This window comes from Pseudomonas sp. JL3, from assembly GCF_031570575.1.
GTDB lineage: Bacteria > Pseudomonadota > Gammaproteobacteria > Pseudomonadales > Pseudomonadaceae > Aquipseudomonas > Aquipseudomonas cucumis.
Genome location: NZ_JAKWJK010000003.1, coordinates 57,672 through 168,954, shown reverse-complemented (window position 1 = coordinate 168,954; position 111,283 = coordinate 57,672). Strand labels below are relative to the sequence as shown.

Below are 111,283 nucleotides of genomic sequence, written 5' to 3'. Positions count from 1 at the left end.
TTAACGCCATAGTTTCAACTTTAATTCGCGCATTGAGATCCAAAAACGCGAGTTGCTCATCCTCAGCTGAGAAGCTAGCAAGAGCCACGGATTCTCCAATGCCTCCTAGGTCGACGCGCTTGATAAGGTTTGTGGCGATTAGCTGCTCTACAACCCTGTCTGCATTTAACTGTTTGGATTGTAGTTTGGGGGCGCCGCAGGCGATTTTGAAATGATCGATGGGCAAAGCGCCGCCCCGATCCTGAAGAGCTGCTAAGCCGTATCCGCAGGCGTGATTGGTGCTTTTGAGTGCGTCGATGAGGCTATCGAAAAAGATCTGCGACCCGTATTGGCTGGTCAGATACACGAATGAAGTACGGTGCGGAAAGCTGATCCCCTTCAGGCGCTTTGCTGCTGAACGTTGGATCAACTGTCTAGCATTCGGAGCGGTTACTCCATATTGGTTGACCAGTTTTCCCGCCAAGATAGAGCTGAGGCAAGGGCCCCAGCGCTCTAAAACTACCTCAACTTTGCTCGACTTCACCAGAGGCTCCTTACGTAGGTGTCACACTGCGCTATTTATAAGCCTGTATTACAGGCGTGGGTAGAGAAACGGAAGCGCCGGCATAGAAGCCTTGCTCTGTGGGGCATAGAGGGTAGGAATTCGGTAATTCGGCGCGTTGTTGTCACAAAGCGATTTGAAACGCTTCAGGTGATTCGCATGCGCGACTAGATTTTGCTGCCGATCATCAATTGCTTTTCCATGCAGACTGTCTACTGCAGATAACGCTTGGGCTGGTGTGCCGATGTGCTGTTCAATCAAGGTGGACTTGCGAAAGCCCACAGCTGATTGCATCAAAGATCTGAATGACTTAAGCGGAAGCTCACCCAGCTGAGCCAGGTACTTTGCCACTTGGCTCTTCAGTGCATCCGTCAAGAGAAGTCATACTGTTGGTAGTTAGCTTCACAGAAGATCGACCTCTTCGGGCTTGAGCCATCCAGCCTCGATTACTCGTTGCTTAACTATCTCAGGTTGAGCGGTGTAAACCACAATCGCGAGACTTTCTTCGGCCCGGCTGCAAGTGACGTACAGCAGGCGGAGGGTGCGTGCCAGGGAGGCGTCATTGCCCTCGCGCTGATTTTTGAGGTTGGTCGCGGATAGCTCTACTCAGCCTGATAAGATCCCATGCATGGCGGCAACTGCGACTTGCCGGATCGATAGGAAATCGCAAAAGGCTGGTACTAAGTGGGTTCTCTACATAAGTCGGATAGCAACGCCTCTCAAAGCAGATCAGAAAGCAAGCCATTACCTAAGCAGCCTATGCGTGCCGAGGGAGTGATTGCCAAGGGAGCACATGCCTTTGCCCAATGGTTGCTGCAGGCAATAAGGGCCCATGACGTCAATTCTTGGAACGCAGGGAAATCGTCTGGCTACGTAGCCGGTCATGAAGTTGGTCGAATCGTCGGCCACGATGAGGGGCTTGAAGTCGGGCGAGGGCATGGGCACGAAGAAGGGCGGAAGGAGGGCCTTCAAGAAGGGTATCAGAGCGGTCACGTAGCAGGCTTTGACGCTGGGAAACTGGTATTAGATCTGAATCCAGGCTCGACGCAGACAGATGTAGCGCCAGGGGTGGACATCAACCTTTTCGAACACTTCGACTTTCCAATCTCCGAAGAGCTCGAACAGAGGATCCGCTCCGATATCAAAAAGAACCTACCGTCCTACCAGCAACCGACCGATCCGCAATGGGAGATGATCCTCTCTCGAAGCCCTTCCACCTACATAGTTGCCGGTGCCGGCAGCGGTAAGTCCACGACGATGGTGCTGCGACTGCTTGTGCTTCGCTACTACCTTAACGTGTCCGTGGACTACATTACAGTCGTGACCTTCACCCGAGACTCACGCTTCGACTTCATCGCCAAAGTGATTAAGATATTCAAACTTTGGGATCTTCCCATGGACGAGAAGAAGGGTAAGAGCTTCGTTCGGACGTTCCACTCCCGCATTTTGGATTTCTTCAAATGGTCGCCGGCATTCCAGGGAGCGAAGGCATTCGAGTTCCTTAGCAAGGATGCCACTGGTGAAGATGAAGAGCCGGAAAACGTCCTGGACATTCGGCTGAACTCGCGACAACTGGATCTGATGAATCGGTGCTATCAGAACCTATTCGAGAACCATGAACGTTTTCGCGAGCTAATCATCGAGCTCGTGAAGCACTCTGTCAGCATTGGGGAGCCACTGAATCCAAAGGATCCAGAGCAGGCCAATCGCATCAAGATGCTTAAGAAATGCTCGGCTCGTGATCAAGAGGCATGCCAAGCAGTGGAGTCGCTCTGGCGTAAGGCTGGGCTTTGGCCAATGCCTGGGGTTAGCACTGAGCTCGAGGCCATTACCCTAAATGGGCACATCTTCCATGCCCATGGGTACGCAGAGGACTTGAACGCTTTGGTTGTGCTCGGCCTTGATCAAAGTGAACCAGACACCATCAAAATCAAAGATGGAGATAAAGAAACTAAGCTTTCGCTGGCTTTGAACATGCGTAGGATCTTCCTCCAGCTGTTCTGCTCAAAACGTGTCCTGTATTTCACGAACTATGAAGAGGCATTGAGCTCTCTCGAAACCATGAGGGGTAGGGTTTCCGCTGTACCAAAATTCAGCTATCAGGTCGGCGGGGACATCAAGCCTGCACCAATCATGCAGGCTTTCCACAGTGCCGCCTCATTCTTGGAAAACCTCGGTCTTGAAGTGCCGGAAGCAGTCAAGGCCATGAGCTTCTTGAAAAAGGACATGGAAGCTAAGTTCTTCGAAGCGTTGGGGTTGTTCTGGCCTGCATTTGAGAGTTTCCTTGCTGAGCAGAGCCCGCGTATTTTCACCTTCAACAAGATGTTCGCAATGTACAGCGAGCAGGGTGAGGAGAACTTTAGCAAGCTGCCGGACAGCGTCCTAAAATCTCAAATGGTCACTCTCGTTGACGAGTTCCAAGATTGCGGTGCCAACACCATTAGCTGGCTTCGGGGCGTCTTCACCGAGCTTCGTCTACGCGGTCTGCAGTACCAATCTTCCCAGGGATCAATTTTCCCATCGCTCATGGCGGTCGGGGATGACTGGCAAAGCATTTACGGGTGGCGTGGTAGCTCGCCTAAGTTCTTTCAGCAATTCGAACAATACTTCCCGTCACCGAAAACCCTGCCGCTCATGCTGCAGCAGAACTTCCGGTCTCAGCAGATGGTGATTGATGCGGCTGAGAGCATCGTGAAACACACGCGCTCCATCGAGAACAAGCATGGCGAGGCTGCCCACCCCGACGTTAAGGATTTGAGCTTCCCCGTTCAACTGTGGCAGCGAGACGATCAACGCCTAGTGGATTTGGTCGACCAGCACTACGAAGCAGGGCACGAGATTATGGTGCTGTCGCGATCAAGAAGCACATTGGCCGAGGTGACCAACAAGCTTGCCGGTACGCTACAACGAGCGAGGCGCGAAAAGCATGCAGATCGAATTCGCATCATGACGTATCACGGCTCGAAAGGCCTCGAAGCCGACGTCGTGTTCCTCGTAGGGGATTGCGAGCAGCTCTCTTCGTCCAACTGGCGAAACCAGGCCTACGCCATGGCTAAGCTGGTTATGAACGGCGAAGCAAGGGCCTACGATTTTGCCCAGGGAGAGGAGGTAATGAGGCTCGCGTATGTGGCCATCACCCGAGCCAAGATTCACTGCTATTGGTTCTTGGATGCGCCGAAGACAGGTAGCCTAGGGTATCCGAAAGCGTCGGATCGAATAGACAAGCAGCAACCCTATTTCCGTGATCTTCGGCGTTGAGAGGAGTCATCACAAGGCTATCGCTGGTCAGAAACGACTGGCAAATATTCAGGCCGGGTGGGTATGACATTTGGAGTGTCATATCCATTTCGAGGGTGGCTCCAGGCAGGTGAGCAGGTGAGCAGAGTAGCAATAAGGGCGGACAAGAGAAGTGAACGCTCGATAGCTGGGCCCATCTGCTCCTCGATGTACCAAATTTGATCGAGTGCCCTGTGATGGAAATCATAGGGCGCGATCATGAGTCTTCACTTTTTCGTGTTCTGGGCTCAGTTCCCCAAGCTATGCAATCGGAACAAACGCACTTCATATCTTCAGAATGTCGGTGATGAGTTTTCGGTAAGAGATGAGTCGATGTTTGACTGCTCGAGCAGCCTCCCACGAGCTTGCTTGACAGTACGGATAATGTCTTCAGCATCCATGGCAGTATCGTGAATGAGAAGGGGGTAGCCAGCCGCAGCGAGTTCAGCCGATCGTTTCTCAATCAGTAATGACTCAGGATCTCGTTCACGCTGGAATTTCATAGCACCACCTATCTGGCTAACGGCTTCTCGGTGTCGGTTGCGACCGTCAAGCATTGCTGCTCAGTGAATTTCACAAGCTTGCATCGTAAGCATCCATGGCCTCACTGGCTGTATCGAACCACTTGAGCTCTCCAGCCGTAATGACACTCGCGACTCGCTGGTTGACCTTTGCGGCAAGGCTTCCTAAGAGGCTATCAAGAGGTTCCGAAAAGAGGTCTGCAGTGGCGACGGCATATTGCTTTGTTGTCAAAGATTCGAGACATACATAGCGCGCGGAAGCGCTTGAGTTCAGGCGGCGCCAGGTCACGACTTCAACAAAATCATGCATCCCCGAAGCGCTTAGCGTCGAGCCACCTTGGTGGGCGGTCAGAGAAGCGGTCGTGAATTGGCGGGCGCGCGATGTGCGGTTCAGCGGCGGTGGATTTACAAGGTGTTTCAGCTCTTTGCGACCAGTAACGACGTGCTCGCGAAGCTCCTCGCGATCTATGGACAATCCACCCCGATCACTGACTGAATAATTCTTGAGCTTGTTGAATGCATCGATGGCCAAGCGGTCTTGTTTCTGCTCCCAAGCCGACCTTTTGTCTTCGAAGAGCCAGGCCCAGAACTGCATGAATAATCCCATTTTGTCTTTCACCCTGCCTTGATCCATGGGGAGCATCTTCAGTGAAGCGGGGGAAAATGTCCTGATATTTCTTTGCTGGGCGCAGGACAATTTCGTGGGAGTGGTTTGCCGCCAAAGGCATCCCATCATGTACTGCCGAATACTCGGCTGCTAGTTCAAGCGCGGTAACGGGTAGCCATGGGCGAGAGCGCTATGCCGTACAGAACCCGTCTATAAATCTCCCTTGGCCAGATGCGTCGAGTTGGTATTCGACTGTCCATCTGCAGCCGTCAAACACGAGCTTATAACTCCAGCAATTTCTCAACGGTTCCCGTACATCGACAACCCGAAACTCACGCATCAAATCTTGCGAGCTAGCGTGGTCGCCATGCTTGATCCGCCAAGCAGCAGCTCTGATGAGTTGCCCATGGCTGAAAACTAGGATGTCCTGGGCATAGTGATCCGCAAGCTTGGCCAGCATCGCATCTGCCCGCCCGAGCAGATGATCGAACGACTCAGCGCCAGGCCCATCGATCATCGTCGCGTCACCGCTCTCCCAGTAGCTTTCCGCATGTGGCTTTCGGTCGGCCTGGGTGCTACCGGTAAATCGGCTTGGGCTCAAATAAGTGAATTCCTCGACGGCCCATACCTCGAGTGGTACCTCGGGATAGCGTTGTGCGGTCGGTAATGCCGTGTCCCTGGCGCGCGCGAACGGCGAAGAGACGATCAGATCTGGCACTGAGCTAATCGACTGAGCAAGTTCCTGGGCTTGGCGCTTGCCCTTTACAGTCAAAGGTATGGAGTCGGGGGCAGTCGTGGCCAAACCGACATTCGCGGCGCTCTCGGCGTGCCTGATCAACCTGACCTGCTTTGGCATTTACTTCCTACCTTAAAAAACGCATGTGTAGTCTGCCAATGTTGAATTGGGCTGGCCGTGACAGCAGCTAGTAGTCTTGCAGATTACCGGCATCACGCGTTTTCTTTGCGTTTGCAAAAAGGGGCGCCCATCAATTTTTCCAGCAGTCTGCATTCAGTTACATGCCTAATTCGTTTTCAAGTTTCATGGTGCGAAGGCGCATCGGCAAAGCCCTGGCAGGCAACCAACGAAACGCTGCTTCAGTCATCGCATGCCAAATCAAAACCTGGATATAAAGAGCATCGTCGGTGGTGCCAATTGCCCCGTGAGGCTTCAGAGTCTGCTTTAGCAGCAGTGTCACTGCGCGAGGGTATCGACCTCGCCCTTTGCTGTCGGAAATCGGCACATAGGAAAAGCAGTCAAAGGGGCGAGAGTAACTTCGGATCACGTTCTGTAGTTTTGCGCGTAGCTCTTTCTTGCTCGACCGTGAGGCAGCGATCCACCAAATCAACTCCACATCCTCCAGCTCCATTCCTATGGGTGGCTCATCACAAAAATTGTCGAACTGGTCGAAGGGTAGCGGACGATTTGGGCGAGGTCGTGGTCGAGCGGGGAGCCCTTCGTTTGCAGGGCTATTTGCAATCGTCATAAGTTGGCCAGTATTAGTTGGTCACAGATCTTAACGCGTCAAATTCTTACTGACAGCCACGGTGTCGCCTATGGTGAAAGCTGCCTACTGAAGATCAGTAATCTACACGCGGCTATACGCTCTCCCTGCCTTCATTCGGTCAAATTTATCTATTTTCGGCAGAAGTCGCTTCGATGAGCTTTCCTCAGTGGCGGAAGGAGCTTCACTATGAGGTTCTGATCGGGATATCGGGGAAGGTGCGATGCCAGTAATTTTGCAGGGCTCGACATGGAAAAAATGGGATCTTCACGTCCATACACCCGAGTCGTTGGTTCACCACTACCCCGGAGAAAAGGAGGCAGCGTGGGAGGCCTTCCTATCCGATCTAGAAAAATTACCTCCTGAGTTTAAAGTTCTAGGCATCAACGACTACCTATTCGTAGACGGGTATGCCCGCGTTTTGGAAGAGCGGCGCAGGGGACGGCTGGCAAATATTGAGCTTGTTCTGCCTGTCGTGGAGCTACGACTAGATAAATTTGGCGGAATTCTTGAGCAAAGCGAGGAGGGATATAAACCCTCGAATTGGAGTCGTATCAACCTCCATGTCGTTTTCGATCAGGTCGACCCACAGCTCATTCGTGAGCAATTTATGCCTGCCATTTCTCAGGGGTACTCCCTCGTACCAGGATCCCCCGGCGACCGTTGGGCTGGAGTCATTACTAGGGATAATCTGATTGAGCTTGGGGAGCGTGTCGTTGCCTCAATGCCAGAGGCTATGCGGGGCCGGGCTCCCTCACCATTAAAGGTCGGCTTCAATAACCTCAATGTTAGCTTTGAAGCTGTTCGGGCAGCTCTTAAGACCCAGCACTTTGATGGTAAGCACATCATTGCGATGGGCAAGAGCGAGTGGGACAGTCTGCGGTGGAGCGATCATACGATCGCGGACAAGAAGACGATTATTAATGAAGCCGATCTGGTATTCACTGCCGCAGCCAACCCTGAGGCCTACGTGAGAGCTCGTGATGGGTTGAAGGCTGCTCAGGTCAATGCGCGCCTTCTTGATTGCTCAGATGCGCACTCGCTCAGCACCTCGAACGACAAAGACCGTGTTGGAAACTGTTTCACTTGGATCAAGGCCGACTCAACATTCCAGGGTCTCCTTCAGGCGATCCATGAGTTCGATGATCGCGTGTATGTAGGCGATGCCCCTCCCAAACGAAAGAAGGTCGAGCAGAACAAAACCAAATTTATAAGCTCAATCAAGGTGGAGAAGGTCGCAGACTCGGGGCTTTCCGAACCTTGGTTCGATTTGGACATCCCGCTCAACCCTGATCTGGTGGCAATCATCGGCAACAAAGGCAGTGGTAAAAGCGCTCTTTCCGATGTCATCGCGTTGGTCGGCAACACAAAGCACTACGCGAAGTTTTCATTCCTCAAAAACACGCGGTTCCGTAGCCCGAAGCGCAAGTTCGCAGAACATTTTTTGGGCTCATTGACCTGGTTCGATGGCTCTGTGATGGAGAAAACCTTGCAGGAGGATCCTGAGCCAAGCAGCGTCGAGCGGGTCAAATATCTCCCGCAAAGCTATTTGGAAGATCTGTGCAATGAACTGGGTGAGGGCGGATCCTCAACTTTTGATGCAGAGCTACGAAAAATTATTTACTCCCACGTGCCCGAGGAGGAGCGGCTCGGAAAGGCGTCTATGGACGAACTCCTAGATTTCAAGGTCGCAGAAATTGAGCAGGCTCGCAAAGGTGTGAGGGAGAGTATCACCAAGATTAACGCGGAGATTATTGAGGTGGAGCGCCGGGCGACAAATGATTTTCTGAGATCGTTGCAAGAATTAATGGCGGCCAAGCAGGGGGAAATCGCGGCGCTGGAGGATGCCCAGCCACAACCGGTACTCGACCCAAGTGCTTCACCTGAAGCTTTGGCTGAGTCAAAGCAGGCGGCTGAACAGGTGGATGTTCTCGAGAGCGAGGGCCGTAAGATTGAAGCTGAGGAGGCGGCGCTTAAGAGCACAAGAGCGACGGCGCTTAAAAGAGAGGCGGTTGCCAAAAGAATTTCTACCGCATTGACGAATTACGGTAGTCAGCATGCGACCTTCGTTGCGGAACTGAAAGATTTGCTCGCTGATCTGGATGTAGAGTTGCCGATCGATTCCCTAGCGCAATTGAAGGTCGATGTCGGGCCGGTCGATGCCATCGCCGCAACGGCTCAAGCGCAGGTGGCTGCGATCGACGCTGACTTAAAAAACGAAGATCAGGGCAGCATTTCACAGCGAAGGTCGCTCGCTGCGGCCCAGCTTGTTGAAGCCAAAAGCCAGCTCGGAGAGGCGCAGCGACTTTATGTGCTCTACAAAGAAAATTTAGCGAGCTGGGAGCGCGCCAAAGCAGAGCTGATCGGATCGCCAGATAAGCCAGGTAGCCTTTTGCAGCTGCAATATGAAATTGCTTCCTTGGCACATTTGCCGGAGCAGCAAGCGAGGCTTCGTGCTGAACGTTCCGAAAAGACTCGTGAAATGCATGGCTTGATTCAGGCCATGGTTGATGAGTTCAGCCGACTCTATCTCCCTGTCCAGCGTTTCGTTAATTCTGAGGAGCAGCGTGAGCTCAATCTACCTCTGGATTTCCAGGTTCGGATCGAAGAAAAAGGCTTCTCCGACCAACTATTGAGGCGCATCAACCAAAGGGTCAGGGGATCCTTCATGGGAGTCGACGAGAGCTCTCAGATGCTGCGCAACTTATTGTTGGCTGCCAGTTTCGAAACGGCGGATGAGGCCGTGGCCTTTACAGACGCGATTGATGATTTGCTTCATTTTGATCGTCGAGAAGGAATGCCTGAGAGGCCGATGATCCTATCTGAGCAACTCGCACGCACCGTCACAGCGCAGGATCTTCTGGATTACTTGTACTGCCTGGATTATCTAGCTCCTCGGTATTCATTGACTTACGAGGGGCAGGAAATCGGTCAGCTTTCACCTGGCGAGCGTGGATTGCTTCTTCTGGTTTTCTACCTTTTGGTCGATGAAGATGACATACCGATTGTCATCGACCAGCCCGAAGAGAACCTGGACAACCAGACTATTTTTCGAGTTCTGGTGAAGTGCATCAAGCGAGCGAAGGAACGCCGGCAAGTAATCATGGTGACGCACAACCCCAACCTGGCCGTGGTGTGTGATGCTGAACAGATCATTCATGCGGCGTGTGACAAGGCTGCGAGTCGGTTCGATTACGAAGCCGGGGCGATAGAACATCCTCTGATCAAAGCACGTGTGGTCGAAATCCTCGAGGGCACTGAGCCTGCTTTCAAGAACCGGCAAGGTAAGTATCGATTGCAGTAAACCAACGACCGAAGCATGCACGCTGCACTATCCGTTGGATTTGACGAGGTGGGTAAGCGTGCAGTTCGGATAACGTTATCTCATAGGGTTTGTGGTTTGCATCACATCAAGCACCAGTCGTTCGAACTCTGGGACGGTTAATGCTTTCTGTCCGAAACCTCTGATCCGAATCAGCTTAACGTTTGCCGCTTTGAAGATGGCATCCTTCATCGTGTCGTTTTCCTTCGCTTGGGCACTGTCGTGATGAATGCTGTCGAGTTCGAAGAAAAACTTCGGGGAGTAGCTATCTCGAGCGTCGAACACCACGCTGTCCACAACCGCTCTGAAGAAGTAGCTCCGCTCCTTCTGGGTCAGGTTGTCTTTAAATGCCTCAATGTCCAGCACGCTGCTTAAGGCCACGTTGGGGTATGGGTTGTAGGTGGGGAAGACTCGTCGGACTGCCTCAAAGAAGTTTTCTTCCTGTTGGGATTTGAACAACTTCACGATCTTTGGGGCTGCAGCGTGCACTTGATTAGCTTTGACGCTGATGTCGCCGCGGCGAGCCTGAGCGATCTGTTCCGGCTGTGTATTTCGACTCTGATTTACGATCTGTTTTGCCAGTGGACGATGCTGATTTGAAAGGGCAAAACTGAGTAGTGAGGGCATCTCCAGTTCCTGCATAACCTTAAGCTTCTCGTCAACGAAACGATCAATGAAGGCCTTGGAGAAACCATGTTTTCCGAGCTCAATCATCACCGCGATGGACTCGAAGGATTGGTACCGAACTGCGCTGGCGTGGCTTGCGCTGTGTGCAAAAAACTCGTTCTCAAAGATCGCCACTGCCTGTACGGTTATAGGGTCGTTTTTCAACTCTTTAGCGTGTGAGACGAGCGTGTTCGACAGTCCCTCCCAGTCCCGGTTGGCAAGCATCTGGTACATGGATTCCCTTTCGAATGCGGCCATTACTACCTCGCGTTTGATCTGGCTTTTGGCTAGCTCAGATTCGATTTGCCCTCTAATGGCCGAGCATAGCACCGGATGTGCGCTCGTAAATGGCCCAGCTTTTTTTACGCCTGGAATTGAGAATGCTGACGTTTTGTGGCGATGTATCTGGGTCAAACTCTCTTGCGTGACGGTTAGCCTCTACCATGCCTAATTATTAGGTTGGGGCATCGAGTTGATTGTGAGACCAGACGTAGTTCACACCATATCCTTTGACGGAGTCTTCTGCGTCGGCCATCAAGTGGAATGCCTCTACCAACTCCGGTACCGGCTCGATCTTATAAACAACTTTGTCTTGGGCATAGCGAACTATAAATCCTGTCAAAATATCAGCGGCCTGGATTCCGAGAGAGTCCTCGGACTTAGCCATGGACAGATCGGCCTGCTCAAGAAACCGATAATTGGCAATAGGTGATATTTTCCTTTCTGGTGCTGCGGACTCGACTGCCTGCTTGGCCAAAAAAAGAATGTCATCGAACTGTGTCTGAACGTCGTGTACCAGCTTCACCTTTTTGATGTTGCCGTCGTGAGCGTGATTCACGCGAGCATAAATATTGGTGAGCGAAGAGTAGTTTGGGAGTATCCAGACGTCTTTACCCTTTTTTCCAGTGTCCGGTACCGGTAGGAAGCGTCGGATAGCTTTCTCTTCGCTAGCCTCTTTTTTGATCATAACCTCAAAGTCATCCATAGACTCTTCTACCGACTCAGCAAGATGTCTGTGTTGGATGCTGGTGTTGGACTTTGCGAAGTTGAGAAGAGTTTTGAATGCTTGAAGTAGGTCTTGCTTGCTTTGGCTTCGGCATGCCTTGAAGTAATTGGTAAAGACTTCGTTAGGGGCATGCAAAGTAATGAATTGTGCAAAAACATTTCTAATATAATCTGTCTTTTCACCCTCTCCACCGCTGAAATAAGGTGGCCAGACGAGGTAGAAAGCAATGTTGGTGGCGATAAAAAATTTCTTTTCTACGAGCTCTACAAAGAAAGGTATTTTCTGTTTCGCGATAAGCTTAATAAGATCCAGAATGAATTTTGGCTTGTTTTTGTATATTTTTGTGGATTTAATGTCCGCAGCCTGAATGCGATGTTTCTTCTTCAACTCATTGATGTCGTCTTCGAATGCTTTTATGTGCGTTATCCCTAGGCAGCCCAAACCAAAATATGGCTGGTCGCCGAAGGTAAGGTTGTCCCCGCCTAGAATTAAGTCACCCGTATTTCCGGATTCGTCGATGAAATATGTTATTTCAGCAATCGTATTTCTTTCATGTTCCGTCATAAAGCTAGCCTTTGAGTCCGGTGATTGAGTGGGTGTGAGTTAAGCAGGCTTCGGGCAGCCTCGGCATAGTGATTGCCCGTGTGAGGGTTAGCCTCTCATGTGGGCCAAATGGCATTCCCCTCCGCGAATCTGAGTTTAGCTGTTTTTGTACCTTTCTTATCCCCCCAGCCTTGGATAAGGGCATCGCGGGTATAGGCTTTTCGTCCTCTTGGTGGACTCGATCTGCTCGGTTAAGACGTGAGTAGTGCCTCGCACTCATCATTTTTGTGGTTCGGTTGACTGGATGATCCCCGGCACTTTGTGCCAGCTTTAACCAAAGCCTCCGTAGCCTTAAGCTCCTTACATCAACAGAGAGGACGCAGCCATGAAAAACCACTTAGCAGATGCTCTAAAAGAATCCCGGCAGAAATACAGATTTTCGCATACACAAGCCGCTGAGCTTGCGGGGGTTAGTAACCGGACTTGGCGAGCCTACGAGGCGCCTTTATGCAATGATTTTATTCGATCGCCTTCCCAGAGCGTGATCCGATGCTTTTACTACCGCTCTGGAATTCCCATGCCCTCTAAGGTAAAGGAGTTTTTTGATGATAAAAAAAGCGCACGTGTTCTAAGCATCTCTTCACTGAAGGGAGGAGTAGGAAAGTCTCCAATTACTGTGGATATAGCGGCTTGCCTAGTGAGGCGGGGTTGCAAGGTTGCTATTGTTACTTACGATGCAGTGTACGAAGGTATGGTTGAGGCTGGTGAGAGACCTGCTCCGGATACGCTTGTGAGTAAGATAGATTTTTACGGGCGTACTGATGTTTTCTTTTCAAAAGCTGAATTTACAGATTTGAAGAAGAAAGTTCGGGATTTGATAAAAAACGGCACCCCAAATGAGCGTAAATTTCTAGAGTATGATATGGGGAGTACAATAGAGTCGATGCAAGAAAAATTAAATTCTCCGATGCTGTTTCGGGGTCTTAAAGATGAGTATGACTTCATATTTTTAGACTTAAATAGGAAGGTCGAGCTTGTCAGGACTCACTCGGATGTTGTTGCAATAATACTTGATAGCAACTGCGCGCAGTCTATCGATAATGCAGAAAGGCTATTTGCGCGCTTGCAAGCAGCGAAATCCAAGGCACGAACTCCAAAGTGTTATGGGTTGATTACTCATGACGATATCGGAGGTGTTAGTAAAGAGCTGGAAGAGTATTGCGGGGATCTTGAACTTGGTTCGGATGTTTGGGAGGAGTTAGAGAGTTCAAGATTTTCGATTTATAAGCATCGAGAAAGTATTCTAAAGAAGATTAAGGCCTTGCCAATGTTGCGTCTATACACGCAGTTGACGAATGCTCATGAAGTAGTTATTGAAAGATACAATAGTACGCGCTCTTTGGAGAGCTGCTATGCGTACTTTCACTCAATACTAGATATTGCTCCTTTTTCCCATGCCGCAGATGAAGTTGAACGCCTTACGGGGGAGTTAATTGATCTTCGGGCATAAGATAATCTTAGGCGTGGCATCCAGAATGGGATGACTATTTTACGCAATGGTCTATACAGCACTGGAAGCCCTTACTCTCGGATGACCTTATTGAAAACACTTCCTGTTTCGATGTTTGAGCTGCTTGCCTTGGCGTTGCCTTGGGGGCTTAGCTTCGTCGACCACTACCCCTATCAAGAACAAGCAGCTGAGGAAGGATGGATTTCCGACGATGGCGCCACCTGGGGGGTTGTCTGCTACAGCCCCGAAGCAAACACTTATTCTAGCTTGGTAGTCAGGCGCAGAATTGATCTCGTTTGGACGGTCATATATGGCGAAGGCGGTTTTACGCTATTCGAGGACGCTAAAGCTCAAATTACGAGTCGATTGGAAGAGGGAAGGGCTCTTGAACCGTTGCCTCCAAGCACGCCAAGGCGACAACATCTTTTCGCAGGTGCTTCAGAAGATGCTGGCTCACTCTTCAGGTTGCTAAGACGAAAATCAAAAGCTCAGACAGCTTGGGTGTTAGGCCATCTCTACCTTTCGATGCCTAAGCCCGATCAGAACTTCGTAACCGATTTTCGCTCGAGCAATTTCCACACGAGGCTATGGGAGCTTTTACTTCTGGCTTCCTTTCGCGAGCAGGGATGTTTTGTTAGTCAGGATCATCCCTCTCCGGATTTTCATATACGGCGCCGAAGCGGTGATGGAGCCTGGATCGAAGCTGTTACCGCCAACCCACCGGATGCGGATAGGTATGATCATGTTGATAGCCCGCTGGCACCTATTCCAAACGATCCTAGAGATCGGTGCATGGGAGGGGCGGCAGTCCGCTTCCATAAAACCTTAAGAAGCAAGATCGATCGGCGATATGACCAGTATTCGCATGTTCAAGGTCAGCCTTTTGCGATAGCCCTGGCGGACTTCCATGCGCCGGGATCGATGATGTGGAGTCGAGAAGCGCTGATCACCTATCTGTACGGCGAATACGCAGAGGTACAAAATCTGGATGGTGTGCAAGCCGCAGTAAGCGTTGCCGTACAAACGCTTTCGGATGATGAAGGCACTCCTGCGGGCCTATTTCGTTCCGGTGAAAATGACGGCCTCTCTGCAATTATCTTTAGCAACGGATGTACCATCGCCAAGTTCGGGCGAGTCATGCAGACGATGAGTGGCCTAGACTACGGTTACACGCGCACCCGCGTCGGCATGATCTTCGACCGGACACCCGGCGTGTTAGAGGGCATTCCATTCTGTCTTGACGTCAGCAGTCGAGAGTACCAGGAGCTTTGGCCACAACATTACGAGCCTTGGTCGGCTGAGCTCGAAGTCTTTCACAATCCCTTCGCTGCATATCCCTTCCCCAGGAACGTTTTACCGGAAGCGCAGCATTGGTTTGAAAGGGACGGGTCAATTGTCTGTGAAGCTTTTTACGAGACGTCAGTTCTTTGGTCGGAAACTCATGTGACGAACAAAAGGAAAGCCGGCGGCTGACGAACGAGCCGGTTTGACCGCCAGCTTGGATCAAACTGCTTGTCTGCTAGTTTTTAAAAAACCCAAAAAAGGAACGATGGTACTTGTCGGCCTTGCGCAGGTATCGGGCAGCCAAGTGCATTCCTGTTCCTATAGCTTTCACCTTTTGAAGCGTCCCCTGCCGGTCGTGGACGAAGTGAAATTGGTCGTCCAGCTTTGAACGTTCGACCAGAAGCTGTTGGCGGTGCTTGTCATCTAAATTGGGGTCAGAGAGCTCATCGTCGATTACTTGTTGGTAACCACGGTACTCTCGCTCCATTGCAGCAGCTCTCCAAGCTGATGTCACGGGCATAACTAGGCAGAGTAAAGCCGTCCCATCGAAGGCGGCGGCCACAGTGGTTGTGCTGAGCAAGCCATCGCGCCAGAGAGCTCCCATTATTAGGAAAGGAATGCCGACGACCAACGCTAGAAAAACTGGTTGGGTGGGGTAGGCCAGCAGTGGGTGAGGGCGATACCGCAGTTTTCTCATAGAGCCTCCAGGGCTTTGATAGGTGATGAGATATTGGCAGTTGTGACAATGCTTGTCTTGCCAAGTGGGTGCTCAAAAATTCAGAGTCAGGAGCGTATGCATTGAGGGCATCTTTACTTTTGATGATCCTGTACTTCTGAAACCATCGGGGTTTACCCTGCTCGCCCACTCAGGCCGCGCGATAGGTAAACATCCTCAAACTTGCGAGGGGCGAACATGACGATTCCGACACCATGGGGTGTGATTTTTAAGGCGGGAGCATGGTGCTGGCGACGCGTCACCAGGGCGCTACTCTATAAAACCTATTCCGAGGCCCATCAAAGGTGGACGAAACGTAACGGCTTCGGCGCTCGATGGGAAAAACTAGGAAAACACATCGAGTATTCTCTCTATCTGACAAAGCCGACTGACGCTGAACCTCGGGTTTCCAAAGTCGCGTTCCGTGCAGTCGATGCTACGGTAGTGAGATTCGATTGCGTATTTGAGGCCGAGGGCGCAGGTCTTCGATATCAAGATGCGATAACCGTGCATGACCTAGATCGCTCGCCGGTCGTTTTCAACCTCACGCGCGTACCTTCGCAAGATTTCCTATCGCACCTCAAAGGTGATATCCGGTTTTCCGTGGAGAGCTACCGATTTCGTAAATGCTCGGTAGCAATGGAAGGCGGACAGGTGCCGGAGTTTGATTCACTCACCTCACATCTCAGTCACAACTGGTTGGTAAGTGACACGTGGAATCGCCGGTGGGGGACGTTCTGGAACTGCAATTCGATCACTTACGCGAAGCGAGAAATTGAGATTTATTGGAAATGGGGTTTTGCCACTCGAGGCGGATCTGTTTACACGCCGCTACCCAGCAGATGGAATTCGAAGCCGCCGTTTTGGTTTTTTTGGCGCAGAGCGGTGGTTTGGGTGATGTCCAGACCATGGATCCTAACAATTCAGTTCTGGGCTGCCATATGGTCGCGACAGTTCGTATTAGATGAGAATGACCGATTGCGGCGCCGGCAGTTATGAACCTAGCGGTTTCCAGTATCGCGCTGGAGGTCAGCAGGCGCGTCGAGGATCTACTCAAAGGCAGTTTGATGGCCCGCATTTGTGGCGAAATCTGCCAAAATTTATTTCTTTCAATTGGTTATACGACGGGGTCGCATGCGAATTTTTGGTGTCACGTTGGGGGCGATTTTAATTGCAATGGCAGCCTTACCTGCACAAGCGAAAGGCCTCGGTAAGAATGAACTCGAAATTTGCAAATGGGGCGCAGGTGTCGCAGGCACTGCCCAGCAGTCCAAGCTTTCTGGTACCACTCTATACAGTGCTCGAAACAACCTGAAGAAAAGGAGGTATTCGAAGCCATGGATGCCGAAGATGGCGCTAGGTATCACCGAGCAAACCTACAAAAGTAAGTCGAAGCTCCAACCTTCGGTGGTTAAGAAAACGTATTACGATGGCTGTATCAAGCATGAGTTGGCCAGGAAGTAGAATCAGCGAAAACGCATTCTTGCTGGACACACCTGGCGCTCACTAAATGCGCAGCATCATTAGATACTGCGTCGTTGATATCAGGCTTTCTTGCAGTTGCCAGCGAGGCGGTAATGCTGATTCAAAGCATCAGATTCGCTATCAAAAGCTACCCGATTTTTTTCTGATACAGCATCGTATGAAGGGCAATCAGGACGGTGGTAAACCAATGTCTTACGGTTGCCAATGATGGCGACTTTGGTCGCGGTTTTTTCCTGCTGAACCTTATTCTGCGTAGCTTTAGTGGTTGTCCGATTGGGGGTGTTTGCCGCTATGCCTTTGCTACCGCCTCCAAGGTCTGCATTCAGAAAAATCGGTGCGTGGTCAGATACGCTACTGCGTCCCTCGGCATGGGACAGACCTAGGTATTTTGGGTAGTTGAACACCTGAACGGTGTTGACCTTGATCGTAGAGTCCTTGCTGACAAAAATATTGTCGTAGAGGTTGGCGAATTTCCCATCTGTGGTAGATAGCGTACTGGCACCATTCAACACCAGCGGTTTTGCGCTTGAGTCGAGATTGTCCCAGGCAGGGGAGGTTGGCGGCGTGTTGAAGTCACCCATCAACATGATCTGGTTGTTACCTGGATACGTCTCCTTCAGCCAAGTCCAATAGTTCGAAAGCGCAACAATCTCTGAGGCCCTGTCCGCCTGGCTTTTGCCGTAGAGGATATGAACCGTGGCTACTACGAAATAGGAATTGTCTGTCAGGGATTTGAAGCGTGCTGAGTAAGGTTCGCGCTCAAACGTATCCTTACGATCCAGATAGGTAACCGCGCCGTCCTCATAGGCTACGGCGTCATCTTTCCAGATGAATCCGTACATTTCTTTGTATGAAGATCTGCCGACAGCATGGGAGGCCATGGAGCTCCATTTATGACCAGTCTGCTGGGTAAGCTCTTTGGCCAAAGCGCCCAGTGCTTCTTCATTCATGAGTTCTTGGACGGCTAGGAAGTCGACGTTCTTGGCTACCTTCGCAATCGCCTGAAAGTCCTTGGTGGGGCGCTCGCTTAGGTGTTCTATGTTCCAGGTTCCGATGCGGGTGGCCGCATATCCGTTCGTGCATGAGAGAAGAAACAGAAAAACATAAGGGAAAATCTTAAACATTAGAAAACTCTGTACAAGGAATACGGGTTATTTTGCTTTAATGCTATTGAGTGATTTCATCATCTGGCGAAGCTGTTTGTTTAGTTCACCGTTACGAAATTGGAGCTCGGCGTTTTCAGCTTTGAGGTGATCGATCGTTGCTATCAGGCTTCGATGGCTATCAACCATTTGATTTTCGATTGCCACAGTGAGCGCTTCAGAAAGCCGAAGGTTGGTCAGGCGCTCAATTTCAGCCGTCTGCATACGAAATTCATCGTGTATTTCAGCTTTTGTACGCTTTTTACCAAATGTGTATTTGGTCGCAGCAATACTTTGATAAAGCTCTTCGAGCTCCATGTTCTTCTGAACAATCAACTCGTGAATTTCGGGCTGTCGGCGTTTGTTCAGCAGGCTATCGTGAACACCACTATCCTTCGCGATGGTGCGAGCCACAATCTTACGATCTTTGATGCCGACGCTTTGTTGGGTCTCGATCAACGCTTTGATCCGGTCGAACGCTTTGCAGACGGCGTGGTAAAGACTTCGTTTATTCTCCGATGTCACCCATTCTGGCTCCTCGTGAGCCTTGGCTGCGTTTGAATACTGATCAATGCTAAATCTCATGCCGACACCTTTTCAACCAATCGACGCTCGATTTTTTTGACGACCTCGGTACTCATATCCCTTAGCACTTTGAGGGAATGAGTGTCGGCAATGGATTGGTGCGCTATAGCCGTTCGCTCAAGCTCCAGCTTCTGCAATTGGTTGTTCATGCTGTGCGGGCATCCTGCGCAGACTTCTGGGGCGCTGCGCTGGTCGACATTGGGAGTACCAGTTTTTGGGTCGTGGCATTTAGCAATGTGCTGCTCATTTCCTCGCAATGCGCAGAAGCCCCACTCAAAAGCGGTAAACCTTACAAACTCATTTGCTAACGCCTGTACGCGACCATCGAATTCAGGCCCGGTGAGTACCGAGATTTCAGCCATCTCTTTATCAATTCGCTTGGCGGCAGGCCCGTAGAAACGATCATCCAGACTTCCGTGAGCAATTCGTTCCATTACCTCTTTGGCGTAATCGCGCTCCATACTGATACGAACCGACTCGCTCAGCTTTTCACGGGTGTAGCGTCGCGTGTGGAATGAACCGTATGAGTGACGGAAATGCTCCCGAATCTTTTCCATGACATTGCCGTCAAACCTACGCAAGGCAAATTCTGCAAAGGTATGACGGGCTTGATGAGGCGAGACTTCGTTGTGAATTTCACCAGCTTCGGGATATTTATCTACGACTTTAATCTGGTAAAAATCCTTGAACCACCTTCTGAGTGCCATGGTGCTGTAACCGGCATCCGCCAACCACTCTTCTAAGCTGATTTTCCCCCAACCACGCGCTACCTCAAATGCACCGTTTCTGTAACCACTGTGCATTAGAGGAAGATTGACTTCGTCGATATCTACCGCTGAGATGCCTTTCATGAGCGTAGCGGCTTCGGCTGCAAGGCCGTGCAACGATCGCGGATGGGAGAATCCTGACTCCGTTTTATTATTGTCAGACTTGAACCACCAAGAACCGTCAGGCTCTTGAGAATAATCATTAATCTTCATGCCTTGGATTTCAACAATGCGAAATCCGCTTAGCAAGGTAATTATTGTGAGTGACGCTTTTGAGAGATCGTTGCAAAAATCTCCAAGCTCTCCAATGCTATTCCAAGGCAAGCGTCCGAATTTTGCTACCGTGGCGGCATCGATCGCGATCCCCATTTCAATTGCAGATTGTGCCCAGTCTCTTTCAAAACGAGATAGCACGTAATTTGGTGATTGCATTCTTCGATAAAAGGCTAACCTGTCCTTTTCACCGAACCAATTTGCCAGGTTAGATTTTAGTTTGCGCCATTGATCAAAGAAGACGACGGCGATTTTGGCTTCGTCTGATTCTATAAGTGTTATGGCCTCTGCAAGCATCAGCGAAGCACAAGTTAGAGGTATAGAGCCATAACTCCCGCCCTCTTTCCATACCGAATATTCGACTTCCAGTTCTTTGAGTAGCGGCTCCATTGTGCTTTTTTTAAAAGGCTCGGTCATTCGGTGTATGACGCCGTCAACCAGCTTTCCTGAGTGCAAAAAGTTGTTTGTTTTATCGAGAATTCTACACACCATAGTCATGGTAGAGGTACCTAGAATCTCGCCGCCGCCCTCGTTATTCTCCTTTTTGATCATGAAAAAACGGAGCATCATCTGAATTTCCAGTCTGGAAAGAGACTGAAGCGTTCTGTCTGGAAAATGCATCTCCCAATATTCACAAAGCTCTCGCAGATATGCGAGCTCTTGGCGTGCACTAGAAAGACTACTTACAACAATGCGGCCTTTGTCATCAGCGTAACCTCGGGAAATATCTCCCTGTAAAAAATACATTTGTGCATACAGCCGCTTCGCCATGGAGCAATTCCAAGCGAAACTAATGGTGTAAAATTTACCCGTCAATGGATCCTGGATTTGAAATAATTCATCTCCGTATTGATTACATATGGCAGGGTTCACCGGTGCCAAGGTGAATAGGGCAGAAGGATTTACATCGTTAAGCATGGTTTATTCACCTGATAATCGGCGCGGGGAAGGTATTGTTTTTAAGCATATTCTTTCCCTGCAAAATGGTTTTGCTGTCAAATTTTTCAAGCACTCCGTCTATGAAAGCAGCTTGCATGGCGATAGAAATCGCCTTTAATTCATCCTCAATAGAAATGCGTTCTAGCTGACGGATACATTCGTCTCGGTAGCTAAAAAGCAAGGCAGCCGTAACGGAGTTTGTAATGATGAACTTTTTGCTGCCTTTTTCTATCTGACCAAATGGAGAAATGGTGTAGCCAGCTTTCTGAGCAGATTGGAGTAAGTCGTCAAACTCTTCCAGCTCGCCAGCGTCGCTTCTTACTTCGGCCCACCCGAGCATTACTTTGAGATCCGCCACGCTGATCAGATTTTCCTCGCGAATGGCAGTTTGAACTTTGCGGGCATCATCCACCATTAACTGGCCGACATTTGTTGCGAACAAAGCCCTTTTGTCTAAGCGATATTTGGTTTCGCTGGCATGAATGTATACGACCTCTTTCACTCCTGGTGAATGTGCTGTCGCATCAGCACCAACGACATCTTGGGAGTATTTCTCAAACGCCTCGTTACCAGGGTTACCACCATCAGTGTCCAAAATGGCGCGGGACTGGGCGATAGCGGTAATGCTGATCGTCTGGCGTTTAACTGGGGTCGGATTTGCGCCGGTAATTCCTATCGCGGCGTTTTCACGTCGTCTTTGTTTATTGTTCCAAATCGGGCGATTGTTCATGGCAACACGGCGCGTAATATCCGCGAAAATTTCTACTTCGCGATCAGCCTCGTACTGGGCCTGGTATTGTGCTGTTTGCTGAAAAGCGGCCATCACTAATGGGCGGTATACGACGCTATCTACGCTTTGCAGATTTCCCGTGGTAGGTAGGTCAAATAGGATGTCGCCAGTATTCGGGAATAGCTTCAAGAAGCTCTTCTTCAGTTCCTCAAATTCAGCGTATGCTTGATACTGCATCGACTTTCTTGAATGCATAGGAACTTCGCGGATTGATTGTTCGCTGCGTCCCTTAACATATATCGGCGACGCAACACTAGGTGTGATTCTCAGATCCCCGAGCCGCATATCCATTACGCCGCTCAATTGAACCCTGTCCGTGGCGAGTAGCCATGCAAATGCGACCTCCTCGCTAGGAGTGTGCTTAATCAAGTATAGGTAATCTATGTTGTGAAAATACAGCTTTGAGTCGCTGTTTTCAGGAAAGATGTCTAACGCGCCCGAATCACGCACGCCTAATCTGATTAACCTATTCGCTTCCTCAATAGTCAATGGCGGATTTTTTTCGATTTGAGCGTAGCTAAATTCAACGCGATTATGGAGGAGCCTTTCTTTCAATTGCAAATTGTCGCTTTTGAGAATTGCAGCAACTAACGCTTTGTACAAAGTGCTGCGGTTGGTCTTGCTTGTGCTGTATTTGAGCTTGTCAAAATCACCGTCGCACTCGTTGAGGATTTTAGCCAACTGACGCATCACATCTTCGTTGCGGAGTAGCTCAAGGCGTTGCTCATTCATTAGCCTTAAGAACTGGCAGCAGAAATGAATTGTCGACCGAACAATCTTCAGTTCGTCTTTCTCGGGTTGATTTGTAATCTGCCCTAAACTTTTGGTTGCTTGACCTGCTCTGTTGGAGACAGATGGGATGAATGCTATAGCTTCCCGCACGATTGCGGCTGTCTCACCCTGACTCGGATCGCCGTATGCGTCCTCTAAGAAACAATCAAATGCAGTCCGATAGCCCGACATGTAAGCGCAGATAGAATTTAGACCAAGGTTCTTTTCAGTACGCAGGTGGCGGACGAAATCTTGCATAAATGCCGGAGGTAATGTTTGCGCGTCCGAATACTCGGTAATTGCCCAGTTCGCAAGAATGTTGAACCTTAAAACCCTAGCATAAGCGTCGTGGAGCGAATTCTTTTTGAACGCGCCGCTGTTAAAATGCTGGAGCAGACAGCGAAAGATTGGACAGCTCTTGAATTGTTCTGGTATCTCGACGCGACGGTTCTCCACTTCGCGACCCATACCACTCTGCAATGCAACGATGGCAAAAGTATCTGATGGACTAAAGTTTGATATTGGGTTAGGGGCAAGCGAGGCCAAGGTTTGGGTGTTGTCCATGGCATCTATGTTGTCAGTCATCAGGTTCATCGTTTAACGCACGCCTTATTTTTTCGCGACGATGAAGTTTACCATCGAAGACTACATATTCTTGAGTTGTTTCCTCATCTTCATGTCCCATTTGTTCTGGAACGTATTGCCATGGGTCGTAACCATGTTTGTAGCAGAAGTCAACCAAGTTAGTGGCATAAGTGTGCCTTAGCGCGTGAAAGGTCAACTTTAGAAAAGAGGGCTTTGTTACGAAGTGCAAGTGCGGATCTGCAGTGTGGAGCGCAGATAACACTTCTTCGATCTTTGCGCTAGCTGAAACTTTAGCGGATCTAAAAACATAGGTGGCGTGCTCGCCAGACAATGCTGATCCGTCTGCCTTACATATTAGCGGGCCATCAGCAATAGACTTTCTTCGGTTTTCTAAAAAAGCCTTAATTTTCTTGAAGGCTTTGGGATGAATGTCGACGTTTCTTAGCTTTTCTCCCTTTCCAATGATCGACACTGTTATCGTCTTGTCGCCTGTCTTTTCAGCGTTAGCAATCCGTTCTTTCAAATCAGCTGTTTTTAGATTTCGTGCGTCGGTGACTTCGCTGGAGCGGAGCCCGCACAAATACCCTATATGGAGGGCTAACTCGTCACGCTCTTTTTCAAACGGAGATTGAGCGACAACATTGCTTAACAAATTCTCAAATATGTCTTTTTCAACATACTTGTTATAGAGATCAAAGTTTACTTTTTTCTTCCCGTCGCCTTGCGCTTTCAGTTCATTAGAGACGTAGGTGTATGTAAAGGCTGCAGGCGTGTCGAGCATGCCGATTTGCCAAGCATGCTCGTAGAACATTTTGATTGTGGATTTGTGGCGTGCGATCGTTTCATCGGAGCATGACCTGGCTTTCAGCAAGTGACCGTAGAGGTAGCCTGACATGTCCCTGTCTACGAGCCGCCTCCAGTCCTGTCCATGCTCGCTCAGGGCTTGAAAGAAGCTCAGCAGGTCATATGCGGCAGAGCGGATCGTGTGTCTCAGACGCCCGATCTGGGCAAGGTGTATCAGGTAGAGGGTTGGTGCTGGAACAATGCTGTGTTCAGTGAGAGGCCCATCCTCGAGAACGACGTAAGTATTGACAGCTCCCCCTGACCAGCCGATGCCCTCTACGTAACGAATCTTCAAGCGTCGTACCCCGGGTTTCCGAAGCACTGTTGCTTCTTAACTCTAGGCTAATCAGGAGCTTAGATAGTGTCAACGTTTCTTGGAAAGCGGTTCTCTACCGGATAAACCTCGCCGATGCTTGGAACCAGATTGTGCAGATCAGCCTCGGCTTTTTGGTAGATTGGGTCGTACCGCGTGCAGTTCTTGCGACCACCTTGTTGCCAGCACTCGCGCTGATGGCCGATCTGCCAGGCCGGGACAATGTGTTCCCACTCGATGCGCGAGGCGCGTTTGGCATTTTTACGCGGCACATAACCGCAGGCAGCGAGGTCGATACGGTTGCCAGTGTATTTGCAGCCGCAATAAAACTCGGTGGATTGCGGTGCGTACAACTTCCACGCGACTTTCTTGGCTTCGTTGAAGGTGCGTGGGGCGCCAGCCTGGGCGCCGAGGGTGATGAACAGAAGCAGTAAAGCAAACCAGCGGACACTCATTGACTCAGTCTTCCTTCGGCACAACCCAGAAAATCTGCACACCACCATCGTCGCGATGGGCGAGGGTGACGTTATCGTTCTCGTCGATTTCTTCGAGCAAGCGTTCCCACTCATCCACGGGTTCATCCGGAAGACGAAAGATCAGTGCTGCTTTGGCTTTTTGGGCAGAGGGGGAATTGATGATTTTCTGAACGCGCATACCCAGGCGTTCGTAGGTATCAGGAGAGACGGGGGTAATGGCCACGGAATTATCCTTATTAAGCTGTACGGGCATACAGTATTTAACTGTAAGCAATTTCGCAACTGCTTAAAATTCAAGAAAATCCTCTGACAGTAGTTTTTTCCGTTTGGTGTAGGACGGTGGGAAATTTTTTATCGGAAAGGTCGTGAACCACTCACCAAGGCTGGTGAGTGGTGACAGCGGGTACCCGACCCGGAGCGGGTCGGGCGAGGGCGGATCAGTATTCCCAGAACATCCGTTGCAGCTCTTTGCTGTCGTTGGTCTTGGTCAGTGCGACCATGGCCAGGATGCGGGCTTTTTGCGGGTTCAGGTCATGCGCCACAACCCAGTCGTACTTGTCATCAGGCTGTTCGGCGTTACGCAGTACGAAACCGCCGGCGTTGACGTGGGAAGAACGAATGATGTGTACGCCATCCTTGCGCAGGGCTTGCAGGGCGGGAACTACGCGGGACGAGACCGAGCCATTGCCGGTACCGGCGTGGATGATTGCTTTGGCGCCCGATTGAGCCAGGGCTTTGTAGGCGGTGTCGCTGACGTTGCCATAGGAATAGGCAATTTCGACGTCAGGCAGGCTCTTGATGGTTTTGATGTCGAATTCCGAATCCATGGTGTGTCGCTTGGCCGGCAGGCGGAACCAGTAGGATTTGCCTTCGACCACCATGCCCAGTGGGCCCCAGGCACTTTTGAATGCCTCGGTCTTGATGTTGATCATTTTGCTGACATCGCGACCCGACTGGATTTCATCGTTCATGGTCACGAGCACGCCTTTGCCTCGCGCGTCTTTGCTGCTGGCCACGGCGACGGCGTTGTACAGGTTCAGCATGCCGTCGGCCGACATGGCGGTGCCAGGGCGCATGGAGCCGACGACGATGATCGGCTTGTCGGTTTTTTCCACCAGGTTGAGGAAGTATGCGGTTTCTTCCAGGGTGTCGGTGCCGTGGGTGATGACGATACCATCGACGTCATTGCTGTCGGCCAGCTCAGCCACCCGACGGCCCAATTGCAGCAGGTTGTCGTTGGTGATGCTCTCGGACGCGATCTGCATGACCTGTTCGCCGCGAACGTTGGCCAATTGGCTCAGTTCCGGAACCCCAGCGATCAACTGTTCGATACCGACTTTCGCCGCTTGATAGGTGGCGCTGTTGGCGGCGCCGGCGCCCGCGCCCGCAATGGTGCCGCCGGTGGCCAGGATCACCACATTCGCCAGTTTTTGTTGGGTTTCGACTTCTTTTGCCTGAAGGGCGGAGGGAAGAAGCAGCAGCAGGGCCAAAGCGCCCGGAATAAAAGTGTTGAAGGCAGATTTCATTATTGTTTTCTCTAGTAGTGAGACGGTGCGGAATGCAGGTCATCTAGAAGCGCCCCAGGCAGATCTGAACGCCGGGGGTGTAGAAGAAGAGCAGGATCTGTACCAGCCCGAGATTGAAGATGAATATCTTCTAACTTGATGATTTTTATATTAATTATTGAACGCTCCGAAAAAATATTCGCACTTGCTCGTCCGGGTTTCCGAACATGTATGGTTTTTTTGTTCGGCTCTCCGACCTTCGTTGAGAAAGTCGCCTTGCAAAATCGGAAATCAGTGCTAAAGAAACCCCTGTGCAGGTCGATGCTCCTTTAAAGGGATCTTTTTCAGGAGTTCATATGTCGTTTACTGTCGGTTTTCCAAATGCAGGCACAATCACTATCGCGGGCAAGTCCCCGGCGACCATCAATGCCTTGAGTGAAGCGACGTCCGACGCCTCGGCCCAAGCGCTGGGCGAAGAGGAGGGGAACGACAACCAAGTCAGAACCGGTGGTGCTACGCAGACTCAGGGCGAAACCAAATCCGAAAAAAGCAGCAATCAAAGTATTGCGGTGCAGGTATTGCTCAAGCGCATGCAGGAACTGCAGCAGCAACTGCGCGAACAGCAGCAGCAACTGGCGGCCGCTCAGGCAGCGAATTATCCGACCCCGGAAGCCAAAGCCACCGCTGTCATGTCGATTCAGGGGCAAATCGCCGATACCAGCGGTGCGCTCGCGCAAGTGACAGGCAATCTGGTCAAAGAACTGGCCAAGGGCTCCAGCAGTGGCAGTCTGGTCAGCACCACCGCGTGATGTAAAAGGGTCGCTTTTGCCAACCGAGACACAGAACGGGTCGTTGACAAATCTCGACAGGGTTCGCATAGTTCGGTCTACGCAAACGTTTGCGCGGTCGCCCTTGATGGCTTGATGCCGTAAGGGCAGGGGCCAGCGCAAGCGTTGCTCAGAATAATCATAAGATCGGAGTGAACCCATGAAGCTGCCATTCGCTGGACGTCTTCTCGCTGTCGCAATGCTGGCTGCCGCATCCGCCGCTTTGCCTGTCTCTTCGGCTTTCGCCGAAACCCCTGAAAAACCTAAAGTCGCACTGGTCATGAAATCCCTGGCCAACGAATTCTTCCTGACCATGGAAGATGGCGCCAAGGCCTACCAGAAAGACCACTCCGGCGACTTCGAGCTGATCTCCAACGGCATCAAGGACGAAACGGACACGGCCGGCCAGACCCGTATCGTCGAGCAAATGATTTTGTCCAAGGTCAACGCATTGGTTATCGCTCCGGCAGATTCCAAGGCCATGGTTCCGGTGATCAAGAAAGCGGTCGATGCCGGCATTACCGTAATCAACATCGATAACCAGCTGGACCCCGCCGTGGTCAAAAGCAAAAACATCACCGTTCCATTCGTAGGCCCGGATAACCGCAAAGGCGCGCGTCTGGTGGGTGAGTATCTGGCCAAACAGCTGAAGGCCGGTGACGAAGTCGGCATTATCGAAGGCGTTTCCACTACCACCAATGCCCAGCAGCGTACGGCGGGCTTCAAGGATGCGATGGAAGCGGCGCAGATCAAAGTCGTGTCCCTGCAGTCCGGCGATTGGGAAATCGACAAGGGCGGCAAGGTTGCCTCGTCGATGCTCAGCGAATACCCGAACATCAAGGCCCTGTTGGCCGGCAACGACAGCATGGCCGTCGGCGCGGTATCTGCCGTGCGCGCGGCGGGCAAGGCCGGCAAGGTGCAGGTGGTCGGTTACGACAACATCAACGCCATCAAGCCAATGCTCAAGGATGGCCGCGTCCTGGCCACCGCCGACCAGTTTGCTGCCCGGCAAGCGGTGTTCGGCATCGAGACTGCGCTGAAAATCATCAAAGGCGAGACAGTCGATAGCGGCGTCAATGGCGTCATCGAAACTCCGGTAGAGCTGGTTACCAAGTAGTCCTTCTGGCGACACAACGGTGCTCGCCTCTTGGGGCGAGCACATGGAGAGTTTTTATGTCTGTTTGCGCCCCGAACGCTGTCCTCTCGGTCAGCGGTATCGGTAAAACCTATGCCCAACCCGTCCTCACCGGCATCGACCTGACGCTGATGCGCGGCGAAGTGCTGGCGCTGACTGGCGAGAATGGTGCCGGCAAAAGCACGCTGTCGAAAATCATTGGCGGACTGGTCACGCCGACCACCGGCCAGATGCAATTCCAGGGGCAGGATTACCGTCCTGGTAGCCGGAGCCAGGCCGAAGAGCTGGGCATCCGCATGGTTATGCAAGAACTCAATCTGTTGCCGACGTTGTCGGTGGCGGAAAACCTGTTTCTCGACAACCTGCCCAGCCACGGTGGCTGGATCAGCCGCAAGCAATTGCGCAAGGCAGCGATCGAGGCCATGGCCCAGGTCGGATTGGACGCCATTGATCCAGATACGTTGGTTGGCGAACTGGGGATCGGCCATCAGCAGATGGTGGAGATCGCCCGCAACCTGATCGGCGATTGCCACGTACTGATCCTCGATGAACCGACAGCAATGCTCACGGCTCGTGAAGTCGAAATGCTGTTTGAGCAGATCACTCGCCTACAGGCTCGTGGCGTGTCGATCATCTACATTTCCCACCGTCTCGAAGAACTGGCAAGAGTGGCTCAGCGCATTGCGGTATTGCGCGACGGCAACCTGGTCTGTGTCGAACCGATGGCCAATTACAACAGCGAGCAACTGGTCACCCTGATGGTCGGCCGTGAATTGGGCGAGCACATCGACATGGGGCCGCGCAAGATCGGCGCGCCGGCCTTGACGGTCAAAGGACTGACCCGTTCCGATAAGGTTCGTGACGTGTCCTTCCAGGTACGCGCCGGTGAAATTTACGGGATTTCCGGTTTGATCGGGGCAGGGCGCACCGAGTTACTGCGCCTGATCTTCGGTGCCGACACCGCCGACAGCGGCACCGTCGCGCTGGGGGCATCGGCTCAGGTGGTGAGTATTCGTTCGCCGGCCGATGCGGTCAGTCACGGTATCGCCCTGATCACCGAAGATCGCAAGGGCGAAGGCCTCCTGCTGACGCAATCGATCAGCGCCAACATTGCCTTGGGCAATATGCCGGTGATTTCCAGCGGTGGCTTCGTTAATAACGGTGACGAGATGTCTCTGGCCCAACGTCAGATCAACGCCATGCGCATTCGCAGTTCCAGCCCGACGCAATTGGTCTCGGAATTGTCCGGAGGCAATCAGCAGAAAGTCGTGATCGGCCGCTGGCTCGAGCGTGACTGCACGGTGATGCTGTTCGATGAGCCGACCCGTGGCATCGATGTTGGCGCCAAGTTCGATATCTACGCATTACTCGGCGAGTTGACCCGCCAAGGCAAAGCGCTGGTAGTGGTGTCCAGCGACCTGCGCGAACTGATGCTGATCTGCGATCGCATCGGTGTGCTGTCGGCAGGGCGTCTGATCGACACTTTCGAGCGTGACAGCTGGACCCAGGATGATTTGCTTGCCGCCGCTTTCGCCGGCTACCAAAAACGTGACGCGTTGCTCAACGAAGCAGCGCCTAGGGATCTTTCATGAATACTGCATCTTTGGCCGGCAAACGTAGTGGCAATTTTTATGGCCTCGGTACTTATCTGGGCCTGGCCGGTGCCTTGCTGGCAATGGTCGCGCTGTTTTCGATCCTGAGCAGCCACTTCCTGTCTTACGACACCTTCAGCACTTTGGCCAACCAGATTCCCGATTTGATGGTGCTGGCGGTCGGCATGACCTTCGTATTGATCATTGGCGGTATCGACTTGTCGGTGGGGTCGGTGCTGGCGCTCGCGGCCTCGGCGGTCAGTGTGGCGATTCTCGGTTGGGGCTGGAGTGTCTTGCCTGCGGCCTTGCTCGGCATGGCGGTAGCGGCATTGGCCGGAACTGTCACCGGCTCGATCACCGTGGCGTGGCGGATTCCCTCGTTCATCGTGTCCCTCGGCGTGCTGGAAATGGCGCGAGGCCTGGCGTATCAGATGACCGGTTCGCGCACTGCCTACATCGGTGATGCCTTCGCCTGGCTGTCCAACCCGATCGCGTTTGGCATCTCGCCGTCATTCATCATTGCCTTGCTGATTATCTTCATCGCCCAGGCCGTGCTGACGCGTACGGTGTTCGGTCGTTACCTGATCGGCATCGGTACCAACGAAGAGGCGGTGCGTCTGGCGGGGATCAATCCGAAACCCTACAAGATCCTGGTCTTCAGTCTGATGGGGCTGCTGGCCGGTATCGCTGCGTTGTTTCAGATTTCTCGCCTGGAAGCGGCGGACCCGAACGCCGGCTCTGGTCTGGAGCTGCAGGTAATCGCCGCGGTCGTGATCGGCGGCACCAGCCTGATGGGCGGGCGCGGCTCGGTCATCAGCACGTTCTTCGGTGTGCTGATCATCTCCGTACTGGCAGCCGGTCTGGCTCAGATCGGCGCGACCGAGCCAACCAAACGCATCATCACCGGTGCGGTGATCGTGGTGGCGGTGGTGCTTGATACTTATCGCAGTCAGCGCGCAAGCCGGCGGACCTGAGTCATGGCAACAATCAAGGATGTAGCGGCACTCGCGGGCATTTCCTATACCACGGTTTCCCACGTGGTGAACAAGACGCGGCCGGTCAGTGAGGAAGTACGGGTCAAGGTCGAGGCGGCGATCAAAAGTCTCGACTACGTGCCCAGTGCCGTGGCCCGGTCATTGAAAGCGAAAACCACCGCGACCATCGGCCTGCTGGTGCCCAACAGCCTCAACCCGTACTTCGCCGAGTTGGCCCGTGGCATCGAGGATTACTGCGAGCGCAACGGCTATTGCGTCATCCTCTGCAACTCTGACGACAACCCGGACAAGCAACGCAGCTACCTTCGCGTGTTGCTGGAAAAGCGCATTGACGGCTTGATCGTTGCCTCGGCCGGTGGTGACAGCGGCCTGGCCGAAGGTCTGGCGGGGGTGCGAACGCCAATGGTGATCGTCGACCGTGGGCTCGAAGGTCTCGATGCCGATCTGGTGCGCATCGATCACGAATACGGTGCCTATCTGGCGACCCGCCACCTGCTGGAGCTGGGGCATCGGGACATCGCCACGATTGGCGGGCCAGCGAGTACCAGCGTGGCGCAGATGCGTCTGGCCGGTTATTGCCGCGCCTTGAAAGAGGCGGGCGTCGAAGTGCCGCGCGAGCGCATGCTGGAAAGCGACTTCACCAGCACCGGCGGTTATAACGCCGCCGCGATCCTGTTGGAAAAGAACCCGCCCAGCGCGATCTTCGCCGGTAACGACATGATTGGCATCGGTGTGTTGCGCGCCGCTGCCGAGCGCAATATTCGTGTGCCTACCGAGCTGTCGGTGATCGGCTTCGATGATATCCAGATGAGCCGTTACGTCTACCCGGCGCTGACCACCGTGGGCCAGTCGATCCTGCAGCTTGGCGAGATGGCGGCCGAAGTGCTGTTGCGCAGGATTGCCACGCCGGCTCTGGCGACCGATCAGCGCATCGTGACGCCCAGTATTGTCCTGCGCGAATCGACTGCGCCGCTGGCTGGTGTGTTCGCCCAATTCCGCTAAACAAAAAGTACCGCTGAAACCAAAAGCACCGCAGAAACAGAATTGACGAGTGATGTATGCCAGCAAAAGTAGTGGTAATAGGCAGCCTGAACATGGACTTGGTCACCCGGGCGCCACGGCTGCCCCGTGGTGGTGAAACGCTGATCGGCCAATCGTTTGCCACGGTTTCCGGCGGCAAGGGCGCGAACCAGGCCGTGGCCGCAGCGCGGCTGGGAGCGCAGGTGTCGATGGTCGGTTGTGTCGGCAGCGACGCCTATGGCGAAGCGCTGCGCGAGGCGTTGTTGGCCGAGCAGATCGATTGCCAGGCGGTCAGTACGGTCGAAGATTCCAGCGGCGTGGCGTTGATCGTGGTCGATGACAACAGTCAGAACGCGATCGTGATTGTTGCCGGCGCCAACGGTGCGCTGACGCCCGAAGTGATCGACCGTTTCGACGCGGTGTTACAAGCGGCGGATGTCATCATCTGTCAGCTGGAAGTGCCGGATGCCACGGTTGGCCATGCTCTGAAGCGCGGTCGTGAGCTGGGTAAAACCGTGATTCTCAATCCGGCGCCGGCCAGTCGCCCGCTGCCGGCGGATTGGTATGCAGCCATCGATTACCTGATACCCAACGAAAGCGAAGCCTCGGCCTTGAGCGGTTTGCCGGTGGACTCCCTGAGCACCGCCGAAACCGCCGCCACCCGCTTGATCGCCATGGGTGCCGGCAAAGTGATCATCACCCTCGGCGCTCAGGGATCGCTATTGGCCAATGGCACACGGCTTGAGCATTTCCCGGCAGCGAAAGTGAAGGCGGTCGACACCACTGCGGCCGGCGACACGTTCGTCGGTGGTTTCGCAGCAGCTTTGGCGGCCGGCAAAAGCGAGGCTGAAGCGATCCGTTTCGGCCAGGTCGCCGCTGCGCTGTCGGTCACCCGGGCTGGCGCGCAACCTTCGATTCCCACCTTGTCCGACGTACAGGCCTTTAAAGCACCATGAAAAAGACTCCTTTGCTCAACGTCGCGCTGTCGCGGCTGATCGCCGCCCTGGGCCATGGCGACACGGTTGTGATCGGCGATGCGGGTCTGCCGGTTCCACCCGGCGTCGAATTGATAGACCTGGCCTTGACCCACGGAATTCCGGATTTCGTCAGTACCTTGAAGGTCGTGCTCAGCGAAATGCAGGTCGAAAGCCATGTGCTGGCCCATGAGATCCTGGACAAGAAACCGTCGGCCTTGAGCACGCTGGATGAACTGAATGCCGAAGGTGCACTGGGCCGGCGCGATCTGCTCAGTCATGACCAATTCAAAGCACTCAGCCGACAGGCACGGGCGATTGTTCGTACAGGCGAATGTCAGCCGTACTGCAACATCGTTTTGGTGGCTGGCGTAACGTTCTAACTTTCCATTCTTCCCATGCACAAGGAATGCGCTATGCACCGCTATGCTCAGAAACTGCACCACCTGCTCCGGAGTCTGCTGCTTTTGTCCCTGATTACCGCAACAAGCGCCCAAGCGGCGGAGAAGATCGACTTGATCATCGACACCGATCCGGGTGCCGATGACGTGGTTGCCTTGCTGTTTGCCCTGGCATCGCCGGAAGAGCTGAACATTCGTGCGCTGACCACCGTTGCTGGCAACGTACGTCTGGACAAGACCTCGCGTAATGCGCGTCTGGCCCGTGAGTGGGCAGGGCGCGAGGAGGTGCCTGTTTATGCGGGCGCGCCGAAACCCATGATGCGCACGCCGATCTATGCCGAGAACATCCATGGCAAGGAAGGTCTGTCGGGCGTCACGGTGCACGAACCGAAGAAAGGCCTGGCCGAAGGCAATGCGGTCAATTACCTGATCGATACCCTGAAATCCGCCAAGCCCCACAGCATCACCATCGCCATGCTCGGTCCACAGACCAACCTGGCACTGGCGCTGATCCAGGAACCTGAAATCGTTCAGGGCATCAAGGAAGTGGTGATAATGGGCGGTGCGCACTTCAATGGTGGCAATATCACCCCGGTGGCCGAATTCAATCTCTTCGCTGACCCGCAGGCTGCCGAAGTGGTGCTGAAAAGTGGTGTCAAGCTGACCTATCTGCCGCTGGATGTGACCCACAAGGTCCTCACGAGTGAAGCGCGTCTGCAGCAGATCGCCGCACTGGATAACAATGCCAGCAAACTGGTGGGCGATATTCTCAACGAATACGTCAAAGGCGACATGGAGCACTACGGCATTCCGGGTGGCCCGGTGCATGACGCCACAGTCATCGCTTACCTGCTCAAGCCGGAGCTGTTCACCGGACGTTCGGTCAACGTAGTGGTTGATAGCCGCGAAGGGCCGACTTTCGGCCAGACCATCGTCGACTGGTATGACGGTCTGAAAGCACCGAAAAATGCCTTCTGGGTTGAAAGTGGCGACGCTCAGGGCTTCTTTGACCTGCTGACCCAGCGTCTGGCTCGTTTGAAGTAGGCCATCGGCCCGCAGGTGCCAGCCTGCGGGTTTTACACTACTCGGTTTCTCTTGCGCCCATGTAGTCAGCGGGGTATTTCTCGAGAACCTGTTTGATGAATGTCTGTGCGGCTTGTGTTCCCAGTTCCTTGACCAGCAAATCGATACCAATGATTGCCAACTCTTCCGGGCTACCCGGGCTGTAAGAGCTGTGGCCCTGTGGCCACTTGGCTTTGATGTCGGCGTCGATACTTACGGTGGTCATGATGGCGCTCGTGAAGTCGGAAAGGCTGAGTGTCGAGTTAACCATTTTGTGGGACGTTTGGCACTCCGACTTAGGCATGAGGGGAGGGCTATGCGACACTTGATCTTTGACGATTTTTCAAGGACCGTGCTGTGCAGATCGATTTGAACACTCCTGATGGCTTGACCCACGAAGCGGTGCGTCAGCTGCTGGCTTCTGCCAGCGACGATGAACACACTCAGTTGCGGGTCACCAAGGGCGGCATCGCCTACATTTCGTCGGGTATTGTGGGTGGCACGGACATCGACGGGCTGCTGTTTCGCCTGGAGACTTGGGCCAAGGGTTCCGGTTATGTCGGATTGGTCGCAGCCAGCGACGAGGTCTGGGTCATGCAGATTTTCAATGCGCTCAAGCAGAACTGGCCGAAGCCGCCTTTCGACTACATCGACGTTTATTAAACGCCGTTCATATTCAGTCACGATTGAGTGATGAACGGCATGCCAATGCTCAGGCACACTCGACGCTGCCCGGATCGAGGGCGGGGCGAGTGCCCGCCTTGAAACCAAACGCCAAAATGGCGGTCGCACGATCTCAGCTTAACTATTGAAAAAAGGAGGCTTCATGCCTTGGAAGCTCGCGTCATTGGGTACTTTGTTGGCCGCCACCCTGCTGGCCGGTTGCAGCAGTACGTCCACCGAGTCGGCAAAGGACCCTGTGGCGACCGACACCGGCCACAGCCGTTGTGAAGCAAAGGCTGCCGAATTCACCATTGGCAAAAAGGCTTCGCCCCAATTGCTGGAGCAGGCACGTACCCGCGCAGGCGCGCAGAATGCCCGGTTCCTCAAGCCTGATGACATGGTGACCCTGGAATACCGCTCCGATCGACTGAACCTGAACACCGACAACAATCTGGTGGTCACCCGCGTCAACTGCGGCTGATTGCTTCAGGCTTTTGTTTCGCCCATAAAAAACCCCGTCACATGGACGGGGTTTTTTTAGTGCGCCAGAAAATTACTCTGGGCGGACTTGTGCAGCTTGCATACCCTTTTGGCCTTTCTCAGCCACGAAGGAAACGGTCTGGCCTTCTTTCAGGCTTTTGAAACCGTCGCTTTCGATAGCTTTGAAGTGTACGAACAGGTCGTCACCGCCACCTTGAGGAGTGATGAAGCCGAAGCCTTTTTCATCGTTGAACCATTTAACGGTGCCGGTTTGGCGATTAGACATGGTGTATCTCCAAGAAACATATATTTTCAGTAGTACTGTGCTGCTCAGGCCAACTGGGCACACCGGAGTATCATAGTCGAAATGTTCGCTTTGGGAGCCCCCCGGGTGTGCTGTTTGCCCTACAGTCGCGTTTGCTTTGTTGCTTCGTGTGGCTGAAAGCCCCGGTTTAAAAGGCTTTCAGTCGAAAGTAAAGACAATAAAAAAAGCTGAAAAACCTGCATAAATCGTACGAAAAAGCTAAATTTCATCACTTTTTATCGGCGGTGAGCCGAGTCAAAAGGACTTTTTCCTCACTTTTTCGCCGGTGCATTGGCCTTGCATTTAGCGATCTGACCCAGTGCTTTCTGTTGCAGTTCCGGGCTGGCCTTGTTATCCATCAGGGCCTGAATGTCGCCAGCCGGGTACGATTTGATCGCGTCGGCACCGCAAGCGCAGTGAGACTTCGCAGCTGCAGCGCCGATCTGCGGAGTGGCCGCCTGAGTGCACTGAGCCATGTACTTCTCGCGCTCGCCCTTTGGCCAATCGGCATGGGCAGCCAGCGGCAGCAACAGGACGACGGGTGCGACGATGGCGAATAAACGATTCAGACGCATGCTGAGATGCTCCTTTTGGGTCAATGTCTTGTTATCTGAGGGGTAAAGCGGGGTTCAAGTTCAGCACTCTGGCATAAAAATGCCTGATTTGCCCCAGCAGAAAACCTTGCCACCGCGATGACCGTTCATCTGTGCTAGCATGCCTCGCTCGGGCGTTTGCAGGCTCCGGATGACCTTCAGTCCCGGCAGCGGCAGCGGCTCGAATAACCCTGATTTGAATCCCAGTCACTCTGGTTCGGTTTTCCGGTTGGCCGCAAGGCTCCTGCCGCTGTAAGGCAGGCGTTCGTTATTGAATGGCCTGGATCGGATCTTGTACTGGCTCATCCCAACCCACGTGACCTTTGGTAGGGGTCACCACTAGGAGAGGAGGCGCCATGCCAACTATTACTCTTCCCGACGGCAGTCAACGTTCATTCGATCACCCGGTTTCCGTAGCCGAGGTCGCCGCATCCATCGGTGCCGGTCTGGCCAAGGCCACCGTGGCCGGTAAGGTCGATGGCAAGCTGGTCGACGCCAGCGACATCATCGACAGCGATTCCTCGCTGCAAATCATTACGCCAAAGGATGAAGAGGGGCTGGAGATCATTCGCCACTCTTGCGCCCACCTGGTTGGCCACGCGGTCAAGCAGCTGTATCCGGCGGCCAAGATGGTCATCGGTCCGGTCATCGACGAAGGCTTCTATTACGACATCGCCTTCGAGCGTCCTTTCACACCGGACGACCTGGTCGCCATCGAACAGCGCATGCAGCAGCTGATCGAGAAAGATTACGACGTAATCAAGAAAGTCACTCCGCGCGCCGAAGTGATCGAAGTGTTCAAGGCCCGCGGCGAAGACTACAAGCTGCGTCTGGTCGAAGACATGCCGAACGAGCAGGCCATGGGTCTGTACTATCACGAAGAATACGTCGACATGTGCCGCGGTCCGCACGTGCCGAACACGCGCTTCCTGAAATCCTTCAAGCTGACCAAGCTGTCTGGCGCCTACTGGCGTGGCGATGCCAAGAACGAGCAATTGCAGCGCGTTTACGGCACCGCATGGGCGGACAAGAAGCAACTGGCGGCTTACATCCAGCGCATCGAAGAAGCCGAGAAGCGCGATCACCGCAAGATCGGTAAGCGTCTGGGCCTGTTCCACACCCAGGAAGAGTCGCCGGGCATGGTGTTCTGGCACCCGAACGGCTGGACTCTGTACCAGGTGCTCGAGCAATACATGCGCAAGGTTCAGCGCGACAATGGCTACCTGGAGATCAAGACTCCACAAGTCGTTGACCGCAGCCTGTGGGAGAAATCCGGGCACTGGGCCAACTACGCCGACAACATGTTTACCACTCAGTCGGAAAACCGCGACTACGCCATCAAGCCGATGAACTGCCCGTGCCACGTGCAGGTGTTCAATCAGGGCCTGAAAAGCTACCGCGAGCTGCCGATGCGCCTGGCCGAGTTCGGTGCCTGCCACCGTAACGAGCCGTCGGGTGCGCTGCACGGGATCATGCGCGTTCGCGCCTTCACTCAGGACGATGCTCACATCTTCTGTACTGAAGAGCAGATGCAGGCCGAATCCGCTGCGTTCATCAAGCTGACCATGGACGTCTATGCCGACTTCGGCTTCAAAGACGTCGAGATGAAGCTGTCCACTCGTCCGGAAAAACGCGTTGGTTCTGACGAGCTGTGGGATCGCGCCGAAGCTGCACTGGCTGCAGCCCTTGATAGCGCTGGCTTGCCGTACGATCTGCAACCAGGCGAAGGTGCGTTCTACGGTCCGAAGATCGAGTTTTCGCTGAAAGATTGCCTCGGCCGTGTCTGGCAATGTGGTACCCTTCAGCTCGATTTTAACCTGCCTGTCCGTCTGGGAGCCGAATACGTCTCCGAAGACAACAGTCGCAAGCACCCGGTTATGTTGCACCGGGCGATCCTGGGTTCGTTCGAACGTTTCGTCGGAATCCTGATCGAGCACTACGAGGGTGCATTCCCCGCGTGGCTGGCTCCGACCCAGGCAGTGATCATGAATATCACTGACAAACAGGCCGATTTTGCCGCCGAGGTTGAAAAAACCCTCAACGAAAGCGGATTTCGTGCCAAGTCTGACTTGAGAAATGAAAAGATCGGCTTTAAAATCCGCGAGCATACTTTGCTCAAGGTTCCCTATCTCTTGGTTATCGGAGATCGGGAAGTCGAGATGCAGACTGTCGCTGTGCGTACTCGTGAAGGTGCTGACCTGGGCTCGATGCCCGTCGCCCAGTTCGCTGAGTTTCTCGCGCAAGCGGTTTCCCGGCGTGGTCGCCCAGATTCGGAGTAATTACTATTAAGCGTGAAATGAGACAAGATAAACGAGCTGCACCGAAAGCCCCGATCAACGAGAATATCTCGGCACGCGAGGTTCGGTTAATTGGGGCTGAAGGTGAACAGCTTGGGATTGTGTCAATTGAAGACGCGCTTCTTAAGGCTGAAGAGGCCAAACTGGATTTGGTGGAAATTTCCGCCGATGCAGTACCCCCTGTTTGCAAACTGATGGACTACGGCAAATCGATCTTCGAGAAGAAGAAGCAGATTGCCGCGGCCAAGAAAAACCAGAAGCAGATTCAGGTTAAAGAAATCAAGTTTCGTCCAGGGACGGAGGAAGGGGATTACCAGGTAAAACTGCGCAACCTGGTACGTTTCCTGAGTGATGGGGACAGGGCCAAGGTATCCTTGCGATTCCGCGGCCGTGAGATGGCCCACCAGGAGCTGGGGATGGAACTCCTCAAGCGAGTTGAAGGTGATTTGCTCGAGTACGGTTCGGTCGAACAGCATCCTAAGATGGAAGGACGCCAGCTGATCATGGTCATCGCCCCGAAAAAGAAGAAGTAATCAATAGGGCACGGCAGGCCTTCTGATTATGTTTATCAACTGAATGCGGAGTATCCGAACATGCCAAAAATGAAAACTAAAAGTGGTGCTGCTAAGCGGTTTTTGAAAACTGCTAACGGTATCAAGCACAAGCACGCTTTCAAGAGCCACATCCTGACTAAAATGTCGACCAAGCGTAAGCGTCAACTGCGCGGTAGCAGCTTGCTGCATCCGTCTGACGTGGCAAAAGTCGAGCGCATGCTGCGCCTTCGTTAATTTTAGTCAAGAATAGAGGAAGTAACTCATGGCTCGTGTAAAGCGTGGCGTCATTGCCCGTAAACGTCACAAAAAAATTCTGAAACTTGCTAAAGGCTACTACGGCGCTCGCTCGCGCGTATTCCGTGTTGCCAAGCAAGCGGTAATCAAGGCAGGCCAATATGCCTACCGTGACCGTCGTCAGAAAAAACGTCAGTTCCGCGCTCTGTGGATCGCTCGTATCAACGCTGGTGCACGTATCAACGGTCTGTCCTACAGCCGTTTCATCGCCGGCCTGAAAAAAGCGTCCATCGAGATCGACCGTAAGGTTCTGGCTGATCTGGCAGTGAACGAAAAAGCGGCGTTTGCTGCGATTGTCGAGAAAGCTAAAGCCACCTTGGCTTAAGTACCCCCGACAGTCACCCGGCCTCACCTCTGTGGGGCCAGGTGTTAAACGTCATAAATAGGGGAAGAGCCTTCAAGCTCTTCCCCTATTTTGTATCTGGAGTCTGTACATGGAAAACCTGGATGCGCTCGTCTCTCAAGCACTAGAGGCTGTGCAAAGCGCTGAAGATATCAATGCCCTGGAGCAAATCCGGGTTCACTACCTTGGCAAAAAGGGCGAATTGACTCAGGTGATGAAGACCCTGGGGAATTTGCCAGCAGAAGAGCGTCCGCAAGTCGGCGCGCTGATCAACGTTGCCAAGGAGCGTGTCACAGAGGTTCTCAATGCCCGCAAGGCACTGTTTGAAGAGGCCGACCTGGCCGCCAAACTGTCCGCCGAGTCCATTGACGTGACCCTGCCTGGCCGTGGCCAGACCTCCGGTGGTCTGCATCCGGTTACTCGCACTCTGGAACGTATCGAGCAGTTCTTCACCCATATCGGCTACGGCATCGCCGAAGGCCCTGAGGTCGAAGACGACTATCACAACTTCGAGGCGCTCAACATCCCAGGCCATCACCCGGCCCGGTCGATGCATGACACCTTCTATTTCAATGCCAACATGTTGCTGCGCACTCATACCTCGCCGGTACAGGTCCGCACCATGGAATCGAAACAGCCGCCGATCCGCATCGTCTGCCCAGGCCGTGTGTACCGCAGCGACTCCGATATCACCCACTCGCCGATGTTCCACCAGGTCGAAGGCCTGCTGGTCGATCGCGATATCAACTTCGCCGACCTGAAAGGCACCATCGAAGAGTTCCTGCGCGTGTTCTTCGAAAAAGAACTGGCCGTGCGTTTCCGTCCATCGTACTTCCCGTTCACCGAGCCATCCGCTGAAGTCGACATGGAATGCGTGATGTGCAGCGGTAAAGGCTGCCGCGTCTGCAAACAGACTGGCTGGTTGGAAGTCATGGGCTGCGGCATGGTTCACCCGAATGTGTTGCGTATGTCCGGGATCGACCCGGAAGAGTTTTCGGGCTTTGCCTTCGGCATGGGCGTTGAGCGTCTGGCCATGCTGCGTTACGGCGTGAACGACTTGCGTCTGTTCTTCGACAACGACTTGCGGTTCCTCGCGCAATTTCGCTAGTCGTAACGAATTCTTAGGAGAGCAGGATGAAATTCAGTGAACAATGGCTGCGTGGCTGGGTAAGCCCGCAGGTAAATCGCGACGAGCTGGTTGCTCGTCTGTCGATGGCCGGTCTTGAGGTCGATAGCGTTACGCCGGCCGCCGGTGAATTCAGTGGCGTGGTGGTGGGCGAGGTGCTGAACACCGAGCAACACCCTGACGCTGATAAGTTGCGCGTTTGCCAGGTCAGCAATGGCTCGGAGACTTTCCAGGTAGTGTGCGGTGCGCCAAACGTGCGCCCGGGCCTGAAGATCCCGTTTGCCATGATCGGTGCCGAACTGCCGGGCGACTTCAAAATCAAGAAAGCCAAGCTGCGTGGCGTTGAATCCAACGGCATGCTGTGCTCTCAGGCCGAGCTGCAAATCGGCGAAGGCAACGATGGTCTGATGGAATTGCCGGCCGATGCGCCAGTCGGTCAGGACATTCGTGAATACCTGAACCTGGAAGACGCCAGCATCGAGGTCGACCTGACCCCGAACCGCGGTGATTGCCTGTCCCTGGCCGGTCTGGCCCGCGAAGTCGGTGCGCTGTACGCCGTCCAAGTCACGCGTCCGGTCGTTGCCAGCGTTCCCGCTGTGCACGACGAAGTGCGTTCAGTTGAAGTCCTCGCGCCAGCCGCATGCCCGCGTTACCTGGGTCGTGTGATCCGTAACGTTGACCTGTCCAAGCCTACGCCGCTGTGGATGGTCGAGCGTCTGCGTCGTGCCGACGTGCGTAGCATCGACGCCGCCGTCGACATCACCAACTACGTGATGCTGGAACTGGGTCAACCGCTGCACGCCTTCGATCTCGCCGAAATCAATGGCGGCATCCGCGTGCGCATGGCCGAAGAAGGCGAGAAGCTGGTGCTGCTCGATGGCCAGGAAGTCAGCCTGCGTAGCGATACGCTGGTGATTGCCGACCACACCCGCGCACTGGCAATCGCTGGCGTCATGGGGGGCGAGCATAGCGGCGTCAACACCGCGACCACTCGCGACATATTCCTTGAAAGTGCCTTCTTCGATCAGATTGCCGTTGCTGGCAAGGCTCGTTCCTACGGCCTGCACACCGACGCTTCGCACCGCTATGAGCGTGGCGTGGACTGGAAGCTGGCCCGTGAAGCCATGGAGCGCGCCACTGGCCTGCTGCTGGAGATCACCGGCGGTGAAGCTGGCCCGATCGTCGAAACCGTCAGCGAGCAGCATCTGCCATCGATCGCTCCGATCACCCTGCGTGCCCAACGCATCACCCAGATGCTGGGCATGGAAATGGACTCGGCCGAAGTCGAGCGTCTGCTCGGCGCCTTGGGTCTGACCATTTCTGCCGATGGGGCAGGGCTGTGGCGCGTTGAAGTGCCAAGCTTCCGTTTCGATATCAGTCTGGAAGTCGACCTGATCGAAGAACTGGCCCGTCTGTACGGTTACAACCGTCTGCCGGTTCGCTACCCGCAAGCCCGTCTGGCGCCGCAAGCCAAGGCTGAAGCGCGTAGCGATCTGCCTGAGCTGCGTCGTCTGCTGGTGGCCCGTGGTTACCAGGAAGCGATTACCTACAGCTTCATCGATCCGAAACAATTCGAGTTGTTTAATCCGGGTGTCGAGCCGCTGCTGCTGGCCAACCCGATTTCCAACGACATGGCGGCCATGCGTTCGTCCCTGTGGCCTGGTTTGGTCAAGGCGCTTCAGCACAACCTGAACCGTCAGCAAGATCGCGTCCGCCTGTTCGAAAGCGGCCTGCGTTTCGTCGGTCAGCTGGAAGGCCTGAAGCAAGAGCCGATGCTGGCGGGTGTGGTGTGCGGTAGCCGTCTACCGGAAGGCTGGGCACAAGGTCGCGATGTCGTGGATTTCTTCGACGTCAAAGCCGATGTGGAAGCGGTACTGGGCTTCGCCGGTGCGCTGGATTCGTTCACGTTCGTGCCGGGCAAACACCCTGCGTTGCACCCGGGTCAAACCGCGCGCATCGAACGTGAAGGCCGCTTGGTAGGTTTCGTTGGCGCTATCCATCCTGAATTGTCGAAAACCCTCGGTCTCGACCGCCCGGTTTTCGTCTTCGAGTTGGTTCTGGCCGAAGTGGCATTGGGAAAAATGCCTGAATTCCAGGAGTTGTCGCGCTTTCCTGAAGTGCGTCGTGACTTGGCGCTGATTGCGGCCACGGACGTTGCGGCCAGTGCCGTACTGGACGTAATCCGTGAAAATGCAGGCGAATGGCTCACAGACCTCAGGCTATTTGACGTGTATCAGGGTAAAGGCATTGATCCTGATAGAAAAAGCCTTGCAGTCGGCTTGACCTGGCAGCATCCATCGCGCACTCTTAATGACGATGAGGTGAATACCACGACGCAAAACATCCTCACCTCGCTCGAACAAAGGTTGAACGCCACGTTAAGGAAGTGACGTATGGGGGCTTTGACGAAAGCTGAGATGGCGGAACGTCTGTATGAAGAGCTGGGCCTGAACAAGCGGGAGGCCAAGGAATTGGTCGAACTGTTTTTTGAAGAAATCAGGCACGCTCTTGAAGACAACGAACAAGTCAAATTGTCCGGTTTCGGCAATTTCGACCTTCGGGACAAACGCCAGCGGCCTGGCCGCAATCCGAAAACGGGAGAAGAAATCCCGATCACGGCTCGCCGTGTGGTCACCTTTCGTCCAGGGCAGAAGTTGAAGGCCCGAGTTGAGGCTTATGCTGGAACCAAGTCATAACGACGAACTACCCGTCATCCCGGGCAAACGCTACTTCACCATTGGTGAAGTCAGCGAGCTATGTGCCGTAAAACCGCACGTGCTGCGCTACTGGGAGCAGGAGTTTCCTCAACTCAACCCCGTCAAACGCCGCGGAAACCGCCGGTATTATCAGCGCCAGGACGTGCTGATGATCCGGCAGATCCGCGCGCTTCTTTACGATCAGGGGTTTACCATCGGCGGCGCACGTTTGCGTTTGTCCGGCGATGAAGCCAAAGACGACACAACCCAATACAAACAAATGATCCGCCAGATGATCGCCGAGCTGGAAGATGTTCTGGTGGTGCTTAAGAAATAAATTCCTGCTTTTAAATACTTCCAGTTTTCAAAAGCTTGCGATATATTCTTGAGCGTTCCTCGAGATGAGGGACAGATTCAACGCCTAGTCGGGGCGTAGCGCAGTCCGGTAGCGCACTAGCATGGGGTGCTAGGGGTCGAGTGTTCGAATCACTCCGTCCCGACCATATAATTCAGTAACTTAGCCGAACTCTAGCCAGTTCGGCTTTTTTACGTGTAGGGACTTTTGCGGGGGATCATCCCGTTTTCCTCCTCAAGATGGTCAGTGCCGGTCCTCGCGAATCGGTGGCTGACACTTTGTTTGCCGCGTCAATCAAATGCCCAAGCTCTGCGGTAGAATAGTGGCTCGTAATGCTACCGTTCTTGTGCCCAAGTAATGCCTTTCGATCTTCTTCGGTAATGCCCGCAGCACGCAGCCTTCTGCCAAAGGTGTGCTTCAGGTCATGAACCCTGATCGAGCGGAATCCAGGGTGCGCTGGCGACTTATGCTCCTTTTCCCACTTCGCCGCCGCTCGTATCCTGGCCTTCTTCCAGGCCGTGTCATTCATCCGGTGAATCGCTGTCGGTCCAAACTGATCTGGTTGCCCATACGGGAAAACCAAATCGGGATGCAGGCCGCGCTGACCATCAATCACTGACATCGCTACCCTGTTCAGCACCACCAGCCTTTCATCGCCGTTCTTCACTCCCGCCTTGTCATGCCGACCGCCAAACCCTGGCGGAATCAGAAACACGCTCGTTTCCAGCTCCGGCACCCGTATCTCCCATTCCCACCGCAATTTGCAAACTTCCTGCTCTCGGCATCCCGTGTTCACTTTGTAGAGGGCCATCCTCAGCAGGTGATCAGGGATTTCCGCAAAGAGCATGGACTGTTCTTCCCAAGACAACGGATAGGGCTTTCTGCTCGACCGTTTTTCCTCCAGCATCGAGATCATCGGCACGCTATCAAGCCACGGCCGCTTTTCTGCGTCTCGCCACTTCCTGTGGCACAGGTTCAATATCCTGACGACTCGTTGCAGGGCGATGTTCACCGTCCTGTTCGAAACACCAGGCTTCACCTTCCCGGTCGCCGTCTTGGTTGGCTTTTGCCGATCCCGCTTGAAGGCGGAAAGCGTCCCGTCATCAATGTGCGTGATCGGTAAGTCGCCGATGTACGGATCCAGCTGCTCAATGTGGGAAGCGGACAGGGCGATTGACGGCTGATCCTTGAACTCGACCAGAAACTTGGTGGCGGCCTCGCGCCAAGTTCGTACCTGGCGCACGCCGTATACCTGTTCTTGCCTGAGCTTTTCCAAGCGGTGAATCAGGTACTGCTCCGCTTCTTCCCTCTCGCTTGATCCAGTGCTTTCTTGAAGTCGCTGACCTCGGACGACTTTGTCGATGTGCCAAATGCCGTTCCTCTCGTAGAGGCCGGACATGGTTTTTCGCGCCATTTATTAACTCCTTGGCGCCCACTGCGGGGCTGATTGTTGTCCTGATTGGCCGCTTTTTCAATTGCCATGGACTCGATGTAGGCATCTGCCCACTGGTCGAGCTCTATTCGGTCGAAGCCAATGCCCTGTTTCCCGATCGGGAATTCGCGCACGTTCGGCCTGACCGTTTTGTTGAATTCATCCCGGCACATGCCGAGATAGCCGTAAGCCTCGCCGGCGCGAATGAAGCGCGGGAGGATGGGCGCGACTTGAGCCGCGCTTCGATTTGACATAGCGATGCTCCATGCCGCGCGTGGCGGCAGAAGGTTGGGGAAGGGGGTCGGATGATTGCGGTCAGCGTCTGGCTGCCGTCGGCATGAGTGGTGGTCATGTGCATGACGGAGCGACTTGACGGCCTGATGATGTTCAGTGCCGGGACAAACTTCTCGTTAGACACATCGTCGGTACCGGGAAGAATGGTTGTGCAGTAGAGCGTTTCGTCATCCTCGTCCTGCAGTTGAGCGGAGAGCAGCAGAGCGATGTTGTGCTCTTTGCAGATGTCGATGATTTGGTGGACCAGTGGGCTGATTTGTTCGTCGAACACATTTTCTTTGGTCATGGGGATTCCTCGCCCGCCGACCGGCAGGCTTTATGATTTAATGGGAGTGATTCTTAAAAGGAGTGGTAGAAATTATGGAAAATGCATTTAGAAAGCCGCTGTTCGTAGTGGGGATGTCACTCTTTGTCTGCGGTTTGGGTATTGAAAGCCCTGGACTCTGGATTCCGGGAGCCGCGTTTATGCTGATCGGATGGGGTCAGCGGAGTAAGTGAGTTCCACTGTAATGATCATGGCGTCATCCGTCGGCCCCAGATGCAAACAGGGCCATCCTCGGCGTCGTGAATCGACAGGATGAACCAACCAGGTTCGGCGGGATGCTGAATCTCCCACGCCGAGCAATCAACCTGGCCGTCTTCCATGTAGACGTTGAATACATCGGTCGATACGTCGCTCTCCATGTAGGTGATCTTCGTTTCCACTTGGTGGCGTGCGCACCAATTGTTGAACTGCTCTTCGGTGATTTCGTCATCGAATTCCGAGAGGTAGTCAGGGGGCGACCACCAACCGTTTGCATCGCGATGGACCGGAAATGGTTCGATCAAAACAGTTTCTTCAGGCATGACTGTTCCTTTGCCGCTATAGCGGCTATTAAGTTCGTATGGGGGAGAGGTATCGTTGCCGCCATTAACAAATGGAGGTAGGACGTGGTCGTACACGGAGTTGAATATCGGTTTTGCTGCGCTTCAAGCGTTGTTGAAGGTCACGATGGCCTTGCGATGGAGTGCTGGAGAGGTAACAACGGGCTGGTGTTTGAAATCTTTCGAAACGACGAAACGCTTCGTTTTGAGGTAACCCTATTCGTAGAGAGTGTTCCGCTAGAGCTGCTTGAATACGCGGTCCCGATTGCCCGAGAGTGGTTAGGAGATTTTGTTCCCTCTCCCTGACGACGAGTCCTTGCCGCTATAGCGGCTGACTTTGAAGTGGAGGGAGGGGAAGGTGAAATGAAGCTGTGAAGCTCTAGTCCCAGCGAACGTCGAACTCTGAAATTTCTCGCTCCAACTGTTCTATGGTTTCGAACCAGGAATCAAAGCCGTGCTGCTCGTCCAGTAATAAGTAAAGGAAATAGCCACCAGTTTCACCCGCATTGTCGTCGTGAACGCTTATGGTCCAACCGGCATGTTCACCAGTTAAAACTGTTCCAGTGCGAGTGATCTGCATGTATTGGCTCATGTCCCTAGCTTGGGTGAAATAGAGACTGTACTTTTTACATCAGCTCGGCAGATGTTGGTACTCCTGCAATCGCCATCGATACCAGATCATGGGCATTCACAACCGTCATGCCGACGGCAGCGATTTTGTTTTCTGTGGGGGCGTCCTATGCCGGGCCATGCCCGGACGGTGGAAGGAGTGATGTCAAGGGGGGAAGATTCTGTAAGGTGCGGTGTGTAAGACATTGGCCATAGTTCCCCCCCATTTCGCGGCACCGATGAAAGAGGATAATAAATACCTCGACAAGGGGTGCCGGAATGAGACGATTTTTTGAAGACCTGCTGGTCCAAATTCTGATTGACCAGATGATGACGCGGATACATCAGCTGTTGGACTGGCTCAATACATCGCCTTGGCAGGTGTGGTTTGCCTGAGTTATGCCGCTGCTGCTTGGCGCTCAACTGCACGCCATGGATCATTGGCTCGTGCCAGTGCCGCCATCGGCGGTGGGCTGACGCTGTTCCCGCACATGTGGACCTGTTGGGTTTTGGTGAACGGCTTACCGTCGGCACCGTGACTGATGATGTAGTCGGCTGGGAAACCCTGAGCCTTGTACAGCTCGGCGGGCTGCAGCATCCGTAGGCAGATGTCGACGATCACGTACGGCGCGCCCTTGATCGTCACAGTGACCAGTGCCAGGCGATCCTTGGTGGTGATCGTTGGTGCTGGCTCGCCGGCGCCGCTCACGTTCTCGGTACCGTAGTAACTGATCAGGAATGCCGCGACCCGCAGTGCGCCGGCTTCCACCTCTGGCGAAAGCTGGAACTCGACCAGCGAACTCTTGCCGCCGCCACCCGCCGTGATGGTTGGTGCCGGCTCATCCACTGCCTGGCCAACGCTGGCGCCGAATTGGCGCTCCATGAAGGCGGTGACCAGACCGTGGTGGGTGCCGCCGGCGCTGATCGTGTGCAGCGGGTCAGCGATGTCACGCGCATCGCAGTTGCCGCGAAGGTGCACCAGATTAGCGGTCACCAGCTGCTGCTGGCTGCCGGTGTTGGTCACCGGCTCGTCGATGCTCTTGGCGTCGGTGGTGTTGAAGCCTCCGTTCATCTGAGCCATGAATACCGTCGAGATCCCCATTGCGTGGGCCGCGCCGGCCGGGCGCTGATAGTTGCCTCCGCTGGTGATGGTCGGAAGAGGCTCGTCGAGCGCCTTGCCTTCATCAGCAAACCGGAACTTCACCAGGTGCGCCGCGGTGATGGCGTGCTTCACGCCGCCAGCGACGACTGTGCCGATCGGTTGATCCAGTCCAGGCACTCGCGGCTCTTGCCCAGCGCATTCGCCATAACCGGTTTGAATCAGCGTAGGGCTGATCAGCGTCAGCTCCCCGCGGTTGGCGCAGGTCACCGTCGGTAGCGGGGTGTGCGGGTCGTTGATTCGGTCGCTGCCATGATGCGTGGCAGGCGCGATGATCGGGCTGGCCATGGCAAACGATCCGCCGCGCGGCCAAGAGGTCACGGTGCGCAGCGGGTCGTGTGCCGACTGGACGCTTTCACCGGACCAGTTCGCGATCGGCACAATGAACGGGTCGGCGGCATCGATGACGAACTTCTTCATGCCTTTGGCGATTCGCCGAAGGGTGGCCGGTGCCAGAGGCTTCGGCCGGTCAAAGATGCTTTTGCTCGGGATTGTCCAGTCGATGCACTCGGCGGCGGTGCGCCACTTCTGCTGGCCTTTCACGGGGTGTTTGGCGTGGGTCGGTGCTGGCCAGACAATCGGCTCACCGTCACAGCGGGCGATCATGAACAGGCGTTCCCGGCTGGTCGGCGCGCCAAAGTCGCAAGCCTTGATGACGCGCCACTCGACGACATAGCCAAGGTGCTGCAGCTCGGCGACGAAGATCGCCCAGGTCTGCCCGCGGCGTTTCGGATCAGGCACCAAAAACTGCTGGTGGACCGGGACGACTTCACTTGGCTCGGCAATGCTGCAGCCCAGCTTCATTACTCGGCCGGTCGCCTTGCAGCGCTTGGCGATCAGCGGCCCCCACTGGAGGATCTGTTTCACGTTTTCTAGGCTGATGACGCGGGGCTTCTTCTTGCCGGCCCACTTCAGACCGATCCACGATAGGTTTCGAATCTCACGTTTGCGTGGCTGGCCTCCGGCTGCCTGGCTGTGATGCGTGCAGTCCGGCGACATGTGGAACCAGCCAACCGCCTTGCCGCCGCACTCAGTGTCCGGATCACCGTCGAATACGTCGGTGGTGTAGTGCACGGCGCCTGGGTGATTCACGGTGTGCATGCTGATCGCCTGAGGGCTGTGGTTCTTAGCGACGTTCACCGCGCGACCAAGGCCCATTTCCAGCCCGGTACCGGCGCCGCCACCACCACAGAAGAAGTCGACAACGATCTCATCATCCTGAGTGCCGAAGCCGAGTCCGTATTGAGTTTTGAAATCGAAGGGGTGTTTCTTCTGTTGTGCGGACATAGGAGATCCTCGCCGGCTGGCGTGATTCGTTGAAGTGGGGTATTTGTGTTCAGCCCGGCATGGAGCCGGATTAGGGGATGCGCTATGAAACAGCTCGTTCAAAAAAATGACTTGCCGGCTTACCTGAGAGGACTAGCTGCAGCCTCTATGCTCGTTGTCAGCATGAGTACACCGTTTATGGAAATAGCCACCACCGTGAAGTCGACTTATGAAATGGCCTATCTCGTGGAGAACTATGGCCAATACATTGGTGAGGGCCCATATATGATCGAAAGTAAAGACGATCATGAGTGGAAGGAAGCGCCAACTCCAGACCCAGTAATCACAGGTTACGCATTTGCATTCACTGTTTGCGCGAGGCTGGTTCGCTCAGGTAAAGAGATCGGTGGTCACCATTCCCTACGAAAAGCTCTGGCAGGGTATGAATACATCCAAATGGATAGGCTAGATGATGATGCAATGGTCTCTTCGATCCTGATAAAAATGCCTGCCGTTCCTGCTGAGCTTCAGACGCTTCACAATCTTCTCGCCGAAACCACTGTCATGTTTTCGATAGATGATGGGACTGGTTTTTTTCACCTTGGCAATACGATGATGGGAAATGGGATTTACCATTCTTGACTGTCAGCGCAATAGGTGAGGGTAGGTCAGGCGGCGGACTTGGCTGCTGTCTGCTGAGCTATGTTTGCGCCGCCTATCGATGTTCGAGTTATATTGTGTGGTTGTCATTGAAAGGTGGGTAGTGGTTTCGAGGGTAAAATGTTGATTATTGAAATTATTATACTTCTGGCAAACCCCGTAGGCTTGATGTCTTTATGCATGGGGAAACTATGAAGCACGCTTGGGTTTCCAAGGCCTTCACATTTGTAGAGTGTACGTTTGTCTGTAAACATATAGTCTTTATTCGCTTTTGTAGTGGCGCCGGTCAATATTAATCCGTACTCAACCTCTGACTCTTTGTTTTCTATCATGGCTCTGGAAAAGTCAATAGTTGTGCGTAGCCTTGATGCGTAATCGATAATACTGGTATATCTGAAAGGTTCTAGGTTATATGCGTCGCCATCCTGGTAGGTACTTATTTTGCTAAATCTAAGTGCAAGCCCTACGGTTAGGTCGGGGAAGGCATGCATTTTTTCCCATTCTGCAAGTGATATGATTGCGGCTGTTTCGGCATCCAAAGGCCGGTTTTTTTGGGTTTGTTCAGCATCCATTTGTGCTTTGATTTTATCTCTCTCTATTTCGTACATGCTTTTTTTCATTGGAATATCTCGTGGCGTTCGTAGCGGTTTATTTGCTGGAGGCAGCTCTCAGCTGACACGCTATAATCGTAGCTCATTCATCAGAATTCGAAAGCTTAGTGATCGCCCATGCAGGACCCAAGCTATTAGTGTTCCAAATATTGAAGGCTTTTACTTGTACCGGTCTGGTATTAATAAACTTTTCATGAATGCATTTAGAAAGCGTCATGACCACTTTCTTGAACGACGATTTCAAGTCGCGACATGGTGGCAAAGCGGACGGACTCTTCGGCGTGTATATCAAGCGGTCCCGCGCTTTAGTTGGTCGGTGAGCTGGTTTGGCAAGTTGCGCAGCGTCAGCGTGCCGCCAGCTTCGTCGAACTCAATCTTGGAGCCCAGCAGGTGCTGCTCGAAGCTGATGGACAGGCCATCGGCACGGCCGGTGAAGCGTCGGAATTTGTTAAGGGTCTTCTTGTCCGGCGGGATCGAATCGGAGAGGCCGTAGTCTTTACCCTCGACGAAATCGGCAAACGCTTTTGGCTGATCGTCGTCGAGTACTTCGGACAGTTCGTCGAGCGTGATCGGCTCGCCCAGTTTGGCCTGGGACAAGGCATAGCTGACCAGTGTTTCGGTCTTCTCCCGAGCGGATTCCTCACCGAAATCTTCACTTTCAACGAAATCACTAAACGCCTTGAGCAGTGTGCGGGTTTCCCTCGGGCCGTCGACGCCTTCCTGTGCGCCGATGAAGTCGCGGAAGTACTCGCTGAGCCTGCGGCCCTGTTTACCCTTGAGGTACGAGATGTACTGACGAGACTGTGGGTTGTTCTTCCACTCACTGAGATTGATGCGCGCGGCCATGCGGATGTGGTCCAGGTCCAGGCGCTTGACCGTCATCAGGTGCAGCTCCTCGGTCAAGGTCATTGCTTCGGTTTCCTGCACCAGGGCAATGATCAGGTAATCGGTCAGGCCTTGCTGGTAGTGGCAGAAGAGGGCGTGCCCGCCGGTGGTCAGGTTCGATTCTTCCATCAGTTTGGTCAGGTGCTCAACGGCGATGGTGCTGAACTCGAGAAAATCAGAGCCGCCTGCCCGGTACTTGGCGAGCCATCCACTGAGTGGGTGTGCGCCCGACTCATGATGAAAGAAGCCCCAGGCCTTACCGGTAGTGGCGTTGTAGTTTTCGTTGAACTGGCTCATCAGGTCGTCGCGAGCCTGGCTCTCAACCTGTCCGGCGCCGCCAAGGAACAGAACAGCCGGGCTACCGTCGGGCTTCTTGTCGATCTTATGAATCACGCTGTGGAGAACGGGCATTGCGAATTCCTCGGGTAAGCGCCGCCCTCCGTGACCGGTGGTGGCAAATTATGGGTAATGTTAGTGTTTTGACCATTGAACAGGGCTAGGGGAGCAGTTGGACATGGATCACGCGTTATTCGGCGACCTTAATGAGAAAGGCTTTCTTTCTCCGGCGGTTGAGCTTGTAAAAGCCAAGCTAAAATCGACCCACAAGAAAAATTTTGAAGATGTCGAGGCCGCCTCTGGCGTTGCTCAGTATCTGGTGATGGGTGCTGGCGTTTACCAAGACGTTCCTCATATGGTTGCTTCACTCATTCTGTTTCATAAAGCGGTCAGGAGTTGTCAGGCGGCAATACTGCTTTGTGAAAGGGGGCTTGTAGTCGATGCTCAAACGCTAACGCGTTCTGCGGTTGAGTCCTTGTTTCATGCGGTAGCACTGATAAACGACCCCGCCGTATTTGTTCAGATGGGAAAGTACGGCGATACCGAAGAGAAGAAGCAAGCCCAAGGGATGATAAGGTCACTTTCTGAGTTGGGACTCAATGACCAAAACGTAGGTGACTTGAGCGAAGTTATAAGTCGTGCCGAAGGGCCAGCTTCGAAATTTTCTGCTTACGACGCGGCGCGAATTGCGGGGCTGATGCCGCTATATGAGACTATTTATCGCGGTCTTTCTGCTGTTGCAAGTCACGCAACTCTCAGGTCGATGGACTCGTCTCTGGATATTAGGGATGGAAACGCTGTACTTCTAACCGGGCCAACTGAATATCATTTGGACTTTACTCTCGGGCTACTAAAAGTCTGTTTGGAAGTTTCGAGTACTAAGCTGCGAGAACATTTTATCTTTGAGGAATCAGGTATCGAGTGAGACCTTTATTCTGGCTCTATGATCTCGTCACCTGGATCCTTTCTGATCTCGCACAAACTTTGATTGTGAAATTTCCGCGCCACGTTTTCGCTAATGACGATTTCGTGGCGCGCCTTCAATGCTTCCCGCGCGCCTTCTGGCCCAAGCGAGTGCACATGCCGCAGGCAACCCTCAATCACTGATGCTTGCTCGGTGTCCTTGCTCCAACCCATGAGTTCTTCCAGCTTCAGCCGCGTGCCGAGCCGGCATCGGTGTCGCAGTTCCTTCTCGTCGAACTCGACCCGCTTCAGCGCTGCCTTCTCCGATCGTTCTTGTCCAGTCTTGGCCATGGCCTGCCTCTTCAATTCCGGGCCGGCAATGCCAGCCAGGTTTGTCATTTTGCGTTGTTGGGTGCGGAAGCGTCTCACGCTGCTAGCTTGACCTGATTCCAGGCTCCGACCGCTTCAAAAATCCGCGCTGCGTGAGCCTCGTCGAGCGATAAAGCTTCAGGGATAGTGATCCAGCCAGAAGCCATCATCTGGCTTTGATTGGCCGAGTCGCGGAGTTGCTTGTAGCAGTGCTCGATCACGTCTTCCAAGTGGTCGGAGAGGTACACGCCGTCCGGCGCCACCTCAATCGACTTGCTGTAGCGGTCGCCGCGGGCATCAATACAGAGAGCGCTGAGGTAGATCGTCCAGCGGTGGGCTGTGCCACACACGGCCTGGCCAATCTTCCCGGGCGCGATGTTCTTCAGCGATTTGTAATTGATCATTCCTTGGCGACCGCTCGGGTCGATGTTCACCACCGCGACGTGGTTGGTGCTCAATAGGGCGCGGCATGAACGATCAATCCGCGCCTTGAGGTTGTGGGGCTTTCTCTTGCTCATAGTGAGTCCGCCATTTTGCGAAGCGCCTGCCGATCGGAGCGGCTCAGGGCCTTGGGGCGACGCTTGAGGATTGTTTCAGGGTCAATCGTTTCTTTCCTGGCCGGTGCCGGCTTGAACTGAAACGACTCAAGAATCTGGACGGTCTTGCCGCGAGCTATGAAAGCCTCGCGGGCGGCATCGATCCGGACTTGCTCCTGCTGAAGGGTTAAGGTTCTGGATGCATTCATGCGGCCACCTTCACCAGCCTCACGCCGGCCATGCTGAACTGGGCGCCTTGGTCCGCGACAAGTGCGTCGAGCGCTGTCCAGTCCACTGTGAGCATCGAGATTGGTGCTTGGCCGTAGGCCACGGCCTTGATCAATGCGTCGAGATCGTAAACCTCAGCCTGCATCGCTACCGGTTGGCTAGATTGCACCGCAGCTGGCTTCGTGGCTGTCTGAATGATTGGAGCTGCTTTCGCCTGTGCAGGTGTTACAACGGGAGCAGGCTCGGCGACGGTCGCGACAAGTGTTTTCGCCTTCGCTTCGTCTTCGATCCGCTGCAACTCTTCGTTGCGAATCCGTACACGCTGGGCTTCGGCTTTCTCATCCTCGGCCTTCTTGTGCTCCGAGATCCTCACCTTGATCAGCGCCACTAGATCATCGTTCGCCTTTAGCACCAGTTGCTGGAGATCGTTGAACAAGAACGCATGGTTTGCGGCCAGCTCGTCATAGCTGGCGAGGTTGGCGCGGATGCCATCGCCGACCTGGCTGGCAGCGATTTTCGCCCTGGCCAATTCCGAGTCGGCGGCATCGCGCAGACTGCTGATGGACTTCTTGCCCTTGATGGCGCCAGCGAAATCGGCGGGCACGGCCGGCATGCGAGCTTTGCCACCTAGTGAGTTGTTGATCTGGTCGACGTGCAACTGCAGCGCCTTCGCCGCGCTCATGACGATGTCTTCGCGGATACTGACCTTGCGAGCTTTTACCAGTTCTTCCAGTTCGAGGCGCTTTCTGCGTGCCTCGGCGCTGATCTCGTCGATGGTGCGGAAGAGGGTGTCGATGCTTTCTGTCTGACTCAGCGCATGCTGCTTGGCCGCGGCCAGGCGCTCTTCAACATCGCCACACCATTTGACGGTCTTCTCGGCGTCCGCGAAGTGCTGGTCAGTTTCCAGTTCAGTGTTGATCGAGTCAAAGACCGCGAGCGAGTGAGCCTTGAACTGTTCCAAGTTGCTGGCGGTAACCATGCCGGTGACTTCGATGCGCAGCGCCGGCAGGCTGTCCGGCGTTTTGCCGACAGCTTCCGGCACGACCTCGACCGGCGTGAAGTCGAGCAAGTCGGCTTGGAACTGCTTCCATCCGGCAATGAGTGTCGCGGCGCGGCCAGGCACCGGTGTGTATTCCATCGACACGAAATTGTCTTCTGTCCCATCGGAACAAACGAAGATCACTTTCTCGGCGCCACTCACCAGCAGTTGCTGTTCGAGCTGCCAGTAGTAGTGCGGGTCCAGATTGCCGGCCAGTACATCGGCGGCGAGCTGCTCGTTCCACATTTTGTGCTCGAACAGTGTTTCGCCGAGCATGGTGCAGCCGTCGAGTGAGGCGAGGAGGTCGCCGTCGGTGCCGACGACGGGAAAGAGGTCTTCGCCGATCCGCGCTTCCAGAATTGGTCGAGCCAGGGCTTCAGCTTCATGGCCTTTGTCGAACAGGTATTTTTGCACCCACCACGATACGTCGCGGTCGAGGCCGGTCTTTTTGGCGCTAAGCAGCTCGGTGCGCTTCATCTGTTTCGAGGCGCCCATCATGGCCGGCGCCTCGGAGGCGGTGAAGTAGTTGGCGCGGAGCGCATGCCAGGCTTCGGAACCTTGGATTACTGAATGAATTTTCAAGATGCGTCTCCTTCTTGTGATGGTGCGATGATTGCGAGGATGGTTTTTTTCTGGTGCTCGGTTAGAGATGCCTTAAGCCCGAGCATCACGACGATGTGTTCAGCTGTTTTTTGCCCGCTCAGAATCATGGCGACCCACTTTGGGAAGTTCTCGGTGAACTTTTCGGGTGAGTACGGGGGAAGGGCTTCAGGCTCCGGCGGCAAGACCTCTACTGGTGGAGCCCCCGAATTCCCGTCATCGTCGTCATCGGTCGTGGTGACATTGAAAATCATCTGGGTCAGGTATCGCCGGCCGTAGCTGATTGTCGAGCCGTTCGCCTGCACACCGGTTTTGTTTGTCTTGCCGCCAGAGCCTGCGGCGTCGATCGGAAGGTCAAGCTGGTAAAGCTTTGTATGGCCGCCGGCGTGCATGCATTCACAGGTAACGCGAAGGTGGCCAGGCAGACGAGAATCGGCGGTGCCGAAGGACAGCGAAAAGCCTTCCTCGGTGAAGATCGGGCTGATAGCTCGGTCGATATCTTCGAGCCTGGCGTAGGTGCTGGCGGTGTGTTTGTTGAGCGCGTTGCGCGTCACCGGCTTGATTCGCTTCTGCGCGCTGACCATTGCGACGCTGAATGCTGCCGAAGCCTGTCGGTCGACGTGGCGCTCGTGCATCTGCATCAGCCGCTCCATGTTGCCGACATCGACATTTGGATTGGCGGCGACCTGGATGATCACGGACATGATGCTGGCAGCGTCGTTAGATTGAGCCGGAACCTCGGTTGCGACATTTGGCGATCGGCGCTGATCGATGGTGGTGACCACGCTCGACTCGACACCCTCCACAACTTGGTTGGGTTTGCGCTCTGCGGACATACGGGTTCCTTGCCGCGATGCACGCAGCGTTGAAGTGTGAGGTTATTGGGTTACGCGATCAGCGAGAGCGCTGAGCAACATCAGGAAGGCGAAGACGGTGATAGCGGGGAACGAGCCGCGCCAGATCAGCAGGTGCCGCGCCCGCTGGCGGCTGGTCACTGGAAGAACCTGTGAGCGACTTGCGGTGGCTGGCAGACGCCGGTTGCGTCTCGGATGACGTTATAGGCCAGCATCACTATCAGCAGGCCGGCGGTGAGCAGCCAGAAGATTGGTCTCATTGCCGGACCCTCACTGCGATCCGGCCGCCCTTCATGGTTGCCGCCAGACGCTGAGGAAGATTCGCCACGTGCATTTCCCGAGGCTTGCCGATCACTTCATTGAAGGGGAGGCCGAAGCCCAGCAAGATCAATTTCGATTCGATCTCGTCGAGTTGCTCGTCAATCAGCGTTTTGACTGGTGATGTCGTCATCATGCCTCCTTGCGCTGCTGGCAAATATCGCGCAGCCGTTTGCAGTAGTGGTTGAACTCGTCGATGGTGATTGCACCGTCGGTGAATAGGCGCGTTATCAGCGCCTGGACCAACAAGCTGATGTCTTCTTGGCCGGATGGTGCGGACACGCCGTCGAGTGCCTGATCGATCAGGATGTGCGGGCTCACAGATCGCCGTCCTCAGCCTTGGCTATCAGCGCGTCATCGGCGAGTGGCTGTAACAGTGCCTCTGCGATTTCGCCAAGCATGCCCAACGGGTGATCGCTGTTGCCCAGCAGTTCTGCCGCTGCGGTCCTGTCAGCGTTTCCGCGCTCCACGGATATCAACAACCGCCCGAGTGCCGGGGTGTCCACCTCGCAATCGGCAAGGCGGCTGTTCACGTATTCATCTACTGCCAGGGCGAACTGAGCAGCGGTCACGCCCTGAGGCTTGTGCATGCGGCGCTGGAAGGACACGTCAGTGCCGCGCAGCAGATCTTCGGCGGCGTTGTACAGCCATTCCGCTCGTGCTGCATCCTGCGGGCTATCGCTCACTGGAGGCGGCTTGCGATGGTGTTTGGGCAGAGAACTATGCGGGGTGTTCATGATCGCCTCCAGATCGGCGAGGTGGATTAAGGCGAGGGCCGCCCTGCATCCTTTTTAAACATATTGACCGTGAGGCCATTCAGGGTGATCCATCGGGCTTTAACCAGTGGTCGTCCAACAAAATTCGGCTGCACTCATCCGATCCGCTGGTTGCCGTTGGGCGCGGAGGGGAGTGCATTCAGATTTGGTCGGCAAGGGGCTAAAGAAACAGAAAGGTTCGGCCGATAGGCTCGCGTTGGCATTGATGCCAATTACTTGAGAATTGGAGTTTCAAATGTCTCTGAAGAAAGCACTTAATGGCATGTCCATCGCACTCATTGCCTTCACTCATGTGATGACAGCCCAAGCTGCCAGTGACCACGAAATTGCCGTTGCGGCCGTCGCCCTCCATCAAGAGTGTGGGAAGAAGCATCCAGACATGGTTCTTTCTTTAGAACAATTCATATCGCTACATACGCATATGTCTGACCAACTGGCGGATGACGTCCGCGAAATCGCTACTCAATCGAAGTACAAAATTGAAGTAGAGCAGGCGGTCATAAAAATAAACTCTCAGGCCGATCAAGATTTGGTGGAAGCCGTCTGTAATAGCTACTACCGAGAGGTAAACAAGCGATAACAGGCGCGTTTCGTTCGCATCGGGGTGTGTCTGGCGGGTGCCAACTCCCGCATCAGGCCCTGTTCGTCGCTGCGTGGAAGCTTGCTGCTTGGCTGCAGGATTCAGACACACCCCGATGCGCTCTCATAGAGAGGATCGGGCAGTTAACGACAGGCTGTCGTGGCGCTGGTTGTTCAGTCGTAGATGCCGTAGCTGAACTCATCCTCATCACAGTCGACGATGATCTTGGATTTACCGAAGTAAAGTGCAGCGACCATCTTTTCGAATGGAGATTGGAATTTCAGGGTTTGGCTGATCTTCTCGTTTTCGATTTTCGCGGCGTACACCGATCCAATCTCGCGACCCTTTTCGTCTCGGTCCTTCCCGTGACGGTCGAAGCAGATGTGGATCGCATTGTCGAGCAGGTATTCGCTGCGCTCGGAGCTTCTGGAATAACTCGTAATCCCGTGATCCTTGGGCTTCTTGTCGAAGTAAATGTGCAAGCCACCGTAATCGGATGGCTGGAAGCGAATGTCTGGAGCCTCCCAGTGCTCTTCACAGGTTGTTGAAGCGGTCCAGAAAGAATATGGGGTGTACCAGTCGGCGCAGACCTGCCAGCAGTCCCAGGCACCGTGCACGAACGGCCGCTTCAACAGCGGAACGTCACGACAAGTCGCCGGAGAACACTGATCGCAACAAGGCCTACCGCGAGCGTGCGGTGTTCAAGAACGCCACCGGCCACACACGCAATGGCTTGTTGGGCCTGGCCTTCCACAAAGACCCGACGCTTACTGTGCCGAAGAAGCTGGAGTACTTGCAGGACAAGCCGTCGAAGTAGCCCAGGGATATGAGGCGGAAATCGCGGCCCTGGAAGCAGCCAAGGCCAAAAAGGGAACGACTGCAGCGCAGATCAGCCAGATCGACCAAAAGATATCGGACGCACGCAGCGCGATGGTCAAGGCGCAGCAGGAAACGGACAGCCAGCTTTCAATCATTACAACCAACGAAGACGGTCGCCTGCGCAAGCAGACTCTGGCCGTCAAAACGTATACCGACGCCTTACAGCAACAGGTCGAGACGCTTCGACAGCAAGGGCTGCGTGCGGCTTCAGGATTGGGGCATCGGGACGACCTGGACGCCATCAGCAACGCGGCCGCCGCCCAGGTGCGCGCCGATAAGGCCAAGCGACTGGCCCTCGAGCAGCGCCTATCGGCCAGCGAAGAAACCCACTACAGGAAATTGAGCGATGCACAAAAAGACCAGGCTCGCCTGCGCGATCGCCTTGCCACTTCTGATCTGCGGCTGTCAGTCCTCATTGCCGAGGATCCAGCCAATGGCTGTTCAGTGCCAGCCGGTACCCAAGCCGGCGGCGTGGTTCATGGAGGAGCGCGCGCCCAACTTGACCCAGCGCATGCTCAACGAATTGTCGCCATCACCGGAGACGGTGACCAAGGATTGATTGCACTGGCTGCTTGTCAGGCGTACGTCCGGGAGGTCACCGCTGGAAGATAAGTTGATAGATCTGCAATCGAGCAGAAGTCGGATGGGGGGTCAATGAACTGCCGAGGATCTAGGAACTGGAACGTGATCAAATTTGGAAATCTCTTTGATCCAGAAGCGACGATATTTAGTTTGGTCTGGCGGCAGCGGTTTGTGATTTGACCAAGGGTGCTCAGTTTTCAAGCTGGCGCGGTATGCCTCCCACTCCTTCTCCTCAGCCACTTCCTTGGCCCTTTTCTCATCATCGAACCAGCCAAGCACATAAACTTCGCCCTGATCCATACCATGCTCGATCAGTAGATAGATATCTTTCATAAGCTTGAGCCTGCTACTCCACATTTCTAAAATCCCCTAATGCTGGGGCATTGTTTTGACTATCGGCAGACACTTTCGATTATTGAGTTTTATCGTTCAAAGGGGAGATTAGCTTCTGCTCCTGATTGCGCACGTCATCCACCCATGGTCAGGTTCTCCTGACCGTGCTTTCAGCGTAGAACAGTCTCTACTGCATCAAGGCGAAACGTTACCGATCGTCAGCGACCAATTGAGCAATCAGCATATCGCCCGGATACTGTGTTTTTGTCCAGTATGGTTAAGCAATGCAGTTCCTAATCGTACCCATGAGAGAGTGCGGCGTCGCCAGATCAAAAAGGGATATCGCCAGTGCGGAGCCAGTTAAGGGCGATATCATTTTCTCCAGCGCGCCGTCTGACATCCTCAAAAGAACGTCAAGCACCGCATCTCTGCGGCATGGTGCTTGGCCGGGTGATGAGCCACCACTTCGGTCGCTTCTTGATGCCCGCCTGACCAGCATGGCAACGCTCGGCTTCACGCTGAGTGGTCTGGAGGAGGTCGATGGTGTTCTGTATGCGCAGTCTTGGTATTGCCGGGAGGTTTGATTTTGTTCGGGCGGTAGGGCGTCTTGGCGCAGGTCCTTTCTTGTCGAAAGCCTGTAGGGAATTGTATGGGAACTCGTTAAACTGCGTTGAGCATCGTCAGATGTCGATGCTTGCGCAGCGTAATGGTGGGGGAACTTATTTGCTCATCTGATCCATCATGAGTGCAGATGGGATGAGTAAGGTGTTGGTGTAATAGGCTTTGTATCCATATGCCGTTATGCGGACCTTGCAAGGAATTGATTTTTGAGCTGCAATTAGTGGCTTGATTACGTCATAGCTATTTTGATCGAGTTGAGTTCCATCCAGATTAGTATGATAAAAAACAAGATCTGCTAGAAAAGTATAGTTGGTTTTGCTTTCGTTCTTCGATGTCACTCGTCCCTCTGCTTTTACGTTGATGGAGTGATCCACCGAGAAGTCCAAGTCATTATCTAGAGAACAGGTCAACATCGGCGTTAACTGGTTGGCGTTCTCGTAGGTGTTGAAGGCGTTCAGTAGGTCGATGTTTGACGTGAAAATGATTGTGTAAAGATTATTTGGTCCAAGCCCAAAAGACGACAGCGTCAGGTCGGCTGGCGGGATACTAGCTGTTTTTGCGCAAGCAGTGCATAGGAGTATCGATGCGTAAATGAAACTGCGATGTAGGGTCATTGGCCAAAAATACCATTGATGGAGTCAAATATCAGGTCGCAAGCGGACTTTGTTCCTTGAACGGGTTCTATGAACATCCAGCCTGCCGAGGCGTGATGAATGTCCATTGTTTTGTTCATGGTCGGGCCATCGGTTATTATCCAGTGCTCTCCAAATTTTGCTACGCCATCGGAGGAGTCTGGCTGGCTGGAATTTGCCCGAATATTGATCCAGGTTTCCGCAATAGGTGAGGGTTCAGACTTGTAAATGTCCGAACCCACCCATACCCAAAACCCTTGTCCTACGGGGTCTAGCGTGACCAAAAACTTAACGGAGTAGCCGGCCTCTGACAAGATTCTAGATAGGTGTGCTCCATTCCACCCACCAAGGCTGTGCCCAACTATGTAAATCGGGCATGATTTACTGGGTATGTTGGCAATGAAGTTAGTTTGAATATCACTGGATCCTTTCGCATCGTTATAGCTTTTTGCCCAGCTTGTATATTTTTTCGACAGCGGTTTAATGGCGCTGATTCTTTTGTCGAGAATGTTTCTGGCGTCGTCGATGTTATGAAAGGCACCCTGAAAATAGTATTTCTCTTGGTCTGCAGCCCCGCCAATAAAAAATACAATCGCCTTCTTCTCTGCGACAGGCACCGACTTGACCGCCGGATCATTTGCCGCCGTCAACGTGTGCGTGGTCGCTAGACTCGCTGTTTTGCCACTTGGGAGAACAACCTGTTCTGCTGCCATTCCCTCAGTCCTCCAAGAACAGTTTGATGCTTTCAGGCAAGTGCGAGCTCACCACATGGGTATACCCCATCGCATCGCTGATACCATGTTCCACACTGCCGTTGGCGCGCTGGATGGCGTAGCCGTGATTAGGCATCGGTTCGCCGGTGGCTTCGTCGACCAATTTGAGCTTGTCGCTGAAATGCACTGGCATCGGCAGCAGGCCGCTGAAGGGGGCTGGTACGAAGGTATCGCCAATAATGACCGTGCCGGATCCAGCCATAACCACGTTGCCGTGGCCACCGGTACTGCCTTGAGTAGCGGCATTTAGCCCATTGATCAGAACCGTAGCGCTAACGGCGCCGGTGATCGGGCTACCACATGCAGATTTATCGGTCATACGAGCGGCGGCAAGGCCATCGAAGTTCACATTGGGGGAGCCGCTGGCAATCGGATTCGTACCATGCCCTGGAAGCGGGCAATTGGTGGGATCTGTTACTCGGGCAGCAGGTTTGCCACTCATGGGAAGTTCCTTTTCAAGGTTTCAAATGGGGTAATAGGGGTCGATGGGCGAGTCGGAAAAGCGCCAGCACTCATCCATAGGGTCGAACAGTGCTCGGTGGTTTTCGCGCTTGGGACGGCAGGCCAACAGCGTCTGCCAAGCAATTTCGACGCAGTTGTCCATGGCCTGAGTGGAAAAGCCATCAAGTTGGTTGAGCCAGGCGTTGTAATTGGGCATGCCAACGCTGCGGTAGGCACTGAGCAATATCTCGGCGACTTCTTCGCCCCAGTGGATGAAGCGCCCCGGGCTCCAGGGGCCTGTCTGGGCATGGGTAAACCAGCCCAAGCTTGGCAAGTCGCCATTTGCAAGTCGCAACGTGCCGCGCTGTGAGGTAAAACCACAGGTGATATGGACGGTCAGCCAACCCTGGTGCTGCTGGATAAATTCAGTGGGGTCGAATTGTGCCAGCGGTACGACACGATATCCCGTGCCAGGCATTGACCTGGCAACCAACTCAGCGTCCAGCCTTGAAACGAAGGCCCGAATCGCCTTGCCTTCGCCGGACGCCGCGCAAAGAATTTCAACCGGTGTGCTCGCAGGTGTGTCGCTAAATCCGACGACGCGAACCAGTCCATAAAGCTGTAATGAGGTTTTCAGGCCGCTGGGATGAAGCGAGGTCTCGAGCGTGCAGGCGCAGGGGATAGGCACATCCATAGGTGAAGAGCACATCAAAAGTTACTGTCCATGTAAATTTGCGTCGCGAAGAATGCCCCGAGCAGAAGTCGCGTTCAACAATCTTTACAGTATTTAGATTTCCGGCCGGTCAATGACTGTCGATGACCTGGGCTATACCGCCTTGGCATTACAGCCCGGCGAGTACATCCGTGGTGGTGTAGGGAGGTGTGATTGTGTTCGGTTGGCAGGACGCCGGAATGCAGGGGCTTTCTTGTCGAAAGCCTGTAGGGACTTTTGCGGGGAAACGTAAAACACGGTTAGTCACGGTACGGCATCGATTGCAGTGGGCGCCGTTCCAAAGGACTGTTTTTATAGCTTTTTAGCGCCCCTGCAAGCATGGGGTGCTAGGGGTCGAGTGTTCGAATCACTCCGTCCCGACCATATAATTCAAGGGGTTGCGAGATTGTATCTCGCGACCCCTTTTTATTTCTTGTCGTTTTTACCCCCACAAAACGGCTGGCTCTGGGTGGAATCCTCAGCTGATACCGAGGTCGGTATTTGTCCTCAGCAGGGCTTTGGCCCCAGCTTGATAAGTGAGTTGGACCGACGACTTCGACAACGCTGAAGCTGCTCGATCCAGCGGTAAGAGCGTCCTCAGAAGCTTTATATCAGTCTTTTCTCTGTCATCTAAAACTGTGTGACCTGTATCGCCAGAGGCTTTTTACAGAATGTTCAGCGGGTAGCTGATGATCACTCGATGCTCATAGCTGTCCCGTTGCGTGGACACTTCGGTGCGCAGTTGGGCGTGGCGCAGGGCAATGCTCAGGTCTTTGAGCGGTCCTTGCTGAATGACATAGCTCACCGTCAGGTTGCGTTCCCACTCGCCTTTGTCGCCTGTGGGGGTACGGATTTTCGAGCCGCTTTCGTACATACCCAGGTCCGACCCGCGCGAAATCATAACCGTAGCGAACCTGCCAAGTGGTTTCCCCGGCGCGCTGGAACTTGCCGATCATCGACTCCGTCATGAAATAAGCGGTGGAGCCGTCACCCTGGTTCAGCCAGACCGCGTCGCTGTCGCCGCTGACTTGTTGCAGTCCCGCGGCGAATGTATGGCCATTCAGCAGGTAGGTAAATTGCGCGCTGCTCAGGCGACTGTCGACTTTGCCTTTGGTGACGCCGTCACCGTAGTAGCCGAAGGTGTAGAAATCCGGGTCATGGCCGTTGGCGCCATCGGAGCGGTTGTCGAAGTGACGCAGGTCGGTACGCAAAGTGCCGGGGCCAATTTGCCAGTCGTATTTGAGGCCCAGAAAGTTTTGTTTGTAGAAGTCCTGCAGATTGCCGTAGTAGTACTGCAACGTCAGGTCTTTGGTTGGCTTGTAGTCCACGCCGCCATAGTAGAACTTGTTGACGAACTCACCGGCCTGCGGATTGTTCGCCCCGGGAATGGACATCCCCATCTGGTTGCTTGAACCGCGACCTTTGACATGCTCCAGTTGGCCGAGAGTAAAGGTGAAGCGTCCAGTTCTTTAGACTGAATCTGCCCACCGTTGAAGGTTTGTTGCAGCATGCGGTCGGTGGACATCACCACCGGGAGCATCGGCACCAGGGTGCCGTATTTCTCAGGCTGCGATGACATTGGTAGACGAGTCAATTAACGTCAGCCACTCAGAGCACATTAAGAGGGATTTTCAGGTAACAAGTGCCATTGCCTTCAGCTGGAGGCAAATTACCTGCTCGCATGTTCACTTGCACGGATGGCAGGATAAGTGTCGGCATGCCCAATGTAGCGTCCCGCGCTTGGCGCATAGCAACGAAATCTGCTTCGCTAGTGCCTTCATGCACATGAACGTTATGGGCTCTTTGCTCAGCAATGGTGGTTTCATTGCGGTAGTCATCTCGACCCGGGGCCTTGTAGTCGTGGCACATAAACAAACGGGTATCGTCGGGCAGCTCGAACAACTTTTGAATGGACTGGAAGAGATTTCGCGCATCGCCACCGGGAAAATCGCATCGGGCAGTGCCGTAATCAGGCATGAACAGCGTATCGCCGACAAAACCAGCATCACCGATTAGATAGGTCATGCAGGCCGGCGTGTGTCCCGGTGTGTGGATGGCATGCGCTTCGATTTTTCCGACCAAAAAGCGCTCACCGTCTTTAAGCAGCCGGTCGAATTGACGACCATCAGTAGCAAAATCGCTGCCTACGTTGAACAACTTACCAAAAGTTTTCTGCACCACCGTGATCTGATCGCCGATGGCAAGTTGGCCACCCAACTGGCGCTTTAGATACTGCGCTGCGGAAAGATGATCGGCATGTACATGGGTTTCCAGTAACCACTCCACCGTAAGGGCTTGCTCCCGCACGTAGGCAATTAGACGTTCCGCGCTTTTGCAAGACGTGCGACCTGATGCGGGATCGTAATCGAGCACTGAGTCGATAATGGCGCAGTGCCCTGTAGTCGGGTCGCTGACAACATAGCTGTAGGTGTACGTAGCGGAGTCAAAAAAAGCTTCTACATGTGGTTTCATGATGGAATTCTCTTTTCGATATATGAAGTGGAGTGCTGATCTACCAATGGGCTTTGGTAAGGAACCGTGATCAGCGCTGCGTACCTAAACCACCACGGGCACCTTCAGGCACCCGCAAGTGTGCGACGGTGGTCGCTCAGCAACGGTTACAGGTTTTGATGCCTAGCAATGTATAGAGGGGGCAGAAACGGAAAATGCCAGTGGCCAGCGGCACTAAACCTATCCACCCCCACACGCCGATCACTCCGGACAGACTGAGGCCAATGAGAAGCAGACCGGCGACAATGCGCAGGCTACGGTCAATGGTTCCAATGTTCGCTTTCATGGCGATCTCCCGATCAATGACTGCGCCGGGTCTCCAGCGCAGTAAACAACAACATGCCGGCCAGCATGGCCAACATGAACACGATCACTTGCCAGTGCCCTGTCAGCAAAATTGCCACTGCGGGGCCCGGACAGATGCCCGCTGTTCCCCAGCCGATGCCGAACAACAGGCTCCCGCCAATCAAGCGCGGGTCCAATTCACGCTTGATCGGTAGCTGCATTGGCCTTCCCAGCAGCGAACTGGATTGTTGTCGCGCCCAGGTTAGCGGGCCAATGGCCACGCCAATTGCCCCGACCATCACCAACGCCAAGGAAGGGTCCCAGGCACCGGTTAGATCCAGGAAAGCGAGTACTTTGCTGGGGTTGGCCATGCCCGCCAGAAGCAGGCCTAAGCCGAACAGCAGGCCAGCAATGAATGCGGTCAGTTTGGTCATGTTCAACCCTCCAGCAGATGACGCAAGACAAACACCGTGGCGAAACCACTGAACATGAAACACACAGTGGCGACCATCGAGCGCGGCGATAGGCGCGATATGCCGCACACCCCATGTCCACTGGTGCAACCTGATCCGTATCGTGTGCCGATGCCCACCAATACACCGGCGACGATCAGTCCGAACCAGCCACTTTTGAACTCAATCTGTGGCAGCGTGGCGAACAAGCCCCATAGAAGCGGCGCGATGAGCAGGCCCAGGAGAAAAAGTGCTTTCTCACTCACCCCCTCGCTCCCACGCTGTAAAAGACTGCCGATCAGGCCGCTGATGCCTGCGATACGCCCGTTGGCAACGACGAATAGACTGGCCGCCAGGCCAATCAAAGCGCCACCGGCAAGGGATGACCAGGGAGTGAAGTTGAGCCAGTCGACATTCATGAGGATTCTCCTGCGCAAAACTGTTGATACAGCGTCTGGATGACCGCCAGTGCTGCGGGGCTGCTGATGCGATAGAACACCTGCTTTCCGTCACGGCGGGTTTCGACCATTCCTTCGCGGCGCAGTACCGCCAGCTGTTGAGAAAGGGTCGGTTGCTGTATCCCCAGCAGTGACTCCAGATCGCTGACATTGCGCTCACCCTGGGATAACTGGCACAGGAGGATCAAGCGATCCGGATTGGCCAGGGCCTTAAGGAATTGGCTGGCAGCATCGGCATTGGCGCGAAGCTGCTGGATATCTAATTCGTGCATGCGATTGATCACTAATCATTCAGTTGGCTAAGTAATAATATATAATAATTGTAAGTGTTTGTAGCACTAATTTGAGCGAAATCACTGGCAGGAGAGGTCGGGCGCAAGTCACGGGCTATAGGCGAGGCTTGGGTAGTCCTTGAAGTGGATGGCTGATGTACATGACTAAATAGCTTTCACCAGCAAGGCCACCGCCACCACCATAGAAACTGCGGCGAAGCCTTTTTGTAAGTGTGGACCCGCTAGCCGTGCCGCGATCAGGCGCCCGCCGGCCATTCCGACCAATGCTCCAATGGAAAACGGAATGGCGACTGCCCACTGCAAATGCCCGGCTGCGGAGCTTGCAGCAACGCCGGAAATGGAAACCAGCGCAATAACGGCAAGAGACGTTGCAAGCACCGACTGCGCTGTCAAATTGGTGTATCGCTGGAGCGCCGGCACCATCACAAAGCCGCCGCCTACGCCGAGCAAGCCGGAAAGCCCGCCCGCGACAATGCCAGAGACGGTGAGTGCCCATGCACACGGACCAGTCCAGTTAAGCTTTCCTCGGTTCACATCCAATAGACAAGGCGGTGGTTTGGATGCGACGGGGGGCTTCGACGCCGTGGCAGGAGGGAGCGATCGTTGAAATACCCGGAACGCAACGTACATCAGCACGAAGGCAAACATGATCGTCAACGGACGGTTAGGCGTGCGCTGCGCCAGCCAAAGGCCAAGTGGGGAACAGACGATCCCTGCTCCTGCAATTAGAAGCGCAGCTTTATAGCGGACGGTGCCGTTTTTGAGTCCCATTGCGGCACCAAGGGTCGCGGCTAAACCGACAGCCAATAATCCAATTGGCCCTGCTTCAGCCATGCTCAGGCCCACTCCAAACACCAGTAAGGGAACAGCCAGTATTCCTCCGCCGGCGCCGGTCAGCGCTAGAATGACTCCTACAGTAAAGCCGAGCAGTAAGACCACGATCATCCCAGTCTCCTTGCCTTCAAGTCTGATTTCATAGGTCGGCCAGCTCAGGTTTCGCCATCCACTCACGGCCCTTGAGCATTCCCTTCCAATACAGCGGTGGAAGAATTCGCTCCTTGAGCAGCCATGCCAGCCTCGATGGCCGGGTACCGTCGATCAGCCAGGATGGAAAGCTGGGGGCGACCTTGCCGCCATAGGTGAACTCAGCCAGTACGATCTTGCCGCGTTCAACCGTCAGCGGGCAGGAGCCGTAACCGTCGTAATGGGCGCTGCCTTTCGCTTTACCCATTGCAGCCAACACATTATGGGCAACAACAGGCGCTTGCTTGCGTGCTGCGGCCGCGGTTTTGGCGTTGCTGGAGTTGGTGGCGTCTCCCAGCGCGTGAATATTGACCCAGGTTTTATGGCGCAACGTGGCAGGGTCGACATCAATCCAGCCAGCCGCGTCAGCGAGAGGGCTGACGCGAACGAAATCCGGTGCAATCTGCGGTGGCACCACATGAAGGAGATCGAAGTCGCGCGTAACAAGATGGGCGCTGCCATCCGGATTGACGCAGTTGAAAGTTGCAGTCCCTGCGGGTCCATTCACGCTGGTGAGTGTGTGGCCGAAATTCAGGTCGATACCATAAGCCGTGATGTATTCCATCAGTGCTGGTACATAGTCGGGAACTCCGAATAACACCGCGCCGGCGCTGCAAAACTCGATCTCGACTTTGTCCAATACACCGGTACGTTTCCAATGATCGGCAGATAAGTACATTGCTTTTTGCGGCGCCCCGGCACATTTGATCGGCATGGGCGGTTGCGTGAAAATGGCTCGGCCACCACGCAGTTGCTGCACCAGTTCCCACGTATAGGGGGCAAGGTGATACAGGTAGTTTGAAGTCACGCCGTGGCGGCCCAGGGTGTCCGACAAACCCTCGATTGCATGCCAATTGAGCTTCAGGCCAGGGCACACGATCAGTTGCTCGTATTTGACGACTCTGCATCCATCAAGAATGACGGCATTTCTCTCGGGTTCGAAAGCGGCGACTGCCGACTTGATCCAGTGCACGCCGCGGGGGATGGTCGTACCCATCGTGCGGGCAGTTTGGGGCGCATCGAAGACGCCACAGCCGACAAGTGTCCAGCCAGGCTGGTAGTAGTGCACATCTGCCGGGTCGATGATGGCAATGTCGAGTCCAGGTTCTCGTGCCAGCAAACTGGATGCAGTCGCGATACCTGCCGCACCGCCCCCGATGATGACCACGGTATGCTGCGCCTCGGCCACTTCGACCGGCGTGCGCCCCTGATTCGCAATCCGGCGAATGACGCCTTTCATATCGAACCCGGCTTTTTTGGCCGTCTCGACAATGTGTGGCAGGGATTGTTGGCCCGCTTGTGACAGTGCCCACATCGTTGTCGAGCGCATGCCGGAACGGCAATAGGCCAACACTGGTTTTGGCAGCGTTTCAAGGAGCTTGCCGAAGGCAATACCTTGCTCGTCGGTGACTTTGCCTGACTCCGCGGGAAGGTAGTGCGCCTCGATGCCAAGCGCTTCGGCGGCTCGTTTGATTTCGGCAAACAAGGGTTGATCACTGCCTTCGCCATCGGGACGGTTACAAACGATGGTGCGAAAACCGGCTTCTTTTAGTTCAGCCAATTGGTTGGAAAAGATCTGTTCTGATACCGACAGTCCAGGCGCAAGGTGGCGAATGTCCATAAGGGTCTCCGTTATGGGTATTTTTCTTATAGGTTGTTCGGGGGAGGCAACGTCAGGCGACGTTGAGCGGGATTTTCAGGTAGCGCGTCCCGTTCGCTTCAGGCTCAGGCAAGTGCCCGGCTCGCATGTTGACCTGAACCGAAGGCAGGATCAGCGTCGGCATTTCCATCGATGCATCACGCTTTGTGCGCATCGCCACGAACTCCTCCTCGCTGATGCCATTACGCACATGAACGTTGTGCGCGCGTTGGTCTGCAACGGTACTGACGAACTGCACCTCGCGGCCACCAGGCTGGTAGTCGTGGCACATGTACAGCAAGGTATTGGCCGGCAGACTCAGCACCTTGTTGATTGACTGGAACAACGTACGCGCATTGCCACCGGGAAAGTCACAGCGTGCAGTACCGTAGTCCGGCATAAACAAGGTATCGCCGACGAATGCAGCCGTTTCGGTCCCATCGCTGATCACATAAGTCATACAGGCGGGTGTATGGCCCGGTGTATGGAGCGCGTGGCATTTCAGCGAGCCAATGGCAAACGGCTCGTCATTGACGAACAAGTGATCGAACTGGCTTCCATCGTGGGCCATATCGCGACCTGTATTGAACAGCGTGCCGAACACCTCCTGCACCGTGGAAATGTGGCTGCCGATGCCTATTTTTCCACCGAGCTTTTCCTTCAGGTAGGGCGCTGCCGTGAGGTGGTCTGCATGGACGTGAGTCTCGAGAATCCAGTCGACCCTCGCATTGAGTTCATTCACCCTCGCAATCAACTTGTCGGCAGACGTTGTGGCGGTGTGGCCGGATTTAGGGTCGTAATCAAGTACGCTGTCGATTAAAGCGCAGTGGTGGGTGGCCTCATCCAGCACAAGATAGCTGACGGTATTGGTAGCAGAATCGAAGAACCCTTCGACTTGAAGTTTTACGCTCATGACCTGTCTCCTTAGGGGGCTTTTGCCAAGCCGCTCACACTAAGGACTGACATAGCAATAAGTCTGCCAGGCCGGAGTTGTACATAAATATGATCTTATCTATATGTTTTTATTAGGTTTATTGTTCTAAATGTAGTTTGATGTTTTCTACATCTACCTGGATTTACTGCCATTGGCAGTCCGTGTTGACAGAGGTGGCAGTGCCATTACAGGATGGATGGATTCTCAGGAGCCACGATGAAGACTATCCTGCCCACCCCAGCCCACTCGCTCCCGCACCCGGATCAAGTGCAGTCACTTGTTTCGTTTCTCGAGTACGAACCCCAGCCGATGATCGTGCTCGATCCGAACTACAACATTCTGGCTGCCAACACTGCCTATCAGCGGCAGTTTGGCAGCGCTGACAAGCCCTTTATCGGCCATAAGTGTTATCAAATCTCACACCATTACGATGTCCCTTGTGATCAGGCGGGTGAGAACTGCCCGATGAAAAAGGCGCAGGAAATGCGCGGACCGGATCGTGTTTTACACATTCACCACACGCCTCGCGGTCCTGAGCATGTCGACGTCGAATTGCGCCCGATTCTAGACGATCACGGCGTTATTACTGCCTATGTGGAGCGTCTCACCCTGGTTCGCAGTGCATCAGCGCGACCCAGCAACGAAGGGTTGGTGGGCCGTTCACCAGCCTTTAACCGGGCCCTCTCGGAGCTGCAGCGGGTGGCGCCATCAATGCTACCGGTGCTGCTGCTAGGCGAGTCCGGTACGGGCAAAGAGCTGTTCGCCCGCGCCGTACATGAAACCAGCGAACGGGCCACTGGACCCTTTGTCGTCGTTGATTGCTCTGGATTGACCGAAACGTTATTTGAGAGCGAACTGTTCGGCCATGAAAAAGGAGCATTCACCGGAGCCACCACGCGTAAGCCTGGCTTGGTTGAAACGGCCCAGGGCGGCACGTTGTTTCTCGATGAAATTGGCGATGTTCCGTTGGCCATGCAGGTGAAACTGTTGCGCCTGATCGAATCGGGCACTTATCGCCGTGTCGGGAGTGTCGAGACCCTTCACGCTAACTTCAGGTTAATTGCTGCGACCCACAAACCATTGGAAAAAATGATGGAGAATGGTGAGTTCAGGCAGGACCTGTACTACCGCATCAGCGCCTTTCCCATTCAGTTACCCCCCTTGCGCGACCGAGTCGAAGACATTGGGTTGCTTGTGAATTCATTTCTACAACGTGCCGGTTCAGGCAAGCGCCGACTGACGATAGATGCCGATGCCCTGACACAATTGCAGCGGTTTTCCTGGCCGGGCAATATCCGTGAATTACGCAATGTTCTGGAAAGAGCCAGTCTGTTCGCTGACGATGGTGTGATCCGCTCCATACATTTGCCCCAGGCATCCGTGGTGGCGTCTGCTCAGGCCGCTACTTCAACTGCTTTCGACGTTAGCTCGCTAGCACAGGAACTGGCGACTTTCAAAGGTACCCGCAGTGAGCTGGCCAAGCACTTGGGTATTAGCGAACGGACTTTGTACCGACGATTGAAAGAACAAGGTCTGGCCTAGTAGTAAGTACTCAAGTCGCACGACTGCCAATGACTGCCAGCCCTGGCAGATTGGCAGCGCACTCGCCTATCGACGCATCCCGCGCATCACCGGTTTGGTGATTAAGTGACTGTTTCAAAACGAGAAAATAAAACTGCTCGCCCTTGGCATGCCGTGTGCTAACTGCATAGTCATGACCATTTCCGACAAACAACTTCGACGCCATCTGCTCACAGCAGTAGTGATCAAACTACTGGTGCTGACAGTGCTGTGGTGGCTGTTCATCCGGGATTCGCATGTCAGTGTCGACTCGAACACCCTCGGCAACCGTTTCGGTGTACCCACCTCGACTCAAGGGGCAAGCAAGTGATTTCAGAACACCTGGTGGATTTGTCTCGGCTGCAGTTTGCAGCCACTGCGCTTTACCACTTTCTTTTCGTACCGCTCACGGTTGGCATGGTGTGGCTGCTGGTCATCATGGAAAGTGTCTATGTGATGACGGGCAATGTCATCTGGAAAGACATGACGCGCTTCTGGGGCAAGCTCTTCGGCATCAACTTCGCCCTGGGAGTGACGACGGGCATTACCCTGGAATTTCAGTTCGGTACCAACTGGGCGTATTACTCACACTACGTCGGCGACATCTTCGGTGCGCCACTGGCAATCGAAGGCATGATGGCGTTCTTTCTTGAATCGACCATGATCGGCCTGTTTTTCTTTGGTTGGGATCGTCTGAAGAAAGAGCACCACTTGCTGGTCACGCTGCTGATGGCGATTGGTACAAACCTTTCAGCATTGTGGATTTTGATCGCCAATGGATGGATGCAGAACCCGGTGGGTTCAGAGTTCAGTTACATCACCATGCGTATGGAGATGGTTGATTTTTGGGCGGTGGTTTTCAATCCAGTGGCGCAGGCCAAGTTTGTACACACCGTCTCAGCCGGTTACGTCACCGGCTCGATGTTTGTGTTGTCGATTTCCAGTTGGTATTTGCTCAAGAATCGTGATGTCGAGTTTGCCAAACGTAGTTTCCGGGTGGCGGCAGCCTTTGGCCTGGCATCGGTGCTGAGTGTGATTGTATTGGGTGATGAGTCTGGTTACACGGTGGGTGAAGCACAGCAAACCAAAATGGCAGCCATGGAGGCCATGTGGGAAACGAAGCCTGCACCGGCAGGCCTGACGTTGGTGGCCAGTATTAATGAAGCCGAGTCCAAAAATAACTGGGAAGTTGAGGTGCCATGGCTGATGGGCCTGATTGGCACACGATCAGTCAGCAAGCAAATTCCAGGCATTCATGAGATTAAAGAAAAGAACCGCGCTCGAATTCTCCGAGGCATTACCGCCGTCAATGCTCTTGAAGCCGTCAGGGCCAATCGCACCGATTCAGCAGCGCTCAAGACATTCGAAGAATACAAAGCCGATCTGGGCTTTGGCCTGCTGCTCAAGAAGTATGTCGAGGACGTCAACCAGGTCACGCCGGCCATTATCGAAAAGGCCGTAAACGATACCGTACCGCGCGTGACACCTATGTTCTGGGCGTTCCGGATTATGGTAGGCCTTGGTTTTGCCATGCTTATGCTCTTCGGGCTTGCCTTCTGGAGCACCTTGAAGTCGACCTGCACACGACGCCGCTGGTTACTGCGTTGGGCGCTCTGCATGCTGCCTGCGCCATGGATTGCCTGCGAGCTGGGCTGGTTCGTCGCTGAATACGGCCGTCAGCCCTGGACCATTTACGGCGTGTTGCCGACCCACATGAGCGTCTCCACGCTTAGCGTCAACAACCTCTATGGCTCGCTGGCGGGATTCATCGTTTTCTACACCGTGCTGCTGGTGGTTGAAATGTTCCTGATGGTCAAGTTTGCCCGTCAGGGTCCAGGCAGCCTCGGTACCGGCCGTTATGTTCACGATGCCCACTTGAAGGAACTCCTCCATGCTTGATTACTTCACCCTGAAAATTATCTGGTGGGCGCTGGTCGGTGTACTGCTGATCGGCTTCGCCATTATGGACGGTCACGATATGGGGGTTGGCACGCTGCTGCCCTTTGTTGGCCGCAATGACATGGAGCGTCGCGTCGTGATCAATACCGTCGGTCCGCATTGGGATGGAAATCAGGTTTGGTTCATCACTGCGGGGGGCGCATTGTTCGCGGCATGGCCTGTGGTGTATGCCACAGCGTTTAGCGGTTTCTATTGGGCGATGATCCTGGTCCTCTGGGCGTTGTTCTTCCGCCCCGTGGGTTTTGATTATCGCAGCAAGATCCACAACTCCACCTGGCGCAGCACTTGGGATTGGGGACTCTTTGTGGGGGGGGCAGTGCCGCCTCTGGTGTTCGGGATTGCGTTTGGCAACCTGCTGCAAGGTGTACCTTTCCACTTCAACGATTTTCTGGTGTCGAGGTATACCGGCAGTTTCTGGCAACTGCTCAATCCCTTCGCGTTACTAACCGGCGTTGTGAGCAGCGCAATGATCACTCTGCAAGGTGGTGCTTATCTGGCACATCGCACTGAAGGTGTTATCCAGGCAAGGGCAATCAAAGGCGGGGTGGGCGCAGCGGTCGTGCTGGTGTGTACATTTATAGTTGCCGGCATCTGGCTGCAATGGATTGATGGCTATCGCATCACGTCGGTGGTTGATACAGCAGGACTGCCTGACATTCTCAGCAAATCCGTGGTACGCGAAGCTGGAGCCTGGATGGCCAACTATGGCCATTATCCTTTGCTGTGGCTGCTGCCCGCACTGGGATTGAGTGGTGCAGCAGGTGCTGCCCTGTTGTTGATAGCTCGACGTACACTTTCAGCGTTTATCGCGTCATCGCTCGCGGTCATCGGTGTTATCAGCACGGCAGGCGTATCGATGTTTCCGTTCGTCATGCCGTCATCAACGATGCCTGCGGCAAGTCTTACCGTGTGGGACAGCGTCGCCAGTCACTTAAGCCTGGCCATCATGTTCTGGGCCACGTTGATCTTCATGCCACTGATTGTGCTTTATACCTCTTGGGCTTATCGCGTTATGCGGGGCAAGGTAACCATCGCGCATATCAAAGCCAACGAACATTCCGCCTATTAGTACCAGCAAAGGAGTAACGAACATGTGGTATTTCGCCTGGATGCTGGGGGTCGGTTTTGCATTGCTACTGGCTATTTTAAATGCGATGTGGGGCGAGAACGAAGTTGGTCGAGCCTTGAGCGACAACGACGAGACACTGTCATGATGCCGCGTGTCGCTAACCCTCAACCGATCTCACAAATTCATTTGCTGAGTCTGGTTATCGCTATAGCGATCATGCTCGCTTGTACGCTCTATCCTCCCATGATGGCCGCTCCTGACGGGAAGCCTGACCATGTTCTGGCTGCCGCATTGTTCGCAGCCATGAGTGTGGCTTTTGTGAGAGGTGTGGGTTTTGTCCCGCGGATGCTCGTGTGGCGTTGGCTTTTCTCAGGCTGGACCTGTTTTGCGTCACTTGCAGTGGCTGGCTGGGTAAAGTTTCTACATTGAGGACTGACGACAGGAGATGACGCAGCATTACCAAGCTATAACATGACGGCACTCGCGCAGTCAGTGATAGCTTGGTATCGTCTGAACTGACTCATTCAGTACCTTGGCCGACTATCACTCCGTTCACCTTTTGCCCGTAGAGATTGACCCCATCATTCTCATGAAATTTTAATCTGGTCTGTTCGACAGAGCCGGCAATCATCCTTGGATCTTTTGGTCGTTCGTGGCTGTTCATATAGGCTGCAACGTGCCACGCCTCATCGGAGGAGAGCGTTTCCCCCTTACCTAACGGCATATTCGATTTTATGAAGCCGGCAGCGGTATTGATTCGATGCATTCCCGCACCCCAGTTGAATGAATCTTTACCCCAAAGTGGTGGAAACACATAGTCGCTTCCTGCTTTCTGGCCTTCACCTTCAGCTCCGTGGCATACAGAACACTGCTTGGCGTAGATAGCCTTTCCCTTGGCGAGATCGAAACCTCCGGCAGGTTCAGGAATCTCGGGATAAGAACGTCCGGGCAGTTCTTGTCCTGTGGGTGCACCCGTTGCGAGCCAGTATGAGTATGCGGTTAGAGCAGCGATGACTTGGCTGTCCGCTGGAGGCGGTTTTCCGTTCATGCTGAACTGAAAACACCCTTGTAAGCGCTCAGCGTAGGTATTGACCTTGTCGTTCTTTTTTCGATAAGCCGGGTACATTGTGTAAGCCCCCCAAAGAGGAGCAGAGTCAGCTTTTCTTCCCTGTTCTAAATGGCAGTTGGTGCAATTTAATCCGTTTCCTACGAACTCGGATGCATTGGCTTTCGTATCTACAAAGATCGCGTGGCCTTGTTGGACTAATCGGCCAAAAGCATTGTCAGGTAACGTCTCCTCCGCGGGAGGGAGAAATGTGGGAGCCTTATTCTGAGTTGGATTCGGGCTTTTGGGTGGTGCGGTTGATTCTACAATTTCAGTAGCACAAGCCATCGAAATAATGTTGAGAGTAATAAATGCAGCGAGGATGGATTTCATGGCAAGGCCTCTATTTACTGAGCTCAGCAAAATATTGGGAAACAGCCTCGACCTCGGTATCGGTGAGTGAGCGCGCAATGTGGCCCATGAGATCGTCCTGATCATTTTTTCGAGTTTTCTGCCGCCAGGCATTCAGTTGTGATTTGAGGTACTGAGCCGACTGACCGGAGAGCGGCGGAAAGGTGGCACCGACACCGATGCCACTTGGACCATGGCACGCCACGCACTCGGGAATATTTCGATCCCATGCGCCTCTCAAGGCCAGGATTTCCCCTGGACCTTTCGCTACATGCGCGCGATTCACTGGTTTTACTGCCGGGTTTGGCATCTTGGTGAGCATCACTGCCAGGGCTTTTGACTCGTCTTCGCTCAATGCCTGAGCGATTGGCTGCATGATTGGATTGCCTCTCGAGCCTGAGCGGAAATCAGAGATTTGCTTCATTAGGTAATCAGCAGGTAGGCCTGCAAGCCTTGGAAAACCCGCCGAAGGCATGCCTGAACCATCCGCACCATGACAGGTTGAACAGGCGAGGGCTCCTGGATTAGACCCGCCTTGGGAGAATATCTTTTGGGCGTCTGCTGCAAAAATGGATGCCGTAAATGCACCGGATAAAATACAGACTAATGCAAATAGAGTGATTTTCATCTGCCAGCCTCATTGTTATGATTTTTATAACAGCAACTTCGATCAATTAGGTTAATCATTATTCGGTTAGGGTACTGCTGTGCTAGTGCGGCAAGCACCTTGCTGTTTTGGCTTTGAGAATATCATTACGCAGTCGAAATCCAGCCCTGAATATCCGCAACAGTTGGAATCTTCCCGCTGCTTACAACCTTCTCATTGATCACTAGAGCCGGCGTGGCGAGGATGTCATAAGTCACCATCTCGCCCATGTCGGTGATCTTTTCGAATTCGGCCTGGATATTTAGATTCTGCGTGGCTTGACGGGCTACGGCCTCCAGTTTCTTGCAGTTGGCGCACCCTGAACCGAGGATTTTGATGTTCAGCATTGGAAGCTCCTTGGTATGAAAGTCAGCTTACTGTTTGTTTACGTTGAAAACGGATCAACTGGTAAATTGCAGCAGTTATGGCCAGTGAGGCCGCCATTCCTGCACCAAGGCTAAGCCAGCCGGTGCCATCGACCCAGGCACCGTAGAGCAGGCCTGCCACGATGCTGAACGAAGCGACTAACCCAACGTAAGCTGCGGTCTTCTTGCGACCAAACACAGCCGCCACCATTAGCATGCTCTGCAAGCTAAGTTCAGGGTCCGCCATCAGGTAGGCCAAGAGCGGGCCAGGATGCATACCTAGATCAAGAAACATGCGGGCGACGGGCACTTCTACCAAGGTTGGGAAGTACATGAACACGCCGAACCCTACTGCTATGGCATTGGCGGGCACTGTGTTGCTGCCTGCAAGGCTTTCAATCCACTCGGGTTGAATAACCTGGCGAACCATGCCAACGATGAATACACCCACCACCAGCACAACAAATATCTGCTTGACGAAGCGCCAGGCCTCCCAAAGCCAACCTTGCCAGTCTTCGGTTGGCAGTTTTCGGGCAAAGTACCAAACAGACAGTATGGTCAATGCGACACCGAATACACGACCCGTGAAGGTGAAGGTTAATGTGCCTGGTTCTGGCGTCAGTCGCGTCGAAGCGATCAGCAAGGTACTAGCGGTCAGCCCCAGCACAACCCATGTCCAGCGATTGGCACCTTCGGTGATGTTGTCCAGACCACGCTTGGCCGTGGCGGCAATCATCAGGAGCAGGGCGATGAGTACAGCCCCTTGAAAGCTCACGCCTTCCTCTCCTTTGCTGGCGTCGTATGGAACCCAGTCAAACAAGGTGTCCTGCCACGCCTGGGCCCAGAAAAGCGGGACTTTGAAACTGATCAGATCTGCGGTCAGGGGCCACAGTCTCAAGGTGCCCGCAATCAGCAGGGCCACCAAAGATAGTAATACCCCCAGTGCAGGCCCGGAAACGCTGGCCTTCTCTGCGAACAGGGCATCCGCCTGTGCGTCGTGGGTCTGGTCGTCTTTCCAGAATAGGATAGCCATCAGCAAGCCAATACCGATGCCGAAGATCAGGCAGAGAATCAAACGGGCGATTGCAAACTCCGCTCCCAGAATGCTGCCGGTATAGGCAAGCGCCATGATGTTTCCTGCAGGAGCAAAAAACAGAAAGGTGATCGCCGGGCCGATACCTGCTCCTTTGCGATAAACGCCCGCGAACAAAGGAACAATTGTGCATGAGCATACGGCAATCAGTGACCCTGCCAGTGCCGCCGCAGGGTAGGAAACGTAGACAGGTGCGTGTCGACCTAGCCAGTGAGTGATGCTGGCTTTAGGAATAAGTGCTGCCATGGCCCCGGCAATGAAAAACGCGGGCAACAGGCAAAGCAGGACGTGGGCCGCCAAGTAGGAAGCCAGACTGCCAGCTCCACCATTGATTAACTTAAGTACGAGGTCCATGGCGACCTCCGGAGTTTTATCATTAAAGGTTAGGTTTCAAGGTATTTGCTGTGCGCTGAGCGGGCTTGACGTAGATCAGTTGCACGCAGAAAAACTTTACGTAATTCGCTAGACCGCAGCACGGCGCTGCCCAGCGCAAAGTAAATGGAGTCAGGGGAGTCCGATTCAGGGGCGCCCAGCAAATCACGGGTTTGCGAAATTTTATATCGCGACAATTTTTTTGTTTTTGATCGTTTTTACCCCTACAAAACGACTGGCTCTGGGTGGGATCATAGGTCGAGCGTACTTTCTGGAAAGGCTGAACAAGGTGGCGCTGATCGGTGAGAACCACAATCTGCGAGCCCCTTTTGCGTTTCCAGAGCGTACGCTTCACTAAACCACCGCTCCAAACAGCGATCCCACCAGTGCCGTGACGCACATGGCCAGCGCACCCCAGAATGTCACCCGCCAGGCCCCGGTGATGACCTTGGCTCCGCCGGCCTTGGCGGCGATGGCGCCTAGTGTCCCGAGAAACACCAAAGACATGCCCGATATCCAGGGCACCACGCTGTGCTCCGGCGCGACAAACGTCACCGCCAGAGGCAATGCGGCACCCACCACGAAACTGGCGGCGGAGGCGAGGGCGGCCTGCAAGGGTTTGGCGGTGAGGGTGGCGCTGATGCCCAACTCGTCCCGGGCGTGAGAGCCCAGTGCGTCATGGGCCATCAACTGATCGGCCACTTGATGGGCCAGTTCGGGTGATACGCCGCGATGCATGTAGATGTTGGCGAGCTCGATGTGCTCGGCTTTCGGGTCGCTCGACAGTTCTGCCCGTTCGCGGGACAGATCGGCCCGCTCAGTATCGGCCTGGGAATGTACGGAGATGTACTCGCCAGCGGCCATGGACATGGCTCCGGCCATCAGGCCCGCCATTCCGGTGACCAGCAATGTGGCGTGGCTGGCATTGGCGGCCGCGACGCCCATCAACAGGCTGGCGGTAGAGACAATCCCGTCGTTGGCGCCCAGGACGGCGGCGCGCAGCCAGCCGATACGATCGCCTCGGTGTGCCTCGGTGTGTCTGTGCATGAATTTCATTGTTTAACGGGACTCCCTGCCATTAAGCGGTTCACGTCGGACCGATTCCGAGCGGGCCGGCAATCGGCGTCAGCGGGTTTCAATCTGCGCCTGCAACTGGCCGCCGACAATGGATATTTCTTTGAACTGTGCACCCTCGCGCAGCACGAACAACGCGTCCATCCCGCGTTCCTGCGCCAGGCGTGGGCCCTCGGTTTCGCCCAAGACCATGAGCGCCGTGGCCCAGGCATCGGCGAGCATGCACGAGGCCGCCACCACGGTGACGGCGGCGAGCGGGTTGCACAGCGGCGCGCCGGTGGCCGGGTTCATGGTATGAGCATAGGACTGACCGGCCACATCGACCCAGTGTCGATAGTCCCCGGAGGTGGCGATTGCGGCATCGCTGAGTTCCATCACGCCCATGACTTCACGCACGCCCCGGTTGGGCTTTTCCAGGGCCACGGCCCAGCACTGGCCGTCAGGTTTGACGCCCCGGGCGCGCATCTCGCCATCGATGCCGACCAGATAGCGGGTGATGCCCAAACCCTCCAGGCAACGGGCCAGTTCATCAACGCCGAATCCTTTGGCGATGCCATTCAAATCAAGGTGCAGCGGCGCACGTTTGCGCACCTGATGACGTAACGGGTCAACCACCAATGCGGCGTTGGCTGACAGCCGGGTGCGCGGCGGTATCGTGGCGAGCGCCTGCTCTGTGACTATCTGTTCTCCGGGGCCGAACCCCCAGGCATCAACCAGATCCCCCACCGCGATGTCAAAGGCGCCACCGGATTGCTGACTGATACGCAGTGCCGCAGACAGCACCGTCGCCAGTTCCTGGGGCATGGAAATCCATTGCTGCTCGGGGGCGGCGTTGAGGCGGTTGAGGTCCGAGTCGGGTTTCCAGGCGGACATTTGCTGGTCCACCCGGGCCACGGCGCACGCCAGGCGCTGGCCAATTTCGTCGGTATCGATCCCGGCCCCGGCATAGAACAGGGCGGTGTAGCGGGTGCCCATGGTTTCGCCGCTCAGGCTGTAGCGCTGCAACTCAATAGACGTCTTCACGGTAGCGTCCTTGTGCCTTGAGGGTTAGCACCGTCAGGTTAAGAGGTGCCAATACTTCATCGAGGGCTTGCATCACGCCTTTGGCCATCTCGCGGCTGCCACACACCAGCACCTGGGCACTTTTTTCAATCAATCGACGCAGGGCCTGGGCATCGTCGATCAGCCGGTCTTGCACGTAGCAGCGGTCCTGAACCTGAGAAAAGGCGGCGCGCAATGCCGTCAGGCGTCGGTCGGCCAGGTACTGGTTGAGCTGCGGTTCATAGAGGAAATCCGAGGCCGGGTTGCGCCCACCCCAATACAAATGCATCGGGTGGCGGGCCGTGTTGTTGCGGATGAAACCGGCCAGAGGACCGATGCCGGTACCGGCACCGATCAGGATCACCGGGTGTGTGCCCGACGCCGGACGAAATTGCGGGTTCGGCTGGATAAACGCGTCGATGGGCGCGCCGATGTCCAGGCCATGAAGGAATTCCGAGCACACGCCACCGTTGTGTTTGCGTACACAGATTTCCAGCACGCCGTCCTGCGAACCGCTGGCCAGCGAGTAGAAACGCGGGATCGGGCTGCCCGGGGGCACAATCCCGACCAGGTCACCGGCCAGGAAGTCCGGTAGCTCGCCGGGCGCCTTGAAGCGCAAGACGTGGGTCGGTGCGTTCACCTGTTCGCCATAGACAATGCGCTCGGTCAGCTGCAATGGATGGGTCTGTGGCCGCTGCGGGGCATGGACCAGTGTCAGGTCATGCTGGAGCACTTCGCCCAGCACGTGGCCCCAGCGCGAAAACTCCTGAGAGGACTGGCGGTTGACGGTTTCCAGGTCCAGTAACGGCGAGCCACCGGCCTGCAACATGGCCTCCTGCACTTGATGGGCGAACTGACAGAACTGCGAGAACTGCCGGTCACCGAAGCCCAGCACGGCAAAGGACTGGCCGGACTTGAGGCCGGTTTTGACCAGCCGCGCCAGGAACTGCGAAGCCGAGGCCGGCGCGTCGCCGTCACCGTGGGTCGCGGTCAGGATGAGCACCCGCTGGGCGTTACTGTAGTCGTTGGCGTATTGATTCATGGGCGCGCTATGCACCCGGTGTCCGGCCAGGAGCAAGGCGTCGTGCAAGGTGTTGGCAAAGCCCCAAGTGCTGTTATTTTCACTGCCCACCAGAATCACGCTGTCGGCAGAGTGGGCAGGGCTGTTGTGGCGGATCTTCGTGCCAGCCTTGCGGCGGCGCCACCACAACAGGATGCCGGTCACGCTCATCAACGGTACGCAGAGAGCGCAGAGCCCTAGCGGCAGGCCCAGCCACCACAGGCCCTCGCCGGTGTGCATCTGATAAATCAGTTCGTAAAGATTATGCATCGAGTCGTGGGCCTGGTAGGACAGCAGGGCACCGCTGGCCTGGTCCACGTAGCCGTCGCCCTGGGCCGTGTGCAGGGAAAACACATCCTTCGGGTTACCGGGACTGGGGTAGACCAATTCGCGCAGGTCATTCAGGTCGGTGGCCTGCAAGGCTTGCAGGCTCGCCACCGGCAAGGCCGGGCCGGTACTGACGTGGGCGGGGAAGGCGGGTTCACTCTGACTGCCGTCGGCGATAAAACCGAAGGTGGTGGCGGACATGTAGAGCCCGCTCAATGCCGACAGCAGCAGCCCGAGCAAGGCCAGTCGCCCGACTTCAGCATGCCAGCGCTGGCTGAAGGTGCCCCGCAGTGGCCGCAGCAGGTTGCGCCAGCCACCCAGGCGCCGGGCGAGCAATAGCGCGCCAGACACCGACAACATCAGCATGAACAGCGCGCCGACACCCGACACTCCATGGCCTGGCGAGCCGAGGAACATCGAGCGGTGCAGCTCTTTCACCCAACGCGTGAACGCGGAGGGTGCATAGGGTGCCAGGCCTTCACCGGTCAGTGGATCGACCGTTTCAACCCCGGCCTGACCGTTCTGGTTGTAGTAGACGATGACTGTCCCGGACGCTGTGCGCTGGATCTGCTCAACGCCCGGGAAGTGATTGGCCACACGTCCGGCCAGTTGGCCGACGTTGAGTTGCCCGGCCGCGGTGGCGGTGCTGTGCAAACGTTCCAGCGCCGGGTCGACCGACAGGATCGCACCACTGATGGCCAACAGCATGACCAACAGGGCCGCGATCAGGCCGGGCAGGGAATGGGACTGGCGAAGCATGTTCAGCCTCCAGAAAGGGCAGGTGCTACAGATCGTAAGTAAAGGACTCGACATAGGTGCTGCCGGTCGCCGGCTGTCCCGCACCCTTGGACGTGAGCGGCACGCTGACATCGGCGCGGGCGTCACGTTTGTCCTCGACGGCGCTGTCGATGCGGATCTGATACCCGGCATCGATCAGGGTGTCTGCCAGTTCGACGCTGACTTTGAGTGTGCGCCCACTGCCGACACTGGCGCCGCTGACCCCGTCAAACTCGCTGGGGTTCATCCCGCTGCCACGGGCCCAGTCGCCCAGGTGCTTGTAGTACTTGGCCTTCTTGCCGGCCACCCACAGGGTTTTCTGGTATTGGCCATTGGCGTCGGTGACGTAGATCGCCAGGTAGGCATCATTGCCGCTGTAGTCCTTGAGCTGGGTGGTCAGGGTCACTTCACGGGCCTGGGCCAACCCCGGCAGGGCAATGGCGCCAGCGAGGCAGGTGGCTGCGATGATTTTTTTCATGAGGGTGTCCTTTTGATCGTTAGGTCGAGAGCCTGGACCTGCTTGCTGACAGCAACCTGAAACGCAGGAAAAACTCATCGACAGGTGAGGCGTCATTCGGTGAGCGGGCTACCGAGGTAATCCCTGGCATCGCCATCGTCGCGGAAATGGATCTCGAGGGTGCGCAGGCGCAGCGAGGCCGGTGAGTAGCTGGCTTCGATGGCGTTGCCTTTGCGGTCCAACCCCTTGAGCTCGTAACAACCGTCGTCGACCTTGATGCGTTGCACGCTCCAGCCGTATTGCCGCTCGACTTGCTGACGCAAGGTGTCGCGCGGTTGCCAGTCGCTCACCGGGTCGCTGCAGTCGTCGTCCGCCAGGGCGTAACCGCTGAGCAGCAGGCTCAACAGGGCGGCATGGGCAATAGAACCTGATTTCATGATCTGTCTCCTGCCGAGGTCGGCGTCTGTGGCATACCCTAAGGTGCATTCCTGACAACCAGCTGAATCTTCAGATTCACGTCAGGTAAGGCGATTAAGGTGCGGCACGACAACCACCACAGGAGGTGCCCGATGCGGGTTTTATTGGTCGAGGACGCCCCAGGCTTGGGGGAAGCGGTGCGCGAACAGATCGCCGATGACGGCCACGCCGTCGATTGGGTGCAGCGCTTGGACCATGCGCGCAACAGCGTGCGCACCACGCCTTACGACCTGATCCTGCTGGACTTGATGCTGCCGGACGGTCGCGGGCTGGATTTTTTGCGTCAGCAGCGCTCGGCGGGGGATGTGACCCCGGTGATTATCCTGACGGCCCAGGATCAGATTTCCGATCGCATTGCCGGCCTCAATGCCGGGGCCGACGATTACCTGGTCAAACCGTTCGACCTGTTCGAGCTCTCGGCCCGTGTCGCCGCGGTGGCCCGACGTTACAGCGGCAACCCCAACCCGCAGATCAGACTCGGTGATTTGCAGGTCGACATGAGCGCCCGCACCGTGCAGCGTGCCGGCACCCCCGTGGACCTGACGGCCCGCGAATGGGCGCTGTTCGAAGCGTTCTTGCAGCGCCCCAGCGCGTTGTTGTCCAAGTCGCAGCTGGAAGAACGGCTTTATGCCTTCGGTGCCGAAATCGAGAGCAATACCATTGAGGTCTATATCAGCCGGCTGCGTAAAAAACTCGGACGCGAGCTGATTGAAACCGTGCGCGGCATGGGCTACCGGTTGATGGCCGCATGAAGCCTTCTTCGAGCCTGCAAAAACGCCTCGGCCTGGGGCTGACCTTGGGCATGACCTTGCTGTGGCTGGGCGCGACCGTCGGCGCCTGGCTGGTGGTGCAACATGAGTTGAACGAGGCGTTCGACAGCGCGCTGGAAGAGACCGCGCAACGGATCCTGCCGCTGGCCGTGCTGGAAATCAGCAACAGGGAGGAACCCCGTGAGGCTCAGCACGTTGCGACGTTGAAAATGCACAAGGAATACTTGACGTACCTGGTGCGCGATGCAAACGGCAAGATCCTGATGCAGTCCCACGACGCCAACCCGAAGATCTTCAATCAACAGCCGACTGAGGGGTTTACCACCTCTGAAAAATACCGCTTGTACGGCGCCAGTGCGTTGCGCGAGACGCTGTTCATCGAGATCGCCGAGCCGCTGGAGCATCGCCGTGAAGCCGCGTGGGAAGCCTTGTTTGCCTTGTTGTTGCCGCTGTTGGCGCTGATTCCCGTCAGCCTGTTGGGCACCTGGTTGTTCGTGCGGATCAGCCTGCGCAGTGTGTTGGCGTATCGTCGTGCGGTCGAGGCGCGTGGCGTGGGTGACTTGTCGCCGATCAAGGTAGCGCGCCTGCCGGCAGAAATCGATCCGTTGGCCGAGGCGGTCAACCATCTGCTGGAGCGCTTGCGCAAGGCCCTTGAAGCCGAGCGCAGCTTTACCGCCAACAGCGCCCATGAACTGCGCACGCCACTGGCCGCGACCCTGGCGCAGGTCCAGCGGTTACGCCATGAGGCGCCCGAAGGTCCGTTGCGAGTGCGTGCGGCAAAGATCGAAAACGCCTTGCGCGAGTTGGCGCGGCTTTCGGAAAAGCTCATGCAGTTGGCCAAGGCCGAGGGCGGCGGGCTGTTATCCGAAACGCCTCAGGACTTGATTCCATTACTGGCCCATGGGGTTGACGAGTGGAACCAACGCAGCGACCAGCGCATTGAGTTGCATCTGCCAAGCCAGGCCAGCGTGTACTCGAACATCGACCCGGACGCCTTTGGCATCTTGTTGCGCAACCTGATCGAGAATGCGCTGAAGTACGGCGCAACGGATCAACCGATCGAAGTCAGCCTCACCGAACAGGCACAACTGCGGGTGGTCAATAGTGGCCCGGCGGTGCCGCAGTCGGTATTGCAGCATCTGACAGAGCGCTTTGTGCGCGGTCACAGTGAAATCAGTGGTTCAGGGCTGGGGTTGGCGATTACTAAAACCATCGTGCAGGGGGTCAACGCGAGAATGAAATTGGTTTCCCCTGCAACAGGTCGACAGGATGGTTTCGAAGTGTGCGTCTGGTTACCGCTTGCCTAGTTCCAACCAGGTTGTCGAAGGCGCCATTATCCTTGCCTGCATTGTCCCTGATGCTGCGCGCGGTGCTGAATTTCAGATAGGTCAGATGGAATAGACCGGGCGGCCCCGCGAAACCGTCGTAGAAACTGGTGCCGCCCAGGTTGATACCGCTGGGCTCATTCACCGACGGTGGTGGAGGGCCATCTGCTGCGAGTGCGGCAAACGATGCGAAGCTGAGTGCCAGGCAGGCTGGCAGGGATTTTTTCAGGCTCATCGAAGTGGCTCTATTCTTGGAATTGTGAGCCGGGGTAGCTTCCCTTGGCACTTCGACTTTAATTCCCGGCCGTTGGTGATGCTTGAGCATAACGGCCAGAGTTGACTGAGAGCGTCATGATGCAGGAAGCGCGAGATGCCTCATCGCTTGGCGCTGGTGTTACGTCGGTTTTTGGCCCAGCGCGGCAGGGCCCCGGCTCATTTGTCTGGAAACGGAAGCGATAGAAGCCAGGTGCTGAAGGCATTCAGGGAGGGTAGGTGCTGGTAGCGGGTCGCGTAGACCAGGTAGTAGCTGCGGCCGCTGTCCATCGGCTCGAACAATGCAACGAGGTCGCCGCTCTTGAGTTCGTCCTGTACCAGAATTTCCGGAACCAAGCCAATCCCGATGCCCGCCGACACCGCTTGAATGAGGTGGGCGGTGAACTCGAAGCTCGGGCCGGATCTCATGTTGGTGTGATCGATGTTATGGCGATCAAACCAGTCAGACCAGGCGCTTGGCCTGGATACGACGTTCAACAGGGCATGCTCGGCAACGTTCGCCGGTGACATCGAACGGTACTCGGGCAGTGCGGCGGGGCTGGCAACCACCACCAGTTTTTCCGTGAGCAACTTATGCGAAATGTAGCCCGGCCACTCCCCGGAGCCCGCGCAGATGATTGCGTTCATGTCTTGGGTTGAAGATTGAATGTCCTCGCGGATGATCCTCGAGTGTATGTGAACCAATATTGCGGGATGTTTTGCATAGAACTCATGCATCCGTGGCAGCAGCCATTTCGAACCCAGTGTCGGCAGTACCGCCAGGTTCAAGGGGCCACCGTCGTTCTTGTACGAAATGGTCTGCAATGTTGCGCTTCGAATGCGTCCCAACGCTGCCGTCAACTCGTGTTGATAAAGTGCCCCGGCAGCCGTCAGTTCAATCTTTCGGCCTTCACGCCTGAAGAGCTGGATTTCAAGTTGCGCCTCCAGGGTTTGTACCTGCCGGCTGACCGCACTCTGGGTCAATGCCAGTTCTTCTGCGGCTTTGGTGAAGCTGCAATGGCGCGCGGCGGCCTCAAAGGCAACCAACAGCGACATCGAGGGGGTCAGTCTTCTAGGGTTCATTCATAAAGCTCATGCAAAACCAGCAGGAATTACGTTTGTTCCAAGCGTGCATAGACGCAAGAATCACAAAAACCATATGCACATGCTCGGGGCGCCTTGTACTGAGCATACGTAATGTGAATGCATAGATTAGCTTTTTAGCCCGTAGGAACTCCATCATGATTGCCCGGTTATCGCCTCCTGATTCCCAGAAAACGACCTATGACGCGCTTCTGAACGCGCTCCAGGGGGCGGGGTTTCAAGGAGAGATTGCCCGCGACTATGGCGACCGAACGGTACTGGCCACCGACAACTCCATTTACCAGCGTCTGCCGCAAGCGGCGGTGTTTCCTCTGGATGTGCGAGACGTGGAGATTTTGTCGCGGCTGGTCAGTCATCCAGAACACAGTGCGGTGGTGCTCACGCCCCGGGGTGGAGGCACCGGCACCAATGGGCAATCGCTCACCGAGGGCGTGGTGGTCGACCTGTCCCGCCATTTGAACAAGATTCTCGACATCAATGTTGAGGAGCGCTGGGTCAGAGTACAGAGCGGTGTGGTCAAGGATCAGCTGAATGCCGCACTCAAACCTTACGGCTTGTTCTTTGCCCCTGAACTCTCGACGTCGAATCGCGCGACCATCGGCGGCATGATCAACACCGATGCGAGTGGTCAGGGCAGCTGCACCTATGGCAAGACTCGCGATCATGTTCTCGAGCTTTCGACGGTGTTGCTTGGCGGTCATCGTCTCACCAGCTCAGCGGTCGACCCCGAGCATTTGCCCGCCCTGACCGGACGCAAGGATCGGGTGGGTGCGGTCTACAAGTGCGCAGTGGAGATCGCCGATACCCACGCTGATCTGATCGAAACCACCTTCCCCAAACTCAATCGCTGCCTGACCGGGTATGACCTGGCGCATCTGCGCGAATCAGATGGACGCTTCAATCTGAACAGCGTGCTTTGCGGCTCTGAAGGCTCGCTTGGGTTCATCGTTGAGGCAAAACTGAACGTCCTGCCCATCCCCAAATATTCGATCCTGGTTAACGTGCGTTACGCCGGATTCATGGATGCCTTGCGCGATGCCAAGGCGTTGATGGCCATGAAGCCTCTGTCGATCGAGACCGTGGACTCCAAAGTGCTGATGCTGGCGATGAACGATATTGTCTGGCACGGCGTCGCAGAGTATTTCCCTGAAAACCCTGACACACCGACCCTCGGGATCAACCTGATTGAATTCAGCGGTGATGAAGAAGAGGTCGTGCAGCAAAGCGTTCACGAATTTGTCCTGCACCTGCAGCGCGATACTTCGGTCGTGCGGTTGGGCCACACGCTGGCGATCGGCGCCGATGCGCTCAAGCGTGTTTATGCGATGCGCAAGCGAGCGGTCGGGTTGCTGGGCAACGTCAAAGGCGAGGCCAGGCCGCAGCCATTTGTCGAAGACACCGCCGTTCCGCCGGAAAACCTCGCTGACTTCATCCAGGAGTTTCGCGCACTGCTGGATAGCCATGACCTGCAGTACGGCATGTTCGGCCACGTCGACGCCGGTGTGCTGCATGTGCGCCCGATCCTCGACATGAAAGACCCTGCCCAGGCGGCCCTGATCCGCCCGATCTCCGATGCAGTCGCGGCCTTGACGCAAAAACATGGCGGTTTGTTGTGGGGCGAGCACGGCAAGGGCTTGCGGTCGCAGTATGTGCCGGATTACTTCGGTGATTTGTACCCTGCGCTGCAAGCACTCAAGGCCGCCTTCGATCCACACAATCAACTCAATCCAGGCAAGATCGCAACGCCGAAAACCGTGCCTGGCGCTCGACTGACACGCGTCGACGAAGTGACATTGCGCGGCGACCTGGACCGGACAATTGATGAGCGTGTCTGGCAAAGCTATGACACCGCTGTGCACTGCAATGGCAATGGCGCGTGCTACAACTTCGATCCTGATGACGCCATGTGCCCCTCCTGGAAGGCGACGCGTAATCGTATCCACTCTCCCAAAGGCCGAGCTTCACTGATACGTGAATGGCTGAGGTTGCAGGGCGAGCAGGGTGTTGATGTGCTGGAGGCAAGCGATCGCGTTCGTTTGTCCGCCGGGTCGCAGAGCGTTGCCCGCCGGGCCGTTAACAGCCTTGCACAAAAGCTGGGGCAGCCAGACTTTTCCCATGAAGTCTACGAAGCGATGACCGGTTGCCTGGCCTGTAAATCATGCGCCGGCCAATGTCCGGTCAAAGTGAATGTGCCGGAGTTCCGATCGCGCTTTCTTGAGCTTTATCACAGCCGGTATTTGCGCCCGCTCAAGGACTACCTGATCGGCTCGTTGGAATACACGGTGCCTTACATCGCCAGGATGCCGCGCCTCTACAACGTCGTGATGAGTGCTCGACCGGTTCGCTGGCTGCTCGAACGAGCCGCCGGGATGGTCGATAGCCCGCTACTCAGCCTGGTGGATTTTGCAGCGGCTTGCCGACGTTGGAACGTGGAAGTGGCGACACCTCAGCGCCTGGCTGCCCTTTCAGATGAGCAGCGTGGCAAAAGCGTCATTCTCGTTCAGGACGCCTTTACTCGCTTTTTCGAAACTCCGTTGCTCGTTGACTGGGTGGAGCTGATCTCAAGGCTCGGTTACAAGGTCTACCTGGCGCCGTACGCGCCGAACGGCAAACCACTTCAGGTGCAGGGCTTCCTCAAGGCCTTTGAGAAGGCTGCCAGCTTCAATGGGCAGTCTTTGCTGAGTCTTCAGCAGTACCAGATTCCACTGGTGGGGCTCGATCCCGCGATGACTCTGGTCTATCGACAGGAGTACGCCAAGACATTGAAAGACGGCCAGGCTCCTCTCGTGATGCTTGCGCAGGAGTGGCTGATCAATGCGCTGCCCGAGGGTGAGGTGGCGAAGGAGGGCGAGCCTTATCACTTCCTGCCGCACTGCACGGAAAAAACCAATGAACCAGGCAGCATCGGCCAATGGCAGAAGATCTTCGAACGTATGGGTCTGACGCTTCAGGTACCCGCAAGCGGCTGCTGCGGGATGTCGGGTACCTACGGACATGAGGCGCGAAACGCCAAAACGTCGGACACGATCTATGGGCAATCCTGGAAGCCGCTCATTCAAAAGTTCAACCAATCGGGGCGAGTCGTCGCCGATGGCTATTCTTGCCGCAGCCAGGTCAAGCGTCAGGAAGGCGCGACAGTGCTCCATCCCCTGCAAGTTTTATTGGCTCGGGTGATTTCCTCAGAAGCGGGTACTCAATGATTTTTACACAACCAGCAGGGGGACCCCGCCAAGGGTCCGGCCTCTGAAGGCTGTGCCCATTTCGTCACCCTCCGTGACCAAACCCATCAAGCCACAGCTCCGCGGATAGACCACCCTGACCGGTCTGTCCAAGGAGATGAGCATGATCCGACTGACCCTGATCGAAGCCCGTGAGCTGGCCGAATCGATCCTGTTGCACAACGGTTTTAACCTGGCCCATGCGCAAGCGGTGGCGGCGACGGTGATTGCCGGCGAGCGCGATGGCTGTGCCTCCCACGGTTTGTACCGGATTCTGGGCTGCGTGAATTCCCTGCGAGCCGGCAAGGTGTCGGCCGATGCCGAGCCGCGAGTGATCGACCAGGCGCCGTCGATTGTGCGGGTGGATGCCGGTGGAGGTTTTTCGCAGTTGGCGTTCCAGGCGGGTCTGCCGTTACTGGAGGAGAAAACCCGGGCCAACGGGATTGCGGCGTTGGCGATCAATCATTGTGTGCATTTCTCGGCGCTGTGGGTGGAGATCGAGCAGTTGACCGCCGCCGGGCTGGTGGCGCTGGCGTGTAATCCGAGCCATGCCTGGGTGGCGCCGGCCGGGGGACGTGAGCCGGTGTTCGGCACCAATCCTATAGCCTTTGGCTGGCCACGCGTGGGGCAGGATCCGTTTGTGTTCGACTTCGCCACCAGTGCGATTGCCCGTGGCGATATCGAGTTGCATCGGCGTGCCGGCAAGGCGATTCCCGAGGGCTGGGGCGTGGACGCCGAGGGGCGGCCGAGCACCGATGCCAGCGTGGTGCTCGACGGCGGCGCGATGCTGACGTTCGGAGGGCACAAGGGCTCGGCGCTGGCGGCGATGGTGGAGTTGATCGCCGGGCCTTTGATCGGTGATTTGACCAGTGCCGAGTCGCTGGCCTACGACGCGGGTAGCAAGTCGTCGCCGTACCACGGCGAGTTGATCATCGCGCTGGACCCGCGGCGTTTTCTGGGGGCGGCCACTGAGGAACATTTGGCCCGGGCCGAAGGGGTGTTTCAGGGGATTGAAGGGCAGGGCGCGCGCTTGCCGTCGCAACGGCGTTATGCGGCGCGGGCACGCAGTGTGATGGAGGGCGTGCAGATTCCCGAGGCGCTGTACAACGACCTGAAAGCGCTGCTGGCCTGAATGTGATGAAAATCCTGTGGGAGCGTGGCTTGCCCGCGAAGGCATTGTGTCAGTCGACATCAATGGTGAGTGTCGGACCCCATTCGCGGGCAAGCCACGCTCCCACAGGAGGTCGTGTGGTTAAACCGGTTCGCGGTGGCTGTTGCCATCCACCAGTCGCGTAATGCCCAGCGGGTTGGCGTTTTTCAGGGCGTCGGGCAACAAATCGTCCGGGCAGTTCTGGTAGCACACCGGGCGCAGGAAACGCTCGATGGCCAGGCTGCCGACCGACGTGCCACGGGCGTCGGAGGTCGCCGGATAGGGCCCGCCATGCACCATGGCATCGCACACTTCAACGCCGGTGGGGTAGCCATTGAACAGCACCCGGCCGACCTTTTGTTCCAGCAGCACCAGCAGATCGGCGTGTTCCTTCAGGTCCTGCTCTTCGCCAATCAACGTGGCGGTGAGTTGACCGTGCAAACTGTTCAGCGCTTGTTGTAACTCGGCTTTATCGGCCACTTCGACGACGAGGGTGGTCGGGCCGAACACTTCTTCCTGCAATAGCGGATCGCCCTTGAGCAGCAGGCTGACGTCGGCCTTGAACAGTTGCGGCCGGGCTTGATTGCCGTGCTGGTCCTGGCCTGCCAGATGGCTTATCCCTGGATGGTCGACTAACGCCTGTACGCCTTTTTCGTAGCTGGCGAGGGTGCCGGCGTTGAGCATGGTTTGCGCCACCTGTTCGGCCATCAAGGCACTGAGCCGCGCGGTGAACGCGCTGAACTGTGGTGAGCGGATACCGAGAACCAACCCCGGATTGGTACAGAACTGACCGCAACCCTGGACTACCGACGCCACCAGTTCATCGGCGATTTTCTCGCCGCGTACTTGCAAGGCTTCAGGCAATACCAGCACCGGATTGATGCTGCTCATTTCAGCGAACACCGGTATCGGTTGTGGCCGTGCAGCAGCCATGTCACAGAGGGCGCGACCGCCTTTCAGCGAGCCGGTGAAACCGACAGCCTGGATCGCCGGATGCTTGACCAGCGCTTCACCGACGCCTGCACCGTAAATCATGTTGAACACACCTTTGGGCATGTCGGTTTGCTCGGCGGCGCGGATGATTGCATCGGCCACGCATTCGGCGGTCGCCATGTGTCCACTGTGGGCCTTGAACACCACCGGGCAACCGGCGGCCAGGGCGGCAGCGGTATCACCGCCAGCGGTGGAAAAGGCCAGCGGGAAGTTACTGGCGCCGAACACGGCCACCGGCCCGACGCCGATCCGGTATTGGCGCAGGTCGACCCGTGGCAATGGCTGACGTTCGGGCAACGCGCGGTCGATGCGCGCACCATAGAAATCACCCCGGCGTAGAACCTGAGCGAAGAGGCGCATCTGGCCACTGGTACGGCTGCGTTCGCCCTGAATGCGTCCGGTCTGCAGGGCGGTTTCGCGGGTGACCCGGTTGACGAATTCGTCATCCAGCGCATCCAGTTGCGCGGCGATGGCCTCGAGAAATTCTGCACGGCGCGTCGCCGGCAAGTTGCGGAAGGCCGGGTAAGCGGCGGCCGCAGCTTGGGCGGCGGCGTCCACTTCCTCAGCGGTGGCTTGCATGAACGAGTAGGGCAGTGCTTCGCCGGTGCTGGCGTCATGGCTGTGCATCGCGATGTTGCCAGCGGCGCTGCGGGCACCGCCGATGTAGTTGTGGCCGATGATCTTGGGCATGGAAAAAAACTCCTGTCGAATAGGGGGGGCTCAAGCCAGCGAATCACCCCGGCGCGCAGCGGCCGGCACGGCGTTATCCAGCGCAGCAATGCGCGCAGCGGATTCGGCATCCACCAGGTGCAACGACTTGCCGCGGGTTTCCCGGGTCAGGCCGACTGCAACGATGGAGATCAGCGCGGCGCCCACCAGGTACCAGGCGATGGGTGTCGAGCTTTGATATTTGTTGAGCAGCGTGATGGCGATCAGCGGTGCCAGGGAACCGGCGAAAATCGGCGCTACCTGGTAGCACAGCGAAAGGGCGGTGTAGCGCACGTGAGTCGGGAACATTTCGGCCATCAGCGCCGAGTAGGGCGCATAGGTCATCGACTCGATGGCCAGACCCAGAATGATCGCCGCCATGATCAGCCAGTTGTTGCCGGTGTCCATCATCGGGAAACCGACAAAGCCCCAGAACGCGGTGAGTACCGCGCCGGTCAGGTAGATCGGTTTGCGCCCGACGATATCCGACAGATACCCCATCAACGGAATCAGGAAGAAGTGCACCAGGTGTGCGCCGAACATCAGCAGCAGAATTTCCGAGGTGTCCTTGTGCACCACCAGTTTCAGGTAGGTGATCGAAAAGGTGACCACGGTGTAATAGAGGATGTTCTCGGCAAACCGCGCGCCGATCCCCACCAGCACCGCGCGCCAGTGATGACGCAGCACTTCGACCACGCCCAGTTGTTGCTGCTTGGTCTGCGCTTGCCGGGCCTGGGCCTCCTTGAAAATCGGTGCGTCATCGACGCTGGTGCGAATCCAGTAGCCGATCAGCACCACCACCGCCGAGAACCAGAACGCCACGCGCCAGCCCCAGGCGAGGAATTGTTCCTCCGACAGGTTCGACGACAACAGCAGCAGGGCGACGGTCGCCACCAGGTTGCCGGCCGGCACCCCGGCCTGCGGCCAACTGGCCCAGAAGCCTCGTCGATTGTCCGGGCAGTGTTCGGACACCAGCAGAATCGCGCCCCCCCATTCGCCACCGAAGGCAAAGCCCTGGATCAGCCGCAGCAACACCAATAACACTGGCGCGGCATAGCCGATGCTGTCGAAGCCGGGCAGGCAACCCATCAGGAACGTGGTGATGCCGACCACCACCAGGCTCAGTTGCAGCAGGCGCTTGCGGCCGAACTTGTCGCCGTAATAACCGAACACCAGCCCGCCCAGCGGACGGGCGAGGAAGCCGACGGCATACAGGGCGAAGGCGGCGATGATGCCGTCAATCGGGCTGTCGGTCTGGCGGAAGAACAGCTGGCCGAAGACCAATGCCGAAGCGGTGCCATAGAGAAAGAATTCATACCACTCGGCGACAGTGCCGGCCATGGCGGCGGCCACCACGCGTTTGAGTCCCGAGGGGGTGGTTGCGCGGGAGGTGCTGTGAGGATTGGACATGCTGGCGTTTCCTGTAGAGGCGCAAAGACAGGCAAGCCGGGCCGGGGCCGCAAGGGCCGGCCCGGCAATCACTCAGAGACCGACGTCTGGCAACTGGGGACGGTTAGCCAGGGCCTTGGCCATGATCTGCTCGACGAACACCCGATCGGCTTCCGGCAGTGCCAGGCGTGGCGGACGGGTCAGCGCGCTGCCGCGACCGGCGATGGCTTCGCAGAGCTTGATGCACTGCACCAGGTCGGCACGGGCATCGAGGTGCAGGATCGGCATCAGCCATTCGTAGATCGGCATGGCTTCGGCAAAGCGACCGGCCTTGGCCAGGCGGAAGATGGTTTCGCCTTCTTTCGGAAACACGTTCGACATGCCGGAGACCCAGCCTTCGGCACCCACCGCGATGCTTTCCAGCACCACGTCGTCGAGACCTGCGAACAGCACGAAACGGTCGCCGACTTCATTGCGCACGTCGATGAAACGACGGGTATCGCCGGAGGAATCCTTGAAGCACACCACGTTGTCGCAGTCGGCCAGGGAAATCAGGATGTCCGGGGTCACGTCGTTTTTGTAGATCGGCGGGTTGTTGTAAACCATCAGCGGTACGTCGGCGTTCTTCGCCACGTAGCGGTAATGCTCGGCGGTCTCGAACGGCTTGGAGCCGTAAACCAGCGCCGGCATCAGCATCACGCCATCGACGCCGACCCGGCGCACGGCATTGGCAACCTTGGCCGCTTGCACGCTGGTGAATTCGGCCACACCGCAGATCACTGGCACGCGACCCCGGGAGGCGTCGACCGCGACTTCGGTCACGGCGATTTTTTCTTCGGCGGTCAATGAGGTGTTTTCCCCCACCGAACCACACACCACCAGGCCCGATACGCCGTCACGGATCACGTTGGAAATCACCTGGTGGGTTTTTTCCAGGTTGATGGAGAAGTCATCGTTGAATTGAGTGGTCACCGCGGGAAAGACGCCACTCCAGTTAATGCGCTTGCTCATTGTTGCCTCCGGTTCGTTTATTGTATTTCGTATACGATATTTTAAATGCCGATGCTCGGCCAGTGGTTTTTTCAATCAATCCGGGATTTTTATAGCCGTTGGTCTGGGGGAATCTCAGGCACCCGGCCAGGTGTCTGACAGGCGATAGCCCTGTGGCCACGGGTCGCTCGGGTCGAGCAGCAATTGGTGGGTGCCGGTGATCCAGGCCCGGCCGGAAATGCACGGGTAGATCGCCGGGCGGCCGGCCACTTCGGTCAGGGAATCGATGCGGCAGTGGAATTCGGAACCGAGGATCGAACGACCGATAAAGCGCTCGCCGACCTGCATCAGTCCCTTGGCCTGCAGCACCGCCATGCGCGCCGAACAGCCGGTGCCGGTGGGGGAGCGGTCGATCTTGCCGGGTTGGATCACCACTGCGTTGGCCCCGGTGGCAATGCCGTTTTCAACCACGATGGGCGCTGCAATCTGGCAGAAGGAAATATGCGACCACTCAGGGTTCAGCGGATGGACGAAGCCCAGTTGTTCGTTGGTTGCGCGGGTGATTTTCAACCCGACCTCGACCAGCTCGGCCGCCTCGTCAGGGCGGATGGCAAAGCCCAGGCGTTTGGCGTCGGCGATGACAAAACTGTCGCCGCCGTACGCGGTGTCGACCTGCAACGAGCCGAGGCCTTCGACTTCGATCCAGGCGTCGAGGCGATCAGCGAAGGAGGGCACGTTCTTGATTTCTACCCGTTCGACCTTGCCATCACGGCAATCGGCCACGGCCTCGATCAAGCCGCCGGGCGCTTCGAGCACCAGCCGGGTTTGCGGTTCGGTCATCGGCAGGATGCCGCTGTCGAGCAGCACGGTGGCGACGCACAGCGAGTTGGAGCCGGACATCGGTGGCGTGTCCGCCGGTTCCATGATGATCCAGGCCATTTGCGCCCGAGGGTCCTTGGCCGGCACCAGCAGGTTGACGTGGCGGAACACGCCGCCGCGAGGCTCGTTGAGCACGAAGTTGCGCAGGGTTTCATCCTTGGCAATCCAGCGTGACTGTTCCCACACGGTGGCGCCCGGTGGTGGGGCGACACCGCCGACGATCACGTCGCCGACTTCGCCTTCGGCATGGCAGCTGACCACATGAATGACTTTCGATGAACGCATGGCTGACTCCTTTTATCGCCTGTCGTTACTTCACTGATTTGAGAAACGCCGCCGTTTCCGCATGCATCGGATTGCCAATCACCTGATCCGGCGAGCCAATCTCGTGCACCAGGCCATTGCGGAAGAACGCCACGCGGTCGGACACATCCCGGGCAAAGCGGATTTCGTGGGTCACCAGCACCATGGTCATGCCGTCTTCGGCGAGCAGGCGCATGGTGTCCAGCACCTCGCCCACCAGTTGCGGGTCGAGGGCCGAGGTGGCTTCGTCGAACAGCATGTAGTCCGGCGACATGGCCAGGGCGCGGGCGATGGCCATGCGTTGTTGCTGGCCTCCGGACAACTTGCCGGGGAAGGTCTTGAGCTTGTCGCCAAGGCCTACGTGGGTCAGTTGCTGCACCGCCAGCTCTTCAGCTTCAGCCTTGCTTTTGCCCAGCACTTTGCGCGGCGCGAGCATCACGTTTTCCAGCACCGTCAGGTGCGGGAAGGCATTCCATTGCTGGAACACGATGCCGATTTTCTGCCGCAGGCGGTTGAGGTCGGTGGCGCTGTCATGCACCTCGACGCCGTCGACGCGGATGCTGCCTTTCTGGATCGGTTCCAGGCCGTTGATGCACATCAGCAAGGTCGATTTGCCGGAGCCCGAGCCGCCGATGATCGACACCACCTCGCCCTTGTTCACCGTCAGGCTGACACCCTTGACCACGGCCAGATCGCCGAAGGATTTATGTACGTTGTCGATCTCAATCATTTTCTTGCCACCTTCTTTCCAGACGAGCGCCCAGGCGTGCGACCACCAGGCTCATGACGTAGTAAATAAGGCCCGCGATGCACAGCACCAGCAACGGTTCCTGGATGCGGGTGACGATGGTTTGCGAGGCGCGCAGCAGTTCGACGATACCGATCCACATCACCAGCGCGGTGTCTTTCATCACGCCGAGCACCAGGTTCAACCAGCCCGGAAAAGCTACCCGGGTGGCCATCGGCAGGACGATCCAGCGCAGGTCCTGCAGGAAGCTCAGACCCAGCGAGCGACTGGCCCGGCGCAAGGTGAACGGCACCGACAACACGCCAGCGCGGACGATCTCGGTGAAGTACGCGGCGGCGTAAACCCCCAACACAATGCAGCCGACGCTGAAGGCGCTGATGTTCAAACCGACGATGCTTTTGAGCGAGTTGAACAGCACGAACTGGATCAGTAACGGCACGCTGCGAAACACGTCCAGCACCCAGGCCAGGGGCAGACTGGCCCGTGGCAACAAGGCCCGCAGCAGACCGAAGAGCAAACCGGCGAGGGAGCCGAGCATGATCGACCAGAACGTCAGTTGCAGGGTGACCCAGGCGCCGTCGAGCAAGAACAGCAGGTCATTCCAGGAAAAACTGGTGGAAAACATGATCAAGCCCTCAGTAACGGAACAACCGCCAGGCCATCAGCCGGGCTGACGCGACGATCGCCTTGGCAATCAGGTAATACAGCGCGGCGGCGATGGCGAAGTATTCGAAGGTGCGGAACGTTTTGACGTTGTAGTCCTGGGTCACCCCGGTCAGGTCATTGTTCAGTCCGACGATCACCCCCAGCGACGTCATCAGTACCGCCCAGACCATTTGATTAGTCAGTGGGTAGAAGACGATCCGCAGCAGCTGCGGGACGATGATCATGCGGTACGCCTGGAAGGCACTCATGCCCAGCGAACGTGCGGCGCGCACTTGGGTGTCCGGCACGGCCTTGAGGCCGCCGCGAAAGTTCTCCGCCAGATACCCGGCATTGTTGAAGGTGATGCCGGCCAGCAGGGCGAACCATGAGCTGACGTGCAAGCCCAGCGAGCCGAGGCCGAAGTAGAGGACGTAGATCTGGAACAGCGACGGGGTGTTGCGCGCGATCGATACCCAGCCGTTGCCGATGCCGCGCAGCAGCGGGGTTTTACTTTCGCGCATCACCGTCAGGGCTAGGGCGATCAGCACGCCGAAGATCATCGACAGCGCGGCGGTCTCGAAAGTGACCCAGGCACCGGCGAGCATGTCCGGCAGGGCGCGCAGGGTGGCGCGCCATTGGAAGGTGTAATCAAACATGCGCGAGCGTCTCCTGAGGGGTGGCAATGTTCAGCCAGGCCGGCAGACGACCGCTGGCCGTGGCACTGCAAGCGGTATCGACACATTCAGCCAGGCTGGCGAAATGCACCTTGCGGCCCACCAGACCGGGTGCGTAATGGGCGTATTTGCCGGAGTTGGTCATCAAGGTTTTTGCACCCGGCGGGATCACCGGTTCGCCGAGCATGCACCAGCAGGTATCGGTGACCAGGGTCGCGCCGAAGGCTTCGATCACGGCGATATGCCCGGCTTCGCGAGCCCGCTCCAGCACGGCGCGGCCGCAGGTAATGGCGAGGACCACGTCAGGGTGTTTGTGCCGACCGAGGCACAGCCGTGCGAGGTGGGCGAACTCGCTGAGGGAGAAATGCGGGTTGCCCAGCGACACCACATCCACCCGGCTGTCGCGGGCACTGTTGAGTTCGCGCCAACTGACCAATAGATCCTTCAGGCGGATTGTTTCCACGGGTAGGGCTACATCTCCCTCCAGCACCTGCGCCGGGTCGATAGCTTCCGGGGTGATCCCGGCGATATGGAATAACGGGGCGGCGGAGGTGGTGGCAAACGCCGCGCCGAATGCTTTGAGATCGTCCAGGCTCGGCTTGCGGTTTTCCAACCCGCGCACCAGTGGAATCCGGCTGCCCGCCAGCGCGCCGATGTGGTAACCGAGCAGCGGGTAGAAGGCGTCGTCCAGTTCACCCAAGGCGGGCAACTCGATCTGCAGTCGGGCCTTGCGTTGCGCGTCCAGATGGCAGCCGATCAACGGCGCGCGACCGGTCAGGGCGATGCAGATGTCCAGGTAATCCGGATACTTCAGGGTGCGTGCGCCGAGCACGCTGTTGGCGTAGACCACTGCGTTGGATTCGGCCCAGACAATCTGCTCGCCAGCCTTCGGTGCGGTGTCGAGCAGGTAGGGCGCGCAGGTGAAACTCAGCTGTGCGCCCATTGCCATATAAGCATCGCCCAAGGCACTGGCCGGTTCGCCGAGCGCCGGGTCGATGCCCAATTCGCGCCAGCGGCGCTGGTCCACGGAAATCGAATTGAGGGTGGTGGGCACCCGCACGTTGGCGCCCCATTGCACCAGTTGTTCGGCAAAGCGCAGGCTCGCAGGTCCGGTGTAGATGCAGCCGTCGATGTGCGCCTGGGTGACGTCCACCAGGCGGCGGGCACCTTGCAGTTCGGCCATGCGCAGGACGATCTGCATGGCCACTTGCGCAGCCTTGCCATGTTGGCCGTCGAGTAGCGCCCGGTCGTGTTCGGTGAGTTCGATCGCGGTGGCGATATCGGTGCTCGGCAAAGGGCTGTCGAGTGCCTGCCAGGCATCGTCCGGCAGGTGCTCGAACAGGCTCAGCGTTGTGTCCTCGACCCGAACGAAGGCCTTGCCGCGCAGGGCAGCGAAGGCCTCCCGGCCGATGCACAGCACCGGCAGGGAACGCTCGAAAATGGTCTGCGCCACGAGCACGCCCAGGGTCAGGATCTCATCGGGTTCGGCCAGCACCAGTGCGGCCGGTGCGTGACCGTTGCTGATCAGTTCCATCAACACGCTACTGCCGGTGCACGAGCCGCGACCGCTGGGAATGGCCAGCACGCGGCCGGCCAGGTATTCGCCGCTGAGCGGGTGGTGACGGTCAATGATCTCACCGCTATACGGATCGACCCCGCCCCAGAAACTCAACCCGATATCGGCGAACAGCAGGGCGCCCTCGGCGGCGCCCGCGACCAGGCTGCGACCGGTCAGAGAAGTGGGCCTAGGCATGCCGGACACCTCAGTAGTAGACCTGAGGCACGGTCAGGTTGGTCGGCGAAATTTCAGTGCCGACCCATTTGACGAACAGCTCCTTGTAACGACCGGTGCGCACCTGCTGGTTGACGAACAGGTTGAGGTAATTGAGCAGGCCATACTCGTTGCGCTTGGCGCCGAGGGAGACGTAGTCGATCACGTACGGCGCGTTACCGGCGACTTTCAGGTTTTTGTATTTGCCCGACTTGAGGGTGGCGGCGGCCACGGTGTTGGTGACCACGGTGGCGGCGATATGACCCTGGGCGACGGCTAGCAGGGTGTCGTTCTGCGACTGATAGGCGCGGAAGGTGCCGGTGCCCCAGCTCTTCACATCTTTCTCCAGGGCGATGGCTTCGTAGGTGCCGCTGGTGTTGCCCACGGGTTTGCCCTTGAGGTCATCGAAGCTGTTGATGCCGGTGTCGTCGCGGGTCAGCACCACCATCTGGAAGGCAAAGTAGGGCACCGTCAGGCCAACGGTCTTGGCCCGTTCGAGGGTGTCGGAGGTGGAGGCGACGATCACATCGGCCCGCCCGGAGACCAGCGCCGGAATGCGGTCCGGGAACGGCGTCTCGACCACTTCGGCCTCGACCCCGAGGATTTTCGCCAGGTCATGGCAGTAGTCCACGTCGAAACCGGCCGGGTTGTTACCGGCATCGCGGAAACCCATGGGCGGGAAGTCTAGGGTCACGGCGCAGCGCAGCTTGCCCGAACCGATGATGTCGTCGAGCTTGTCGGCCTGGGCGGTGGCGATAAAGGAGGTACTGAGAACAGCGCTGAGGGCTACGGCAAATGCGGGGTTTTTCATAGAGGCCTCGTTGATGTGAAGTGCTGTTGGATATTGTATTGAGGATTTCGTATACGATATTAAATATAGCAATCAACGTGCCCGTTTCCAGGCTGAGGCGTGAATTTGTTGGCAGGCCTTGGAGTAGAGGTGTTGCGGTGCGTCAGAGTGACGCCGTGAGGGGCAGGGGCCGCGATGGCGGGTGTTACAGATGGGAGCAATGGTTGTGCGGGGCGCCCCTTTAAGGAACACCGCCACCTGGCGATCGTTCCCACGCTCCGCGTGGGAATGCAGCCCGGGACGCTCCGCGTCCCTTTCCCGAGCTGGAACGCGGAGCGTCCCTTGAGGCGTTCCCACGCAGAGCATGGGAACGATCATCTTCGCTAGCCTTGTGGATCGAGGTTATCCAGCACTCGGTTGACGGCCAACTCCCCGAGCATGACCACCGATTGAATCCCCAACATCACGTTGCGATGGGGCATGTCCATCAACCCGGCGAACTCACTGAGCATCATGCTGGCTGACGCCAGGGATTCGCAGGCGTTGACCAGCAGGGTTTCGTTATCGACCTTGGGNTTTGATCGTTCCCACGCTCCGCGTGGGAATGCAGCCCGGGACGCTCCGCGTCCCTTCCAGAGCCGAACGCAGAGCGTCCGTTGAGGCATTCCCACGCAGAGCGTGGGAACGATCAATCCTCGCTAGCCCTGCGGATCGAGGTTATCCAGCACTCTGTTGACGGCCAGTTCACCGAGCATGACCACCGATTGAATCCCCAACATCACATTGCGATGTGGCATGTCCATCAGCCCGGCGAACTCACTGAGCATCATGCTCGCTGACGCCAGGGATTCGCAGGCGTTGACCAGCAGGGTTTCGTTATCGACCTTCGCACCGACGTGGTAAATGGTGCTGGGTTTGCGCGCGGTGTCTTTGGGGATGGGCGGTTTAAGGTAGTGGTCGAGGGCGCGGTCGGCGGCTTCGTGGAGTTTTTTGGAATCGAGGGATTCGTAGGGGGAAACGTCGTCGGGTGCCGGTGGATTGGGTGTTGGTTTGAACATAGATGGAACTCCATATGTGATTAGAGGAGCCATCACTCTCGCTACCAAACGAAGAGGTGGTGGCCATACGAAGGTTGGTAGACCGGCCCACATGGAAAAACCGGCGTGCCCGAGGGCACCCTGCGCATGGCCACCATAAAAACAAATGCTGAAAGCACCTGCATAAGGTGAAGCTATGCGACATGTGGACGGCGGGCTACCAAACCCGATCGCTGTTTTTTTCAGCGACAGGTAAACGATATAGCCCGGGCCACAGGCGCACTAGCCGGCGGATTCTGGCGTAGTCGTAGGCAGCGGCGCAAGGATGTGTAGGCTGGGAGAGTATCTGGAAGTGTCGTTTAAACATCGCCTGTTGATCGTTCCCACGCTCTGCGTGGGAATGCCTCAACGGACGCTCTGCGTTCGGCTTTAGAAGGNTCGTCGGGTGCCGGTGGATTGGGTGTTGGTTTGAACATAGATTAAGCCTCTTACGTCATTTAAAAGAAGGCCATCACTTTCGCTACCAAACGAGGGTGGCGGCCATGCGCAGGTTGGTAGACCGGGACGTAAGGAAACCGGCGCGCCCGAAAGCGCCCTGTGCATGACCACCATAAAGCAGAGTCGAACAAACGCTGCAAATCATGATGCTTATGCACCTTACGTCACCCGGGGCTACCAAACCCCATCGCTGTTTTTCAGCGACAGGGAAAACGATACTGCCCAGGCTCAAGGTGCACTAGCCGGCGGATTCTGGCGCAGTCGTAGGCAGCGGCGCAAGAATATGTAGCCTGAGTGAGTATCTGGAAATGTCTTTTAAACATCTCCGTTAAACACCCTCCAGACTCCCCGCCTTGGCATCCAGCTCAATCACCAGCCCACCCGGCATCTGCACGAAAATCTGCCAGATCCCGTCCTCCGGCACCTGCGCCACCTGATACGGCAAACCGCTAGCCCGGACCCGCCGCAATACCGCGGCGGCGTCCTCATCGGTGCGAAAGGCAATGTGGCTCAACACCGTCTCATCGAACGTCGGCTGTTCGATCACATGCACCAGCGCCTGCGCATCCTGATACAACCAGCGTCCGGGGAACGGGAATGGCGGGCGGCGTCCCGGCGCCAATCCCAACAACGAACCGAAGGCCTCCTGCAACAGTTGCCCGTCAGGGGTGTTGAAGGCCAGATGATCAAAGTGCCAACTCATAACAACCCTCCTCCGTCGACATCGATGACGGTGCCGCTGATAAAGTCGTTTTCCATGGCCAGAATAAATGCTGCCGCCAGATCTTGCGGAGTGCCGACCCGGCCCACCGGCAATGCGGCGGCGGTACGGGCAAACATCGCGGCGCGTTGCGTTTCATCCATACCGGCGCCGATTCCGGCAGCATTTCCGCCGCCGCCCGCGCCCTGGAACTGACCCCGGCGGCGGCCAGCATCGCCCTCAAACGCCTGGAAACCCGCCTCGGCATCCGCTTGCTGGCCCGCTCCACGCGAAGCATGCGCCTGACCGAAGAAGGTCGGCGTTATCTGGAAAGCGTGCGCCTGGCACTGGCCGCGCTGGCTGAAGGTGAGCAGGCGCTCAAGCAACAAACCCAAGGCTTGAGCGGTGTGCTGCAATTGGCGGCGCCGTCGGACTTCGGGCGCAATGTGCTGTTGCCGTGGCTCGACGACTTCAAACGCGAGCATCCGCACATTCAATTTCAGTTACTGCTCAACGATCGCCATGCCAATCTGTTCCGCGAGACGGTTGACGTGGCTCTGCGCTTCGGGGTACCGAGCGATTCGACGCTGGTGGCGCTGCCGATTCTGCCGCAGCATCGCCGCGTGGCTTGCGCCAGCCCCGAGTATCTGGCCCGGTGCGGCGTGCCGTTAACCCCGGCGGAACTGAGTGAGCACAGCGCCCTGCTCTACCTGCGCGATGGCCGGCCCTACAACCAATGGCGTTTCAGTCGGGGCGATGAAGTGATGGAGGTTCAGGTGCATGGCGACTACCTCAGCGACGACGGCGAAGTCGCCCGCCGCTGGGCACTGGCCGGGCATGGCATCGCCTACAAGGCCTGGCTCGACGTCGCCGCCGATGTGCAGGCCGGGCGGCTGGTGGCGCTGTTCGATGACTGGCAAGGCGAAAGCGTGCCATTCAATTTGCTGTGCCCGCATCGGGTTCAGGTGTCGGAGCGGGTCAAGGTGTTGCAAGCGTTCTTGCAGGAGCGTTGTGAGGCACTGCGTCGATAATTCCGATTGCTCCCGGCCACGGTTCTGGTATTTGATTAGGCCTTTCTGACCGGTAAAAGGATTTCGTCATGAGCTATCGCACGCTGGGTCATTCGGGTTTACAGGTGTCGACCCTCACATTGGGCACCATGATGTTCGGCGAACAGACCAGCACCGAAGATTCCCTGCGAATCATCGACAAGGCCTGGGACCAGGGCATCAATTTCATCGATACCGCGGACGTGTACACCAACGGCCGCTCCGAAGAGATCGTCGGCGAAGCGATTGCCGGCAACCGCCACGAATGGGTGCTGGCCACCAAGGTCGGTTTCGGCCCGGTGGACGGTGTGCCGAACCGCAGCGGCCTGAGCCGCAAGCACCTGTTCAACGGCATCGATGCCAGCCTGACGCGGTTGGGCACCGATTATCTGGACATCTATTACCTGCACCGCGAAGACCACGACACGCCGCTGGAAGTCACGGTGTCGGCCATTGGCGATTTGATCCGCCAGGGCAAGATCCGCTACTGGGGCCTGTCGAACTACCGTGGCTGGCGCATCGCTGAAGTGATTCGTGTGGCCGACAAACTCGGCGTCGACAGGCCGGTGATCAGCCAGCCGCTGTACAACATCGTCAACCGTCAGGCAGAAACCGAGCAGATCACCGCCGCGCAAAACTATGGCCTAGGTGTGGTGCCATACAGTCCGCTGGCGCGCGGTGTGCTCAGCGGCAAGTACGCGCCCGACGTGACACCAGACGCCAACAGCCGCGCTGGTCGTCAGGACAAACGCATCCTGGAAACCGAATGGCGGGTTGAGTCGCTGCGCATTGCCCAGCAGATCCAGGAATACACTCAGGGCCGTGGCGTGGGCATCGTCGAGTTCGCGATTGCCTGGGTACTGAACAATGGCGCTGTGACCTCGGCCATCGTCGGGCCTCGGACTGAGGCACAGTGGGATGCGTACACCAAGGCGCAGACGGTGAAGATCACGGCTGAAGACGAGGCGTTCATTGATTCGCTGGTGACACCGGGGCATGCGTCAACGCCGGGGTTCAATGACGTGAGCCATTTTGTGTCGGGGCGTAAACCGCGTACGGCTTGAGATTTATCGCGGGCAAGCCCGCTCCCACAGGGTTTTGTGTCGACCGCAAATTCTGTGTACGACACCGGCCAAAAATGTGGGAGCGGGCTTGCTCGCGAAAGCGGTGGGTCATTCAACATTGACGTCGACTGACACGGCCTNTCCCGGGCTGCATTCCCACGCGGAGCGTGGGAACGATCATCAACGCTGAGTATCGCGATACTGACTCGGTGACAGACCGGTCAACGCACGAAACTGTCGGCTGAACGCACTGTGGTCGGTATAACCGCAGCGCAAGGCGATCTCGGTGATCGGCAGGTCGCTGTGCAGCAACAACCGCGAACCTTCTTCCAGGCGCGCCTTGTTGATCATCTGCCGTGGGGTGAGCTGGAAGACCCGTTTGCAGTGACGCTCCAGTTGCGCCACGGAATAGCCGGCGAGGGCGGTCAGTTCGGCGAGGCTGATGGGGCGGGCGAAGTGGCTGCGGATGTGCGCGTCCACGGCGGCGAGTTTCTGGAACGCGGGGTGATTGGACTGTGGCGATTGCAGGTCGCGGGAGATCCCGGCCAGGCCCACGATGTGGCCCTGTTCATCCTTCAAGGCGAGTTTGTGGGTCAGGCACCAGATCGGCTGGTTGCCGTAATACAGGTGCAGCTCCAGTTGGTCGGCCAGTTCGCGGCCGCTGGACAGCACCCGCCGATCCTGTTCGGTGTACAGCGGGCCGAAGCGTTCCGGGAAGACCATCTCGGCGGTGAGCCCCAGCAGATCCTCGCGATGTTTGAAGCCGCAACGCCGGGCCAGGGTCTGGTTGACGAAGGCGTAGCGGGCTTCGCGGTCCTTGATGAAAAACACCACGTCCGCCAGGGTATCGAGCAGCGGCGCAATCGGCTGCAAGCTGTTAAGCAGTGTTGGCAGGTCGCAGGGTTTGAAGGTGCTGAGCGAGGGGTACATGGCGCTGGGGTCTGAGGGCGACCCCGGGATCATAGAGGCTCGGCAGCGTGGCTGAAACCCCCGAGGGGGGTTCAGGCTGGCGGGGTGTCGTCCAGACACATCAAGGTCTCGATTCGTGCCGGGCTGAAGGGCGGGCGGGGTGCCGAGGGTTGCCAGCCAAACAGGTGCTGCACCGCGCCACCACACACCCGGCCCTGACAGGCGCCCATACCACAGCGACTGGCCAGCTTGGCTTCGCGCCAGTCGGTGTGCCCGGTCAATGCGCCGTAGGGCACGTCTTCGCAGCGGCAGACCAGGGTGTCGGGGCGAGCCAGGGATTTGAGTTGTGGGTCGAGGGCGAAGGCCTGATTCAGTGCCTTGGCGAAACCCTGCCAGCGTGCCCGACGCGGCCACAACTGGCGTGCCGCTTCAAGGTCACCGACCGCCGCGTGGCCCGCAATGGCACCTTCGACCAAGGCCAATTCACTGCCACCAAACCCGGTGCATTCTCCCGCCGCAAAATGATCGACGCGACTGGCCTGCCAGGCATCCACGGCCAACGCCTGACCTTCGATGGCGTAACCCAGTGCCTGGCCCAATTGAATGTTCGGGATCAAGCCAAAACCACAGGCCAGCCGATCACATTCCAGTTCGATGATTTTGCCCTGCTGTTGCAGACGCACACCTTCCAGCCGATCAGTGCCAAGGGCGGCCAGCACATGCGTCGCGGTGCGGTAATGGCGGTCGAACAGGCCGAACGATTGCAACCATTTGCCAGGCCAGCGCGGCAGTTGCGCGGCGAAACCGGCGACGGCGGTGCGCGAGGCTTGCTCGGCGATGCGTTGGATCTGTGCGCCATGCTTTTTAGTGGTGGCGGCACTCGCCAGTAACAGCGGGCCGCTGCCGGCGATCACCACGCGCTCACCTTGCACCGGCAGACCCGCCTTGATCAGCGCTTGTAAGCCACCGGCCCCGGTCACGCCGGGCAACGTCCAGCCGGGGAAGGGCAGCAGCAATTCGCGGGCGCCGGTGCACAGAATCAGTTTGTCGTAACTGATCAGCCAGCCGTCATCGTCATTTTCGACCAACAGTTGTTTCGGACCGGGATTGGCGATCACCCGGGTGGCGGCGTGACGGCGGATGTTGCTGCACGCCTGCAAACGTTCACGCAGGCGACGGGCCTGATCGGGCACATTGGCTTGCGGACCATCACGCCAGATTTGCCCGCCCGGCAGCGGATTGTCGTCGAGCATGACGATGCGTGCGCCACTGGGTGCGGCAGCAAGAGCAGCGGCCATGCCAGCGGGGCCGGCTCCGATAATCAGCAGATCAGCGTATTCGTTCATGGGCATGTCTGCACCTGCATGCCGTCTCGGCACAAAGTCTGGCAAGCGAGGCGTCGCCGGCCGTCGATGGTCACCCGGCACTCCTGGCAGATGCCCATGCCGCACAGCGGTGCGCGGCGCTGACCACTGACCGACGTGCGCGCGCAGGCGTCACTGCCCAACGCCAAGGCCGCGGCGACGCTGGTACCTTCGGCCACCTTCAAGGTGCGGCCGTCCAGCAGTAATTCAGGCATAGGCGGGTTCTCCGAGGAAACGCTGAGGCAGATAGGGTTGAGCGGCCAATGGCGGGGTTTCGTTAAACAGTTGCGCCACCAGCAAGTCGGCCGTGCCGGGGGCGGTGGTGACGCCCAACCCTTCGTGCCCGACCGCCAGCCACAGGCCCTGCTGCTGTGGGTGCTGGCCCACCAGCGGCAGGCCGTCGGGGCTGGCGGCGCGAAAGCCGGTCCAGGCGCGGATGCCGTTGAGTCGGGCCAGCCCCGGCATGTATTCGGCGGCGCGCTTGAGCATTTTTTTTTGCATCCAGCCTTCGACCTGTGGGTCGGTGGTGCCGAATTGGCGCGAGGCACCGATGAACAATTGCCCGGTGGGGCGCGGCTGAATATTGCAGGCGGTCGATGGCCCCGAGGCGTTGTGGGCGCTGGTGACGTAACCCAGTTCCACCAGGGTGTGGGTGACGGTTCCGGGGTAGCGGTCGGTAATCAGCAGATGGCCTTTTTTCGGCTCGATGGGCAACTCCGGGCACAGTTCGTTGGCCTGAATGCCGTTGGCCAACACCACCGCTTCGGCCCGCAACCACTGACCGTCATCGAGGCAAACGCGGTGACCATCGACCGCGCTGACCCGCGCCCGGTGTTGACGGATGTTCGGAGTGTCGAGCATCCAGCGGGCCGTCGCCGGCGCATACAGAATGCCGTCGCCATTGATCAGCAAGCCGCCTTCCAGATCCTCGCGCAGTTCCGGTTCACGCTGACGCAAGGCGCTGGCACTGACCAGTTCACACGCCACGCCCTGGGCTTTCAGGTTCAGGTATTTGCTGTGGGCGACCGCCATTTCCTCGGCGTTGGCTGCCAGCCACAGTGTGCCGTTGTTGCGGTAAGCGCAGCCGTCGGGCAGGTCCGGCGCCAGTTCGCGCCAGCGTTGCAGGGAATATTGACTCAGGGCCAATTCGGCCGGGTTGTCATCGAGCACCAGCAGGTGGCCCATGCCTGCCGCCGTCGCACCGTGCAGGCCGGCGTCCAGCACCAGCACCTGCAAGCCACGACGGGCCAGCGCCTGGGCGCAGGCGGCGCCGATGATGCCGGCGCCGATCACGATCACATCGGCCACCAGGCCCTCGCTCATGGACGAATGCCCCAGGCGAACGGGTCATCCTGTTCAATGATCAAACTGGCTTCGGCGCTGATAAAGGCGCGGCCACGAATGGTTGGCACGATGCGCTCGCCCTGCCATTCGTACGAGCCTTCGAACTCGCTGCCGATGACACTGGCCTGTCGCCAGAGCTGCCCCGGTTGCAACTTGTCGTCTGCCGCCAGGCAGGCCAGTTTGGCACTGGTGCCGGTGCCGCACGGTGAGCGGTCATAAGCTTTGCCGGGGCATAGGACAAAGTTGCGGCTGTCGGCGTGATCGTCATCGCTGAATAGCTCGACATGGTCGATCAGCCCGCCGTCTTCGCCACGAATACCCTGGGTTTCCAGTGCTTGTTGCACGGCGTAGGTATAAGCGGTCAGCGCGTCGAGGTTGTCGCCGGCCACCCGCAGGCCATGCTCGGCGATCAGGAAAAACCAGTTGCCGCCCCAGGCGATATCGCCGACCACCTGGCCGATGCCCGGTACCTGCAACACCAGCGCCTTGCGGTAACGGTAGGCCGGCACATTGCGCACGCTCACCGTATGGTCTTCGTGCAGGGTCGCCTGCACCGTACCCACCGGCGTCTCGATGCGGTGCACGCCGGGGCTGATCTTGCCCAGATGCGCCAACGACGCCACCAGCCCGATGGTGCCGTGGCCGCACATGCCCAGGTAACCGGTGTTGTTGAAGAAAATCACCCCGGCACAGGCGCTCGGGTCCACCGGTGTGCAGAGCAGGGCGCCCACCAGCACGTCGCTGCCACGGGGTTCCAGCACACAAGCGGCGCGCCATTGATCGTGATGTTCGGCGAGCAGCTTGCGGCGTTCGGCCATGCTGCCGGTGCCCAGGTCAGGAAAGCCGGCGGTCACCAGACGGGTCGGTTCGCCGCCGGTGTGGGAGTCGATCACGGTGATGCGTTTCATGGGGGGGCCACGTCCGTTCAGATGAGTGAACGAAAGAGTGGCCTGTGCAGCGGGGTGTCGGCTTGATGGATTTATCCTGTGCCGATGACGAAATCAGCACAGCCTTCTGAAGGTTTCAGTGCGCGTGAGGCAGGTGCTCGAACAGGGTTTTGCAGACCCCGGCAATGTGCTCGTCCAGCAGCTTCACCGCCAGATCCACATCCCCGGCACGACAGGCCGCGAGGATTTCACGGTGCTCATGATCAGCCCGTTCCTTGCCGGCCGACAGGCTCATCTGCATGCGCAGGTAGCGCTCCAGCTTGTCATTGACCGAACGAATCAGGCTGACCAGAAACGGCCGTTGCGCCGGCTCGTAAAGGCAAGCGTGCAGCTCCCAATTGAGCTCGGCCCAGCGACCCACGTC

At 56.3% G+C, this 111,283-nt stretch carries 115 protein-coding genes, 1 tRNA gene and 5 pseudogenes (2 of these 121 only partly in view); 40 read left to right on the top strand and 81 right to left on the bottom strand.

Annotated elements, in window-relative coordinates; genetic code table 11:
• Both MMG91_RS07075 and MMG91_RS07070 read right to left on the bottom strand, forming a co-directional pair.
• Window positions 1–523, bottom strand: the beginning of a protein-coding gene (locus tag MMG91_RS07075) for a hypothetical protein (RefSeq protein WP_310659201.1). It extends 1,052 nt beyond the left edge of the window; only the first 523 of its 1,575 coding nucleotides appear in the window; its start codon is at window positions 521–523; the stop codon falls past the left edge of the window.
• Between the two features lie 48 nt (window positions 524–571).
• Window positions 572–892 carry a hypothetical protein gene (locus tag MMG91_RS07070; protein WP_310659200.1) on the bottom strand — a complete coding sequence of 107 codons (321 nt, stop codon included), beginning with the start codon at window positions 890–892 and terminating at the stop codon, window positions 572–574.
• 408 nt (window positions 893–1,300) lie between these two features.
• Between MMG91_RS07070 and MMG91_RS07065 the strand changes: the two genes are divergently transcribed.
• Entirely contained in the window at window positions 1,301–3,799 is a 2,499-nt protein-coding gene (locus MMG91_RS07065) for a UvrD-helicase domain-containing protein (protein ID WP_310659199.1), read from the top strand.
• Between the two features lie 591 nt (window positions 3,800–4,390).
• On the opposite strand, the gene MMG91_RS07060 is transcribed toward MMG91_RS07065, so the two are convergent.
• From MMG91_RS07060 to MMG91_RS07050, 3 genes are all read right to left on the bottom strand, one after another.
• Entirely contained in the window at window positions 4,391–4,972 is a 582-nt protein-coding gene (locus tag MMG91_RS07060) for a hypothetical protein (protein WP_310659198.1), read from the bottom strand.
• 163 nt (window positions 4,973–5,135) lie between these two features.
• A complete protein-coding gene (locus MMG91_RS07055; RefSeq protein ID WP_310659197.1) occupies window positions 5,136–5,801 on the bottom strand; it encodes a histidine phosphatase family protein in 666 nt (221 codons plus the stop codon).
• Between the two features lie 157 nt (window positions 5,802–5,958).
• Window positions 5,959–6,312: a hypothetical protein gene (locus MMG91_RS07050; RefSeq protein ID WP_310659196.1), complete on the bottom strand. Its 354-nt coding sequence runs from the start codon at window positions 6,310–6,312 to the stop codon at window positions 5,959–5,961.
• A gap of 358 nt (window positions 6,313–6,670) precedes the next feature.
• On the opposite strand from MMG91_RS07050, the gene MMG91_RS07045 reads away from it, so the two are divergent.
• Entirely contained in the window at window positions 6,671–9,751 is a 3,081-nt protein-coding gene (locus MMG91_RS07045) for a TrlF family AAA-like ATPase (protein WP_310659195.1), read from the top strand.
• A 75-nt stretch (window positions 9,752–9,826) separates the two neighbouring features.
• On the opposite strand, the gene MMG91_RS07040 is transcribed toward MMG91_RS07045, so the two are convergent.
• Both MMG91_RS07040 and MMG91_RS07035 read right to left on the bottom strand, forming a co-directional pair.
• Window positions 9,827–10,693: a DUF2726 domain-containing protein gene (locus tag MMG91_RS07040; protein ID WP_310659194.1), complete on the bottom strand. Its 867-nt coding sequence runs from the start codon at window positions 10,691–10,693 to the stop codon at window positions 9,827–9,829.
• Between the two features lie 196 nt (window positions 10,694–10,889).
• Complete coding sequence (locus tag MMG91_RS07035) at window positions 10,890–12,005, bottom strand: DUF3800 domain-containing protein (protein ID WP_310659193.1); 1,116 nt, start codon at window positions 12,003–12,005, stop codon at window positions 10,890–10,892.
• A gap of 364 nt (window positions 12,006–12,369) precedes the next feature.
• On the opposite strand from MMG91_RS07035, the gene MMG91_RS07030 reads away from it, so the two are divergent.
• The gene (locus MMG91_RS07030) at window positions 12,370–13,494 is read left to right on the top strand and encodes an AAA family ATPase (protein ID WP_310659192.1); all 1,125 of its coding nucleotides are present in this window, start codon (window positions 12,370–12,372) and stop codon (window positions 13,492–13,494) included.
• A gap of 81 nt (window positions 13,495–13,575) precedes the next feature.
• Complete coding sequence (locus MMG91_RS07025; RefSeq protein ID WP_310659191.1) at window positions 13,576–14,967, top strand: hypothetical protein; 1,392 nt, start codon at window positions 13,576–13,578, stop codon at window positions 14,965–14,967.
• 46 nt (window positions 14,968–15,013) lie between these two features.
• Here MMG91_RS07025 and MMG91_RS07020 read toward each other — a convergent pair whose 3' ends face one another.
• Window positions 15,014–15,475, bottom strand: coding sequence for a hypothetical protein (locus tag MMG91_RS07020; protein ID WP_310659190.1), 462 nt, complete (start codon window positions 15,473–15,475; stop codon window positions 15,014–15,016).
• Window positions 15,476–16,627: 1,152 nt separating this feature from the next.
• Between MMG91_RS07020 and MMG91_RS07015 the strand changes: the two genes are divergently transcribed.
• Entirely contained in the window at window positions 16,628–16,957 is a 330-nt protein-coding gene (locus MMG91_RS07015; RefSeq protein ID WP_310659189.1) for a hypothetical protein, read from the top strand.
• 80 nt (window positions 16,958–17,037) lie between these two features.
• Here the strand turns inward: MMG91_RS07015 and MMG91_RS07010 are convergent, their stop codons facing one another.
• The 8 genes and pseudogenes from MMG91_RS07010 to MMG91_RS06975 all read right to left on the bottom strand — a co-directional run bounded on the left by MMG91_RS07010 (window position 17,038) and on the right by MMG91_RS06975 (window position 25,988).
• Window positions 17,038–18,102 (bottom strand): endonuclease/exonuclease/phosphatase family protein, encoded by a 1,065-nt coding sequence (locus tag MMG91_RS07010; RefSeq protein WP_310659188.1) that lies wholly within the window; start codon window positions 18,100–18,102, stop codon window positions 17,038–17,040.
• Between the two features lie 27 nt (window positions 18,103–18,129).
• Window positions 18,130–18,705: a hypothetical protein gene (locus MMG91_RS07005; RefSeq protein ID WP_310659187.1), complete on the bottom strand. Its 576-nt coding sequence runs from the start codon at window positions 18,703–18,705 to the stop codon at window positions 18,130–18,132.
• Entirely contained in the window at window positions 18,702–20,663 is a 1,962-nt protein-coding gene (locus MMG91_RS07000; RefSeq protein ID WP_310659186.1) for a hypothetical protein, read from the bottom strand. Before MMG91_RS07000 ends, MMG91_RS07005 begins: the two co-directional genes overlap by 4 nt.
• 7 nt (window positions 20,664–20,670) lie before the next feature.
• Window positions 20,671–22,830 (bottom strand): hypothetical protein, encoded by a 2,160-nt coding sequence (locus MMG91_RS06995; RefSeq protein ID WP_310659185.1) that lies wholly within the window; start codon window positions 22,828–22,830, stop codon window positions 20,671–20,673.
• The gene (locus tag MMG91_RS06990) at window positions 22,823–23,968 is read right to left on the bottom strand and encodes a tyrosine-type recombinase/integrase (RefSeq protein WP_181150725.1); all 1,146 of its coding nucleotides are present in this window, start codon (window positions 23,966–23,968) and stop codon (window positions 22,823–22,825) included. Before MMG91_RS06990 ends, MMG91_RS06995 begins: the two co-directional genes overlap by 8 nt.
• 104 nt (window positions 23,969–24,072) lie before the next feature.
• Window positions 24,073–24,441, bottom strand: a pseudogene (locus tag MMG91_RS06985) (endonuclease); the annotation flags it as partial.
• 4 nt (window positions 24,442–24,445) lie between these two features.
• Entirely contained in the window at window positions 24,446–24,715 is a 270-nt protein-coding gene (locus tag MMG91_RS06980) for a DUF1654 domain-containing protein (protein ID WP_305505874.1), read from the bottom strand.
• Window positions 24,716–24,899: 184 nt separating this feature from the next.
• Complete coding sequence (locus tag MMG91_RS06975) at window positions 24,900–25,988, bottom strand: asparaginase (RefSeq protein ID WP_305449046.1); 1,089 nt, start codon at window positions 25,986–25,988, stop codon at window positions 24,900–24,902.
• A gap of 335 nt (window positions 25,989–26,323) precedes the next feature.
• Between MMG91_RS06975 and MMG91_RS06970 the strand changes: the two genes are divergently transcribed.
• From MMG91_RS06970 to MMG91_RS06935, 8 genes are all read left to right on the top strand, one after another.
• A complete protein-coding gene (locus MMG91_RS06970; protein WP_305449047.1) occupies window positions 26,324–26,776 on the top strand; it encodes a hypothetical protein in 453 nt (150 codons plus the stop codon).
• A 178-nt stretch (window positions 26,777–26,954) separates the two neighbouring features.
• Window positions 26,955–27,911 carry a sugar ABC transporter substrate-binding protein gene (locus MMG91_RS06965; protein WP_123356334.1) on the top strand — a complete coding sequence of 319 codons (957 nt, stop codon included), beginning with the start codon at window positions 26,955–26,957 and terminating at the stop codon, window positions 27,909–27,911.
• Between the two features lie 56 nt (window positions 27,912–27,967).
• Complete coding sequence (locus MMG91_RS06960; RefSeq protein WP_310659184.1) at window positions 27,968–29,521, top strand: sugar ABC transporter ATP-binding protein; 1,554 nt, start codon at window positions 27,968–27,970, stop codon at window positions 29,519–29,521.
• Window positions 29,518–30,495 (top strand): ABC transporter permease, encoded by a 978-nt coding sequence (locus MMG91_RS06955; protein WP_305449049.1) that lies wholly within the window; start codon window positions 29,518–29,520, stop codon window positions 30,493–30,495. The genes MMG91_RS06960 and MMG91_RS06955 overlap by 4 nt, the downstream gene beginning before the upstream one ends.
• A gap of 3 nt (window positions 30,496–30,498) precedes the next feature.
• Window positions 30,499–31,518, top strand: coding sequence for a LacI family DNA-binding transcriptional regulator (locus MMG91_RS06950; protein ID WP_305449050.1), 1,020 nt, complete (start codon window positions 30,499–30,501; stop codon window positions 31,516–31,518).
• A gap of 56 nt (window positions 31,519–31,574) precedes the next feature.
• Window positions 31,575–32,492, top strand: a complete 918-nt coding sequence (rbsK, locus tag MMG91_RS06945) for a ribokinase (protein WP_310659183.1) — start codon at window positions 31,575–31,577, stop codon at window positions 32,490–32,492.
• Window positions 32,489–32,893, top strand: coding sequence for a D-ribose pyranase (gene rbsD / locus MMG91_RS06940; RefSeq protein ID WP_305449052.1), 405 nt, complete (start codon window positions 32,489–32,491; stop codon window positions 32,891–32,893). The genes rbsK and rbsD overlap by 4 nt, the downstream gene beginning before the upstream one ends.
• 33 nt (window positions 32,894–32,926) lie before the next feature.
• Window positions 32,927–33,955 (top strand): nucleoside hydrolase, encoded by a 1,029-nt coding sequence (locus MMG91_RS06935; protein ID WP_305449053.1) that lies wholly within the window; start codon window positions 32,927–32,929, stop codon window positions 33,953–33,955.
• Window positions 33,956–33,992: 37 nt separating this feature from the next.
• Here MMG91_RS06935 and MMG91_RS06930 read toward each other — a convergent pair whose 3' ends face one another.
• Window positions 33,993–34,199, bottom strand: coding sequence for a hypothetical protein (locus MMG91_RS06930; RefSeq protein WP_305449054.1), 207 nt, complete (start codon window positions 34,197–34,199; stop codon window positions 33,993–33,995).
• Window positions 34,200–34,330: 131 nt separating this feature from the next.
• On the opposite strand from MMG91_RS06930, the gene MMG91_RS06925 reads away from it, so the two are divergent.
• Both MMG91_RS06925 and MMG91_RS06920 read left to right on the top strand, forming a co-directional pair.
• Window positions 34,331–34,636 carry a hypothetical protein gene (locus tag MMG91_RS06925; RefSeq protein ID WP_310659182.1) on the top strand — a complete coding sequence of 102 codons (306 nt, stop codon included), beginning with the start codon at window positions 34,331–34,333 and terminating at the stop codon, window positions 34,634–34,636.
• 163 nt (window positions 34,637–34,799) lie between these two features.
• On the top strand, window positions 34,800–35,117 hold the full coding sequence (locus tag MMG91_RS06920) for an I78 family peptidase inhibitor (RefSeq protein WP_038980107.1): 318 nt from the start codon (window positions 34,800–34,802) through the stop codon (window positions 35,115–35,117).
• 72 nt (window positions 35,118–35,189) lie between these two features.
• On the opposite strand, the gene MMG91_RS06915 is transcribed toward MMG91_RS06920, so the two are convergent.
• Both MMG91_RS06915 and MMG91_RS06910 read right to left on the bottom strand, forming a co-directional pair.
• Window positions 35,190–35,402: a cold-shock protein gene (locus MMG91_RS06915; RefSeq protein ID WP_003179963.1), complete on the bottom strand. Its 213-nt coding sequence runs from the start codon at window positions 35,400–35,402 to the stop codon at window positions 35,190–35,192.
• Window positions 35,403–35,692: 290 nt separating this feature from the next.
• Complete coding sequence (locus tag MMG91_RS06910; RefSeq protein ID WP_038980108.1) at window positions 35,693–35,995, bottom strand: hypothetical protein; 303 nt, start codon at window positions 35,993–35,995, stop codon at window positions 35,693–35,695.
• 374 nt (window positions 35,996–36,369) lie between these two features.
• On the opposite strand from MMG91_RS06910, the gene thrS reads away from it, so the two are divergent.
• The 9 genes from thrS (at window position 36,370) to MMG91_RS06865 (ending at window position 43,826) form a co-directional block, all read left to right on the top strand.
• Window positions 36,370–38,292, top strand: a complete 1,923-nt coding sequence (thrS, locus tag MMG91_RS06905) for a threonine--tRNA ligase (protein WP_310659181.1) — start codon at window positions 36,370–36,372, stop codon at window positions 38,290–38,292.
• A complete protein-coding gene (gene infC / locus MMG91_RS06900; protein ID WP_169857083.1) occupies window positions 38,292–38,843 on the top strand; it encodes a translation initiation factor IF-3 in 552 nt (183 codons plus the stop codon). The genes thrS and infC overlap by 1 nt, the downstream gene beginning before the upstream one ends.
• A gap of 60 nt (window positions 38,844–38,903) precedes the next feature.
• Window positions 38,904–39,098, top strand: coding sequence for a 50S ribosomal protein L35 (rpmI, locus tag MMG91_RS06895; RefSeq protein ID WP_002553160.1), 195 nt, complete (start codon window positions 38,904–38,906; stop codon window positions 39,096–39,098).
• Between the two features lie 28 nt (window positions 39,099–39,126).
• On the top strand, window positions 39,127–39,483 hold the full coding sequence (gene rplT, locus MMG91_RS06890) for a 50S ribosomal protein L20 (RefSeq protein ID WP_007905879.1): 357 nt from the start codon (window positions 39,127–39,129) through the stop codon (window positions 39,481–39,483).
• A 109-nt stretch (window positions 39,484–39,592) separates the two neighbouring features.
• A complete protein-coding gene (gene pheS / locus MMG91_RS06885) occupies window positions 39,593–40,609 on the top strand; it encodes a phenylalanine--tRNA ligase subunit alpha (protein ID WP_007905876.1) in 1,017 nt (338 codons plus the stop codon).
• A 26-nt stretch (window positions 40,610–40,635) separates the two neighbouring features.
• Window positions 40,636–43,017, top strand: coding sequence for a phenylalanine--tRNA ligase subunit beta (gene pheT, locus MMG91_RS06880; RefSeq protein WP_310659180.1), 2,382 nt, complete (start codon window positions 40,636–40,638; stop codon window positions 43,015–43,017).
• Window positions 43,018–43,020: 3 nt separating this feature from the next.
• Complete coding sequence (gene ihfA, locus MMG91_RS06875; RefSeq protein WP_002553164.1) at window positions 43,021–43,323, top strand: integration host factor subunit alpha; 303 nt, start codon at window positions 43,021–43,023, stop codon at window positions 43,321–43,323.
• A complete protein-coding gene (locus tag MMG91_RS06870) occupies window positions 43,304–43,660 on the top strand; it encodes a MerR family transcriptional regulator (protein WP_003179985.1) in 357 nt (118 codons plus the stop codon). The genes ihfA and MMG91_RS06870 overlap by 20 nt, the downstream gene beginning before the upstream one ends.
• Before the next feature lie 89 nt (window positions 43,661–43,749).
• A tRNA-Pro gene (locus tag MMG91_RS06865) sits at window positions 43,750–43,826 on the top strand.
• Window positions 43,827–43,895: 69 nt separating this feature from the next.
• On the opposite strand, the gene MMG91_RS06860 is transcribed toward MMG91_RS06865, so the two are convergent.
• From MMG91_RS06860 to MMG91_RS06840, 6 genes are all read right to left on the bottom strand, one after another.
• Complete coding sequence (locus MMG91_RS06860) at window positions 43,896–45,077, bottom strand: tyrosine-type recombinase/integrase (RefSeq protein WP_405046526.1); 1,182 nt, start codon at window positions 45,075–45,077, stop codon at window positions 43,896–43,898.
• Window positions 44,963–45,283, bottom strand: a complete 321-nt coding sequence (locus MMG91_RS28910; RefSeq protein WP_405046525.1) for a hypothetical protein — start codon at window positions 45,281–45,283, stop codon at window positions 44,963–44,965. Before MMG91_RS28910 ends, MMG91_RS06860 begins: the two co-directional genes overlap by 115 nt.
• On the bottom strand, window positions 45,196–45,690 hold the full coding sequence (locus MMG91_RS06855) for a hypothetical protein (RefSeq protein ID WP_310659178.1): 495 nt from the start codon (window positions 45,688–45,690) through the stop codon (window positions 45,196–45,198). Before MMG91_RS06855 ends, MMG91_RS28910 begins: the two co-directional genes overlap by 88 nt.
• 227 nt (window positions 45,691–45,917) lie before the next feature.
• The gene (locus MMG91_RS06850; RefSeq protein ID WP_310659177.1) at window positions 45,918–46,250 is read right to left on the bottom strand and encodes a hypothetical protein; all 333 of its coding nucleotides are present in this window, start codon (window positions 46,248–46,250) and stop codon (window positions 45,918–45,920) included.
• A gap of 397 nt (window positions 46,251–46,647) precedes the next feature.
• On the bottom strand, window positions 46,648–46,848 hold the full coding sequence (locus MMG91_RS06845; RefSeq protein ID WP_310659176.1) for a hypothetical protein: 201 nt from the start codon (window positions 46,846–46,848) through the stop codon (window positions 46,648–46,650).
• A 426-nt stretch (window positions 46,849–47,274) separates the two neighbouring features.
• A complete protein-coding gene (locus tag MMG91_RS06840; RefSeq protein WP_310659175.1) occupies window positions 47,275–49,323 on the bottom strand; it encodes a DNA cytosine methyltransferase in 2,049 nt (682 codons plus the stop codon).
• A gap of 84 nt (window positions 49,324–49,407) precedes the next feature.
• Here MMG91_RS06840 and MMG91_RS06835 point away from each other — a divergent pair, with 84 nt between their 5' ends.
• Entirely contained in the window at window positions 49,408–49,944 is a 537-nt protein-coding gene (locus MMG91_RS06835) for a hypothetical protein (RefSeq protein WP_310659174.1), read from the top strand.
• Between the two features lie 104 nt (window positions 49,945–50,048).
• Here the strand turns inward: MMG91_RS06835 and MMG91_RS06830 are convergent, their stop codons facing one another.
• Both MMG91_RS06830 and yejK read right to left on the bottom strand, forming a co-directional pair.
• Entirely contained in the window at window positions 50,049–50,582 is a 534-nt protein-coding gene (locus tag MMG91_RS06830; RefSeq protein ID WP_310659173.1) for a hypothetical protein, read from the bottom strand.
• A gap of 279 nt (window positions 50,583–50,861) precedes the next feature.
• Window positions 50,862–51,869, bottom strand: coding sequence for a nucleoid-associated protein YejK (yejK, locus tag MMG91_RS06825; protein ID WP_310659172.1), 1,008 nt, complete (start codon window positions 51,867–51,869; stop codon window positions 50,862–50,864).
• Between the two features lie 103 nt (window positions 51,870–51,972).
• On the opposite strand from yejK, the gene MMG91_RS06820 reads away from it, so the two are divergent.
• Window positions 51,973–52,719: a DUF5677 domain-containing protein gene (locus MMG91_RS06820; RefSeq protein ID WP_310659171.1), complete on the top strand. Its 747-nt coding sequence runs from the start codon at window positions 51,973–51,975 to the stop codon at window positions 52,717–52,719.
• A 5-nt stretch (window positions 52,720–52,724) separates the two neighbouring features.
• Here MMG91_RS06820 and MMG91_RS06815 read toward each other — a convergent pair whose 3' ends face one another.
• The 9 genes from MMG91_RS06815 to MMG91_RS06775 form a co-directional block, all read right to left on the bottom strand.
• Entirely contained in the window at window positions 52,725–53,048 is a 324-nt protein-coding gene (locus tag MMG91_RS06815; protein ID WP_310659170.1) for a hypothetical protein, read from the bottom strand.
• A gap of 74 nt (window positions 53,049–53,122) precedes the next feature.
• Complete coding sequence (locus MMG91_RS06810) at window positions 53,123–53,584, bottom strand: hypothetical protein (protein WP_310659169.1); 462 nt, start codon at window positions 53,582–53,584, stop codon at window positions 53,123–53,125.
• A complete protein-coding gene (locus MMG91_RS06805; RefSeq protein WP_310659168.1) occupies window positions 53,581–53,811 on the bottom strand; it encodes a hypothetical protein in 231 nt (76 codons plus the stop codon). The genes MMG91_RS06810 and MMG91_RS06805 overlap by 4 nt, the downstream gene beginning before the upstream one ends.
• Window positions 53,808–55,451: a YqaJ viral recombinase family protein gene (locus tag MMG91_RS06800; protein ID WP_310659167.1), complete on the bottom strand. Its 1,644-nt coding sequence runs from the start codon at window positions 55,449–55,451 to the stop codon at window positions 53,808–53,810. Before MMG91_RS06800 ends, MMG91_RS06805 begins: the two co-directional genes overlap by 4 nt.
• Window positions 55,448–56,305 carry an ERF family protein gene (locus tag MMG91_RS06795; RefSeq protein WP_310659166.1) on the bottom strand — a complete coding sequence of 286 codons (858 nt, stop codon included), beginning with the start codon at window positions 56,303–56,305 and terminating at the stop codon, window positions 55,448–55,450. The genes MMG91_RS06800 and MMG91_RS06795 overlap by 4 nt, the downstream gene beginning before the upstream one ends.
• Before the next feature lie 155 nt (window positions 56,306–56,460).
• Window positions 56,461–56,583: a hypothetical protein gene (locus MMG91_RS06790; protein ID WP_310659165.1), complete on the bottom strand. Its 123-nt coding sequence runs from the start codon at window positions 56,581–56,583 to the stop codon at window positions 56,461–56,463.
• Window positions 56,580–56,774, bottom strand: coding sequence for a hypothetical protein (locus MMG91_RS06785; RefSeq protein WP_310659164.1), 195 nt, complete (start codon window positions 56,772–56,774; stop codon window positions 56,580–56,582). Before MMG91_RS06785 ends, MMG91_RS06790 begins: the two co-directional genes overlap by 4 nt.
• Complete coding sequence (locus MMG91_RS06780) at window positions 56,774–56,962, bottom strand: hypothetical protein (protein WP_310659163.1); 189 nt, start codon at window positions 56,960–56,962, stop codon at window positions 56,774–56,776. The genes MMG91_RS06785 and MMG91_RS06780 overlap by 1 nt, the downstream gene beginning before the upstream one ends.
• Window positions 56,959–57,378 (bottom strand): hypothetical protein, encoded by a 420-nt coding sequence (locus tag MMG91_RS06775; RefSeq protein WP_310659162.1) that lies wholly within the window; start codon window positions 57,376–57,378, stop codon window positions 56,959–56,961. Before MMG91_RS06775 ends, MMG91_RS06780 begins: the two co-directional genes overlap by 4 nt.
• Window positions 57,379–57,652: 274 nt before the next feature.
• Between MMG91_RS06775 and MMG91_RS06770 the strand changes: the two genes are divergently transcribed.
• On the top strand, window positions 57,653–57,997 hold the full coding sequence (locus tag MMG91_RS06770) for a hypothetical protein (RefSeq protein WP_310659161.1): 345 nt from the start codon (window positions 57,653–57,655) through the stop codon (window positions 57,995–57,997).
• 173 nt (window positions 57,998–58,170) lie between these two features.
• Here the strand turns inward: MMG91_RS06770 and MMG91_RS06765 are convergent, their stop codons facing one another.
• Complete coding sequence (locus MMG91_RS06765) at window positions 58,171–58,629, bottom strand: hypothetical protein (protein WP_310659411.1); 459 nt, start codon at window positions 58,627–58,629, stop codon at window positions 58,171–58,173.
• Between the two features lie 298 nt (window positions 58,630–58,927).
• Between MMG91_RS06765 and MMG91_RS06760 the strand changes: the two genes are divergently transcribed.
• Window positions 58,928–59,488 (top strand): lysis system i-spanin subunit Rz, encoded by a 561-nt coding sequence (locus MMG91_RS06760; protein WP_310659160.1) that lies wholly within the window; start codon window positions 58,928–58,930, stop codon window positions 59,486–59,488.
• A gap of 39 nt (window positions 59,489–59,527) precedes the next feature.
• On the opposite strand, the gene MMG91_RS06755 is transcribed toward MMG91_RS06760, so the two are convergent.
• The 14 genes and pseudogenes from MMG91_RS06755 to MMG91_RS06690 all read right to left on the bottom strand — a co-directional run bounded on the left by MMG91_RS06755 (window position 59,528) and on the right by MMG91_RS06690 (window position 70,544).
• Window positions 59,528–59,791: a hypothetical protein gene (locus MMG91_RS06755; RefSeq protein ID WP_026286635.1), complete on the bottom strand. Its 264-nt coding sequence runs from the start codon at window positions 59,789–59,791 to the stop codon at window positions 59,528–59,530.
• Window positions 59,792–60,510: 719 nt separating this feature from the next.
• Window positions 60,511–61,026 (bottom strand): hypothetical protein, encoded by a 516-nt coding sequence (locus tag MMG91_RS06750; protein WP_310659159.1) that lies wholly within the window; start codon window positions 61,024–61,026, stop codon window positions 60,511–60,513.
• Window positions 61,023–61,757, bottom strand: a complete 735-nt coding sequence (locus MMG91_RS06745; protein WP_310659158.1) for an alpha/beta hydrolase — start codon at window positions 61,755–61,757, stop codon at window positions 61,023–61,025. Before MMG91_RS06745 ends, MMG91_RS06750 begins: the two co-directional genes overlap by 4 nt.
• 4 nt (window positions 61,758–61,761) lie before the next feature.
• Window positions 61,762–62,259: a PAAR domain-containing protein gene (locus MMG91_RS06740; protein ID WP_310659157.1), complete on the bottom strand. Its 498-nt coding sequence runs from the start codon at window positions 62,257–62,259 to the stop codon at window positions 61,762–61,764.
• Between the two features lie 21 nt (window positions 62,260–62,280).
• Window positions 62,281–62,952 (bottom strand): hypothetical protein, encoded by a 672-nt coding sequence (locus tag MMG91_RS06735; protein WP_310659156.1) that lies wholly within the window; start codon window positions 62,950–62,952, stop codon window positions 62,281–62,283.
• A gap of 682 nt (window positions 62,953–63,634) precedes the next feature.
• Window positions 63,635–64,531: pseudogene (locus tag MMG91_RS06730) on the bottom strand (OprD family outer membrane porin); the annotation flags it as partial.
• A 47-nt stretch (window positions 64,532–64,578) separates the two neighbouring features.
• On the bottom strand, window positions 64,579–65,442 hold the full coding sequence (locus tag MMG91_RS06725; protein ID WP_310659155.1) for an MBL fold metallo-hydrolase: 864 nt from the start codon (window positions 65,440–65,442) through the stop codon (window positions 64,579–64,581).
• Window positions 65,443–65,578: 136 nt separating this feature from the next.
• Complete coding sequence (locus tag MMG91_RS06720; RefSeq protein ID WP_310659154.1) at window positions 65,579–65,767, bottom strand: DUF2892 domain-containing protein; 189 nt, start codon at window positions 65,765–65,767, stop codon at window positions 65,579–65,581.
• Window positions 65,768–65,780: 13 nt separating this feature from the next.
• On the bottom strand, window positions 65,781–66,200 hold the full coding sequence (locus MMG91_RS06715; RefSeq protein WP_310659153.1) for a DUF6691 family protein: 420 nt from the start codon (window positions 66,198–66,200) through the stop codon (window positions 65,781–65,783).
• 2 nt (window positions 66,201–66,202) lie between these two features.
• A complete protein-coding gene (locus MMG91_RS06710; RefSeq protein WP_310659152.1) occupies window positions 66,203–66,637 on the bottom strand; it encodes a YeeE/YedE family protein in 435 nt (144 codons plus the stop codon).
• A complete protein-coding gene (locus tag MMG91_RS06705; protein ID WP_310659151.1) occupies window positions 66,634–66,948 on the bottom strand; it encodes a metalloregulator ArsR/SmtB family transcription factor in 315 nt (104 codons plus the stop codon). Before MMG91_RS06705 ends, MMG91_RS06710 begins: the two co-directional genes overlap by 4 nt.
• Window positions 66,949–67,113: 165 nt before the next feature.
• A complete protein-coding gene (locus MMG91_RS06700) occupies window positions 67,114–67,914 on the bottom strand; it encodes a sulfite exporter TauE/SafE family protein (protein ID WP_310659150.1) in 801 nt (266 codons plus the stop codon).
• 28 nt (window positions 67,915–67,942) lie between these two features.
• Window positions 67,943–69,613 (bottom strand): TIGR01244 family sulfur transferase, encoded by a 1,671-nt coding sequence (locus MMG91_RS06695; protein WP_310659149.1) that lies wholly within the window; start codon window positions 69,611–69,613, stop codon window positions 67,943–67,945.
• A 52-nt stretch (window positions 69,614–69,665) separates the two neighbouring features.
• The gene (locus MMG91_RS06690) at window positions 69,666–70,544 is read right to left on the bottom strand and encodes an MBL fold metallo-hydrolase (RefSeq protein WP_310659148.1); all 879 of its coding nucleotides are present in this window, start codon (window positions 70,542–70,544) and stop codon (window positions 69,666–69,668) included.
• Between the two features lie 237 nt (window positions 70,545–70,781).
• Between MMG91_RS06690 and MMG91_RS06685 the strand changes: the two genes are divergently transcribed.
• From MMG91_RS06685 to MMG91_RS06660, 6 genes are all read left to right on the top strand, one after another.
• The gene (locus MMG91_RS06685) at window positions 70,782–72,107 is read left to right on the top strand and encodes a sigma 54-interacting transcriptional regulator (RefSeq protein ID WP_310659147.1); all 1,326 of its coding nucleotides are present in this window, start codon (window positions 70,782–70,784) and stop codon (window positions 72,105–72,107) included.
• Window positions 72,108–72,279: 172 nt separating this feature from the next.
• Entirely contained in the window at window positions 72,280–72,456 is a 177-nt protein-coding gene (gene cydP / locus MMG91_RS06680) for a cytochrome oxidase putative small subunit CydP (protein ID WP_310659146.1), read from the top strand.
• Window positions 72,453–74,024 (top strand): cytochrome ubiquinol oxidase subunit I, encoded by a 1,572-nt coding sequence (locus tag MMG91_RS06675; protein WP_310659145.1) that lies wholly within the window; start codon window positions 72,453–72,455, stop codon window positions 74,022–74,024. Before cydP ends, MMG91_RS06675 begins: the two co-directional genes overlap by 4 nt.
• The gene (cydB, locus tag MMG91_RS06670; protein ID WP_310659144.1) at window positions 74,017–75,153 is read left to right on the top strand and encodes a cytochrome d ubiquinol oxidase subunit II; all 1,137 of its coding nucleotides are present in this window, start codon (window positions 74,017–74,019) and stop codon (window positions 75,151–75,153) included. The genes MMG91_RS06675 and cydB overlap by 8 nt, the downstream gene beginning before the upstream one ends.
• Before the next feature lie 22 nt (window positions 75,154–75,175).
• Window positions 75,176–75,298 (top strand): cytochrome bd-I oxidase subunit CydX, encoded by a 123-nt coding sequence (gene cydX / locus MMG91_RS06665; protein WP_010459227.1) that lies wholly within the window; start codon window positions 75,176–75,178, stop codon window positions 75,296–75,298.
• Window positions 75,295–75,582, top strand: a complete 288-nt coding sequence (locus MMG91_RS06660; RefSeq protein ID WP_310659143.1) for a cyd operon YbgE family protein — start codon at window positions 75,295–75,297, stop codon at window positions 75,580–75,582. The genes cydX and MMG91_RS06660 overlap by 4 nt, the downstream gene beginning before the upstream one ends.
• A gap of 91 nt (window positions 75,583–75,673) precedes the next feature.
• Here MMG91_RS06660 and MMG91_RS06655 read toward each other — a convergent pair whose 3' ends face one another.
• The 9 genes from MMG91_RS06655 to MMG91_RS06615 all read right to left on the bottom strand — a co-directional run bounded on the left by MMG91_RS06655 (window position 75,674) and on the right by MMG91_RS06615 (window position 84,258).
• Window positions 75,674–76,591 (bottom strand): c-type cytochrome, encoded by a 918-nt coding sequence (locus MMG91_RS06655; RefSeq protein WP_310659142.1) that lies wholly within the window; start codon window positions 76,589–76,591, stop codon window positions 75,674–75,676.
• Window positions 76,592–76,601: 10 nt separating this feature from the next.
• Window positions 76,602–77,237 carry a c-type cytochrome gene (locus tag MMG91_RS06650; protein ID WP_310659141.1) on the bottom strand — a complete coding sequence of 212 codons (636 nt, stop codon included), beginning with the start codon at window positions 77,235–77,237 and terminating at the stop codon, window positions 76,602–76,604.
• Window positions 77,238–77,362: 125 nt separating this feature from the next.
• Window positions 77,363–77,602 (bottom strand): thioredoxin family protein, encoded by a 240-nt coding sequence (locus tag MMG91_RS06645; RefSeq protein WP_305449099.1) that lies wholly within the window; start codon window positions 77,600–77,602, stop codon window positions 77,363–77,365.
• Between the two features lie 22 nt (window positions 77,603–77,624).
• Window positions 77,625–79,067: a permease gene (locus MMG91_RS06640; RefSeq protein ID WP_310659140.1), complete on the bottom strand. Its 1,443-nt coding sequence runs from the start codon at window positions 79,065–79,067 to the stop codon at window positions 77,625–77,627.
• A gap of 372 nt (window positions 79,068–79,439) precedes the next feature.
• Entirely contained in the window at window positions 79,440–80,141 is a 702-nt protein-coding gene (locus MMG91_RS06635) for a VIT family protein (protein ID WP_310659139.1), read from the bottom strand.
• Between the two features lie 69 nt (window positions 80,142–80,210).
• Complete coding sequence (locus tag MMG91_RS06630; protein ID WP_310659138.1) at window positions 80,211–81,182, bottom strand: FAD:protein FMN transferase; 972 nt, start codon at window positions 81,180–81,182, stop codon at window positions 80,211–80,213.
• A complete protein-coding gene (locus MMG91_RS06625) occupies window positions 81,166–83,346 on the bottom strand; it encodes a PepSY domain-containing protein (RefSeq protein ID WP_310659137.1) in 2,181 nt (726 codons plus the stop codon). Before MMG91_RS06625 ends, MMG91_RS06630 begins: the two co-directional genes overlap by 17 nt.
• A 25-nt stretch (window positions 83,347–83,371) precedes the next feature.
• Window positions 83,372–83,842 (bottom strand): DUF2271 domain-containing protein, encoded by a 471-nt coding sequence (locus tag MMG91_RS06620; RefSeq protein WP_010459354.1) that lies wholly within the window; start codon window positions 83,840–83,842, stop codon window positions 83,372–83,374.
• A 92-nt stretch (window positions 83,843–83,934) separates the two neighbouring features.
• Window positions 83,935–84,258 carry a PepSY domain-containing protein gene (locus tag MMG91_RS06615; RefSeq protein WP_305449105.1) on the bottom strand — a complete coding sequence of 108 codons (324 nt, stop codon included), beginning with the start codon at window positions 84,256–84,258 and terminating at the stop codon, window positions 83,935–83,937.
• 132 nt (window positions 84,259–84,390) lie between these two features.
• On the opposite strand from MMG91_RS06615, the gene MMG91_RS06610 reads away from it, so the two are divergent.
• On the top strand, window positions 84,391–85,050 hold the full coding sequence (locus tag MMG91_RS06610; protein ID WP_305449106.1) for a response regulator transcription factor: 660 nt from the start codon (window positions 84,391–84,393) through the stop codon (window positions 85,048–85,050).
• Window positions 85,047–86,375, top strand: a complete 1,329-nt coding sequence (locus MMG91_RS06605) for a HAMP domain-containing sensor histidine kinase (protein ID WP_310659136.1) — start codon at window positions 85,047–85,049, stop codon at window positions 86,373–86,375. The genes MMG91_RS06610 and MMG91_RS06605 overlap by 4 nt, the downstream gene beginning before the upstream one ends.
• A gap of 10 nt (window positions 86,376–86,385) precedes the next feature.
• Here the strand turns inward: MMG91_RS06605 and MMG91_RS06600 are convergent.
• Window positions 86,386–86,628, bottom strand: a pseudogene (locus tag MMG91_RS06600) (phenol degradation protein meta); the annotation flags it as partial.
• Window positions 86,629–86,825: 197 nt separating this feature from the next.
• Complete coding sequence (locus MMG91_RS06595) at window positions 86,826–87,728, bottom strand: LysR substrate-binding domain-containing protein (protein WP_305505934.1); 903 nt, start codon at window positions 87,726–87,728, stop codon at window positions 86,826–86,828.
• 158 nt (window positions 87,729–87,886) lie between these two features.
• On the opposite strand from MMG91_RS06595, the gene MMG91_RS06590 reads away from it, so the two are divergent.
• Both MMG91_RS06590 and MMG91_RS06585 read left to right on the top strand, forming a co-directional pair.
• Entirely contained in the window at window positions 87,887–90,949 is a 3,063-nt protein-coding gene (locus MMG91_RS06590) for an FAD-binding and (Fe-S)-binding domain-containing protein (protein WP_310659135.1), read from the top strand.
• A gap of 142 nt (window positions 90,950–91,091) precedes the next feature.
• Entirely contained in the window at window positions 91,092–92,099 is a 1,008-nt protein-coding gene (locus MMG91_RS06585) for an Ldh family oxidoreductase (RefSeq protein ID WP_310659134.1), read from the top strand.
• Between the two features lie 120 nt (window positions 92,100–92,219).
• Here the strand turns inward: MMG91_RS06585 and MMG91_RS06580 are convergent, their stop codons facing one another.
• The 13 genes and pseudogenes from MMG91_RS06580 to MMG91_RS06520 all read right to left on the bottom strand — a co-directional run.
• Window positions 92,220–93,800 carry an aldehyde dehydrogenase (NADP(+)) gene (locus MMG91_RS06580; protein WP_310659133.1) on the bottom strand — a complete coding sequence of 527 codons (1,581 nt, stop codon included), beginning with the start codon at window positions 93,798–93,800 and terminating at the stop codon, window positions 92,220–92,222.
• A 30-nt stretch (window positions 93,801–93,830) separates the two neighbouring features.
• Window positions 93,831–95,228, bottom strand: a complete 1,398-nt coding sequence (gene abaF / locus MMG91_RS06575; protein ID WP_310659132.1) for a fosfomycin efflux MFS transporter AbaF — start codon at window positions 95,226–95,228, stop codon at window positions 93,831–93,833.
• 72 nt (window positions 95,229–95,300) lie between these two features.
• The gene (locus MMG91_RS06570) at window positions 95,301–96,218 is read right to left on the bottom strand and encodes a dihydrodipicolinate synthase family protein (protein WP_007935491.1); all 918 of its coding nucleotides are present in this window, start codon (window positions 96,216–96,218) and stop codon (window positions 95,301–95,303) included.
• 114 nt (window positions 96,219–96,332) lie between these two features.
• Window positions 96,333–97,361, bottom strand: a complete 1,029-nt coding sequence (locus MMG91_RS06565; protein WP_310659131.1) for a trans-3-hydroxy-L-proline dehydratase — start codon at window positions 97,359–97,361, stop codon at window positions 96,333–96,335.
• Between the two features lie 25 nt (window positions 97,362–97,386).
• Window positions 97,387–98,109 carry an amino acid ABC transporter ATP-binding protein gene (locus MMG91_RS06560; protein ID WP_310659130.1) on the bottom strand — a complete coding sequence of 241 codons (723 nt, stop codon included), beginning with the start codon at window positions 98,107–98,109 and terminating at the stop codon, window positions 97,387–97,389.
• The gene (locus MMG91_RS06555; RefSeq protein WP_305505948.1) at window positions 98,102–98,752 is read right to left on the bottom strand and encodes an amino acid ABC transporter permease; all 651 of its coding nucleotides are present in this window, start codon (window positions 98,750–98,752) and stop codon (window positions 98,102–98,104) included. The genes MMG91_RS06560 and MMG91_RS06555 overlap by 8 nt, the downstream gene beginning before the upstream one ends.
• Before the next feature lie 10 nt (window positions 98,753–98,762).
• Window positions 98,763–99,428: an amino acid ABC transporter permease gene (locus MMG91_RS06550; RefSeq protein ID WP_018928302.1), complete on the bottom strand. Its 666-nt coding sequence runs from the start codon at window positions 99,426–99,428 to the stop codon at window positions 98,763–98,765.
• Entirely contained in the window at window positions 99,421–101,199 is a 1,779-nt protein-coding gene (locus MMG91_RS06545) for an aconitase family protein (RefSeq protein WP_310659129.1), read from the bottom strand. The genes MMG91_RS06550 and MMG91_RS06545 overlap by 8 nt, the downstream gene beginning before the upstream one ends.
• Window positions 101,200–101,209: 10 nt before the next feature.
• A complete protein-coding gene (locus MMG91_RS06540) occupies window positions 101,210–102,028 on the bottom strand; it encodes a transporter substrate-binding domain-containing protein (protein ID WP_310659128.1) in 819 nt (272 codons plus the stop codon).
• A 362-nt stretch (window positions 102,029–102,390) separates the two neighbouring features.
• Window positions 102,391–102,579, bottom strand: a pseudogene (locus MMG91_RS06535) (DUF6124 family protein); the annotation flags it as partial.
• 126 nt (window positions 102,580–102,705) lie between these two features.
• On the bottom strand, window positions 102,706–103,065 hold the full coding sequence (locus MMG91_RS06530) for a DUF6124 family protein (protein ID WP_305445489.1): 360 nt from the start codon (window positions 103,063–103,065) through the stop codon (window positions 102,706–102,708).
• A gap of 805 nt (window positions 103,066–103,870) precedes the next feature.
• A complete protein-coding gene (locus MMG91_RS06525; RefSeq protein WP_310659127.1) occupies window positions 103,871–104,245 on the bottom strand; it encodes a hypothetical protein in 375 nt (124 codons plus the stop codon).
• A pseudogene (locus MMG91_RS06520) lies at window positions 104,242–104,412 on the bottom strand (dehydrogenase); the annotation flags it as partial. The gene MMG91_RS06525 and the pseudogene MMG91_RS06520, both read right to left, overlap by 4 nt.
• Between MMG91_RS06520 and MMG91_RS06515 the strand changes: the two are divergent.
• Both MMG91_RS06515 and MMG91_RS06510 read left to right on the top strand, forming a co-directional pair.
• A complete protein-coding gene (locus MMG91_RS06515) occupies window positions 104,392–105,273 on the top strand; it encodes a LysR family transcriptional regulator (protein ID WP_310659401.1) in 882 nt (293 codons plus the stop codon). The pseudogene MMG91_RS06520 and the gene MMG91_RS06515 overlap by 21 nt on opposite strands.
• A gap of 68 nt (window positions 105,274–105,341) precedes the next feature.
• Window positions 105,342–106,355, top strand: coding sequence for an aldo/keto reductase (locus MMG91_RS06510; protein WP_310659126.1), 1,014 nt, complete (start codon window positions 105,342–105,344; stop codon window positions 106,353–106,355).
• Between the two features lie 180 nt (window positions 106,356–106,535).
• Here the strand turns inward: MMG91_RS06510 and MMG91_RS06505 are convergent, their stop codons facing one another.
• The 6 genes from MMG91_RS06505 to MMG91_RS06480 all read right to left on the bottom strand — a co-directional run.
• Window positions 106,536–107,285 carry an AraC family transcriptional regulator gene (locus MMG91_RS06505; protein ID WP_310659125.1) on the bottom strand — a complete coding sequence of 250 codons (750 nt, stop codon included), beginning with the start codon at window positions 107,283–107,285 and terminating at the stop codon, window positions 106,536–106,538.
• Between the two features lie 71 nt (window positions 107,286–107,356).
• Window positions 107,357–108,610 (bottom strand): FAD/NAD(P)-binding oxidoreductase, encoded by a 1,254-nt coding sequence (locus MMG91_RS06500; RefSeq protein WP_310659400.1) that lies wholly within the window; start codon window positions 108,608–108,610, stop codon window positions 107,357–107,359.
• Window positions 108,607–108,843, bottom strand: a complete 237-nt coding sequence (locus MMG91_RS06495) for a (2Fe-2S)-binding protein (RefSeq protein WP_310659124.1) — start codon at window positions 108,841–108,843, stop codon at window positions 108,607–108,609. Before MMG91_RS06495 ends, MMG91_RS06500 begins: the two co-directional genes overlap by 4 nt.
• A complete protein-coding gene (locus MMG91_RS06490; RefSeq protein ID WP_310659123.1) occupies window positions 108,836–109,951 on the bottom strand; it encodes an FAD-dependent oxidoreductase in 1,116 nt (371 codons plus the stop codon). Before MMG91_RS06490 ends, MMG91_RS06495 begins: the two co-directional genes overlap by 8 nt.
• Entirely contained in the window at window positions 109,948–110,880 is a 933-nt protein-coding gene (locus MMG91_RS06485) for a 4-hydroxyproline epimerase (protein ID WP_310659122.1), read from the bottom strand. Before MMG91_RS06485 ends, MMG91_RS06490 begins: the two co-directional genes overlap by 4 nt.
• 115 nt (window positions 110,881–110,995) lie before the next feature.
• Window positions 110,996–111,283: the 3' portion of a GntR family transcriptional regulator gene (locus MMG91_RS06480; RefSeq protein ID WP_038980174.1), read on the bottom strand. It continues 384 nt past the right edge of the window; the window shows 288 of its 672 coding nt (coding positions 385–672); its start codon lies off the right edge, out of view; it ends in the stop codon at window positions 110,996–110,998.

What these genes read in the sequence shown, in the direction of transcription:
- MMG91_RS07065 (WP_310659199.1), top strand. Translation starts at nt 1,301, where the DNA reads ATGCGTGCCGAGGGAGTGATTGCCAAGGGAGCACATGCCTTTGCCCAA.
- MMG91_RS07060 (WP_310659198.1), bottom strand. Translation starts at nt 4,972, where the DNA reads ATGGATCAAGGCAGGGTGAAAGACAAAATGGGATTATTCATGCAGTTC.
- MMG91_RS07055 (WP_310659197.1), bottom strand. Translation starts at nt 5,801, where the DNA reads ATGCCAAAGCAGGTCAGGTTGATCAGGCACGCCGAGAGCGCCGCGAAT.
- MMG91_RS07050 (WP_310659196.1), bottom strand. Translation starts at nt 6,312, where the DNA reads ATGGAGCTGGAGGATGTGGAGTTGATTTGGTGGATCGCTGCCTCACGG.
- MMG91_RS07045 (WP_310659195.1), top strand. Translation starts at nt 6,671, where the DNA reads ATGCCAGTAATTTTGCAGGGCTCGACATGGAAAAAATGGGATCTTCAC.
- MMG91_RS07040 (WP_310659194.1), bottom strand. Translation starts at nt 10,693, where the DNA reads ATGGCCGCATTCGAAAGGGAATCCATGTACCAGATGCTTGCCAACCGG.
- MMG91_RS07035 (WP_310659193.1), bottom strand. Translation starts at nt 12,005, where the DNA reads ATGACGGAACATGAAAGAAATACGATTGCTGAAATAACATATTTCATC.
- MMG91_RS07030 (WP_310659192.1), top strand. Translation starts at nt 12,370, where the DNA reads ATGAAAAACCACTTAGCAGATGCTCTAAAAGAATCCCGGCAGAAATAC.
- MMG91_RS07025 (WP_310659191.1), top strand. Translation starts at nt 13,576, where the DNA reads ATGACCTTATTGAAAACACTTCCTGTTTCGATGTTTGAGCTGCTTGCC.
- MMG91_RS07020 (WP_310659190.1), bottom strand. Translation starts at nt 15,475, where the DNA reads ATGAGAAAACTGCGGTATCGCCCTCACCCACTGCTGGCCTACCCCACC.
- MMG91_RS07015 (WP_310659189.1), top strand. Translation starts at nt 16,628, where the DNA reads ATGCGAATTTTTGGTGTCACGTTGGGGGCGATTTTAATTGCAATGGCA.
- MMG91_RS07010 (WP_310659188.1), bottom strand. Translation starts at nt 18,102, where the DNA reads ATGTTTAAGATTTTCCCTTATGTTTTTCTGTTTCTTCTCTCATGCACG.
- MMG91_RS07005 (WP_310659187.1), bottom strand. Translation starts at nt 18,705, where the DNA reads ATGAGATTTAGCATTGATCAGTATTCAAACGCAGCCAAGGCTCACGAG.
- MMG91_RS07000 (WP_310659186.1), bottom strand. Translation starts at nt 20,663, where the DNA reads ATGCTTAACGATGTAAATCCTTCTGCCCTATTCACCTTGGCACCGGTG.
- MMG91_RS06995 (WP_310659185.1), bottom strand. Translation starts at nt 22,830, where the DNA reads ATGACTGACAACATAGATGCCATGGACAACACCCAAACCTTGGCCTCG.
- MMG91_RS06980 (WP_305505874.1), bottom strand. Translation starts at nt 24,715, where the DNA reads ATGCCCGTACAGCTTAATAAGGATAATTCCGTGGCCATTACCCCCGTC.
- MMG91_RS06975 (WP_305449046.1), bottom strand. Translation starts at nt 25,988, where the DNA reads ATGAAATCTGCCTTCAACACTTTTATTCCGGGCGCTTTGGCCCTGCTG.
- MMG91_RS06970 (WP_305449047.1), top strand. Translation starts at nt 26,324, where the DNA reads ATGTCGTTTACTGTCGGTTTTCCAAATGCAGGCACAATCACTATCGCG.
- MMG91_RS06965 (WP_123356334.1), top strand. Translation starts at nt 26,955, where the DNA reads ATGAAGCTGCCATTCGCTGGACGTCTTCTCGCTGTCGCAATGCTGGCT.
- MMG91_RS06960 (WP_310659184.1), top strand. Translation starts at nt 27,968, where the DNA reads ATGTCTGTTTGCGCCCCGAACGCTGTCCTCTCGGTCAGCGGTATCGGT.
- MMG91_RS06955 (WP_305449049.1), top strand. Translation starts at nt 29,518, where the DNA reads ATGAATACTGCATCTTTGGCCGGCAAACGTAGTGGCAATTTTTATGGC.
- MMG91_RS06950 (WP_305449050.1), top strand. Translation starts at nt 30,499, where the DNA reads ATGGCAACAATCAAGGATGTAGCGGCACTCGCGGGCATTTCCTATACC.
- rbsK (WP_310659183.1), top strand. Translation starts at nt 31,575, where the DNA reads ATGCCAGCAAAAGTAGTGGTAATAGGCAGCCTGAACATGGACTTGGTC.
- rbsD (WP_305449052.1), top strand. Translation starts at nt 32,489, where the DNA reads ATGAAAAAGACTCCTTTGCTCAACGTCGCGCTGTCGCGGCTGATCGCC.
- MMG91_RS06935 (WP_305449053.1), top strand. Translation starts at nt 32,927, where the DNA reads ATGCACCGCTATGCTCAGAAACTGCACCACCTGCTCCGGAGTCTGCTG.
- MMG91_RS06930 (WP_305449054.1), bottom strand. Translation starts at nt 34,199, where the DNA reads ATGACCACCGTAAGTATCGACGCCGACATCAAAGCCAAGTGGCCACAG.
- MMG91_RS06920 (WP_038980107.1), top strand. Translation starts at nt 34,800, where the DNA reads ATGCCTTGGAAGCTCGCGTCATTGGGTACTTTGTTGGCCGCCACCCTG.
- MMG91_RS06915 (WP_003179963.1), bottom strand. Translation starts at nt 35,402, where the DNA reads ATGTCTAATCGCCAAACCGGCACCGTTAAATGGTTCAACGATGAAAAA.
- MMG91_RS06910 (WP_038980108.1), bottom strand. Translation starts at nt 35,995, where the DNA reads ATGCGTCTGAATCGTTTATTCGCCATCGTCGCACCCGTCGTCCTGTTG.
- thrS (WP_310659181.1), top strand. Translation starts at nt 36,370, where the DNA reads ATGCCAACTATTACTCTTCCCGACGGCAGTCAACGTTCATTCGATCAC.
- rpmI (WP_002553160.1), top strand. Translation starts at nt 38,904, where the DNA reads ATGCCAAAAATGAAAACTAAAAGTGGTGCTGCTAAGCGGTTTTTGAAA.
- rplT (WP_007905879.1), top strand. Translation starts at nt 39,127, where the DNA reads ATGGCTCGTGTAAAGCGTGGCGTCATTGCCCGTAAACGTCACAAAAAA.
- pheS (WP_007905876.1), top strand. Translation starts at nt 39,593, where the DNA reads ATGGAAAACCTGGATGCGCTCGTCTCTCAAGCACTAGAGGCTGTGCAA.
- pheT (WP_310659180.1), top strand. Translation starts at nt 40,636, where the DNA reads ATGAAATTCAGTGAACAATGGCTGCGTGGCTGGGTAAGCCCGCAGGTA.
- ihfA (WP_002553164.1), top strand. Translation starts at nt 43,021, where the DNA reads ATGGGGGCTTTGACGAAAGCTGAGATGGCGGAACGTCTGTATGAAGAG.
- MMG91_RS06870 (WP_003179985.1), top strand. Translation starts at nt 43,304, where the DNA reads ATGCTGGAACCAAGTCATAACGACGAACTACCCGTCATCCCGGGCAAA.
- MMG91_RS06860 (WP_405046526.1), bottom strand. Translation starts at nt 45,077, where the DNA reads ATGTCCGGCCTCTACGAGAGGAACGGCATTTGGCACATCGACAAAGTC.
- MMG91_RS28910 (WP_405046525.1), bottom strand. Translation starts at nt 45,283, where the DNA reads ATGTGCCGGGATGAATTCAACAAAACGGTCAGGCCGAACGTGCGCGAA.
- MMG91_RS06855 (WP_310659178.1), bottom strand. Translation starts at nt 45,690, where the DNA reads ATGACCAAAGAAAATGTGTTCGACGAACAAATCAGCCCACTGGTCCAC.
- MMG91_RS06850 (WP_310659177.1), bottom strand. Translation starts at nt 46,250, where the DNA reads ATGCCTGAAGAAACTGTTTTGATCGAACCATTTCCGGTCCATCGCGAT.
- MMG91_RS06845 (WP_310659176.1), bottom strand. Translation starts at nt 46,848, where the DNA reads ATGCAGATCACTCGCACTGGAACAGTTTTAACTGGTGAACATGCCGGT.
- MMG91_RS06840 (WP_310659175.1), bottom strand. Translation starts at nt 49,323, where the DNA reads ATGTCCGCACAACAGAAGAAACACCCCTTCGATTTCAAAACTCAATAC.
- MMG91_RS06835 (WP_310659174.1), top strand. Translation starts at nt 49,408, where the DNA reads ATGAAACAGCTCGTTCAAAAAAATGACTTGCCGGCTTACCTGAGAGGA.
- MMG91_RS06830 (WP_310659173.1), bottom strand. Translation starts at nt 50,582, where the DNA reads ATGAAAAAAAGCATGTACGAAATAGAGAGAGATAAAATCAAAGCACAA.
- yejK (WP_310659172.1), bottom strand. Translation starts at nt 51,869, where the DNA reads ATGCCCGTTCTCCACAGCGTGATTCATAAGATCGACAAGAAGCCCGAC.
- MMG91_RS06820 (WP_310659171.1), top strand. Translation starts at nt 51,973, where the DNA reads ATGGATCACGCGTTATTCGGCGACCTTAATGAGAAAGGCTTTCTTTCT.
- MMG91_RS06815 (WP_310659170.1), bottom strand. Translation starts at nt 53,048, where the DNA reads ATGGCCAAGACTGGACAAGAACGATCGGAGAAGGCAGCGCTGAAGCGG.
- MMG91_RS06810 (WP_310659169.1), bottom strand. Translation starts at nt 53,584, where the DNA reads ATGAGCAAGAGAAAGCCCCACAACCTCAAGGCGCGGATTGATCGTTCA.
- MMG91_RS06805 (WP_310659168.1), bottom strand. Translation starts at nt 53,811, where the DNA reads ATGAATGCATCCAGAACCTTAACCCTTCAGCAGGAGCAAGTCCGGATC.
- MMG91_RS06795 (WP_310659166.1), bottom strand. Translation starts at nt 56,305, where the DNA reads ATGTCCGCAGAGCGCAAACCCAACCAAGTTGTGGAGGGTGTCGAGTCG.
- MMG91_RS06790 (WP_310659165.1), bottom strand. Translation starts at nt 56,583, where the DNA reads ATGAGACCAATCTTCTGGCTGCTCACCGCCGGCCTGCTGATAGTGATG.
- MMG91_RS06785 (WP_310659164.1), bottom strand. Translation starts at nt 56,774, where the DNA reads ATGACGACATCACCAGTCAAAACGCTGATTGACGAGCAACTCGACGAG.
- MMG91_RS06775 (WP_310659162.1), bottom strand. Translation starts at nt 57,378, where the DNA reads ATGAACACCCCGCATAGTTCTCTGCCCAAACACCATCGCAAGCCGCCT.
- MMG91_RS06770 (WP_310659161.1), top strand. Translation starts at nt 57,653, where the DNA reads ATGTCTCTGAAGAAAGCACTTAATGGCATGTCCATCGCACTCATTGCC.
- MMG91_RS06760 (WP_310659160.1), top strand. Translation starts at nt 58,928, where the DNA reads ATGGTCAAGGCGCAGCAGGAAACGGACAGCCAGCTTTCAATCATTACA.
- MMG91_RS06755 (WP_026286635.1), bottom strand. Translation starts at nt 59,791, where the DNA reads ATGAAAGATATCTATCTACTGATCGAGCATGGTATGGATCAGGGCGAA.
- MMG91_RS06750 (WP_310659159.1), bottom strand. Translation starts at nt 61,026, where the DNA reads ATGACCCTACATCGCAGTTTCATTTACGCATCGATACTCCTATGCACT.
- MMG91_RS06745 (WP_310659158.1), bottom strand. Translation starts at nt 61,757, where the DNA reads ATGGCAGCAGAACAGGTTGTTCTCCCAAGTGGCAAAACAGCGAGTCTA.
- MMG91_RS06740 (WP_310659157.1), bottom strand. Translation starts at nt 62,259, where the DNA reads ATGAGTGGCAAACCTGCTGCCCGAGTAACAGATCCCACCAATTGCCCG.
- MMG91_RS06735 (WP_310659156.1), bottom strand. Translation starts at nt 62,952, where the DNA reads ATGGATGTGCCTATCCCCTGCGCCTGCACGCTCGAGACCTCGCTTCAT.
- MMG91_RS06725 (WP_310659155.1), bottom strand. Translation starts at nt 65,442, where the DNA reads ATGAAACCACATGTAGAAGCTTTTTTTGACTCCGCTACGTACACCTAC.
- MMG91_RS06720 (WP_310659154.1), bottom strand. Translation starts at nt 65,767, where the DNA reads ATGAAAGCGAACATTGGAACCATTGACCGTAGCCTGCGCATTGTCGCC.
- MMG91_RS06715 (WP_310659153.1), bottom strand. Translation starts at nt 66,200, where the DNA reads ATGACCAAACTGACCGCATTCATTGCTGGCCTGCTGTTCGGCTTAGGC.
- MMG91_RS06710 (WP_310659152.1), bottom strand. Translation starts at nt 66,637, where the DNA reads ATGAATGTCGACTGGCTCAACTTCACTCCCTGGTCATCCCTTGCCGGT.
- MMG91_RS06705 (WP_310659151.1), bottom strand. Translation starts at nt 66,948, where the DNA reads ATGCACGAATTAGATATCCAGCAGCTTCGCGCCAATGCCGATGCTGCC.
- MMG91_RS06700 (WP_310659150.1), bottom strand. Translation starts at nt 67,914, where the DNA reads ATGATCGTGGTCTTACTGCTCGGCTTTACTGTAGGAGTCATTCTAGCG.
- MMG91_RS06695 (WP_310659149.1), bottom strand. Translation starts at nt 69,613, where the DNA reads ATGGACATTCGCCACCTTGCGCCTGGACTGTCGGTATCAGAACAGATC.
- MMG91_RS06690 (WP_310659148.1), bottom strand. Translation starts at nt 70,544, where the DNA reads ATGAGCGTAAAACTTCAAGTCGAAGGGTTCTTCGATTCTGCTACCAAT.
- MMG91_RS06685 (WP_310659147.1), top strand. Translation starts at nt 70,782, where the DNA reads ATGAAGACTATCCTGCCCACCCCAGCCCACTCGCTCCCGCACCCGGAT.
- cydP (WP_310659146.1), top strand. Translation starts at nt 72,280, where the DNA reads ATGACCATTTCCGACAAACAACTTCGACGCCATCTGCTCACAGCAGTA.
- cydB (WP_310659144.1), top strand. Translation starts at nt 74,017, where the DNA reads ATGCTTGATTACTTCACCCTGAAAATTATCTGGTGGGCGCTGGTCGGT.
- cydX (WP_010459227.1), top strand. Translation starts at nt 75,176, where the DNA reads ATGTGGTATTTCGCCTGGATGCTGGGGGTCGGTTTTGCATTGCTACTG.
- MMG91_RS06660 (WP_310659143.1), top strand. Translation starts at nt 75,295, where the DNA reads ATGATGCCGCGTGTCGCTAACCCTCAACCGATCTCACAAATTCATTTG.
- MMG91_RS06655 (WP_310659142.1), bottom strand. Translation starts at nt 76,591, where the DNA reads ATGAAATCCATCCTCGCTGCATTTATTACTCTCAACATTATTTCGATG.
- MMG91_RS06650 (WP_310659141.1), bottom strand. Translation starts at nt 77,237, where the DNA reads ATGAAAATCACTCTATTTGCATTAGTCTGTATTTTATCCGGTGCATTT.
- MMG91_RS06645 (WP_305449099.1), bottom strand. Translation starts at nt 77,602, where the DNA reads ATGCTGAACATCAAAATCCTCGGTTCAGGGTGCGCCAACTGCAAGAAA.
- MMG91_RS06640 (WP_310659140.1), bottom strand. Translation starts at nt 79,067, where the DNA reads ATGGACCTCGTACTTAAGTTAATCAATGGTGGAGCTGGCAGTCTGGCT.
- MMG91_RS06635 (WP_310659139.1), bottom strand. Translation starts at nt 80,141, where the DNA reads ATGAAATTCATGCACAGACACACCGAGGCACACCGAGGCGATCGTATC.
- MMG91_RS06625 (WP_310659137.1), bottom strand. Translation starts at nt 83,346, where the DNA reads ATGCTTCGCCAGTCCCATTCCCTGCCCGGCCTGATCGCGGCCCTGTTG.
- MMG91_RS06620 (WP_010459354.1), bottom strand. Translation starts at nt 83,842, where the DNA reads ATGAAAAAAATCATCGCAGCCACCTGCCTCGCTGGCGCCATTGCCCTG.
- MMG91_RS06615 (WP_305449105.1), bottom strand. Translation starts at nt 84,258, where the DNA reads ATGAAATCAGGTTCTATTGCCCATGCCGCCCTGTTGAGCCTGCTGCTC.
- MMG91_RS06610 (WP_305449106.1), top strand. Translation starts at nt 84,391, where the DNA reads ATGCGGGTTTTATTGGTCGAGGACGCCCCAGGCTTGGGGGAAGCGGTG.
- MMG91_RS06605 (WP_310659136.1), top strand. Translation starts at nt 85,047, where the DNA reads ATGAAGCCTTCTTCGAGCCTGCAAAAACGCCTCGGCCTGGGGCTGACC.
- MMG91_RS06595 (WP_305505934.1), bottom strand. Translation starts at nt 87,728, where the DNA reads ATGAACCCTAGAAGACTGACCCCCTCGATGTCGCTGTTGGTTGCCTTT.
- MMG91_RS06590 (WP_310659135.1), top strand. Translation starts at nt 87,887, where the DNA reads ATGATTGCCCGGTTATCGCCTCCTGATTCCCAGAAAACGACCTATGAC.
- MMG91_RS06585 (WP_310659134.1), top strand. Translation starts at nt 91,092, where the DNA reads ATGATCCGACTGACCCTGATCGAAGCCCGTGAGCTGGCCGAATCGATC.
- MMG91_RS06580 (WP_310659133.1), bottom strand. Translation starts at nt 93,800, where the DNA reads ATGCCCAAGATCATCGGCCACAACTACATCGGCGGTGCCCGCAGCGCC.
- abaF (WP_310659132.1), bottom strand. Translation starts at nt 95,228, where the DNA reads ATGTCCAATCCTCACAGCACCTCCCGCGCAACCACCCCCTCGGGACTC.
- MMG91_RS06570 (WP_007935491.1), bottom strand. Translation starts at nt 96,218, where the DNA reads ATGAGCAAGCGCATTAACTGGAGTGGCGTCTTTCCCGCGGTGACCACT.
- MMG91_RS06565 (WP_310659131.1), bottom strand. Translation starts at nt 97,361, where the DNA reads ATGCGTTCATCGAAAGTCATTCATGTGGTCAGCTGCCATGCCGAAGGC.
- MMG91_RS06560 (WP_310659130.1), bottom strand. Translation starts at nt 98,109, where the DNA reads ATGATTGAGATCGACAACGTACATAAATCCTTCGGCGATCTGGCCGTG.
- MMG91_RS06555 (WP_305505948.1), bottom strand. Translation starts at nt 98,752, where the DNA reads ATGTTTTCCACCAGTTTTTCCTGGAATGACCTGCTGTTCTTGCTCGAC.
- MMG91_RS06550 (WP_018928302.1), bottom strand. Translation starts at nt 99,428, where the DNA reads ATGTTTGATTACACCTTCCAATGGCGCGCCACCCTGCGCGCCCTGCCG.
- MMG91_RS06545 (WP_310659129.1), bottom strand. Translation starts at nt 101,199, where the DNA reads ATGCCTAGGCCCACTTCTCTGACCGGTCGCAGCCTGGTCGCGGGCGCC.
- MMG91_RS06540 (WP_310659128.1), bottom strand. Translation starts at nt 102,028, where the DNA reads ATGAAAAACCCCGCATTTGCCGTAGCCCTCAGCGCTGTTCTCAGTACC.
- MMG91_RS06530 (WP_305445489.1), bottom strand. Translation starts at nt 103,065, where the DNA reads ATGTTCAAACCAACACCCAATCCACCGGCACCCGACGACGTTTCCCCC.
- MMG91_RS06525 (WP_310659127.1), bottom strand. Translation starts at nt 104,245, where the DNA reads ATGAGTTGGCACTTTGATCATCTGGCCTTCAACACCCCTGACGGGCAA.
- MMG91_RS06510 (WP_310659126.1), top strand. Translation starts at nt 105,342, where the DNA reads ATGAGCTATCGCACGCTGGGTCATTCGGGTTTACAGGTGTCGACCCTC.
- MMG91_RS06505 (WP_310659125.1), bottom strand. Translation starts at nt 107,285, where the DNA reads ATGTACCCCTCGCTCAGCACCTTCAAACCCTGCGACCTGCCAACACTG.
- MMG91_RS06500 (WP_310659400.1), bottom strand. Translation starts at nt 108,610, where the DNA reads ATGAACGAATACGCTGATCTGCTGATTATCGGAGCCGGCCCCGCTGGC.
- MMG91_RS06495 (WP_310659124.1), bottom strand. Translation starts at nt 108,843, where the DNA reads ATGCCTGAATTACTGCTGGACGGCCGCACCTTGAAGGTGGCCGAAGGT.
- MMG91_RS06490 (WP_310659123.1), bottom strand. Translation starts at nt 109,951, where the DNA reads ATGAGCGAGGGCCTGGTGGCCGATGTGATCGTGATCGGCGCCGGCATC.
- MMG91_RS06485 (WP_310659122.1), bottom strand. Translation starts at nt 110,880, where the DNA reads ATGAAACGCATCACCGTGATCGACTCCCACACCGGCGGCGAACCGACC.